Annotated in this window: 99 protein-coding genes and 8 pseudogenes (1 of these 107 running past the window's edge); 56 read left to right on the top strand and 51 right to left on the bottom strand. The window is 61.9% G+C overall.

Going from position 1 to position 115,343, the window contains the following annotated elements:
- From C7I85_RS04135 to C7I85_RS04115, 5 genes are all read left to right on the top strand, one after another.
- Window positions 1–1,285, top strand: the 3' portion of a protein-coding gene (locus tag C7I85_RS04135) for a 5-guanidino-2-oxopentanoate decarboxylase (protein ID WP_106722691.1). The gene continues 320 nt to the left of window position 1, outside the view; 1,285 of the gene's 1,605 nt are visible here — the last part of the coding sequence; its start codon lies off the left edge, out of view; its stop codon occupies window positions 1,283–1,285.
- Between the two features lie 80 nt (window positions 1,286–1,365).
- A complete protein-coding gene (locus tag C7I85_RS04130) occupies window positions 1,366–2,367 on the top strand; it encodes an arginase family protein (protein ID WP_106722690.1) in 1,002 nt (333 codons plus the stop codon).
- A gap of 591 nt (window positions 2,368–2,958) precedes the next feature.
- Complete coding sequence (locus tag C7I85_RS04125) at window positions 2,959–4,908, top strand: PrkA family serine protein kinase (RefSeq protein WP_106722689.1); 1,950 nt, start codon at window positions 2,959–2,961, stop codon at window positions 4,906–4,908.
- 15 nt (window positions 4,909–4,923) lie between these two features.
- Entirely contained in the window at window positions 4,924–6,234 is a 1,311-nt protein-coding gene (locus C7I85_RS04120) for a YeaH/YhbH family protein (RefSeq protein ID WP_106722688.1), read from the top strand.
- Between the two features lie 12 nt (window positions 6,235–6,246).
- Window positions 6,247–7,782, top strand: coding sequence for a SpoVR family protein (locus tag C7I85_RS04115; RefSeq protein ID WP_106722687.1), 1,536 nt, complete (start codon window positions 6,247–6,249; stop codon window positions 7,780–7,782).
- 110 nt (window positions 7,783–7,892) lie between these two features.
- Here C7I85_RS04115 and C7I85_RS04110 read toward each other — a convergent pair whose 3' ends face one another.
- The 8 genes from C7I85_RS04110 to C7I85_RS04075 form a co-directional block, all read right to left on the bottom strand.
- A complete protein-coding gene (locus C7I85_RS04110) occupies window positions 7,893–8,843 on the bottom strand; it encodes a substrate-binding domain-containing protein (RefSeq protein WP_106722686.1) in 951 nt (316 codons plus the stop codon).
- Between the two features lie 69 nt (window positions 8,844–8,912).
- Entirely contained in the window at window positions 8,913–9,914 is a 1,002-nt protein-coding gene (locus tag C7I85_RS04105; protein WP_106722685.1) for an ABC transporter permease, read from the bottom strand.
- Window positions 9,915–9,924: 10 nt separating this feature from the next.
- A complete protein-coding gene (locus C7I85_RS04100; protein ID WP_106722684.1) occupies window positions 9,925–11,469 on the bottom strand; it encodes a sugar ABC transporter ATP-binding protein in 1,545 nt (514 codons plus the stop codon).
- Window positions 11,466–12,641, bottom strand: coding sequence for a Gfo/Idh/MocA family protein (locus C7I85_RS04095; protein ID WP_106722683.1), 1,176 nt, complete (start codon window positions 12,639–12,641; stop codon window positions 11,466–11,468). The genes C7I85_RS04100 and C7I85_RS04095 overlap by 4 nt, the downstream gene beginning before the upstream one ends.
- Before the next feature lie 9 nt (window positions 12,642–12,650).
- Window positions 12,651–13,706, bottom strand: a complete 1,056-nt coding sequence (locus tag C7I85_RS04090; protein ID WP_106722682.1) for a sugar phosphate isomerase/epimerase family protein — start codon at window positions 13,704–13,706, stop codon at window positions 12,651–12,653.
- A gap of 59 nt (window positions 13,707–13,765) precedes the next feature.
- A complete protein-coding gene (xylA, locus tag C7I85_RS04085) occupies window positions 13,766–15,076 on the bottom strand; it encodes a xylose isomerase (RefSeq protein ID WP_106722681.1) in 1,311 nt (436 codons plus the stop codon).
- 85 nt (window positions 15,077–15,161) lie between these two features.
- Window positions 15,162–16,187 (bottom strand): LacI family DNA-binding transcriptional regulator, encoded by a 1,026-nt coding sequence (locus C7I85_RS04080; RefSeq protein ID WP_106722680.1) that lies wholly within the window; start codon window positions 16,185–16,187, stop codon window positions 15,162–15,164.
- A 171-nt stretch (window positions 16,188–16,358) separates the two neighbouring features.
- Complete coding sequence (locus C7I85_RS04075) at window positions 16,359–17,582, bottom strand: porin (RefSeq protein WP_106722679.1); 1,224 nt, start codon at window positions 17,580–17,582, stop codon at window positions 16,359–16,361.
- Window positions 17,583–17,972: 390 nt separating this feature from the next.
- Here C7I85_RS04075 and C7I85_RS04070 point away from each other — a divergent pair, with 390 nt between their 5' ends.
- From C7I85_RS04070 to C7I85_RS04045, 6 genes are read left to right on the top strand one after another with little or no spacing between them, the layout of a single operon-like run.
- Window positions 17,973–19,079 (top strand): hypothetical protein, encoded by a 1,107-nt coding sequence (locus tag C7I85_RS04070; protein WP_245444798.1) that lies wholly within the window; start codon window positions 17,973–17,975, stop codon window positions 19,077–19,079.
- Window positions 19,080–19,106: 27 nt separating this feature from the next.
- Window positions 19,107–21,053, top strand: a complete 1,947-nt coding sequence (asnB, locus tag C7I85_RS04065) for an asparagine synthase (glutamine-hydrolyzing) (RefSeq protein ID WP_106722678.1) — start codon at window positions 19,107–19,109, stop codon at window positions 21,051–21,053.
- Window positions 21,054–21,082: 29 nt separating this feature from the next.
- Window positions 21,083–21,346, top strand: coding sequence for an acyl carrier protein (locus C7I85_RS04060; protein WP_106722677.1), 264 nt, complete (start codon window positions 21,083–21,085; stop codon window positions 21,344–21,346).
- Between the two features lie 10 nt (window positions 21,347–21,356).
- On the top strand, window positions 21,357–22,892 hold the full coding sequence (locus C7I85_RS04055) for a class I adenylate-forming enzyme family protein (RefSeq protein WP_106722676.1): 1,536 nt from the start codon (window positions 21,357–21,359) through the stop codon (window positions 22,890–22,892).
- A gap of 2 nt (window positions 22,893–22,894) precedes the next feature.
- Window positions 22,895–23,878, top strand: a complete 984-nt coding sequence (gene nadE / locus C7I85_RS04050; RefSeq protein WP_245444796.1) for an NAD(+) synthase — start codon at window positions 22,895–22,897, stop codon at window positions 23,876–23,878.
- Window positions 23,879–23,886: 8 nt separating this feature from the next.
- Window positions 23,887–24,303, top strand: coding sequence for an acyl-CoA thioesterase (locus tag C7I85_RS04045; RefSeq protein WP_106722674.1), 417 nt, complete (start codon window positions 23,887–23,889; stop codon window positions 24,301–24,303).
- A 21-nt stretch (window positions 24,304–24,324) separates the two neighbouring features.
- On the opposite strand, the gene C7I85_RS04040 is transcribed toward C7I85_RS04045, so the two are convergent.
- On the bottom strand, window positions 24,325–25,284 hold the full coding sequence (locus C7I85_RS04040) for a LysR family transcriptional regulator (protein ID WP_106722673.1): 960 nt from the start codon (window positions 25,282–25,284) through the stop codon (window positions 24,325–24,327).
- Between the two features lie 139 nt (window positions 25,285–25,423).
- On the opposite strand from C7I85_RS04040, the gene C7I85_RS04035 reads away from it, so the two are divergent.
- The 10 genes from C7I85_RS04035 (at window position 25,424) to C7I85_RS32230 (ending at window position 34,385) form a co-directional block, all read left to right on the top strand.
- Entirely contained in the window at window positions 25,424–26,203 is a 780-nt protein-coding gene (locus tag C7I85_RS04035; RefSeq protein ID WP_106722672.1) for an ABC transporter substrate-binding protein, read from the top strand.
- A gap of 74 nt (window positions 26,204–26,277) precedes the next feature.
- Window positions 26,278–26,925 carry an amino acid ABC transporter permease gene (locus C7I85_RS04030; RefSeq protein WP_106722671.1) on the top strand — a complete coding sequence of 216 codons (648 nt, stop codon included), beginning with the start codon at window positions 26,278–26,280 and terminating at the stop codon, window positions 26,923–26,925.
- Between the two features lie 12 nt (window positions 26,926–26,937).
- Window positions 26,938–27,597 (top strand): amino acid ABC transporter permease, encoded by a 660-nt coding sequence (locus C7I85_RS04025; protein ID WP_106722670.1) that lies wholly within the window; start codon window positions 26,938–26,940, stop codon window positions 27,595–27,597.
- Complete coding sequence (locus C7I85_RS04020) at window positions 27,594–28,361, top strand: amino acid ABC transporter ATP-binding protein (RefSeq protein WP_106722669.1); 768 nt, start codon at window positions 27,594–27,596, stop codon at window positions 28,359–28,361. Before C7I85_RS04025 ends, C7I85_RS04020 begins: the two co-directional genes overlap by 4 nt.
- Window positions 28,362–28,369: 8 nt before the next feature.
- Entirely contained in the window at window positions 28,370–30,016 is a 1,647-nt protein-coding gene (locus C7I85_RS04015) for a N,N-dimethylformamidase beta subunit family domain-containing protein (RefSeq protein WP_106722668.1), read from the top strand.
- Entirely contained in the window at window positions 30,013–31,383 is a 1,371-nt protein-coding gene (locus tag C7I85_RS04010; RefSeq protein WP_106722667.1) for an aspartate aminotransferase family protein, read from the top strand. Before C7I85_RS04015 ends, C7I85_RS04010 begins: the two co-directional genes overlap by 4 nt.
- Before the next feature lie 8 nt (window positions 31,384–31,391).
- Window positions 31,392–32,342: a 3-keto-5-aminohexanoate cleavage protein gene (locus C7I85_RS04005; protein ID WP_106722666.1), complete on the top strand. Its 951-nt coding sequence runs from the start codon at window positions 31,392–31,394 to the stop codon at window positions 32,340–32,342.
- 100 nt (window positions 32,343–32,442) lie between these two features.
- Window positions 32,443–32,886 (top strand): GNAT family N-acetyltransferase, encoded by a 444-nt coding sequence (locus tag C7I85_RS04000; protein WP_106722665.1) that lies wholly within the window; start codon window positions 32,443–32,445, stop codon window positions 32,884–32,886.
- Between the two features lie 21 nt (window positions 32,887–32,907).
- Window positions 32,908–33,930, top strand: coding sequence for a histone deacetylase family protein (locus C7I85_RS03995; protein ID WP_106722664.1), 1,023 nt, complete (start codon window positions 32,908–32,910; stop codon window positions 33,928–33,930).
- A 305-nt stretch (window positions 33,931–34,235) separates the two neighbouring features.
- Window positions 34,236–34,385, top strand: a complete 150-nt coding sequence (locus tag C7I85_RS32230; protein WP_106722663.1) for a DUF982 domain-containing protein — start codon at window positions 34,236–34,238, stop codon at window positions 34,383–34,385.
- Window positions 34,386–34,703: 318 nt separating this feature from the next.
- On the opposite strand, the gene C7I85_RS03985 is transcribed toward C7I85_RS32230, so the two are convergent.
- The 4 genes from C7I85_RS03985 to traA form a co-directional block, all read right to left on the bottom strand.
- Window positions 34,704–35,381: a transposase gene (locus C7I85_RS03985; protein ID WP_245444794.1), complete on the bottom strand. Its 678-nt coding sequence runs from the start codon at window positions 35,379–35,381 to the stop codon at window positions 34,704–34,706.
- A gap of 91 nt (window positions 35,382–35,472) precedes the next feature.
- A complete protein-coding gene (locus C7I85_RS30880; protein WP_181257078.1) occupies window positions 35,473–35,913 on the bottom strand; it encodes a hypothetical protein in 441 nt (146 codons plus the stop codon).
- Window positions 35,914–36,379: 466 nt separating this feature from the next.
- Window positions 36,380–36,910 (bottom strand): conjugative transfer signal peptidase TraF, encoded by a 531-nt coding sequence (traF, locus tag C7I85_RS03970; protein WP_245444792.1) that lies wholly within the window; start codon window positions 36,908–36,910, stop codon window positions 36,380–36,382.
- A 62-nt stretch (window positions 36,911–36,972) separates the two neighbouring features.
- Entirely contained in the window at window positions 36,973–40,551 is a 3,579-nt protein-coding gene (gene traA, locus C7I85_RS03965) for a Ti-type conjugative transfer relaxase TraA (RefSeq protein WP_106722659.1), read from the bottom strand.
- 273 nt (window positions 40,552–40,824) lie between these two features.
- Here traA and traC point away from each other — a divergent pair, with 273 nt between their 5' ends.
- From traC to traG, 3 genes are read left to right on the top strand one after another with little or no spacing between them, the layout of a single operon-like run.
- Window positions 40,825–41,121, top strand: coding sequence for a conjugal transfer protein TraC (gene traC / locus C7I85_RS03960; RefSeq protein WP_106722658.1), 297 nt, complete (start codon window positions 40,825–40,827; stop codon window positions 41,119–41,121).
- Window positions 41,102–41,341: a type IV conjugative transfer system coupling protein TraD gene (traD, locus tag C7I85_RS03955; protein ID WP_428832813.1), complete on the top strand. Its 240-nt coding sequence runs from the start codon at window positions 41,102–41,104 to the stop codon at window positions 41,339–41,341. Before traC ends, traD begins: the two co-directional genes overlap by 20 nt.
- A complete protein-coding gene (gene traG, locus C7I85_RS03950; protein WP_106722657.1) occupies window positions 41,328–43,247 on the top strand; it encodes a Ti-type conjugative transfer system protein TraG in 1,920 nt (639 codons plus the stop codon). The genes traD and traG overlap by 14 nt, the downstream gene beginning before the upstream one ends.
- Window positions 43,248–43,797: 550 nt before the next feature.
- On the opposite strand, the gene C7I85_RS03945 is transcribed toward traG, so the two are convergent.
- The 6 genes and pseudogenes from C7I85_RS03945 to C7I85_RS32005 form a co-directional block, all read right to left on the bottom strand.
- Window positions 43,798–44,109, bottom strand: coding sequence for a DUF736 domain-containing protein (locus C7I85_RS03945; protein ID WP_106722656.1), 312 nt, complete (start codon window positions 44,107–44,109; stop codon window positions 43,798–43,800).
- Window positions 44,110–44,653: 544 nt separating this feature from the next.
- Window positions 44,654–45,613 carry a DUF3991 and toprim domain-containing protein gene (locus tag C7I85_RS03940; protein ID WP_106722655.1) on the bottom strand — a complete coding sequence of 320 codons (960 nt, stop codon included), beginning with the start codon at window positions 45,611–45,613 and terminating at the stop codon, window positions 44,654–44,656.
- 182 nt (window positions 45,614–45,795) lie between these two features.
- Entirely contained in the window at window positions 45,796–46,356 is a 561-nt protein-coding gene (locus tag C7I85_RS31575; protein ID WP_245444833.1) for a hypothetical protein, read from the bottom strand.
- A 131-nt stretch (window positions 46,357–46,487) separates the two neighbouring features.
- Window positions 46,488–46,607 (bottom strand): annotated as a pseudogene (locus C7I85_RS31570) (hypothetical protein); the annotation flags it as partial.
- 33 nt (window positions 46,608–46,640) lie between these two features.
- Window positions 46,641–46,829, bottom strand: coding sequence for a hypothetical protein (locus C7I85_RS31565; RefSeq protein WP_245444790.1), 189 nt, complete (start codon window positions 46,827–46,829; stop codon window positions 46,641–46,643).
- A gap of 24 nt (window positions 46,830–46,853) precedes the next feature.
- Window positions 46,854–46,976 carry a hypothetical protein gene (locus C7I85_RS32005; protein ID WP_280954345.1) on the bottom strand — a complete coding sequence of 41 codons (123 nt, stop codon included), beginning with the start codon at window positions 46,974–46,976 and terminating at the stop codon, window positions 46,854–46,856.
- 92 nt (window positions 46,977–47,068) lie between these two features.
- On the opposite strand from C7I85_RS32005, the gene C7I85_RS03930 reads away from it, so the two are divergent.
- Window positions 47,069–47,461: a MarR family winged helix-turn-helix transcriptional regulator gene (locus tag C7I85_RS03930; protein ID WP_106723060.1), complete on the top strand. Its 393-nt coding sequence runs from the start codon at window positions 47,069–47,071 to the stop codon at window positions 47,459–47,461.
- Window positions 47,462–47,529: 68 nt separating this feature from the next.
- Here the strand turns inward: C7I85_RS03930 and C7I85_RS03925 are convergent, their stop codons facing one another.
- The 4 genes from C7I85_RS03925 to C7I85_RS03910 form a co-directional block, all read right to left on the bottom strand.
- Complete coding sequence (locus C7I85_RS03925; protein WP_106722654.1) at window positions 47,530–49,074, bottom strand: VOC family protein; 1,545 nt, start codon at window positions 49,072–49,074, stop codon at window positions 47,530–47,532.
- Window positions 49,075–49,151: 77 nt separating this feature from the next.
- Window positions 49,152–50,105, bottom strand: a complete 954-nt coding sequence (locus C7I85_RS03920) for a pirin family protein (RefSeq protein WP_181257077.1) — start codon at window positions 50,103–50,105, stop codon at window positions 49,152–49,154.
- Between the two features lie 280 nt (window positions 50,106–50,385).
- A complete protein-coding gene (locus C7I85_RS03915; RefSeq protein WP_106722652.1) occupies window positions 50,386–52,356 on the bottom strand; it encodes a CHASE2 domain-containing protein in 1,971 nt (656 codons plus the stop codon).
- Window positions 52,356–56,048 (bottom strand): tetratricopeptide repeat protein, encoded by a 3,693-nt coding sequence (locus C7I85_RS03910; protein ID WP_106722651.1) that lies wholly within the window; start codon window positions 56,046–56,048, stop codon window positions 52,356–52,358. The genes C7I85_RS03915 and C7I85_RS03910 overlap by 1 nt, the downstream gene beginning before the upstream one ends.
- Before the next feature lie 172 nt (window positions 56,049–56,220).
- Between C7I85_RS03910 and C7I85_RS03905 the strand changes: the two genes are divergently transcribed.
- Window positions 56,221–56,772, top strand: coding sequence for a Pycsar system effector family protein (locus tag C7I85_RS03905; RefSeq protein WP_245444788.1), 552 nt, complete (start codon window positions 56,221–56,223; stop codon window positions 56,770–56,772).
- A 752-nt stretch (window positions 56,773–57,524) separates the two neighbouring features.
- Window positions 57,525–57,650 (top strand): annotated as a pseudogene (locus C7I85_RS31560) (AraC family transcriptional regulator); the annotation flags it as partial.
- A gap of 274 nt (window positions 57,651–57,924) precedes the next feature.
- Here C7I85_RS31560 and C7I85_RS03890 read toward each other — a convergent pair.
- Window positions 57,925–58,737 (bottom strand): helix-turn-helix domain-containing protein, encoded by an 813-nt coding sequence (locus tag C7I85_RS03890; RefSeq protein ID WP_106722650.1) that lies wholly within the window; start codon window positions 58,735–58,737, stop codon window positions 57,925–57,927.
- A gap of 115 nt (window positions 58,738–58,852) precedes the next feature.
- On the opposite strand from C7I85_RS03890, the gene C7I85_RS03885 reads away from it, so the two are divergent.
- From C7I85_RS03885 to C7I85_RS03865, 5 genes are all read left to right on the top strand, one after another.
- Window positions 58,853–60,406 carry an ABC transporter substrate-binding protein gene (locus C7I85_RS03885; RefSeq protein WP_181257076.1) on the top strand — a complete coding sequence of 518 codons (1,554 nt, stop codon included), beginning with the start codon at window positions 58,853–58,855 and terminating at the stop codon, window positions 60,404–60,406.
- A gap of 68 nt (window positions 60,407–60,474) precedes the next feature.
- Window positions 60,475–61,419, top strand: coding sequence for an ABC transporter permease (locus C7I85_RS03880; protein ID WP_106722648.1), 945 nt, complete (start codon window positions 60,475–60,477; stop codon window positions 61,417–61,419).
- The gene (locus C7I85_RS03875) at window positions 61,400–62,293 is read left to right on the top strand and encodes an ABC transporter permease (RefSeq protein ID WP_280954344.1); all 894 of its coding nucleotides are present in this window, start codon (window positions 61,400–61,402) and stop codon (window positions 62,291–62,293) included. The genes C7I85_RS03880 and C7I85_RS03875 overlap by 20 nt, the downstream gene beginning before the upstream one ends.
- 2 nt (window positions 62,294–62,295) lie before the next feature.
- Entirely contained in the window at window positions 62,296–64,308 is a 2,013-nt protein-coding gene (locus C7I85_RS03870; RefSeq protein ID WP_181257075.1) for an ABC transporter ATP-binding protein, read from the top strand.
- A 30-nt stretch (window positions 64,309–64,338) separates the two neighbouring features.
- Entirely contained in the window at window positions 64,339–65,766 is a 1,428-nt protein-coding gene (locus tag C7I85_RS03865) for a C69 family dipeptidase (protein WP_106722646.1), read from the top strand.
- 44 nt (window positions 65,767–65,810) lie between these two features.
- Here the strand turns inward: C7I85_RS03865 and C7I85_RS03860 are convergent, their stop codons facing one another.
- Together C7I85_RS03860 and cysK are read right to left on the bottom strand one after the other, a co-directional pair.
- A complete protein-coding gene (locus C7I85_RS03860; protein WP_106722645.1) occupies window positions 65,811–67,301 on the bottom strand; it encodes a pyridoxal phosphate-dependent decarboxylase family protein in 1,491 nt (496 codons plus the stop codon).
- Complete coding sequence (gene cysK, locus C7I85_RS03855) at window positions 67,301–68,404, bottom strand: cysteine synthase A (protein WP_106723057.1); 1,104 nt, start codon at window positions 68,402–68,404, stop codon at window positions 67,301–67,303. The genes C7I85_RS03860 and cysK overlap by 1 nt, the downstream gene beginning before the upstream one ends.
- A gap of 226 nt (window positions 68,405–68,630) precedes the next feature.
- Here cysK and C7I85_RS03850 point away from each other — a divergent pair, with 226 nt between their 5' ends.
- On the top strand, window positions 68,631–70,550 hold the full coding sequence (locus C7I85_RS03850) for a transcriptional regulator (protein ID WP_342587286.1): 1,920 nt from the start codon (window positions 68,631–68,633) through the stop codon (window positions 70,548–70,550).
- A 357-nt stretch (window positions 70,551–70,907) separates the two neighbouring features.
- Window positions 70,908–71,144: a helix-turn-helix domain-containing protein gene (locus C7I85_RS30495; RefSeq protein ID WP_146148827.1), complete on the top strand. Its 237-nt coding sequence runs from the start codon at window positions 70,908–70,910 to the stop codon at window positions 71,142–71,144.
- Window positions 71,145–71,623: 479 nt separating this feature from the next.
- Here the strand turns inward: C7I85_RS30495 and C7I85_RS03845 are convergent, their stop codons facing one another.
- Both C7I85_RS03845 and C7I85_RS03840 read right to left on the bottom strand, forming a co-directional pair.
- Window positions 71,624–72,055 (bottom strand): Rrf2 family transcriptional regulator, encoded by a 432-nt coding sequence (locus C7I85_RS03845; protein WP_106722643.1) that lies wholly within the window; start codon window positions 72,053–72,055, stop codon window positions 71,624–71,626.
- A gap of 45 nt (window positions 72,056–72,100) precedes the next feature.
- Window positions 72,101–72,565: a group III truncated hemoglobin gene (locus C7I85_RS03840; protein WP_106722642.1), complete on the bottom strand. Its 465-nt coding sequence runs from the start codon at window positions 72,563–72,565 to the stop codon at window positions 72,101–72,103.
- Between the two features lie 221 nt (window positions 72,566–72,786).
- On the opposite strand from C7I85_RS03840, the gene C7I85_RS32000 reads away from it, so the two are divergent.
- Window positions 72,787–72,918: a DUF6522 family protein gene (locus C7I85_RS32000; protein WP_280954343.1), complete on the top strand. Its 132-nt coding sequence runs from the start codon at window positions 72,787–72,789 to the stop codon at window positions 72,916–72,918.
- A gap of 171 nt (window positions 72,919–73,089) precedes the next feature.
- Here the strand turns inward: C7I85_RS32000 and C7I85_RS03835 are convergent, their stop codons facing one another.
- Window positions 73,090–73,686, bottom strand: a complete 597-nt coding sequence (locus tag C7I85_RS03835; protein WP_146148826.1) for a hypothetical protein — start codon at window positions 73,684–73,686, stop codon at window positions 73,090–73,092.
- A gap of 232 nt (window positions 73,687–73,918) precedes the next feature.
- Between C7I85_RS03835 and C7I85_RS03830 the strand changes: the two genes are divergently transcribed.
- The 5 genes from C7I85_RS03830 (at window position 73,919) to C7I85_RS03810 (ending at window position 78,889) form a co-directional block, all read left to right on the top strand.
- On the top strand, window positions 73,919–74,368 hold the full coding sequence (locus C7I85_RS03830; protein WP_106722640.1) for an ester cyclase: 450 nt from the start codon (window positions 73,919–73,921) through the stop codon (window positions 74,366–74,368).
- 188 nt (window positions 74,369–74,556) lie between these two features.
- Window positions 74,557–74,979 carry an adenylyltransferase/cytidyltransferase family protein gene (locus tag C7I85_RS03825; RefSeq protein ID WP_106722639.1) on the top strand — a complete coding sequence of 141 codons (423 nt, stop codon included), beginning with the start codon at window positions 74,557–74,559 and terminating at the stop codon, window positions 74,977–74,979.
- Between the two features lie 199 nt (window positions 74,980–75,178).
- Window positions 75,179–76,270, top strand: coding sequence for a bifunctional DNA-binding transcriptional regulator/O6-methylguanine-DNA methyltransferase Ada (gene ada / locus C7I85_RS03820; RefSeq protein ID WP_181257074.1), 1,092 nt, complete (start codon window positions 75,179–75,181; stop codon window positions 76,268–76,270).
- 97 nt (window positions 76,271–76,367) lie between these two features.
- Window positions 76,368–77,009, top strand: coding sequence for a DNA-3-methyladenine glycosylase family protein (locus C7I85_RS03815; protein ID WP_106722637.1), 642 nt, complete (start codon window positions 76,368–76,370; stop codon window positions 77,007–77,009).
- Between the two features lie 137 nt (window positions 77,010–77,146).
- Entirely contained in the window at window positions 77,147–78,889 is a 1,743-nt protein-coding gene (locus C7I85_RS03810) for a GGDEF domain-containing protein (RefSeq protein ID WP_106722636.1), read from the top strand.
- A gap of 173 nt (window positions 78,890–79,062) precedes the next feature.
- On the opposite strand, the gene C7I85_RS03805 is transcribed toward C7I85_RS03810, so the two are convergent.
- Both C7I85_RS03805 and C7I85_RS30490 read right to left on the bottom strand, forming a co-directional pair.
- The gene (locus C7I85_RS03805; RefSeq protein WP_106723056.1) at window positions 79,063–79,581 is read right to left on the bottom strand and encodes a methylated-DNA--[protein]-cysteine S-methyltransferase; all 519 of its coding nucleotides are present in this window, start codon (window positions 79,579–79,581) and stop codon (window positions 79,063–79,065) included.
- A gap of 202 nt (window positions 79,582–79,783) precedes the next feature.
- Window positions 79,784–80,041 carry a hypothetical protein gene (locus C7I85_RS30490; protein WP_146148825.1) on the bottom strand — a complete coding sequence of 86 codons (258 nt, stop codon included), beginning with the start codon at window positions 80,039–80,041 and terminating at the stop codon, window positions 79,784–79,786.
- Window positions 80,042–80,226: 185 nt separating this feature from the next.
- Between C7I85_RS30490 and C7I85_RS03795 the strand changes: the two genes are divergently transcribed.
- Both C7I85_RS03795 and C7I85_RS30485 read left to right on the top strand, forming a co-directional pair.
- Window positions 80,227–80,799, top strand: a complete 573-nt coding sequence (locus C7I85_RS03795; RefSeq protein WP_106722634.1) for a methylated-DNA--[protein]-cysteine S-methyltransferase — start codon at window positions 80,227–80,229, stop codon at window positions 80,797–80,799.
- A gap of 599 nt (window positions 80,800–81,398) precedes the next feature.
- The gene (locus C7I85_RS30485) at window positions 81,399–81,839 is read left to right on the top strand and encodes a hypothetical protein (RefSeq protein ID WP_146148824.1); all 441 of its coding nucleotides are present in this window, start codon (window positions 81,399–81,401) and stop codon (window positions 81,837–81,839) included.
- A 559-nt stretch (window positions 81,840–82,398) separates the two neighbouring features.
- Here the strand turns inward: C7I85_RS30485 and C7I85_RS03785 are convergent.
- Window positions 82,399–83,388, bottom strand: coding sequence for a Tim44 domain-containing protein (locus C7I85_RS03785; protein ID WP_106722632.1), 990 nt, complete (start codon window positions 83,386–83,388; stop codon window positions 82,399–82,401).
- 633 nt (window positions 83,389–84,021) lie between these two features.
- On the opposite strand from C7I85_RS03785, the pseudogene C7I85_RS31555 reads away from it, so the two are divergent.
- Window positions 84,022–84,276, top strand: a pseudogene (locus C7I85_RS31555) (hypothetical protein); the annotation flags it as partial.
- 143 nt (window positions 84,277–84,419) lie between these two features.
- Here C7I85_RS31555 and C7I85_RS03770 read toward each other — a convergent pair.
- Window positions 84,420–85,391, bottom strand: coding sequence for a 3'-5' exonuclease (locus C7I85_RS03770; RefSeq protein ID WP_106722631.1), 972 nt, complete (start codon window positions 85,389–85,391; stop codon window positions 84,420–84,422).
- Between the two features lie 96 nt (window positions 85,392–85,487).
- Between C7I85_RS03770 and C7I85_RS31550 the strand changes: the two are divergent.
- A pseudogene (locus C7I85_RS31550) lies at window positions 85,488–85,683 on the top strand (hypothetical protein).
- Window positions 85,684–86,018: 335 nt separating this feature from the next.
- Window positions 86,019–86,651, top strand: a complete 633-nt coding sequence (locus C7I85_RS03760) for a LysE family translocator (RefSeq protein WP_106722630.1) — start codon at window positions 86,019–86,021, stop codon at window positions 86,649–86,651.
- A 75-nt stretch (window positions 86,652–86,726) separates the two neighbouring features.
- Here C7I85_RS03760 and C7I85_RS32130 read toward each other — a convergent pair.
- A pseudogene (locus C7I85_RS32130) lies at window positions 86,727–86,933 on the bottom strand (hypothetical protein); the annotation flags it as partial.
- Window positions 86,934–87,283: 350 nt separating this feature from the next.
- Here C7I85_RS32130 and C7I85_RS03755 point away from each other — a divergent pair.
- Together C7I85_RS03755 and C7I85_RS03750 are read left to right on the top strand one after the other, a co-directional pair.
- Window positions 87,284–88,966, top strand: a complete 1,683-nt coding sequence (locus C7I85_RS03755) for an FMN-binding glutamate synthase family protein (protein ID WP_106722629.1) — start codon at window positions 87,284–87,286, stop codon at window positions 88,964–88,966.
- A gap of 198 nt (window positions 88,967–89,164) precedes the next feature.
- Window positions 89,165–89,290: pseudogene (locus C7I85_RS03750) on the top strand (IS6 family transposase); the annotation flags it as partial.
- 13 nt (window positions 89,291–89,303) lie between these two features.
- Here C7I85_RS03750 and C7I85_RS03745 read toward each other — a convergent pair.
- From C7I85_RS03745 to C7I85_RS03670, 16 genes are all read right to left on the bottom strand, one after another.
- Window positions 89,304–90,737: an aldehyde dehydrogenase family protein gene (locus C7I85_RS03745; RefSeq protein WP_106722628.1), complete on the bottom strand. Its 1,434-nt coding sequence runs from the start codon at window positions 90,735–90,737 to the stop codon at window positions 89,304–89,306.
- Window positions 90,738–90,783: 46 nt separating this feature from the next.
- Complete coding sequence (locus tag C7I85_RS03740; RefSeq protein ID WP_106722627.1) at window positions 90,784–91,938, bottom strand: NAD(P)/FAD-dependent oxidoreductase; 1,155 nt, start codon at window positions 91,936–91,938, stop codon at window positions 90,784–90,786.
- The gene (locus tag C7I85_RS03735; protein ID WP_106722626.1) at window positions 91,935–93,401 is read right to left on the bottom strand and encodes a 2Fe-2S iron-sulfur cluster-binding protein; all 1,467 of its coding nucleotides are present in this window, start codon (window positions 93,399–93,401) and stop codon (window positions 91,935–91,937) included. Before C7I85_RS03735 ends, C7I85_RS03740 begins: the two co-directional genes overlap by 4 nt.
- Before the next feature lie 19 nt (window positions 93,402–93,420).
- Window positions 93,421–94,527, bottom strand: coding sequence for an ABC transporter ATP-binding protein (locus C7I85_RS03730; protein ID WP_106722625.1), 1,107 nt, complete (start codon window positions 94,525–94,527; stop codon window positions 93,421–93,423).
- On the bottom strand, window positions 94,524–95,303 hold the full coding sequence (locus C7I85_RS03725) for an ABC transporter permease (RefSeq protein ID WP_106722624.1): 780 nt from the start codon (window positions 95,301–95,303) through the stop codon (window positions 94,524–94,526). The genes C7I85_RS03730 and C7I85_RS03725 overlap by 4 nt, the downstream gene beginning before the upstream one ends.
- Window position 95,304: 1 nt before the next feature.
- Window positions 95,305–96,189 carry an ABC transporter permease gene (locus C7I85_RS03720; RefSeq protein WP_106722623.1) on the bottom strand — a complete coding sequence of 295 codons (885 nt, stop codon included), beginning with the start codon at window positions 96,187–96,189 and terminating at the stop codon, window positions 95,305–95,307.
- Window positions 96,190–96,258: 69 nt separating this feature from the next.
- Window positions 96,259–97,269: an ABC transporter substrate-binding protein gene (locus C7I85_RS03715; RefSeq protein ID WP_181257072.1), complete on the bottom strand. Its 1,011-nt coding sequence runs from the start codon at window positions 97,267–97,269 to the stop codon at window positions 96,259–96,261.
- Between the two features lie 57 nt (window positions 97,270–97,326).
- Window positions 97,327–97,686, bottom strand: coding sequence for a RidA family protein (locus C7I85_RS03710; protein ID WP_106722621.1), 360 nt, complete (start codon window positions 97,684–97,686; stop codon window positions 97,327–97,329).
- Between the two features lie 21 nt (window positions 97,687–97,707).
- Window positions 97,708–98,520, bottom strand: a complete 813-nt coding sequence (locus C7I85_RS03705) for an IclR family transcriptional regulator (RefSeq protein WP_106722620.1) — start codon at window positions 98,518–98,520, stop codon at window positions 97,708–97,710.
- A 120-nt stretch (window positions 98,521–98,640) separates the two neighbouring features.
- The gene (locus C7I85_RS03700; RefSeq protein ID WP_210203018.1) at window positions 98,641–99,915 is read right to left on the bottom strand and encodes an NAD(P)/FAD-dependent oxidoreductase; all 1,275 of its coding nucleotides are present in this window, start codon (window positions 99,913–99,915) and stop codon (window positions 98,641–98,643) included.
- Window positions 99,916–100,422: 507 nt separating this feature from the next.
- A complete protein-coding gene (gene mnhG / locus C7I85_RS03695; RefSeq protein ID WP_106722618.1) occupies window positions 100,423–100,812 on the bottom strand; it encodes a monovalent cation/H(+) antiporter subunit G in 390 nt (129 codons plus the stop codon).
- Window positions 100,809–101,093, bottom strand: coding sequence for a K+/H+ antiporter subunit F (locus tag C7I85_RS03690; protein ID WP_106722617.1), 285 nt, complete (start codon window positions 101,091–101,093; stop codon window positions 100,809–100,811). The genes mnhG and C7I85_RS03690 overlap by 4 nt, the downstream gene beginning before the upstream one ends.
- Window positions 101,090–101,575, bottom strand: coding sequence for a Na+/H+ antiporter subunit E (locus C7I85_RS03685; RefSeq protein WP_428832811.1), 486 nt, complete (start codon window positions 101,573–101,575; stop codon window positions 101,090–101,092). The genes C7I85_RS03690 and C7I85_RS03685 overlap by 4 nt, the downstream gene beginning before the upstream one ends.
- Complete coding sequence (locus C7I85_RS03680; protein ID WP_106722616.1) at window positions 101,572–103,188, bottom strand: monovalent cation/H+ antiporter subunit D; 1,617 nt, start codon at window positions 103,186–103,188, stop codon at window positions 101,572–101,574. The genes C7I85_RS03685 and C7I85_RS03680 overlap by 4 nt, the downstream gene beginning before the upstream one ends.
- Window positions 103,185–103,523, bottom strand: coding sequence for a Na+/H+ antiporter subunit C (locus tag C7I85_RS03675; RefSeq protein WP_106722615.1), 339 nt, complete (start codon window positions 103,521–103,523; stop codon window positions 103,185–103,187). The genes C7I85_RS03680 and C7I85_RS03675 overlap by 4 nt, the downstream gene beginning before the upstream one ends.
- Window positions 103,523–106,444, bottom strand: a complete 2,922-nt coding sequence (locus tag C7I85_RS03670; RefSeq protein ID WP_106722614.1) for a monovalent cation/H+ antiporter subunit A — start codon at window positions 106,442–106,444, stop codon at window positions 103,523–103,525. The genes C7I85_RS03675 and C7I85_RS03670 overlap by 1 nt, the downstream gene beginning before the upstream one ends.
- Window positions 106,445–106,875: 431 nt before the next feature.
- On the opposite strand from C7I85_RS03670, the gene C7I85_RS31545 reads away from it, so the two are divergent.
- The 4 genes and pseudogenes from C7I85_RS31545 to C7I85_RS03645 all read left to right on the top strand — a co-directional run bounded on the left by C7I85_RS31545 (window position 106,876) and on the right by C7I85_RS03645 (window position 108,953).
- Window positions 106,876–107,271, top strand: coding sequence for a hypothetical protein (locus C7I85_RS31545; RefSeq protein WP_245444832.1), 396 nt, complete (start codon window positions 106,876–106,878; stop codon window positions 107,269–107,271).
- Between the two features lie 310 nt (window positions 107,272–107,581).
- A pseudogene (locus C7I85_RS31535) lies at window positions 107,582–107,929 on the top strand (transposase); the annotation flags it as partial.
- A gap of 170 nt (window positions 107,930–108,099) precedes the next feature.
- Entirely contained in the window at window positions 108,100–108,450 is a 351-nt protein-coding gene (locus tag C7I85_RS03650) for an antitoxin Xre/MbcA/ParS toxin-binding domain-containing protein (protein ID WP_106722613.1), read from the top strand.
- Window positions 108,451–108,452: 2 nt separating this feature from the next.
- A complete protein-coding gene (locus tag C7I85_RS03645) occupies window positions 108,453–108,953 on the top strand; it encodes an RES family NAD+ phosphorylase (RefSeq protein WP_106723054.1) in 501 nt (166 codons plus the stop codon).
- A gap of 551 nt (window positions 108,954–109,504) precedes the next feature.
- Here the strand turns inward: C7I85_RS03645 and C7I85_RS03640 are convergent.
- Window positions 109,505–109,682, bottom strand: a pseudogene (locus C7I85_RS03640) (IS256 family transposase); the annotation flags it as partial.
- 192 nt (window positions 109,683–109,874) lie between these two features.
- Here C7I85_RS03640 and C7I85_RS03635 point away from each other — a divergent pair.
- The 5 genes from C7I85_RS03635 (at window position 109,875) to C7I85_RS03610 (ending at window position 115,203) form a co-directional block, all read left to right on the top strand.
- Complete coding sequence (locus C7I85_RS03635; protein WP_106722612.1) at window positions 109,875–110,516, top strand: TetR/AcrR family transcriptional regulator; 642 nt, start codon at window positions 109,875–109,877, stop codon at window positions 110,514–110,516.
- On the top strand, window positions 110,506–110,958 hold the full coding sequence (locus C7I85_RS03630; RefSeq protein WP_106722611.1) for a cupin domain-containing protein: 453 nt from the start codon (window positions 110,506–110,508) through the stop codon (window positions 110,956–110,958). The genes C7I85_RS03635 and C7I85_RS03630 overlap by 11 nt, the downstream gene beginning before the upstream one ends.
- Window positions 110,959–112,287: 1,329 nt before the next feature.
- Window positions 112,288–112,839, top strand: coding sequence for a thermonuclease family protein (locus C7I85_RS31525; protein WP_245444825.1), 552 nt, complete (start codon window positions 112,288–112,290; stop codon window positions 112,837–112,839).
- A 448-nt stretch (window positions 112,840–113,287) separates the two neighbouring features.
- Window positions 113,288–114,229: an NADP-dependent oxidoreductase gene (locus C7I85_RS03615; protein WP_106722610.1), complete on the top strand. Its 942-nt coding sequence runs from the start codon at window positions 113,288–113,290 to the stop codon at window positions 114,227–114,229.
- Window positions 114,230–114,591: 362 nt separating this feature from the next.
- A complete protein-coding gene (locus C7I85_RS03610; RefSeq protein WP_181257071.1) occupies window positions 114,592–115,203 on the top strand; it encodes a MarC family protein in 612 nt (203 codons plus the stop codon).
- The last annotated feature ends 140 nt before the right edge of the window (window positions 115,204–115,343 follow it).

Genomic DNA, 115,343 nt, shown 5'->3' with positions numbered 1-115,343 from the left:
GCCGGTTGGTGCCCTGCATGAGTTGCGGGCGCAGCGGAACCTAGCGGCCGAAGTTTCCGCCTTCAGCCAGACCATCCTGTCGCCAGCCCAGCTTTCCGAGGCGCTTGCGCGTGCCATGGCGGTGTTTTCGAGCGCGCGGCCTCGCCCCGTCTATCTCGAAATCCCTGTCGATGTGCTCACGGCGGCAGCCGACGATGAACAGCCTGTCGTGTCGCCACTGCCGACTCGCCCCTCCCCGGCACCGGCCGCGCTCGATGCCGCCGCAGAGATGTTGCGCAAGGCGCGTACGCCGCTCGTCGTGCTGGGTGGTGGTGCGGTTTCCGCGAGCGCCGAAGCGCGACAACTGATCGAACGTCTCGATGCGCCTGCCATTCTGACAGTGAATGCACGTGGGCTTCTGCCGCCGCATCACCCCTTGCTGGCCGGCGAAAATCTCGGGGCTGCGCCGATGCGCGAGGCGTTGCGCGACGCGGATGTCGTGCTGGCCGTCGGCACGGAACTGGGCGAGACGGAGATGTATCCGGCGCCTGTCGAGCCGGTCGTGTCCGGCAAGCTTATCCGCATCGATATCGACGCCGAACAGCTGACACGCAAGCCATTTGCCCATTTGCCGCTTCTGGGCGATGCAGCTGGCGCGCTTGCCGGGTTTTCCGCGCTCCTGGCGCCGCGCGAGGGCGGTGATGGCGTTCACCGTGCCGCCGCCCTCCGCGCTGCACAAACGGCCGCGCTTCCTGCAAGCATAGCGCCCTATCGCCGTCTCATGGCCGCGCTGGATGAAGCATTGCCCGGCGCTGTCTATGTCGGCGATTCCACGCAGACGGTTTACGCGGCCAACCAGTTCTTCCGGCCGCGGCAGCCCCGCTCTTTCTTCAATGCGAGCACGGGCTACGGAACGCTTGGCTACGGTCTGCCGGCGGCAATCGGCGCGGCCATAGGAGTCGGACCGGCCAGGCCCGTCGTGGCCCTCGGTGGAGACGGCGGGGTTCTCTTTTCGATCGGAGAACTCGCGAGCGCGGTCGAGGCTGAAGTGCCCGTCATCGTGCTGCTCTGGAACAATGGCGGCTATGGCGAAATCCGCGACTACATGACCGGGAGAGGGATCGCCCGGCTCGGCGTCGATCTCAAGGTTCCCGATTTCATCACGATTGCACGCGGTTTCGGCTGCCACGGAGCGCGCATCGAAAGCTTCGATGAACTGCGCGCGGAATTGACGGCCGCTGCGGCGCGCAGGGTGCCGACCATACTCGAGATCAGGGACGACGCGGCCTTTCTCGCTGAGGGGTGACCTCCCGCGAGTGCCGGAAGAGCGTGACGATTTTCATGCCGGCGGGCCGGCGAAGGACAGGCAGAAGGAGCACGAAAGCGATGTCCGAGTTCGATGTTGAAAGCGCCAAAAAAGAAATGGAGCGCTGGTACTGGTGGGGAATCCCGACCTTCTTCCGCTGCCCCTGGCAGGAAGCCCCGGCCGAGAGCGATATCGCCCTGATCGGCGTGCCGCACAGTTCCGGCAACGGCTCGACTGAGCGCGACCAGCATCTCGGCCCTCGCGCGGTCCGCAACGTATCGGCGCTCTATCGCCGCGGGCATGGGCGCTTCAACCTCATCCCGTGGGATGTTTGCCGCATCAACGATGCCGGCGATGTCCCGCTGCCGGAAGCCATGGTCAACGACATCAGCGTCCAGCATATCGAGGCCTTCGCCAAGCGCTTCGACCAGGCCGGAACCCGCCTCGTCTCGATGGGCGGCGACCATGGCATCACCGGCCCGCTGGTCAAGGCCGTCGCAGGCAAACACTCCCGCCTCACCAATGGCGAGAAGGTCGCGCTCGTGCATTTCGACTCGCACACCGACAGCTATAATCACCTGCCGCATTGGCTGGGCAACCGCCGCTCCGCCGCCCACTGGGCGAGCTATCTCGTCGAGGAAGGCCACGTCGACCCGAATCGCTCGACGCAGGTCGGCATCCGTCCGAATGTCGGAACCCCCGGCTCGCGCAATACCAGCGAGGAACTCGGCTATCGCATCATCGGCATGGACGAGTTCGAGCAAATCGGCCCCAAGGGCGTCATCGAGGCTCTGCGCGAGCGCATTGGCGATGCGCCGGTCTACATCACCTTCGACCTAGACTCGCTTGATCCCGCCGACGCCCCAGGCGTATCGAACATCGAACCCGGCTATCCCGGCATCCGGATCGGCGAAGCTGTGCGCATGCTGCAGGGCCTGCGTGGGCTGAACGTGGTCGGCGCCGACGTCGTCTGCCTCATGCCGACCAAGGATAGCCCAAACCAGATCACGGCCATGAACGCCATGGTCGTGATGTTCGAGATGGTTTCGCTGATGGCGGATTACATCGCCAGCCACAAGTAAGACTGCTTCCTTGGCCCCGGGTTCCGGGGCCTACCAAAAAAGATCGAAACCCCTTCGACTTTTGGGGTAACTCGAAACGGAGTTGCCCCTTCCCTGCCTCGGATTCAAGCCGTAGCAGCAGGTCCTCGCGAACCTCCCTTTACGGACCGAGGCGCTTCCCATCCAACCTGGAACGGCGGCATCCCATTGCGCAGGTCGCCTTCGCCGCCATGAAAAGGGTGGCGCAAGACCTTTGCCGGCCGCATGTGACCCAGGTCTATGCGGATCTGGCTGCAGGAAAACTTGGCGCCGGAACCCCGCCTAGAGCATCGCGAGAGAAATGATGGCCGCTCACTGGCCACGCAACTAGCGAAGATGCCTGCCCCATTTTTCTACCCCTGATAACCTGCCTGATCGCTTCTTATATTATCTACGTATGATCAATGGTCTGGCTTGCCGCTGCCCGAAGCGAACTTCGCAGGGCCTCAGAAAGCGCGAGAATTCGCTTCGCAGCGACATATTGGAACTTCAAACGAACAGATTGGAACATTGCAGCCCAAACTCAGTTTCTGACTGTGAGAGTCCAATCCGTTGAGATCACTCGGGTGCAAAATGGCGGCAGAGCAAAATGACATTTTCCGGTTGTTTTCGGAGCGTTACGCGCGAGAAGCCCAAGAAGAGATGAGCTTGCAGCAGTATCTGCTAGCTTGTCGGGATAATCCCGGAATGTACGCCAGCGCGCCTGAGCGGATGATACAGGCTATCGGCAAGCCCGAACTGATCGATACCAGCAAGGACGAGCGGCTCGGTCGCATCTTCATGAACCGGACGATTCGTCACTATCCTACCTTCGCCGATTTCTATGGCATGGAAGACACGATCGAGCGGATCGTCAGCTACTTCCAGTACGCCGCACAGGGCCTGGAGGAAAGAAAGCAGATCCTCTACCTGCTCGGTCCGGTTGGCGGCGGCAAATCCTCCCTCGCCGAACAACTCAAGAAGCTGATGGAAAAGCAGCCGATCTACACCCTCAAGGTCAAAGGTCAGCTCAGCCCCGTCTTCGAATCGCCGTTGGGTCTGTTCGACCCGGATACGATGAGCGACCTGCTCGAAGACAAATACGGCGTCGCGCGCAGGCGGCTGACCGGGCTCATTTCCCCTTGGGCCGTCAAGCGATTGGCCGAGGCCGACGGGGATATCTCCGCCTTCAGCGTTGTCAAAATCATGCCGTCGCGGCTCAAGCAGATCGGCATCGCCAAGACCGAACCGGGCGACGAAAACAACCAGGATGTGTCGTCGCTGGTTGGCAAGGTGGATATCCGGCAACTGGAACACTACAGCCAGTCGGACCCGGACGCCTATTCGTACAGCGGCGGATTGAACAGGACCACGCAAGGGCTGCTTGAATTCGTCGAGATGTTCAAGGCGCCGATCAAGGTGCTGCATCCTCTCCTGACCGCCACGCAGGAGGGCAGCTATAACGGTACCGAGAATTTCGGGGCTTTCCCGTATCAGGGCATCGTCCTTGCGCACTCGAACGAGTCCGAATGGCTGCAATTCAAGCACAACAGGAATAATGAAGCCTTCCTCGATCGCATCCTGGTGATCAAGGTTCCATATTGCCTGCGCTTCTCGGAAGAAAAGATGATCTACGAGAAGCTTCTGCGCGAAAGCGAACTGGCCAGCAATCCATGCGCGCCGGAAGTGCTGGATCTGTTGAGCAAGTTCACCGTTTCCACCCGGCTTCGCGAGCATGAGAACTCCCCGCGCTACACGAAGATGCGCGTCTACAATGGCGAAAACCTGAAGGACGTCGATCCCAAGGCCAAATCGATCCAGGAATATCGCGACGTGGCCGGCGTTGACGAGGGCATGACCGGCGTCAGCACCCGCTTCGCGTTCAAGGTCCTTTCCGAAACTTTCAACTTCGACACGAAGGAGATAGCGGCCGACCCGGTGCATCTCATGTATGTCCTGGAGCAGGCCATCCGGCGCGAGCAGTTTCCTGTGGAGCTCGAAAGCGCGTATCTCGATTTCATCAAGTCCGAGCTGGCGGCGCGCTACGCCGACTTCATTGGCCATGAGATCCAGAAGGCCTATCTGGAATCCTACAGCGAATATGGCCAGAACCTCTTCGACCGCTACATCGCATATGCCGACGCTTGGATCGAGGATCAGGACTACAAGGATCCGGATACGGGTCAGATCCTGAACCGCGAAATCCTCGACAGCGAACTGTCCCAGATCGAGAAGCCGGCGGGCATCTCGAACCCGAAGGATTTCCGCAACGAGGTGGTCAAGTTCGCCCTCCGGGCACGCGCGAAGAACGCCGGGAAGAATCCCGCCTGGACGAGCTATGAAAAGCTGCGGGAAGTCATCGAGAAAAAGATGTTCGGTCAGGTCGAGGATCTTCTTCCGGTCATCAGCTTCGGTTCCAAGCAGGACAGCGCAACGCAAAAGCAGCACGCAGAATTTGTCGAGCGCATGAAAGAGCGCGGCTATACCGAACGCCAGGTCCGCCGGCTCGTTGACTGGTACATGCGCGTCAATAAGGCAGGCTAGCGGCAGATCTGACCGATGTCCCATTTCATTGACCGCCGCCTAAATCCCAAGGACAAGAGCCTGGGAAATCGTCAACGATTTTTGCGCAGGGCAAGGGAGGAACTGCGGCAGGTCTTCAACAAGAGATTGAAATCGACGCCGATAGCGGACGTGGATTCCGATCATGCTGTGACCGTCTCGAGCAGCATCACCGGCGAGCCCAGTTTTCGGCACGCAGCCGCCACAGGGCGCAGAAACATCGTGCTGCCCGGAAACACCATGTATTCCGCGGGCGATCGCATTCCCAAGCACGGGCAGGTGGGCGGCCAAATGGGTCGTCAGGCCGGCGATAGTGCGCCGGACGACGACTTCCAGTTCGTCCTGAACCGCGAGGAGGTTCTCGACCTCTTCTTCGAAGGTCTGGAATTGCCAGACATGGTCAAGTTGCACCTGAAGGAGGTGCTGGCATTCAAGTCCCGCCGATCCGGCTATACCACCACCGGAACGCCGTCCAACATCAATGTCCGGCGCACGATGCGCAACAGCCTTGGCAGGCGAATTGCTCTAAGGCGGCCGTCGAGGGACGAGCTGGACGAAATCTCGCGGCAGATATCGGAGCTGGAAAATCACGAACAGACACCGGCGATCCGCCTCAAGCTTCTGAAGCTTCAGGAGACGCTGCGACGGCTGACGCATCGGCGGAAGCTGGTGGCTTACGTCGATCCGCTCGACATCAGATATAACCGCTTCGAGGCCCGCCCGGTGCCCAATACGGCGGCGGTGATGTTCTGCCTGATGGACGTGTCGGGCTCGATGGGCGAACGCGAGAAGGATCTCGCCAAACGCTTCTTCGTACTGCTGCATCTGTTCCTGAAGCGTAGATACGAGCGCACCGAGATCGTCTTCATCCGGCACACCCACGAAGCGAAAGTGGTCGACGAAGACACGTTCTTCTATAGCATGCAAAGTGGCGGCACGATCGTGTCGTCGGCGCTCGACGAAATGCAGCGCGTGATCGCAGAAAAGTATCCGGTCAACGAGTGGAATATCTATGCCGCGCAAGCGTCGGACGGTGACAACTCACCTTACGATTCCAATCGCTGCCAGGAAATCCTGGAAGGCGGATTGCTCGCGAAGTGCCAGTATTTCGCCTATGTCGAGATCATCGACGCACGCGAGCGCGACATCTTCCGTTCGGCAACGAACGGTACGCCGCTATGGAATTCCTATCGCTCAGTGAGTGAAAAGCTCCCGCGCCTGCAGATGGTGCGCCTGGCGGTTCCGGAAGACATCTACCCGGTATTTCGCCATCTCTTCGCCAAGCACGGCTCCGTTGGATTGGGATAGGAGGACGGCGGAATGCGTGCCGGCAACGACCTACAGCGGCCGCTGTTTCACGGATCGGACTGGAATTTCGACATTCTCCAGAGGGTCTATGACGCAATCAAGCAGATCGCACACGAAGACTTGCATCTTGATACCTACACAAACCAGCTGGAGATCATTTCCGCCGAGCAGATGCTGGACGCATATTCGTCCATCGGCATGCCGCTCATGTATGGGCACTGGTCCTATGGCAAGCGGTTCCTGCAGGAAGAGCAGCTCTACCGCAAGGGCCATATGGGGCTCGCCTATGAGCTGGTGATCAACTCCAACCCATGCATCTGCTATCTCATGGAAGGCAACACGGCGGCCCTCCAGACGCTGGTCATCGCGCACGCCGCCTTTGGGCATAACCACTTCTTCAAGAACAACCAGCTGTTCCGACAGTGGACTGATGCCAGCGCCATCCTGACCTATCTCGACTTTGCTAAAAACTACGTGCGGCAATGCGAGGAGCGGCATGGCGTTGCTGCCGTCGAGCGCGTGCTTGATGCCGCTCATGCTTTGATGGACCAGGGGGTTTTTCGCTATCGGCGGCCCGGACGTCTATCTGCCGAGCAGGAAAAGGCTCGCGAGCGCGAGAGAGTTGCGCATGCAGAGCGGACGTTCAACGACCTCTGGCGCACATTGCCGTCCTTTGCCTTCAAGACTGCTCCAAGCGAGGCCACCGCCGGCCAGTCCACAGAAGAAGAGAACATCCTCTACTTCATCGAAAAGAACAGCCCCATTTTGGAGCCATGGCAGAGAGAAATCGTACGGATAGTCCGCTTCCTTGCCCAATACTTCTACCCCCAGCGGCAGACGAAGATGATGAACGAAGGTTGCGCGACCTTCGTTCATTACACGATCACGAACCTGATGTTCGAGCGGGGGCTGATTGAAGAAGGCCATATGCTGGAGATCATCCAGAACCACTCCGAAGTTATCTTCCAGCCGGGCTTCAATGATTTGCGATACGGTGGACTGAACCCGTATGCGCTTGGCTTTGAGATGATGCGGGACATCCAGAGAATATGCACGGAACCCACCGCGGAAGACCGCGACTGGTTTCCCGAAATTGCGGGCAAGGGGGCGTGGCTGGATGTCCTGCTCGATGCCTGGGCAAGTCATCGAGACGAATCCTTCATCCGCCAATTCCTGAGCCCGAAGCTGATCCGCAAGATGCGCCTGTTTGCCCTGGTCGACGACGCAAGCGACAGCTACGTGGAAGTGACGGCAATCCACGATGATCGGGGATATGAATCGGTGCGGTCGGCGCTGGCCGACAGCTATGACATCACGACCCACCAGCCCGATATCCAGGTGATCGGGGCCGACCTGGCCGGCGACCGCTGCCTCCGGCTCAGGCATAAGATCCGTAATGGCGTGATGCTGCAGGAAGAGAGCCGGGACGCAACGCTGCGCCACCTCGCTACGTTATGGGGCTATGAGGTCCGGCTCATCGGCGTGGACGGGCAAAGCGGCCAGACCGTGTATGAGCGGTCCACGAAGGCCGTTGCCGAGAAAAGCTAGCCAGGCTTTGTCCGCGTGAGCGATTTGAGGTTCGTTTGCTGCGACCCGGAAGAAAATCCGGGTCGCTTTGTCGATGAGGCAAGATTGTCTCGCAAAGGCGAGCCCCAGCCTCAGAACGGCGATTCAGGGAAGTAAAAGTCCTTGGCGTTGTCTTTCGTGACCAAGGTGGCGTCCAGGATGAAGCTGCCGCGCACTGGCACCTGGTCGTAGAAGTTGGCGGCGGTCAGCTGCAGCGCCGTGCCGATCATTGCCGGCGGATAGAGCACGTCGACCGGGATCAGCTTGTCGCCGTCCATGACCTTCTTGATCATGTCCTTGGAGCCGGCGCCGGCGACGACATACTGAATGTCGGTGCGCTTGGCCTGCTCGATGGCCTGAAGCACGCCGACGGCCATGTCGTCATCCTGACACCACACCACGTCGATCTTGGGGTACTTGGTCAGGTAGTCTTGCATCACCTTGAAGGCGTCGTCGCGGTTCCAATTGCCGAACTGCTTCTCAAGCACCTTCACATTGGAGCCGGCAATCGCCTGGTCGAAGCCGTCCTGGCGCTGCTGGTCGATAGGGATCGGCAGGCCGCGGATGACCACGACCTGGGCGTCTGGCGATTTCTCCTTGATGTACTGACCGGCCACCGCACCGAGCGCGGGGTTGTTGCCGGCGACGTAGAGATCACGGACCGAATTGTCGTTGCTGCTCGGTGCCCGGTCCACCAGCGTGACGAACGCACCCTTGTCCTTGACCTCCTTGATGGCGTTCACCAGCGGGTCAGGATCCGAGGGCAGGATGACGAGCGCGTCGATGCCCTGCACCGCAAGGTCCTGCACCGCGTTCGCCTGCGTTGCGGCGTCCGGCGAGGTCTTCACGATGACGTTGAGGCCGGGATGCTCGGCCATCAAGAGCTTGGCGACACGCTCGGCATGGAACACGATGCCAGCCGTCCAGCCATGGTCGGCAGCGGGGATCGAGACGCCGATGGTCACCTTCTTGTCCTCGGCGTGGGACACGCTCATCAAGGCTGCCATGGCAACGGCAGCTAAGCCCAGTAGTCGTTTACGCATGCTCTCCTCCAACATTGAACAGGGGCTGATTGACAAAGGCCGGGTGCCCCAAAGGCCCGGCCCGGTTGGTTATCTCCTTGCCAGCGATCTTTGGACCAGCATGGCGACGATGATGATCGCCCCCTGGATCGCGCCGATGAGGTATTCGCTGACGAAATTCGACAGCAGCATGATGTTGCCCACGATCTCCAGGATGAAGGCGCCGCAGACCGTGCCCCAGATGCGGCCCACCCCGCCGCGAAGGGCCGTGCCGCCGATGACGACTGCGGTGATGGCCTGCAGTTCCCACATCAGACCGGTAGTGGCCGAAGTCGAGCCCAGGCGCGGGATGTAGAGCAGGCAGGTGACGGCCACGCACAGGCCCTGGATGACATAGGCCAGCGTGCGCACGCGGCTGACCGGAATGCCGGAATAGCGAGCGACGTCCTCGTTGGAGCCGACGGCGAGCACATGGCGGCCATAGCGCGTGCGGTAGAGCACGAAGGCGCCAAGCGCGGCCGTCGCCACGATGACGATGATCGGCACCGGCACGCCGAGCACCGAGCCGAAATAGGCAGGGCGGTAGAGTGACTGGATGTCCGGCGACCGCAGCGTTATAGCGCCGCCCTGCGACAGCCATGTTGTGAGGCCGCGATAGATGCCCATCGTGCCCAGCGTGGCAATGAAGGGCTCGATTCTGCCGAGCGTGGTGATGAGGCCGTTTGCCAGCCCGCAGGCCGCGCCGATCAGGATAGCTACCACGACAGCCGCCGCCAGCATGGCGCCGGGACCGGCAAAGGCGCCGCTGTTGAGGAACATGATCGTCAGGCTGGCGACGAAGGCAACCATGGAGCCGACCGACAGGTCGAGCCCGCCGGACGAAATCACGAAGGTGGCGCCGACCGCTATGATGGCGATGAAGGCGCTGCGCGTCAGCACATTGAGCAGGTTGTCGATCGAGATGAAGTTCGGGTTGGCGAAGGCGCCGAGCACCAGAAGCAGCGCCAGCGCCACGAAGGGAGCCACAGCCGCCAGGTCGATGTTGCGCCAGGAAATGCGCGCACTTGGTTTGTTTGCTGCGAGATCGGTCATTGTAAATCCGCTAAGCGGCCTCTTCGGATTTGACGCCGGTGGCCAGGACGACGATCCGGTCTTCGGTCATTTCGTTGCCGGCAACTTCGCCGGCGATGTGCGCCGAGCGCATCACAACAATGCGATCGCATATGCCGATGAGTTCCTGCATCTCGGACGAGACGACGATGATCGAGCGCCCTTCGCTGGCGAGCTTGGCGATGAACTTGTAGATCTGTTCCTTGGTGCCGATGTCGATGCCTCTGGTCGGCTCGTCGATGATGATGATCGACGGATCGAGCAACATCATCTTGGCCAGCAGAAGCTTCTGCTGGTTGCCGCCGGAAAGCTGGCCGGCAAGCATGTCCTTGCGGCGGGCGCGGATGTCGAAGTCGGCGATTGCCTTGTCCAGCGCGGCCGTTTCCTTGCCCTTGTCGATCAAAAGGCCGCGCACAAAGCGGCCAAGAGACGCGAGCGTCAGATTGGTGCGCAGATCCTTGGCGAGCAGCAGGCCCTTCCCCTTGCGATCCTCGCTGAGATAGACGATGCCTGCCTTCAGGCTGGCGTCGACATTTGGAAAGTGCACCGGCGTGCCGTTCAGCCGGATGGTGCCGCGGCCATGACGCAGGCCGACAATACCTTCCATTAGTTCCGTGCGGCCGGCGCCCACAAGGCCCGCAAAGCCAAGGATTTCGCCCCTGCCGAGCTTGAACGAGGCATGCTGCGCAAAGCCTGGGACGGAAAAATCCTCGACCTCGAGAACCGTCTGGCGAGCCGCTGCGGTCTGGTGATCCGGGTAGAGCTTGGCGACATCGCGCCCCACCATGAGCATGGCCATGTCGACAGGCTGCAATTCGGCCGCCTGCCGGGAGGCGACGAGCCTGCCATCACGCAGCACGGTAACCCTATCGGCAATCTGCTTCACCTCCTGCAGCCGGTGCGAGATGTAAAGTACGGCCGTGCCCTTGGTGCGGATCTCGGCGATGACTTTCAGCAGCGCTTCGGCCTCGACCGGGGTGAGCGAGGCGGTGGGTTCGTCGAAGATGACCACCCGATGCGGCACCAGCAGCACCCGCGCAATCTGGACAAGCTGGCGCTGCGCGATCGAAAGGCGTCCCACCACGACCGTCGGGTCGATCTCGGCGCCGAGATCTCGCACGGCGCGGCGCGCACCCTCATTCATAAGGCGGTCATCGACGGTGAGGCCATTGCCGACTTCGCGTCCCAGATAGACGTTTTGCGCCACGGTGAGGTCAGGCGCCAGCAGGATTTCCTGATGGACCAGAACGATGCCGCGTCGCTCAGCCTCGACCGGATCGGCGAGCGTCACGGTCTCGCCGTCGATGTGCAATTCGCCACGGCTCGGCTGCAAATGGCCGGCCAGCAGCTTCATGAGCGTGGATTTGCCCGCGCCGTTCTCGCCGATGATGGCGTGCACCTCCCCTGCCCTGACTTCCAGGCTGATGTCCTTCAGCACCTCGACCGGGCCGAAGGACTTCGACAGCCCGACCGCCTGAAGCACAGGCGCGTCCGACTTACTCGGCCCGGTCGGAGGATGGCTGGCGGCCGCGTTCATCCGACCCTGGTCCACACGTTGCCAGCCCTCGAAGACGCGACGGCGGCTTCGATGAAGCGCATCCCGGCCAGGCCGTCCTCAACCGTTGGGTAGATCACTTCGGCGTCGGGCTTGGTTCCCATGTTCGCTGCCCGGATGGCGCGAGCCGCTTCGGCGTAGATGGTCGCAAAGCCTTCCAGATAGCCTTCCGGGTGACCGCCCGGCACGCGGCTGACACGCTGGGCATGAGGCCATGCCCCGGCCCCGGCGCGCGTCAGCAACTGCTTGGGCTCGCCGAAACGGGTGAACCAGAGATAGTTCGGGTCGGCCTGCGTCCATTCCAGCCCTCCCTTGGTGCCGTAAACGCGCAGCTTAAGCCCGTTCTCGTTGCCGACAGCCACCTGGCTCGCCCAGAGCATGCCGCGCGCGCCGCCCTTGTAGCGCAGCAATATCTGCACATCGTCATCCAGCAGTCGGCCGGGGACGAAGGTGGTGAGCTGAGCCAGCAGTTCTTGCGTCTCCAACCCGGTGACGAAGGCAGCGAGGTTGTAGGCATGCGTGCCGATGTCGCCGATCGAGCCGCCGGCGCCGGAGCGCTTGGGATCGGTGCGCCATTCGGCCTGCTTCGAGCCAGACAGCTCGGCGCGCTCGGTCAGCCAGTCCTGCGGATATTCGGCCTTCACCAGGCGGATGTCGCCCAATTCGCCTGCCTCCACCATGGCGCGCGCCTGACGGATCATCGGATAGCCGGTGTAATTGTGGGTGAGCACGAACACCTTGCCGGTCTTTTTCACCAGCTCGACGAGTTCCTCCGCTTCTGCCGCGGTGGTCGTCATGGGCTTATCGCAGATGACGTGGATGCCGGCATTGAGAAACACCTTGGCGGCGGGCGCGTGCACATTATTGGGCGTGACGATCGCAACCGCCTCGATGCCGTCCGGCCGCGCGGCCTCGGTCCTGGCCATTTCCTCGAAGGACCCGTAGGCACGATCCGGCGCAATGCCGATTTCGGCTGCCGAAGCCTTCGCACGTTCCGGGTCTGACGAGAGAGCGCCCGCCACCAGTTCGAATTGGTCGTCGATGCGCGCGGCAATGCGGTGCACGCCGCCGATGAAGGCCCCCTGCCCGCCGCCCACCATGCCGAGCCTGATGCGGCTGCCTTGCGTTTCCTGCTTGCCTGCCTCGATGGTCATAAATGCCTCCTATGCCAGCCCGAGCATCTTGCGGTTGGCGGCGTCATCGGTGCCCGCGCCGGCAAAGTCGTCGAAGGCGTGTTCGGTAACGCGGATGATGTGATGCTTGATGAACTCTGCGCCCTCGCGCGCGCCATCCTCCGGGTGCTTGAGCGCGCATTCCCATTCCAGCACCGCCCAGCTGTCGAAGTCATAGGCCGTGAGCTTGGAGAAGATGCCGCCGAAATCCACCTGCCCGTCGCCCAGCGAGCGGAAGCGGCCGGCGCGGTTCACCCAGCTTTGGAAGCCGCCATAGACGCCCTGCCGGCCGGTCGGATTGAACTCGGCGTCCTTGACGTGGAAGGCCTTGATGCGCTCGTGGTAGATGTCGATGTATTCGAGATAGTCGAGCTGCTGTAGCACGAAGTGCGAGGGATCGTAGAGCAGGTTGGCGCGGGCGTGGTTCTTCACGCGCTCGAGGAACATCTCGTAGCTGACGCCGTCATGCAGATCCTCGCCAGGATGGATCTCGTAGCAAATGTCGACCCCGTGCTGGTCGGCATAGTCGAGCAGCGGGGTCCAGCGCCTGGCCAGCTCGTCAAAGGCCATTTCCACCAGACCTGCCGGCCGCTGCGGCCAGGGATAGACATAAGGCCAGGCGAGCGCGCCCGAGAAGGTGGCGTGCGCCTTTAGGCCCAGATGCTTCGAGGCGCGGATGGCGCGCTTGACCTGATCGATCGCCCAGTCGGTGCGGGCAGCCGGATTGCCGCGCACTTCCGGCGCCGCAAAGCCGTCGAACGCAGCGTCATAGGCAGGATGCACCGCAACGAGCTGGCCTTGCAGGTGCGTGGAAAGCTCGGTGATCTCCAGCCCATGGCCGGCGGCCACCCCTTTCACCTCGTCGGCATAGGTCTTGGAATCGGACGCTTTCTTCAGGTCGAACAGGCGTGCGTCCCAGGTGGGGATCTGCACGCCCTTGTAGCCAAGTGACGCCGCCCACTCGCAGATGGAATCGAATGAATTGAATGGCGCTGCGTCTCCGGCGAACTGTGCCAGGAAGATGGCTGGTCCCTTGATGGTCTTCATGTGACTTCCTCCCAATTTCGTGCCGCCCTTGCCTGCGGCAGCGCTTGCGTGCAGCGCTCCTACACGTAGCGATTGACAATGTTTTCGAGATACTCCTGCTTGCCGGACTTGGGCTGCGGCTCGATCTTCTCCCTGACCACGCGCGCAGCGATGTCCTCAAGCGTGCGCTTGCCCGAGAGCATCGCCTCGGCCTCGGCCGTCTGCCAGCCGGCGTAGCGCGCTTCGAGCGGCGCCGACAGCGCCTTGTCCTCGATCATCTTCGCCGCCGCCTTCAGCCCCCGCGCGCAGCAGTCCATGCCGCCGATATGAGCGATCAGCAGATCTTCCGGATCGAGCGACTGCCGGCGCAGCTTGGCGTCGAAATTGGTGCCGCCGGTCTTGAAGCCGCCACTCAGAAGGATCTGGTAATAGGCCAGCGCCATTTCCGGCACGTTGTTGGGGAACTGGTCGGTGTCCCAACCCGACTGGTAGTCGTTGCGGTTCATGTCGATCGAGCCGAAGATGCCCAACGCATTGGCCAGCGCCAGTTCGTGCTCGAAGGAATGGCCGGCCAGGATGGCATGGCCCTGCTCGATATTGACCTTCACCTCGTTCTCGAGGCCATAGCGCTTGAGGAAGCCATAGACCGTGCCGACGTCGAAGTCGTACTGGTGCTTGGTCGGCTCCTGCGGCTTCGGCTCGATCAGGATCGTGCCCTTGAAACCGATCCGGTGCTTGTAGTCGACCACCATCGACAGGAAGCGACCCATCTGGTCGAGCTCGCGGCCCATGTCGGTGTTGAGCAGCGTCTCATAGCCTTCGCGGCCGCCCCACAACACATAGTTCTCGCCGCCGAGCCGCTTGGTGACGTCGATGCACTGCTTCACCGTCGCGGCCGCATAGGCAAAGACATCCGGATCCGGGTTGGTCGCCGCGCCCGCCATGTAGCGGCGGTTGGAAAATAGGTTAGCGGTGCCCCACAGGAGCTTGACGCCGGTCGCGCTCATCTTCCCGGCGAAATAGTCTGCGATTTCGTCGAGCCGCGCCGCGCTCTCGGCAAAGGTGTCGCCCTCGGGGCGCACGTCGGCGTCATGGAAGCAGAAATAGGGAACGCCAAGCAGCGAGAACATCTCGAAGGCGACGTCGGCCTTCCGCTTGGCCAGCTCCATCGTGTCGCCGAACCACGGCCGCTCGAAGGTCTGACCACCGAACGGATCGCCGCCCGGCCAGGTGAAGGAATGCCAGTAGGCGACGGCAAAGCGCAGATGGTCTTCCATGCGCTTGCCGAGCACGAGTTCGTCAGGGTTGTAGAAGCGGTAAGCCAGCGGGTTGGTGCTGTCTGGACCTTCATATCGGACCGATTTGATGTCCCCGAAAAAGCCAGTGCTCATGACAAAACTCCACGAATGCTTTGCAGATTTGCATATTTTGCATCGAGCCGGGAGTAATTCCGGCCAGACGACCGATGATCACAGGTCATGGCAGATTATCCCGAATGTAGATTTCTATGCGGATGATTTCTTGCTTGGCGATGACTTGCGTCTCGTCAATGCTTGCCTTGAGAAGGCGAATGGCGCTGCGCACCTCATGACCGGCATCCTGGTTGATGACGGCATCGAACACGCCTTCGCGCAGCGCCCGCTTCGAATGTTCGGTCAACTCGTGGGCGACGACGGCGATCGAGCCGTATTCCGGCTTGGAAGTGAGCACGTCGATGACGCCGCGATTACCGGCGCCGATGCTGTAGAGGCCGACGATGCCAGGTTCCCGTCCCAGAAAGTCCGCAAGCACCGAGCGCGTCACCATCGCGTCGTCGCGCCCCTCCTGCACGGTCAGGCAGTCGAGTTCGGGGAACTCGGCCGAGATGACCTGCTCGAACCCGATGCGGCGCTCAACATGGTCGCGCACCAGCATCGATCCTGCCAGCAGGGCGATTTTCCCCGGCTTGTGCCCGACGAAACGCCCCATGAGGCTCGCTGCCGTGCGCCCCGCGGCGACGTTGTCGATGCCGACATAATGGTCGCGATGCGCGGCCGAGACGTCGGAGACGAGCGTCACGACTGGGATGTTTGCCTGCCGCAGCCGCGCCAACGCCCCTTGCACTCGATGCGATTCCGTGGCGACCAGAGCAACGCCCGAGATCTGAGTCAGATCAAGGCCGTCGAGCACATTCGCAAGCGCGTCGCTGTCGAAGGCCCTGACCTTGAGAATGTCGAGATTGATGCGTTCGAGGGCCGAATAGAGCTTGGCCTGCCCAAGCTCGCTCTCCAGCCCGAGCATGAAGCTGTTCGGCCCTTCGGGGATGATGAAGACCAGATTGTAGACGCGCTGCTTGGCGAGATTGGCCGCAGATATGTCGCGCACATAGCCGAGTTTGGCGATCGCCTCGTTGACGCGCGTGACGGTTTTTGCGCGCACCCCGGGGCGCCTGTTCAGCACCCGGTCGACGGTTGCCAAACTTACCCCCGCCTCTTCAGCGACATGATGAACTGTTGGACGCATGCGCCCCTCCCGTGCAAGCGTCCTAGCAAGGTTACTGAGGTACGTAAAGCAATTTTTGAGGTACGTAACGCAGCGGCGACCTGCGCCGACTTTTTCAAGCGTCTCACGTTCCTGAAAAGCAAAAAACCCGGCGGTTGCCCGCCGGGTTTCCTCAATTCGACCGTTGGCCGTTTAGAACGAGCGCTGGAAGCGAACCATGCCACCGAAGCCGTCGCTGATCTTGACCTTGTCGTCGGTATGATACGAGGTCCAGGCGATTTCCGGCGTGATCTTGAACCCCGGAACGATGGTGTAGGCGATGTTGGCGACCACCGCGAGGTCCCTGTTCTCAGCATAAGAGACCTGCGCGTTGAACGAGGTCTGCTTGTTGAACTTGACGGTGCCACCGCCCCAGACGGCCCAATTGCCACCCCAGCCCTTGTAGAAGTAGCGGCTGGCGTTCTTGTCGGTGCCATAGCCGCCCATCACCCACAGGGAGACCGTGTCGGAGGCGTTGACATCCAGGCGAACCTTGCCGGCCCACTCTTCGTAGTTCGAGTCGTAGCCGACGACGCCCGAGATGCCGCCCCAGGCCTGCGTGTAGGCAGCGCCGGCAACCACATGCGGAACGTAGGAGTCGATCGTGTTCGCGAACGAGCCCGCTTCAAGGCCGACGGCGGCCGAGAAACCGTTTCCGCTCTTGTAGGTGTAAACGATCTGCTGGGTGTCGTACTTGCCAGCAGCATACGGGATCAGATCGTCTTCAATGACGGCACCGGCATAACCGGTGAACGAGGCGAACAGCGAGTCGGTCTTACCGATGCGGAAGCCACCCAGTTCGAGGAAGGCATGGTTGATGCCCATGTTCGAAGCCGTATCGGTGAGACCGCCAGCACCAACGACTGTGTTCCAGTCGAAGTTGATGTGCATGTAGCCGCGCAGGGTGCCGAGTTCGGTTTCCGAACGGGCATCGAGCTGCATGGCTGCACGAGCACGGTTAAAGTAGGTGTCGTTGGTCTTCACCGCACGACGGGTAGGCTCTGGGTTGCCAGCGGCGATATAGTCATCCTTCGTTGAACCCGGATTGGCAACCTGATAGTCCTTCAGGCCTGCATCCCAGGTCGCCCGCGCATCGGCCAGTTCCTGGTTGGCACGAACCAGATCAAGCTTGTCGGTGACGTTGTTCAGACCGCCGTAACCGCCCTTGCCGGTGCGGAGGTCATAACGGATGTAGCCGCCGACCTTGAGGCAGGTTTCGGTGCCCGGGATGTAGTAGAAGCCGGCGCCGTAGACGTCGCAGATGCGGACGTATTCGACGGGCTCGGGTTCGGCGACGACGACGGCGTCGGCAGCGCGTGCACCCGAAACTGCGGCGAGAGCCGCAGCGGAGCCAAGAAGAAGGCTCTTGATGTTCATTTTCTGACCTCCAGTCAAAAGTTGGTATGCGAGTCTGGGTTCTTTTTTCTGAAGGACAGCGCTTCCCTGCCCTGTCTCCAATGCCCATCCCCGGGCACCCCTCTAGCCACGCCAGATGACAGTCGCGTCTCGGCTCGGTGACAGCTGGATGACAGCCAAATGACGTGCGGCACTGATGTAAATTAGTGACAGTTGGCTCTTGATGGGGCGCGCGAGGCTTGCGATTACGCTGCTGACTCGTCGGCTAAGAGCTTATAATACTTGGTAAAATTGAGCCGGCGAAGATGGAGGCGGCCGCAACACGGAAAATTAAGCCCCGTGCTATAGACATTCCTAAAATGGGGAAGGGGGGCGTGCGAGACTCCTGCTTGGGTCTCGTCGTAGACGAAGATGGGAGAAATCCGGGCCCTGCGGCAAGCGGACATATCGGCTGTCGCCGAACTGTTCCAGCGTATCCTGCGCAAGACGCGCCGGCCCGCCACCCATGCCCTTGAAGCCTATCTGACCGGACTCTTTATCGAGGCGCCGGACCATGATCCCGAGATCGGCTCCCTTGTCCATGTCCACAATGACGGCCGGGTGACCGGCTTCATCGGCGTCATGCCCCTGCCGATGGCGGTGGAGGAGCGAACCGTGCGCGCGGCCGTCTGCGGGTCGCTGATGGTCGACAACCACACCGACGATCCGTTTGCGGGCGCACGGCTGATGCGCGCCTTTCTTTCCGGCTCGCAAGACATCACGCTGACCGAAACCGCCAATGACATCTCAACCGCCATGTGGCGCAAGCTACGTGCTACCGTGCTGCCCGACTACAGCCTCGAATGGCTACGCGTCATTCGGCCGGCCGGTTTTGTCGCGGAGATGGCGGCGAATGCTGTCGGCGCGGCCAGACTCTTGTCGCCGCTTGCCAGGCCAATCGATTCGCTGATTCGGCGCGGTGCGCCAGGGCCGCGCTTGTCGTGTCTTGCCGCCGCGGTGCCCGAGGGAACTTTTCCAAGCGCCGAGGTCGACGACGAGACCACGGCTGCCCTCCTGACGAAATGGACCGAAGCCTATGCTGTCCGGCCGCTTTGGCAGCCGGAAAACCTTCGGCGGATCGTGGCAGAAGCCTCCAGCAAGGCCCTCTATGGCGAGATGGTGCGACGGGTGGTGACGACACGCGACGGACGTCCGCTTGGCCTCTTTCTTTATCATGGCGACCCTGGCCGCATCGGCCGCGTGTTTCAGATACTCGCCGCGCCGGGTCGTATCGGCGAGGTTATCGACAGCATGCTTGCCCATGCCAACGAGCGGGGCATGGTGGCGCTGCGTGGGCGCACCCAGCCTGTCCTGCTCGAAGCCCTGCTCGGCCGGCGTTTCGTCTTTCTTCATGCTTCGTCCAGCATCGTGCATACGCGCGACCCGACGCTCCTGGAGCCGTTTCTGGCCGGCAAGGCCTTTTTTAACGGTTTTGCGGGCGAATCATGGTCACGCTTGATCGGAGACCGGTTTGACTGACGGCCCCCAGACAGAAGTGCACGGCCCATGTGCGGCATAGCGGGCTATGCCGGCACCCTGCCGCGCGACGAGGCAGCGATGCTGTTGCGGCGCATGTCCGGGGCTATCGCGCACCGTGGGCCGGACGCCCAAGGCGTTCATGTCGGGAACGGCGCGGGCTTGGGGCACCGCCGCCTCTCGGTTATCGATCTGTCGGCCGATGGCGCACAGCCGATGCAAAGCGCCGACGGCAGCGTGTGCATCGCCTATAATGGCGAGGTCTTCAACTATATCGAGCTGCGCGGGATACTTGAGGCGCGCGGCCGTCGTTTCCGCACCGCGAGCGATACCGAAGTCGTCCTTCAATTATATGAAGAGTACGGGCCGGAATTCGTTACCCATCTCAACGGCGACTTAGCCCTCGCCATCTGGGACGAGCGGCGAAAACGCATGATACTGGCGCGCGACCGGATGGGTGTGCGTCCGCTGTTCTATACCTGGCATCGTGGCGCCTTCTATTTCGCCTCGGAAGTGAAGTCGCTGCTACAGGTGCCGGGTATAGAGGCCGAGATCGACCCGTTCGCGCTCGACCAGATTTTTACGCTGTGGGCGCCGATTGCGCCGCGCACTGCCTTCAAGGGCATTTTCGAACTGCCGCCTGCGCATGTGATGATCGTCGAGGACGGTGAGGCGCGCAGCAGGCCCTATTGGGCCCTCTCTTTCCCCGAGCAAGACCATGGAGACGTGCGGCCGCAAAGCGAGATCGCCGAAGAACTGCGCGCGCTTCTGGATGACGCCACGCGCATCCGCCTGCGCGCCGATGTCGAAGTTGGTTCATTCCTCTCGGGCGGCCTCGATTCCTCGATCGTCTCTGCGCTTGCGGCACGCATGGCGCCGAACGGGCTGCGCACCTTCTCCGTCACCTTCGATGATACCGAATTCGACGAAAGCGCTTATCAGCAAACGATGGTGCAGGCGCTTGGCACGAAGCATCACGCAATCGCCTGCGGGCCGGAGGATATTGCCGGCATCTTCCCCGCCGTCGTGTGGCACATGGAGCGGCCGGTGCTGCGCACCGCCCCTGCCCCGCTCTACCAACTCTCGGGACTTGTCCGCGAGCAGGGGATGAAAGTGGTGCTTTCAGGGGAAGGCGCCGACGAAATCTTTGCCGGCTATGATCTTTTCAAGGAAGCGCGCATCCGCCGCTTTTGCGGGCGTCAGCCTAGTTCGCAAATTCGCCCTCACCTCTTCCGCAAGATCTATCCCTATCTGTCTTCGCTGCAGCAGCAGACGCCGGAATATCTCGCCGCCTTCTTCGGCACCGGGGTCGACGCGCCGAACGATCCGCTGTTCTCGCACCGCCCGCGCTTTCGCGCCACGGCGGGCGCCAAGATGTTCTTCTCGCGCGACTTGCGCGAAGCGCTGGCAGGCTACGACGCGGCCGAGGAGCTTGCGTCCGCAATGCCAGAGACCTTTGGGCGCTGGCACCCTCTTCACCAAGCGCAATATATCGAGACGCACTTCCTGCTGCCCGGGTACATTTTGTCCAGCCAGGGCGACCGCATGGCGATGGCCCATGGCATCGAGACGAGATTTCCCTTCCTCGACCACCGGCTGGTGGAGTTCGCGGCCCGGATACCGCCAAATCTGAAGCTCAAGGGCCTGCGCGAAAAGCACATACTGCGCGCTGCTACCGCCGACCTTCTGCCGCCGGCGATCTCCGAGCGACCCAAGCAGCCCTACCGCGCGCCCGACAGCGCCTCATTCCGCGGTCCGGTGGGCGACTATGTCGATGAGATCATGTCGGCCGAGGCAGTTTCCGCCAACGGCTTGTTCAATCCGCAGGCAGCGGCCAAGCTGCTCGAAAAATGCCGCCGCGATGTGGCGACGGGTTTCCGCGACAACGCGGCCTTCGTCGGCATCGTGTCGGCGCAGCTGTGGTCGCGAGAGTTTTCCAACACTGTCAGCAGCCGCTCCCGCGAGGCGGCTATCTGACTTCATCCTCCGAGAAAGGCCTTTTTGGAATGTCCGACGCAATCAAGAGCCAGGTACGCGCCTTCATCGTGGAGAATTTCCTGTTCGGCGACGACAGCACACCGCTGGGCGACGAGCAGTCGCTGATCGAAAGTGACATGGTCGATTCGACTGGCATCCTCGAGCTGGTCTCCTTTCTCGAAGAGCGCTTCGGCGTTGCAATGGCCGATGCCGATATCGTGCCGGCAAACCTCGATTCCATCGCCCGCATCGCCGCCTTCGTCGCGCGCAAGAGCGAACCGGTCTCGGGGTGAGGGGAAACCTGTGCGCGTCGAGACATTCCTCAGGCAAAGCGCCGCTACCGGTCCCGACCGGATCGCCATCGTGGCCGATGGCGCGCGGCTGAGCTATGCCGAACTCGACGCGAAATCGGACCGTCTCGCAGCGGCGCTTGCGGCAGAGGGTGTCAGTCGCGGCGACCGTGTGGTCGTTTTCATGGAGAATGTCTGGGAGACGGCAGTCGCAATCTTTGCGGTGCTGAAGGCTGGCGCCGTCTTCTGCCCGGTCAACCCGCAGCTCAAGACCGATGGCGTCGGCTTGATCCTGCGTGATTGCCGCCCGAGTGCAGTGTTGACGCAGGAAAAGTTTCTTGACGTCTGTGCGCGGGCCAGTAGCGATCTTCTCTCCCCCCTCCTGTTGATTGCTGCGCGTGCGACCGGCGCGCTACCCGCCGATGTCTTGGCGTTCGAAGCGTTGATTGCGGATGATGGGAGCGGCGTGCTGCCCGAGGCTGGCGGCGAGGACGATCTGGCGATGATCATCTACACCTCCGGCTCGACCGGCCGGCCCAAGGGCGTGATGATGACGCACGCCAGCATGGATGCAGCCTCGAGCTCGATTGCTTCCTACCTGGAAAATACCGCCGAGGATATTGTCCTCGGCGTGCTGCCGCTGTCCTTCACCTATGGGCTCTACCAGTTGCTGGTCGCGGTCCGCGTCGGTGCACGGCTGGTGTTGGAAAAGAATTTCGCATTCCCCCATGCCATACTGGAAAAGGCTCGCGCCGAGGGCGTGACCGGCCTGCCGCTGGTTCCAACGATTGCAGCGATGCTGCTTTCGATGAAGGATCTGGCGCCCAGCCCGCTGCCCGCCCTGCGCTATCTCACCAACGCCGCCGCCCCCCTGCCCCCGGCTCATGTCGAGGGCCTGCAAAAACTGTTTCCGGGCGCAAAACTCTATTGCATGTATGGGCTGACCGAATGCGCCCGCGCCGCCTATTTGCCGCCGGAAGAACTAGATCGCCGGCCGGGTTCGGTCGGCCAGGCCATTCCGGGCACGCAAGCCGTGGTTCTCGATGAGGCGGGGCAGCTGGTCGGACCGGGAACGGTGGGCGAACTGGTGGTGCGAGGGCCGCATCTGATGCGCGGCTATTGGGAAAACCCGGAGGCCACCGACGCGGTTCTGCGTCCCGGCCCAAAGCCAGGCGAAAAGCAGTTGTACACGGGCGACCTGTTTCGCACGGACGCTGACGGCTTCCTCTATTTCGTCAGCCGCAAGGACGACATGTTGAAGATCAAGGGCGAGAAGGTTGCGCCGCGCCAGGTGGAGGCAGCCCTTTGCGAATGTCCGGGCGTGGTGGAGGCCGTGGCTTTCGGCCGGCCCGACCCGATCCTCGGCTTGGCGCTGCATGCGGCGGTGGTCGTCTCCGATCCGGCGCCGACCGAGCGCGAGATCATCCGCCACTGTGCGCGCATCCTGCCCGATTTCATGGTGCCCAAATCAATCGAGTTCCGCGCCGAACTGCCGAAGACGGCAAGCGGCAAGGTTTTACGGCGGCTGGCCGTCGAAGCTGGAGAATGATCATGCATGGAAGTCACCCGCCCTTTTCCGTGGACACGCTCGAAATCGATGCCGAGGCCGAGACCGCCCGCATAGTGACTGCACTTCGAGCGCAGTTGCGCGGCTCGGTGCGTAAGCGGGGGCTGGTGCTTGGCCTTTCCGGCGGAATCGATTCCAGCGTCTGCGCCGCACTTGCCGCAAGGGCGGTCGGGCTGCAGAACGTGTTCTGCCTATTCATGCCGGAAAACGATTCCGATCCCGAAAGCCTGCGGCTCGGCCAGCTTGTCGCCAACACCTTCGGCCTGAGCGGCGCGGTCGAGAATATCGGACCGACGCTGGAAGCGATGGGTTGCTACGCCCGCCGCGACGGTTTTATCCGCGAGGTCGAGCCGGCCTATGGACCGGGCTGGAGCTCGAAGATCGTGATTGCCAATGCTCTGACGACATCGGGCTACAACATCTCCTCGCTGGTGGTGCAAAACCCGGATGGCGAATTGCGAAAGCACCGCCTGCCGGCGCATGTCTATCTTGGTATCGTCGCCGCCACCAACATGAAGCAGCGCACGCGAAAGCAGCTCGAATATTATCATGCCGACCGGCTGAACTATGCCGTGGTCGGCACGCCGAACCGGCTGGAATATGACCAGGGGTTTTTCGTGAAAAACGGCGACGGCGCGGCCGACGTGAAGCCGATCGCGCATCTCTACAAATCGCAGGTCTACCAGCTCGCCGCCTATCTCGGCGTGCCGGAGGAGGTGCGCCGCCGCCCGCCGACTACCGACACCTATTCGCTGGCGCAGACGCAGGAGGAGTTCTATTTCGCCCTGCCCTACGACAACATGGACCTTTGTCTCTACGGCCTGAATAACAACTTGCCGGCAGCGGATGTCGCGCGGGCGGTCGGGCTGAGCGAGGAAGAGATCGGCCACGTCTGGAACGACATCGCGGCCAAGCGCAAGGTAGCGCGCTACCTGCATCTCGAGCCGCAGCTCGTGGAACCCGTATAGGAAATGCAATGACCGAACCGCTTATCACCTTCGTCGGTGTCGCGCATCCCTGGCTGTGCGATACGATGGGCCATATGAATGTCCGCCACTATGCGGCGATGTTCGATGACGCCAGTTTCCACATTCTCGGCCATATCGCCGGACTTGAGGGCCACGAGGCCAACGGCATCGGCTGGGCCGACGTGCGCACCGAGATCGACTACAAGCACGAAACCCGAGCAGGTACGCTTATCACCGTGCGCTCGCATGTGGTGAAGCTCGGTCGGACCTCGGTCACCTTTGAACAGGTGATGAGCGGCACGCTAGATGGCGTCGTCCACGCTGTCGGCCGCACCACCAGCGTTCGCTTCGACCTTGCCGCGCGCGCCGCCGTTCCGCTCGATGCGGGCATGCGCGAACGTGCCGATGCACTGCTGGCCAGCTAGCCGGAAGCCAATTGCTGCAGCTTACTCGCTGTAGATCCGCTCCTCCAGCGGCGTCTCTGCGATCAGCGCCTGCAGGCCGGCCAACAATGCGCGCTCGGCCCGGTTCATGGTCTTTTCCGGATTGACGATCAGGAAGATGTCGATGGCCGGCGGCGCGTCGTAGGGCGGCAGGCGCCACAGCAGCCCGTCGGCCACGTCGCGGCGCGCGACGTGCAGCGGCAGCGGGCCGATGCCGAGCCCAGCAACGATCATGCGTCGCACCTCTTCGAGGCTCGACGACACGCCAACCACGCTGGCGTCCAGTTTGGCCTCGCTGCGCAGCAGCGCGACCGGACGCAGCGCGTCCGAAATGTGGTCGGTCTGGAAGGAAACCGAAGGCTCGCCCTTCAGGTCGGCGAGCGTCAGGCCGTCGCGGCCATAGAGCCGGTGCTGCGGACCGCAGAAGAAGCCGAAGAACTCGCGATACATCATCGTGTAGTCCAATGCCGGGTCTTTCTGCGCCACGAGGCAGATGCCGAAAGAGACCCGGCGCTCGCGCACCTGCTTCGTCACCTCCGTGCTCGCCGCAATGGATACGGTCAGGCTGGCGCGCGGGGAGTTGCGGTGAAACTCCGCCAGCGCCCGATCGTAGAGAGGCGAGATGACATGGCTGGCGGCGGCGATGGTGACATGTCCGGTCACGTCGTCGCTCACCCCGCGCACGAGCAGCGGCAGCTGTGAAATGGTGCCGAACACCTCGATGCTCTGCTCGTAGAGCAGCAGCCCGGTCTCAGTGAGTTCGAAGCGCGTGGCGTCGCGCTCCACCAGCCGGCGGCCGATGCGGTCTTCCAGCCGCCGCAGCGCGTTGCTCACGCTCGGCTGCTTGAGGTTCAGACGTTCGGCGGCGCGCGTGATGCTTTTCACCTCCGCAATCACCACGAAGGTGCGCAGAAGGTTCCAGTCCAGCTCCCAGACCAGCCTGTCGAGGCGCGGCGACGTCATTCTCGAAATCTATGTCCTCTATTCCGATTATCTATTTGCGCAATGCTATCGCAAAGGCAATCATGAATTCGGACCAGCGCAACGGCGCATCCCAAGAACATCGACGCCACGCGCTCACTCCAGAGGACAAGGACAGCAGATGAACAGAATTCTCTCCGGGCTCGCGGCCGCAGCCCTGATGATTGCCTCGAGCTTCACGGTGTCGGCCCAGGCCGACGATCTGGAAAAAATCAAGGCAGCCGGTGAAATGAAGATCTCGATGAGCGGCCAGTATCCGCCCTTCAACTTCGTCAACGAGCAGAATGAGGTCGTCGGCTTCGACGCATCTATCGGCAAGGCCATCGCCGAGCGCATTGGCGTCAAGGGCACCATCGTCACCACCGCCTGGGACGGCATCATCGCCGGCCTGCTCGCCAACAAATACGACACCATCGTCGGCTCGATGACGATCACGCCCGAGCGCGAGAAGGTCGTGGACTTCGTCGGCCCCTACTACCATGCCGGCCGCGCGGTTTTCGTCAGCGAAGAGTCGCCGGTCAAGAGCCTCGAGGACCTCAAGGGCAAGAAGCTCGGCGTCACGCTGGGTGAGACGCATGAGAAGTGGGCGCGCGAACAGGGCGGCTGGGACATCCGCACCTACAAGGGCCTGCCGGAACTGCTACTGGAGCTGAAGGCCGGTCGCGTGGATGCCATCGTGGTCGACAACATCCCGGTCATGGTCGCCATCAAGGAAACCGGCGACAAGATCCGCAAGCTCGAAACGCCGGATATCGAGGGCGGCAGCGTGGCTATCGGCATCGCCATCCGCAAGGGCAACCCCGAACTGAAGGCGGCCATGCAGAAAGCACTGGACGAGATGCTGGCCGACGGCTCCTACGAGAAGATCTCGAAGGAGTGGATCGGCGCGGACATCCGCTAATCGTCTCCTGAAACGGCTTTCGGCCGCAGCCTCTGCGGCCGAGGCAACCGCCCGCCTCGCTACCGGAGTTCCCGATGGACTTTGCGCTGATGCAGCGTGTCTTCCCCTTCTTTGTGGAGGCCGCGCTGGTGACGGTGGAAATTTCCGTGCTCGCGCTTGCGCTCGGCCTCGTGGTCGCGGCGCTGGCTGCCGCCGCCAAGCTGTCGCGCTCACGCCTGATGAGGGCTATCGGCACGGTCTATGTCAGCGTCTTTCGCGGCACGCCCTGCCTGATCCAGCTATTCGTCCTCTATTTCGGGGGGCCGCAGATCGGCATCAATCTGGAGCCGTTTGCCGCCGGCCTCATCGGGCTGGGCCTGAACATCGGAGCCTATATGGCCGAGTCGATCCGGGGTGCTGTGCTGTCGGTTGACCGTGGCCAGGCGGAGGCCGCCCGCTCGATTGGCTTCGGCCGCTTCCAGACGCTGCGCAAGGTGGTGCTGCCGCAGGCAGCCAGGCTCATGATCCGCCCGCTCGGCGTCAACACGGTGGCGCTGGTGAAGGGTTCCGCGCTGGTCTCGACCATCTCGGTGGTGGAGCTCACCTACACCGCCCAGCGCTTCATCGGCTCGACCTACAAGCCCTTCGAAATCTTTGGCGTCGCCGCGCTGCTCTACATGATTGTCGTCTTTGTCGTGGCCAAAGTGGTCGATCTGCTCGACCGACGCTACGCGATCGTCTGACGGGAGGGCGCCATGCAAGGTTTGGATTTCAGCGTCGTTCTGCCCTACACCAGCCTGCTGTGGACCGGCGCGTGGTGGACTGCCGTGCTCACCGTCTCGGCGGCAGCGCTCAGCTTCGTCTTCGGCATATTGTTCGCGGTCGCGGTGCTCTATGCGCCCAAGTTGATCGCCTGGCCCGTGCGCTTCGTCATGTGGCTGTTCATGGGCACGCCGCTGCTGCTGCAGCTCTTCCTGATCTATTTCGGGCTGGTGCAGATCGGCATCGACATCCCGGCGCTCGGCGCGGGCATCATAGGCCTTGGCCTGCATTTTGCAGTCTACAACGCCGATGTGCTGCGCGCGGGCATTGTCGCGGTCGATCCGGGCCAGACCGAGGGCGCGCGCTCGATCGGCTTCGGCCGCTGGCAGACGCTGCGCCACGTCGTGATCCCCCAGGCGGTGCGCAACACGGTTCCGCCGATCGGCGGCAACATGATCGCGCTGCTCAAGGAATCGTCGATCGTGTCGGTCATCGGCATTGCCGAGCTGGTGCATTCGGCGCAGCTTGGCATCAGCGAAACGTTCCGGCCTTTCGAATTCTACATCACCGCCGCAGCGCTCTATTACATTCTCAATCTCGTTCTGGAGGGGGGCTTGCGCCTCGTCGAACGGAAAGTGGAGGTTTCGCGATGACCAGTCATCAGCCAATGGTCGAGGTGCGCGGCGCGCGCAAATCCTACGGTGCCTTCGAGGTGCTGAAGGGTATCGACCTCTCGGTGAACCGTGGCCAGATCGTCGCCATCATCGGCCCCAGCGGATCGGGCAAGTCGACGCTGCTGCGCTCCATCAATCATCTGGAGACGCTGAACGGCGGAGAAGTATGGCTGGATGGCGTGCAGGTGAACCAGCCGCTGCGCGGCCATGCCTTCGAGCGGCACATCAACAAGGTGCGCCAACAGATGGGCATGGTGTTCCAGCACTTCAACCTGTTTCCCCACCTCACTGTGCTCGACAACATCACGATGGGACCGGTGATCCTGAAGGGCATGGGCAAGGGAGAGGCGCGCGAGCTGGCGCTCGGGCTCCTCTCCAAGGTGGGGCTCGCCGACAAGATCGACGCCTATCCATCGCGGCTGTCGGGCGGACAGAAGCAACGCGTGGCAATCGCGCGGGCGCTGGCCATGCAGCCCAAGGTGATGCTGTTCGACGAGGCGACCTCGGCGCTCGACCCCGAACTGGTCGACGAGGTCAACGCGGTGATGAAGCAGCTCGCTGCCGAACACATGACCATGCTGATCGTGACCCACGAAATGCGCTTTGCCGGCGAAGTGGCCGATCGCGTACTCTTCATGGACGGCGGCGTGGTGGTGGAGGAAGGCGCACCTTCCGAAATCTTCCGCGCGCCGCAGCAGGAACGTACCAAGAGCTTCCTGCGCAAATATCTCGCCGCAGCCTGAGACAGACGATGCAAAACAGAGCCAACCAATTTCCCGATTTCGGCCTGACGCCCGAGCAGCGCCGCGAGGCAGTGCTGGGGCACTATTACGAATATCCCGGCATGGACGGCGCGCGCGGCGAGATCTGGTGCTACACCGACGCCTATTCCTACGCGCCGGGCGCGACCGTGCGGCTGCATGTCAGCTCCACCGCGCCGAGCTATCGGCTGGAGGTGATCCGCGACGGCGCCACCGAGACGCCGGTGCTGACGCGCGAAAACCTTTCAGCCCGCTGGCAGGACACGCCGGACCAGTGCTCGGTCATCGGCTGCAGCTGGGAGGCTTCCTTCGAGTTCCGCGTGGAGGAAAGCTGGCCGTCGGGTGCCTATCGCATTACGCTGACGGCGGAAGGCCGCGACGGCAAGCCGATCCAGTGCCACCACCTTTTCATCGTGCGGCCGGTGCTGGGCCGCAAGCCCGGCCGCGTGCTGCAGGTGGCCGCCACCGGCACCTGGACCGCCTACAACACTTGGGGCGGCTCGAACCACTATCAGGGCATCACCGGCCCGAACCGCGACCAGTACGCGACGACGGTCAGCATCGAGCGGCCGTTCTGCCGCGGCTTTGCGCTGCTGCCTGCGGATGCGCCGCGCGTGCCGCTGGAAATCTACACGCCGCCGGCAGCCACGCCGCGCTACCCGCATATGGAATGGGCTTTCGCCAACGGCTATTCGAAGAAATACGCTTCGTCGGGCTGGGCGAGCTATGACAGCCACTTCTTCCGCTGGGCCGAGCGCGCCGGCTATGCCGTCGATCTCGCCAGCCAGCATGAACTGCATTTCGAGCCCGAAATCCTCGAAGGCTACGACTGCGTCGTCTTCGTCGGTCACGACGAATATTGGACCTGGGAAATGCGCGATGCGGTCGACGCCTATGTCGAACGTGGCGGCCATGCGGCCCGCTTTGCCGGCAATTTCATGTGGCAGACGCGGCTGGAGGACAACGGCAAGCGCCAGACCTGCTACAAATACCGCGCCCGCGCCGAAGACCCGGTCTATCGCTCGGCCGACCCCAGCCGCACCTCCGGCTGCTGGGAGGCGGCGGAGACCGGTCGGCCCGCGGCGCAGACTTTCGGGCTCAACGCCCTGCGCGGCCTCTATGTCGGCTGGGGTGGCTGCGCGCCACGCGGCGTGCGCGGCTTTCCGGTCTACAGGCCCGAGCACTGGGCCTTTGCCGGTACCGGCATCTATTATGGCGACCTGCTCGGCGCGGACGGCCATGCGTTCGGTTACGAGGTCGATGGTCTCGACTATGTGATCCGGGGCGGCCTGCCCGAGCCGGAGGAAAATTCCGGCGCCCCGGAGGGGCTGCAAATCCTCGCACTCGGCATGTCCTCGCTGAAGGAGGAAAGCGCCGACATTCCCGCCGACGACCAGTTCCTCTCCGACGCCGATGCCAAGTTCGTCGCTGACATCATCGTCGGCAATGACGGCGATGAGGCCGTGGACCGCGTCAAGCGCGGCTGCGGCATGATCGTGAATTTCCCGCGCGGCAAGGGCGAGGTGTTCCACGCCGGAAGCTGCGAATGGGTGGCGGCGCTGAAGCGCCAGGACGCGATGGTCGAGCGCGTCACCGCGAATGTTCTCGACCGCTATCTGGGAGGCAAAGGGGCATGACCGTTCATTCCACTAAGGCTGAGGCCGGCCGCAAGCCGAACCTCTTTCATTTCACCCGCGCGCCACGGCCGATGGTGGACCGCGCCGACGGCATCTATCTGTGGGACAAGACCGGCCGCCGCTTTATCGACGGTTCCAGCGGGGCGGTGAACGTCAATGTCGGCCACGGCAACCGCGCCGTCATCGACGCGATGAAGCGCCAGATGGACCGGGTGAGCTTTGCCTACACCATCCACTTCGAGAGCGAGCCCGCCGTCGAATTGGCACGCGAATTGGCCGAGCGCCTGCCAAACGGGCTGGAGCGCATCTATTTCGTGTCCGGCGGCTCGGAGGCGGTGGAAGCCTGCCTGAAGCTCGCGCGGCAGTGGGCGGTGGCGACCGGCCAGCCGGACCGCTGGAAGATCATCGGGCGTATGCCTTCCTATCACGGCATCACCGTGGGCTCGCTCGGCGTGACCGGCGACGACGTGCTGACCAAGACCTTCGAGCAAATGGGCCAGCCCATGCCGCTCATTCCCGCGCCCATGGTCCATCGCGACAACGACAATCTCTCGCTCGAACAGCGCGGTCTCCGTTTTGCCGACATGTTGGAGGCCAAGATCCTGGAGGAAGGCCCGGAGAGCGTGCTGGCCTTCGTGATGGAGCCGATCGGGGGTGCGGCCACCGCCGCGCTCGTTCCGCCCGACAGTTATTTTGTCCGCATCCGCGAAATCTGCGACCGCTACGGCATCCTCCTCATCCATGACGAGGTGATGACCGGCATTGGCCGCACCGGCAAATTCCTCGGCGGCGACCACTGGAACTGCAAGCCGGACATCATCTCGCTCTCCAAGGGCCTTTCGTCCGGCTATGCGCCGCTCGGCGCGCTGGCCGCGACCCAGCGCATCGTCGGGCCGGTTCTCGAGGCTGGCGGCTTCCTGCACGGTCACACCTATGGCGGCAACCCGGTGGCCTGCGCGGCGGGCCTTGCCGTGCTGGGCGAAGTCGACCGGCTGGGGCTGGTCGACAACTCGGCGGTCATGGGCGAGGTGCTGAAGGGCGAACTCGAGGCGCTGACAAAGCACTTCCCCTTCGTGGGCGACGTGCGCGGCAAGGGCCTCCTGCTCGGCGCCGAACTCTACGCCGATCCGGTGACTAGGACGCCGCTGCCGCCGGAAAAGAACGCCAATGTCCGGCTGATCGACCTCGCTTTCGAGCGCGGGCTGATCGTCTATTCGCGGCGCGTGCGCGGCGGGCCGTTCAGCGACAATTTCATGGTCGCGCCGCCGCTCATCGTAACGCGCGAGGAGATCGGCGAGATCGTCTCCCTCCTCGGCGACACGCTCGAAGCGCTCGCAGCCGAACTTGACCTTCCCGTGAACCGCTGAGGCCAGACATGACGTCTCCCGCAAAATCGTCGCGCCGTAAGGTCATCATCACCTGCGCCGTCACCGGCTCGGTCCACACCCCGACCATGTCGCCCTATCTGCCCATTACGCCTGACCAAATCGCCTCGGAGGCGATCGCGGCGGCGGAGGCCGGCGCCTCAATCCTGCACCTGCACGCCCGCGATCCAAAGGACGGGCGGCCCACCGCAGACCCGGACGTGTTCATGCAGTTCCTGCCGCGCATCAAGCAGGCGACCGAGGCGGTGGTGAACATCTCCACCGGCGGCTCCTCGCTGATGACGCTGGACGACCGCCTCGCCATTTCGCTGCGCGCTGAGCCGGAAATGTGCTCGCTCAACATGGGCTCGATGAATTTCGCCCTCTTCCCTGCCCTAGACAAGCCTGCCGACTGGCAGCACGAATGGGAGCCGAAGCTGCTCGAAGCCACGCGCAGCACCCTCTTCAAGAACACCTTCGCCGACATGGAATTCATCCTCGACCGGCTGGGCAAGGGCTGCGGCACGCGCTTCGAGTTCGAATGCTACGACGTGGGCCATCTCTATTCACTGGCGCATTTCCGCGACCGGGGGCTGGTCAGCGGGCATCTGTTCATCCAGTTCGTGTTCGGTGTGCTGGGCGGCATTGGGGCCGATCCCGACAACCTTGCCCATATGAAGCGCATTGCCGACAAGCTGTTCGGTGATGGCTACAGCTTCTCCGTGCTTGCCGCTGGCCGCCATCAGATGCCGATGATCACCATGGCTGCCGCCATGGGCGGCAATGTGCGTGTCGGACTGGAAGACAGCCTCTATGACGGACGCGGCCAGCTTGCCCGCTCCAATGCCGACCAGGTGCGGCGCATCCGCAAGGTGCTGGAGGCGTTGTCGCTGGAGGTTGCCACCCCTGCCGAGGCACGCGACATGCTGGGGCTCAAGGGCGGCGACCGGGTGGCGTTTTGATGGTAGAGCGGATTGCTCGCAACCAATGCCGAGGACGCCGATGAGCCCCCCTCCCGCCCAAGTGACCATTAGGCCGGCCGTGCCCGCCGACGCGGAGATTATGCATAAGGCGATCTTGCAACTCGGCGACCATGTTGGCTTGAAGCTCAAGATCGCAAGTACGCCCGAGGATTTCCGCCGCTTCGGCTTCGGACCCGATGCGGCCTTCTCGAGCCTGATTGCGGAAGTCGATGGCGAGTTCGCCGGCCTCTGCCTGTTCTTCCCGATTTACTCGACCTGGTTGGGGCGGCCGGGCGTTTATGTGCAGGATCTTTATGTCGACGAGCGGTTTCGCGGCCGCAAGATCGGCGAAAAACTGCTGCGCGAGGTGGCAAGCTGGTCGCATCAGTGCGGTGGCGTCTATCTCAGGCTGGCCGTCGATGTCGACAACGTCTCCGCGCAGGGCTTTTACGAAAGGCTGGGCATAGGCTGGCTCGACAGCGACCGCGACCACGGCGCCTATGGCGAAGCCTTTCTTGCACTGGCGCGCACCAATTCAAATTGAGCCGCATATTCAGGAGCTGCCATGAAAGCCTTTTACGCCGACGAGCAGAAGCGTCACGACCCCAAGGCCTTTCTTTCCAGTGGGGCACCGAAGCCCAATCCCGAACAGCCGGAGCGGGTGGAGCGCCTGCTTGCCGGCGCCCGGGCTGCGGGCTGCGAGATCGTGCGGCCGCGCGAGCACGGGCTGGGGCCAGTCGCCGCTGTCCACACGCCGGAATATCTCGACTTCCTTGGACATATCTACGAGCGCTGGCAGCGCATCGAGGGCGCGTCAGAGGAAGTTATTCCCAACATCCATCCTATCGCCCGCGGCGGTAGCTATCCGGCTTCCGCCGTCGGCCAAGCCGGCTACCACATGGCCGACACTTCCTGCCCCATCTCGGCCGATACCTGGGAAAGCTCGCTGTGGAGCGCGTGGAGCGCGGTGGACGCTGCGGAAGCAGTGATGTCTGGCGAGCCCGCTGCCTATGCACTCTGCCGCCCGCCCGGCCACCACGCCTTCGCCGACGTGGCCGGCGGCTTCTGCTTCATCAACAATTCGGCAGTTGCCGCGCAGCGCCTGCGCAAGCACGCGGCACGCGTGGCAATCCTTGACGTCGACCTGCACCACGGCAACGGAACGCAAGGCATCTTTTATGCGCGCCCCGACGTGCTGACGGTGTCGATCCATGCCGACCCGATCCGCTTCTACCCGTTCTTCTGGGGCCATGCCGACGAGCGCGGCGAGGGTCCGGGGCTGGGCTACAATCTCAACCTGCCGCTGGCACGCAGATCGGCCGATGCCGAGTTCCTTGCCGCGCTGGACAAGGGGCTGCAGCGCATTCGCGCATTCGCGCCCGAGGCGATTGTTGTGGCGCTAGGGCTCGACTGCTTCGAAGGCGATCCCTTCGGCGGCCTGTCGGTGACGACGCCGGGCTTTGCACGCATTGCCGAGGCGATTGCAAAACTTCGCCTGCCCACCGTCATTGTGCAGGAAGGTGGCTACCTCTGCGATGCGCTCTCCGACAACCTAACCTCGTTCCTCACCGGATTTGCTGGGGTTTGATTAAAGAGAATCGTTGCCCGGTCATCGATTCTTGCCGGCAAATAGCAAGTTGGCGAAGAACGAGGGGATACCCCGCACAAGTCTGATCGAGGAACATCAGCAGGCAATACCAGTGCCTCTGCTGCCAAGGGAGGCGGGCCCACTCGGCGTTCGCGGTCCAACACGCAATGGCGAGTATACCGACGGATCAATGCCTGTCATCACCTGAGGCCGCGGGCCTCTGCTTGTCTGCGATGAGCCAATCTAGGCTGAATGACTAGCTTGCCCTGCGATGGATCGTGGATTGTTTTTTCTGGTGACGCTTGATGATGGTCTTCTGCGTCGACGATGTTCCTCAGGCGGGGGATTTTCTACTGCATCATTGGCCAAGGGTAGATTGCCCAACTCGAGCGAAGGCGCGACATGCTTGCCTTAGATTTATGAAAAGGCAAGCGCCCCCCTCTCCAAGTACGTGATTTTGAGAAAGCCGCAGAGGAAGCCGGCATCTTCGTTCACTGAGGCCGCGCTGTCTGCTATGAGGCGCAGGAGATTGTGCGATGGATCGCTGTAAATTCAGGAAAGTTCCAGTTCGCTTTTCTAGCGGGAAGACTTACAACGTCAGAGTGGTGAACTCCCACGTATCTCTGGCGCTGAGACTCCACTAAGCCGAGTCAGCGAACGCCTTGGGGTAGGCCGCTACCGCAGCGAATAGCTGGCAAAACCATCCGAAGCGACTACCACTGCTCCAAGTCTAAACGCCTCAAGCATGCGCTTCAGCAAACTGCTGATCGTCTCTACTCTAGCCCGAGCTTCTTTCTCAGTTCGGCGTTCTCCTTGCGCAGACGTTCCGCAAGCAGGCTCTTCAGTCGCTTGTTTTCTTCCTCGAGCGCCAGGAGGTCCTTGAGATCGTTACCCTCTGATACCGGGGCTACGGCCTTCTTCCAGTGATAATAGGTCTGCTCCGATATGCCGGCCCGCTTGACCGCGCTCCTGATATTCTCGCCGCGACCGATCGACTGCTCAATTTCGGCAAGTAACTGCGCGCGTTCCTTTGCGGAATAGACCTTTCGACCGCTCCGAACTGCCGCTGCCGGAGCGTCCGCCGCCTGGGATGCCGGCTTGGCGCCGCTCTTGCGCGCAGACGGCTTGGGCTCAGCCTTTGCCTTCCGCGGTCGCCGAGTCTTCTTCTTCGTTTCAGGTGTCTCAGCCTCGGTGGCGTTCTGTGCTGGTTCAGCTTCCTGAGGGTTGGCCATGTGATGCTCCACTAAGGGTTTGTACTTGTCTTCAGCATCAATGGCTGGCCCATTAGAGTCAATAAGCTGTCGATCCGGCCGCTCGGTAGCAGTGGTTTCTTTTGTTGTCTCAGCGACAAGAGCAGATAGATCGACATCACCCCAGATCGAACGACTTCGTTTTTGGATACCGCGCTTTTGTTTGACCTGCACGGTGAACGGTCGAGTCTGCCGCCGCATAAGATCCTTCCTTGAAAAGACACGACTTGCGCAAAACAAGCCGCCGCTTGGCAAGGATTCAAAGTCCCGGCCCTATCTCTCTCGCGCCGAGCTATATCGAATGACACCATAAACAAGCAAGCGGCGCTCTAACATCCGCGCAAAAGCCATCAACATGCGATGGCAGTAACCAGAAGAACAGGGCACCCGTCGATCCGATCGCCACCATGACATTGTCATAGCCTGCCGGGTCGATGACTGCCGCGCCCGCGACCACGGTGATGCTATGTGCGGCGAGGACATCGGTCCAGAAGCGTTCGACGGATGGAGCCAGCAGGCCAAGCGCGCTTTCGGGGAGCACAAAGACCTTCGCGCCCGTGCGTGCGTGGCGCAGAACCAAATGAATGCGCGCGCGATGCTGATGGCATTTCCTTGCTCGGGCGATGGGCTCAGCGCCGTGTCGACGCCCTGCCATTGTTCCAGCTCCGACGCAGCTGTCCAGAAAACCGCTGACCATAGCCAAGTGGCAACCATGCAGGCGGCGGCCGGCCATGCACGCGTCGTCATAACGAGCAGAAGGCCACCCGCCGCAGCAAGCCCGTGCCATTTCCGCCCGGGGAACAAGACGCCGGCCGCCGTGACCGGATGCGCCCAGCCGACGATTCCGAGCGGCGGGATGGCCATCAGCACGGCTACGACGAGATAACGAACCACTTTATGGCTTCCGCGCTGGGGCGTCCAGAACGCCGCATGGATAGCGACGAAACAGACGGCGGCGGCGCCCCACATAAGGACACCAACCCAGACCGAGGTGCCAAAAAATTGGCGACGCCCTGCGGCAGGCCGCGAGAGGCGGCAAGGAAGTATCCTGTGGCCACGGCCGCAGCTGTGATGCGATCCCGTGATGCTGCCCAGAGCGCTGGGAAAAGCATCGCGGACGGCAGCGCGAGGACATGCCCGCTCCAGCCGATGCACCGACGAGGATCGCAGCGACCACAAGAACAAGGGCACGCCGGCGATTAAGGATCAAAAAGGAGGACTGGCCGCGCCAGGCCGAGAAGACCAACCTCCGGGACCGGTCCGAAATACCGGGAGTCATAAGAACCTGCGAATGATGAGTGGAGGAAGAGATGGCCGGGCGGAACGACACCGCCTGCCCAGGGCGAAAGCGACCGTCCTTGCCCGTCGACCGGGCTCAGGCGGGATCTGGGAAGAGGAACGCCATCGATGGCGACATCAGCGCCAACCTTGATGCAAGCGCCTGGAGCCGCAGCGATGGCTTTGATGAGCGGCGCTGCGCCACCTGGGCACAGCCCGCGCCGGAAATAGCCGCGCCCGAGCGCGAAGGCCGAAACCGACCCCGCCGGCGGGCAGATGACTACGAGATCGCCGGCGGCGGGATGCCGAGCGAGCGGCACGATCCGCCAGAGGCCGAGCGGCTCGCTCGGCGTCAGATTGATGCGCAAGCCGCCGAGCCAGACGATGACAGCGACCACCGCAACCGCCACGCCTCCGGCCGCAAGGATTGCGACGGCACGCCGGCGCTGCACCCGCGTTTTCCTTCCGGTCGGACTCCCGGTCCGCGGCACGGCTCGGCATTCAATCTTCGGCGTCATTGCGGTGACAGCCGCTTCGGTTGTGTTTGCCGAAAAGTCTCGGCCTGTTTCACGGCCTCTTCGGTGCGCTGCTGTGCGGCGAGCTGTTGCGCAGTCCGTAGATCCGGCCAGGCCGCCTTCAACTCCTCCATCTGTGCGGCGCTCATTCCTTCCGAGACCCTCTTGAGGGCCTTGCCGTCTGCCTCCTTAGCGGCGAGGCCGATGAAGGTACGCTCGCCGAAGCGCTCGGACACGGCGCGAGCAAAGCCTTTCAGCTCCGACTCGATCATCTTGTCCTCTAGCGCGAACTGCAGGGCCGAAGGCAGATCGTTCCGGTCGATGGCGTCGCGGATGCGCTCGAGCATGTTCTTGGCCGATGGCGACAGCGCCGGAATGTCAACGGCTACCCTCAATCGGGTCGCGCGCTCCTCCGCCTCGTAGCGATGTTCGGCCTTGGAATGCAGGTGCAGATAGCGTTCCAGATCGCGGACCAGTGCTGGCGAATTCAGCCCCGCCTGCTTGCGCACCTGCTTGTCGGCACGGCTGATGAGAAGACCCGTTTTGCCCTTCAGCGCACCGAAGCTATGCGGCATCTTCGAAAGCTTCGACAGAGTGGCTTCCGCGACTTGCTTGTCCTTCAACATATTTTCGACGTCGACCTTGCGGAAAGAGGCTTCGGGCTCTGCAAAGACGAGCCGGAAACGGGTCGAGACCTCCTCCCACTGCTTCTTCAAAGTTGGATCGGCGACGAGCTTGTCTTTGACAACCTGCTCGACTGACTTGGCGAATGTGGTGGTACCAGCGACCATCGGCATTGCCTGCTTGATACTGTCGGGGATTGTGTTTTTGCGCTCAGTAAGGAGTCCGAGCCCTGCGCCAAGCCCGCGCAGCCGCATGCCGAGATCAGCGAGCCTCTGCTTCTGCTGAACGGTCCAGCGAACCTTATTGGCGACGAGCGCGCGAGCGACGCGCACGAGATGCAGGCCACGGCCTTCGGCGAAACGCAGCATCTTGCGATATGCCGAAGCCTTCTCGTAGTCGAGCGTGGTTTCCTTCGATCCGTCGCGCGAGAGGCGCTCGATCAGCCGTTGCATCGCCACGTCCCTGATCGGAGCAACCTGCCAGGAATTGCGCTCCGCCGTCGTTCCATCTGGCAACCGAACCGTCTCGGATCCCTTGTGTTCGAGGCCAATGCGATCCCCGATCTTCGGCTGCAACTCATTGATCGCGCGGGCGAGATCGACACCCCAGATCGTGCGTTGCTCGCCATCACGAAAGGAGAGGGTCACGAAGTAGCTGTCACGGTTCATGGGGTCGTTTTCGAAGGGAGCAACGCCATGGTCGATGAGAACGCCGCCGCACCGGTTGGCGAACTCCGCCATGCCGACATAGAGTTCGGCCGCGTCGCGATGCCGCGTCATGGAGACATAAGTTAGGTGACGATCGAGTGTGCTGGATGCAAGCACCTTCACTCGGTCGACTGTCGCGCCTTGGGACTTGTGGACGGTGGTCGCGTAGCCGTGGTCAACATTGGCGTAGGAGCGCTGTTCGACCGTAACGTGCCGGCGGCCACTGCGTTCGCCGATCTCGACGACGATCCGACCGGGTACTGCTTCGACGACATTCGCCAGCATGCCGTTCTTCACGCCGAGAAAGCCCTCGTTCTTGAGGAACACTATCCGGTCGCCGGCGGAAAAACGACGGACGCCATCTTCGGTGCGGAAGGCAGAACCCTCGCCGACGATGTCGCGTTCGACGAGCTTCGCGCGGGCCAATTCGTTGAGCATTCGCACATCCCGGCGACGGTGCGCGAGGATCAATGTCGTTTTCTCCGGATCGTAGTCGCGGTTCCAGTCCTCGATCAACGCAGCGATCGCCTCCTGCCGGGTCCATTCGGTTCGCATCATGCCGGCCTGCTCATAGGCATTGAGGGCATCAGCGATGTTGCCGCGCGCGAAATCGAGCGATGCGTCGCGCATCCATTGCTCACGCTGGCGGTAAATGGTCTCGAGTTCGGCGTAGCCGATCCGGTCGGCAATCGCTCGAAAGGCAGCGCCCGCCCCGATCGGCTGAAGCTGATCGGGATCGCCGATCAGGACGAGTTTGGCGCTGGCCTTCGCCACCGTTTCTACAATGAGCGCCATCTGGCGCGAGCACACCATGCCAGCTTCGTCAAGCACGCACACGGTCTTCTCGTCGAGCTCGTCGCGGCCCCTGCCCCAGGCTAGCTCCCAGGACGCGAGCGTGCGCGAGGCGATGCCCGCTTCCTTCTCCAGCCCTTCGGCCGCCTTACCGGAAAGCGCGGCGCCGACCACACGATAACCACCTGCTTCCCATACCTCGCGCGCCGCCTTCACCATTGTCGTCTTGCCGGCCCCGGCACGGCCGACGACCGCCGCGATCCTCGCGTCATCGGAGACATACTCGATCGCCGCACGCTGCTCTTCTGAGAGCCGGGAATGGCGCTCGAATGCCACGGCCAGAAGTTTCTCCCGAACGCCATGAGAGGAACGGCCCGCAAGCCAGATGGCCTGACGCACCATCTCTGCTTCGATCTTGATGAGCTCACGCGTAGTGTATTTCGCTGGCTCTGGGGCGCCGGTCGCAAGCGCGATATGCTCGCATTCCAAAAGTAGGACTTCCGGGCACTGGAGGATCCGCGCCATCAGTTGCTGGAACGTGCCAGCATCATCAACGTGGCGATGCAGGACCTTCGCGATATCACGTTCTGTGAAAACGCTCATCTCGCGCGTGACGAGATCAAGGACGATCTCGGGGCGGCGCAGGATACGTTCGCGATTCTCGGCCCTGCGCTCCTTGAACAGCTGGATGCGTTCGAGCTCCGAAGACGTGCCGGCTTTCTCTCCCTTCCGGCCGATCGCCTTGGTCGCCACGCCTAAATGGGTGGTGGCTGCGAGGTCGATTCCGCGCTCGGCATAGGAGCGGCCATCGACGCGAATATCGAGTCCGGCGAGCGCCAGATGCTTGTTCTGAAGATCGAGCCATCCCTCCCGCTGTTCGAGGAAGTCTGCCTTCTCACCCGACCAGAGGCGATAGACGATCTTGCCGGATTCAGTACGCAGCGGCGCGCCGTCTTCACGGATGACGGGCACCCTCTTCGGTCCGAACCCGTCCTCGATGAGAGGCCGCAAGGTGGTCATCAGGTGGATATGCGGATTGCCGGGCTCATCATGGAAAACCCAGTCGGCGACCTGCCCGCGGGCGAGCACATGTGTTGCGACAAACTCCCTTGCGAGAGCGACGTTCTGCTCGACCGTGAGTTCCACCGGCAGGGCGATGATGAACTCCTTGGCGAGCTGCGCGTCGGACCGTTTCTCGAAGGCCTCGACCGCATTCCAGAACGCCTCGGCCGCACCCGCCGCCGAGCGATCGGCTATCAAAGCCTTCGCCCATTCCGGCGCGCCCGTCGGCAACAGGAACTCCTCATGGCGCAGGCCGCGCTTGCCGGAGTAGTCGACGGTCCGCCCCTCCGCTCGGTGCTCCATGCGGGCGCAATGTCGGTAAGCAGCCGACAGTAAGGCGCTGCGGCCGGAGCCGCGGGAAATAAGCTGGGGCGTGAAATGCGTGATGGCCAAGTGGCAGGCTCCCGGACATAAACTAAATAGGCATGTTCGGCGAGAGCAGTGGGACGGGCGCCCCGCGGACAAATGCCCCGGCAGGCGAGCAAGCAATATGTCGCGAATGCGACGTATTACTGCGCCCTTGGACCGCTCCTTCGGAACGCCCGGGATGATGTCAGGCGGCGTCGGCTTTGCCGACTAGCTTTTTTGTCAGTCGTCCCATCGGACGACTTCAGAGATTTTCCGCGCAGTCCAGCAACACTGAACAGCGCGGAGGCTCAACCGGAAATGAAGAAACCATCATCGAAGATTCGCGAAGAAATCGCTCGCCTGCAGGAGCGGTTGAAGGCCGCCGAGACACGCGAGGCCGAACGGATCGGGCGCATTGCACTGCGTGCCGGGCTCAGCGAGATCGAGGTCGAGGAGGCCGATCTGCAGGCGGCGTTCGAGGAACTGGCCGGGAGGTTTCGTGGGAAGGCCGGAAAGGCGATCGGAAATAGGGTGGGCGAAGTCGAGGGCGAGAGCGGCGGGCCCAGCCCGGAGGTCCCGGCTGGCGGTCCTGCGGATGGCGCTGACGAGGTATGAGCGCATGCGCCAGGCATCATCCACCGAGGCCCGCAAGAGAGACACACGCGAGAAGATCGAGCTCGGCGGCCTCATCGCGAAGGCGGGCCTGCGTTATGAGAAGCGCGCCGTCTTGCTAGGTGCGCTGATCGAGCTCGGCCGCAGGCTAAAGAGCGACGAGACCGAGCGAACGCGGCTCGCAGCCATCGGCGCGGAAGCGTTCGGTCGTGACGGCGAGTAGGTTCCTGCTGGTGATCGTGCCGATGGCACTGATGCTCGGCGCTATCTTCGGATTGTCCGGTGTCGAAAGCGGGCTTGCCCTTCTCGGCGAGACGGAGACGCAGCGGCTTGTCTATTTCCGTGCCGGGCTCGTCATACCTTATGTCACGGCCGCAGGGATCGGTGTCATCTTCCTATTCGCGACCGCCGGCTCCCCGAATATCGGCATGGCGGCGTGGGGCGTCGTCGCCGGATGCGTTTCGGCGATTTCCATAACCGTCGCGCACGAGGCGATCCGCATATTCGCAACACCCGTGAGCGTCGCGCCCAGCAGATCGCCGCTGGCGCAACTCGATCCGGCGATCATGGTGGGAGCAGGCACCGTGTTCATGGCCGGTATCTTCGCGTTGCGCGTCGCGGTGAGGGGCAACGCAGCCTTTGCCACACCAATGCCGAAGCGCGTTCGTGGTCGTCGGGCGCTGTACGGTGATGCAGATTGGATGTCGATGTTGGAAGCCGGAAGGCTCTTCGGCGACGTTGGCGGCATCGTCATTGGCGAACGCTATCGCGTCGACCAGGACAACGTGGCGGACACGCCGTTTCGCACCATGAACCGAAAGAGCTGGGGTCAGGGCGGCCGCGCGCCGCTGCTCTGCTTCGACGCCTCCTTCGCTTCGTCGCACGGTATCGTTTTCGCCGGTTCGGGCGGCTTCAAGACGACGTCGGTGACGATCCCGACGGCGCTCAAATGGGGCGGCGCGCTTGTCATGCTCGACCCTTCTAACGAGGTCGCGCCGATGGTGATCGACCATCGACGCGCCGCGGGGCGAACCGTGCATGTGCTCGATCCGCGAGAGCGAAGTGGCTTCAATGCCCTCGACTGGATAGGCCGCTACGGCGGCACCAAGGAAGAGGACATTGCCGCGGTCGCCTCATGGATCATGAGCGACAGCGGCGGAGCGCGCGGCGTGCGAGACGACTTCTTCCGCGCTTCAGCCTTGCAGCTTTTGACCGCTCTAATCGCAGACGTCTGCCTGTCGGATTATACGGAAAAAAAGAACCAAACGCTCCGCCAGGTCCGATCCAAACTCTCCGAACCGGAGCCGAAGCTGCGGGCGCGTTTGCAGGAGATCTACGACCACTCGGAATCGCAGTTCGTGAAGGAGAACGTCGCAGTGTTCGTAAACATGACGCCGGAGACGTTCAGCGGCGTCTATGCCAATGCCGTGAAGGAAACTCACTGGCTTTCCTATCCCAACTACGCGGCGCTCGTGTCGGGTTCGACCTTCGTCAGCGACGATCTTGCCGACGGCGAGACCGACGTGTTCATCAATCTCGACCTGAAGACTCTTGAATCCCATCCCGGCCTCGCCCGTGTCATCATCGGTTCCTTCGTGAACGCGATCTACAACCGCAATGGTCAGGTGCAGGGACGGGCCCTGTTCCTGCTCGACGAGGTGGCGCGTCTCGGTTTCATGCGAATTCTTGAGACAGCCCGCGACGCAGGCCGAAAGTTCGGTATCACGCTTCTCCTACTGTTCCAGTCGATCGGCCAGATGCGCGAGACCTATGGCGGCCGCGACGCGGCCAGCAAATGGTTCGAGAGCGCGAGCTGGATCTCCTTCGCGGCGGTGAATGACCCGGAGACGGCAGAGTACATCTCGAAGCGCTGCGGCATGACCACAGTCGAGATTGAACAGGTCAGCTACTCGTCGCAGGCGTCGGGTTCGTCTCGGACGCGATCGAAGCAGCTCGCCTCGCGGCCGCTGATCCAGCCGCACGAAGTCCTGCGGATGCGCGCCGACGAACAGATCGTCTTCACCGCCGGCAACGCACCGTTGAGGTGCGGCCGTGCGATCTGGTTCCGGCGCGACGACATGAAGCGATGCGTGGGCGAGAACCGGTTTCAACCGGAGAAGAAATCATGACGGTGGAGCGCAGTTGGCCCGTCGCTGAAACGAGCCTCGGCGCGATTGGTGCGTGCTCGAGGGAGAGCGAGTGACCGTCGTGATCGCCGCATTGGTCGATGAAATCAGCTGCCGCGGGAGCATCGTCACCCGGATCAGCGCACAGGTCAGATGATGACACACAGCTTCCCCCGCGATTAGGAGGCCGTCGGACTGTTCCTCGACCTGGTCCGGAAGAAGCGCAACCGCGACTACACCCAAGAGGCAGCACGCAGGCCCCGCAATTCATCTCGGGCGGTCTCCGGCTTGCGGCATAGAAAGCACGACCTGCTGCTGCGGCGGCAGCTGGATACCAGTGCCGTCGCCTTGGCAGCCCCAAACCCATCACATGTGCGCTGCCAAAGGAAGGGCAGATGTCATCACGGTTCGGTCCGACCCCGACAAACCATGCCGCGGGCTCGATGGCCCGCATTAGGGTTCAGTCTTACGGCGAGAAAAAGCAGTAGTCTCTCGTTGACGTCCCCAGGCATGGAAACGGCCCCACTTGGTGGCGGGGCCTTTGGCGGGGACCTCAGTCCCGGTTCGGCCGGGACCAGATCAGCTGCAGCCCTTCTTCGCCCTCCACCTCGACCAGCGTGGCGTAGATGGGAGCTGGGAAGCTCGGATCGTCGAGCTTGACCGAGAGGTAGTCACGGCCGCTCTGCTCGGAGTGCTTCTGCCAAGCGGCGCCCAGTTCCACGGCGCCCGAAAAGACGCGGAAGTGCGGGCCCTTGTCCGAGGGGTTTTCGATGCGCTCGAGGCGAGCCTTGACGTTGAAGGCGAGTGTCTTGATCGCACCGGAGAAGCCGTTGGCGGTCGAGGTGAAGGTGCCGATGGTAGCCATTGTCTAGTTCCTTTCCTGGTTCGGGCCGCGCCCTTCGCGGCCTCGATGGCTGTCAACAAGACAGGAGACGATCGGACCGCACCCGTATGAGCCGAAATGCAATGGACGACGGCAACTGTCGATTTTGTTAGTTGGCGAGGAATGGCGGCGCAGTTGGCAGAGGTGAGAAAATCAGTGACTGCCTTTGCAAAGACCGATCGAGTGAAGTCGCTCTCCGGCCAGACATGCCTTGTCGGGCCTGCGGTCGGGCCGGCAGACTATCCGGAAGAGCCATCACTCTGCCTTCCGTTCTTCTGCTGCCGCAGGTTGGAGATCGTGCAGATGGGCGACAGCCCGCTGCGGGTGTGCCGCGGCAGCAGGCGGAGCCAGGAGTCGGCCGCGGCTCGAGTTCGGGAACTTCGCGCGCTTGCTCTTGTCTTTTCCCCGACAGGAAAGATCGCGCTTCACGCGATGAGTGGCCCCTGTCCAATGCGTCTTATGTCGATATCGTCATAAGACGCATTATGCCGCAAGTCGGATTAATGCGCTGCACGCAGGCGAAGCTTCACCCTTGACGAGGTCGGTGGGCATACGGCAGGCCCTTTGCCGTTTCGTTTCCTTCTTTTTTCTCCCTCATCTTCACCTTCATCGCATCGTTCCAGTCCTCGGCCGGCGGAGTGAGACGAAACCAATCGCAGACTGCCTCTTCCGCGATTGCTCGGATTCGACCGGCGAAGGTCTCACCCTGCGCGTTGGCGTCTGTCGCCGCTACGAGCTGCGCTCCTGGGCGGGTCGCCAGGAGCCGCAGCGCGGCCCCCGTCGTGGGCGACCATCCGCCGCCGGTGCTGAGATAGAGGCTCCCCTGTCGCAGACCTTCGAAGGCCGCGAGACTCATGGCGTCGATCGCGGCTTCCGTGACGCAAAGGCGAAGCCCATCAGGTGCACCGAACCGAAACAGCATCTTCGCACCCCCGGTCGAGAAGCCGCGCCATTCGGGCCCGCGCTCCTCCCAGCCAGTGACTACGCCATTTGCATCGACATGGGCGGCCCACATGCTGCCGTTGGGTCCTTCGCGCAGTCGGTCCTGCCTCACCGCCGCCTGCAGCATGGCTTCCGGAAGGAAGCGTTCGTCACGGAGGTAGCGCCAGGTGGCCGAGCCGGGCCAAGGTTTGCGCCGGTTTTGCCAACGATCGGCGATCGAGACGTCACGCTCCCTTTGCCGCTGCACCCTCGTCCAGGCCGGCTCGGTAGCCGCAATGCCGACCAGCTCGGCGGCTCGCGCGAGCGCTTCGCCGAAGGCCACGCCTTCAAGCAGCTGGATCAGCGAAAACACATCGCCCTTTGCATCCGACAAAGGATCGAACCAACCCTTGCCAGCATGAATGACGATGATGATCGCGTCGCCACGCCTATACTTCACAGCGCGGCGCGTACTCTCCTTCACGTCGACGGCAAAACCCGCTCTCTCCAGGATGGCGGCGCAGCTTACGCGCTCCTTCAAATGTTCAACCTCTTTTGTCTCCATTCGCTTTTCCGGACACCTTCGCGTCCGGCCCTTCAGTTACTTCCTTCTCCGCAGGATAGCGGGACCATACCCGCCAGCCACGAAGAGCGGAGCCGCAAGGGCGCGGACTGACAACTGATGAAACAATGAGTGCCACCGTCCGCAGCGCAGAGGCGACAGCTCGCAAGCTGCAGGCCAGTGAGTTAGGCCGGAACCTGCCAGACGATCTGGCGGGTTTTGAGATCGATGCCGGTGAACGTGCCGTAGGCGGCTGGTGGCAGGGAACGCCGAGCGGCGACATGAAGCCGTTCTGCAGCGCGCCATAGGGCGTGCCTTTCTGCTGCGACAGGCCGTCGTGAGCTGCCGACCCGCCGTAGTTGTCGGTCTCCTCGCGCGGCATCAACTGCGCGAACTGCGGGCATGCGGATGTCGTTGACGATCAGCAGGCCGTGTACCTCGTCGATCGCTGCGCTGCCCCAGTTCATGCCGCCATAGTAGCCCGGGAAGATGAGCGAGCGCGTCAGGCCGGGAGGCGTGAACTCGCCCTCGTAGCGCATCTTCTTGAACTCTATGCGGCAGTAGAGCTGGTCATAGGGCGTGGCGCCCCACATCCGGGCCTCGGTGAAGGGCTCCGTGCCGATGCTCGGCATGCCCACCGAATAGGGTTGCGTCGGCGACAGGAAGTCCTCCGGCACGCCGCCGGTCTGCGGCACCGGACGTTCCTCGACCTCGGCGATCGGCTTGCCGTCGCGACGGTCGAGCATGAATATTGACCGCGTTTGGTGAGCTGGATCAGCCCTGGCACAGTGCCGCCCTTGCCGTCCGGCACGTCGTAGAGCGCCGGCTGGGCAGGAACGTCGTAGTCCCAGATGTCGTGGTGGACGGTCTGGAACTTCCAGCGCTCGCGGCCGGTCGCGATGTCGAGGGCGACGACCGAAGCGGTGTAGTCCTCAGCGGCCTTAGAACGTTGCGCGCCGAAGAAGTCCGGGGTGGCGTTGCCGGTCGGCAGGTACACGAGGCCGAGCGCTTCGTCATAGGCCGGCGTCGTTCAGACGTTCGGCGTGCCGCGCGTGTAGCTCTCGCCTTCCGGCGGCAGCTTGGTGATCGCCGGGTTGCCGAGATCCCAGGCCCAGACCAGCTCGCCGGTGCGAGCCGAGAAGGCGCGCACGGCGCCCGACGGCTTGTCGGTCTCGACATTGTCCCACACCCAGCCGCCGACCATGATCAGTTCGCGCATGACCGTGGGGGCAGAAGTCTGGAATTAGCCGTCCTTGACTTCACCCATGCCTGTCTTGAGATCGACGATGCCACCATTGCCGAAGTCATGGCACAGTTCGCCGGTCTTGGCGTCGAGTTCGATGAGCCGGGCGTCGACGGTGGTCATGACGATGCGGGCTGCGCAGGCGTTGGAAGCGGAGCGGCGGCCGTAGGTGCTGCAGGGGCGGCGGTGCCGTCAGCTGGGACGGCAGCCTGCGGATGTGGCGGCGCGCAGCCGACCGCAAGCTCGAGGATCGCGGGCTGTCGCATGCCACCGCCGTGCCGCTGGTTGCGCTGTCACGGCTGGGCGACAACATCCGTCAGGGTGCGATTGCCGACTATCTCGCCCTCGAGGGCCCGTCCCTTGTCCGCATCGCCGACATTCCGGCGAGTGAGGGGCTTATCGTACGTATCGCCGATCCAGCAGACCGGCGCGCCAAGCTCTTGTCGCTGACCGATGCGGGTCGCGCCCGTGTGGTCGAGATCGAGGCGATCCTCGAACGGCTTCGCTGCGATCTGCTCTCGGAAGAGGACGAGCGCGACATGGAGGGTGCTGCCGCCCTGCTGATCCGGCTCGGGGCGAGGCTTCTGGCCAACGAGCCGCAGGCTTAGGTGGCGATTGCGACGGCGATTTTCGCTGTCTTTTCGAAACGTGTGGCGCCGCGCCGAAACTGTTTGGGCTATGTTCTGCCGCCAAGCCATTCCCGTGCGATCGCGGCATCCTCTGGCGTCAGCTCATGCCCTGCTTCGATGCCGCGCCGTTCGAGCGCGGCACCAGATGCGTCGAGCCAGTTCGTCAAGAGGGCCGAATTGGCGCTGAACGGATCGCGCGTGCCGGTGATCACCAGCACTTCGGCCCCGCGCAGATCGACAGTGGGAGCAGCCTCCAGCACCATCGTCGGCCGCAACAGAATCGCCCGGCGCACGCGGCCAGGCTGCAGGCCCATGACTGCGGCGGCGAAATTGGCGCCGTTGGACAAACCCAGAAAGGTCATCCTGGCAAGATCGAGCCCATAGGCTGAAACGGCACCTTCCACGAACGCCGCGAATGCCTCGGCTTCGGAGCGTATGTCGGCTTGGTCGAAGCTGGTGGCGGAATAGCGGCGAAACCACCGCGCGTTTCCCTCTTCGTGGGCGCGGCCGCGCACACCGAGCAAGGTCGCGCCGGGTGCGATGCGATGCGCCAGCGGCATCAGGTCGGCCTCTGTGCCACCGCTGCCATGCAGGAGGACGATTGTGCCGCCGTCTGGGTCCTGCGGCGTGAAGAAGCGGTGCACGAATGGCAGATCGCGCCGTGGCATACGCGGCTCCCCCGGCATGGCGAACTGGGGCAGCATGACCCGCAGGTCATCGGCCCGGTCCCGATCGCCCGGCGGCACCATCAGCGTGGTTCCCAGTCGATCAGGCGCTTCATCCACCGCAAAGCCGGGGCCGTCCGTCGCCACTTCCAGCAAGGTGCCCGCCGGCTCGCGCACATAGAGCGAGGTGAAATAGCGCCGGTCATGGACATTGGTGGGCGACGAATTGAGCTGTGAAAGCTGCATCTCCAGCGCCCGAATGGCTGACGTGTCCGCGGCACGGAACGCGACGTGGTCAGCCGTGCCGGTGCCGGGAATGCCCGGCACGTAACCGGATCCGTCACGGATGTCGACGGCATCGGTATCGGACAGCATGCGCGTGGTGCTGCCCTCGACACGCCCGTGCCGATAGCCGAACCGTTCGATGAAGGCGGCGGTTTCTTCCGAAGCTTCCGACAGGATCGTCACCGACCGCAAGCGCCTGGGCGCGATACCGCTGTCAGCCGATGGCTGTGCGGCCGGCAGGTCGGACGCGACCAGCTTGACGATGAAGCCGTCCGGATCCTTCAATCGGAGGACGGTTTCGTCGAATTCGTGGACAGGCCCCTGCAGTGCAATGCCGTGCTTCAGCGCGCGGGTCATCCATTCGCCAAGGCTTGACGGGGGAACCGCAAAAGCGATTTCGAACACCTGTCCATGGCCGACCCGTCCCGGCGAGCCGTCTTCCCACACAAGGAAGGTGACCAGCGAACCGGGCGAACCGAGGCCGTCGCCATAGAAGAGGTGAAGCTGCTCGGCATCCTCGTAGCCGCCCGTGCGCTTGACCAGCCTCAAGCCGAGAAAGCCGACGTAGAAATCGACATTCGCCTGCACATCGCCGGTGATCAAGGTGACATGGTGAATGCCGCTCAGGTGCTGAGTGCCCATGTCCGTCCTTTCCTGACTATCTGCTTGCTTGTGCATGAGCCTGCCACCTGTCGGCGTCGCATTCGGCTCGCTGGTCGTCAATCGCCGGAAGGAATTGCATCCGGGAAAGGAATGAACTCGGCATCGTCCCCCGGCGGCAGGCGGAACCGGCCGTGCTCGAAGTCGCCGTTGATCCAGGCCTCCTTCGCGGCATCGAGCTTTTCCTTCGAGGACGCCACGAAGTTCCACGAGATGTAGCGCGGTCCGTTCAGTGTCTCGCCGCCCAGCAGCATCAGGCGCGCGCCTCGCGCGCCGGCGGTGATAGTGATCGCATCGCCGGGACGGAAGACCATCATCTGTCCGGACTCGAACTCCTGCCCCGCGATCACCAAGGAACCCTCAGTAACATAGAGCCCACGGTCTTCATGGTTGTCCGGCAAGGGCAGCTTGGCCCCGGCCTGCAGAACGGCATCGGCATAGAACATCTCAGAAAAGGTCTTCACCGGGGCACGCTGTCCCCAGGCATTGCCAACGATCAGACGCACCTGCTTGCCCTCGCCGCTGAGTTCTGGCAGGGCCTTTTGGTCCTGATGCTCAAAGCTTGCTGACATATCCTCGTAGGCCTCTGGCAATGCCACCCAGGTCTGGATGCCGAACAGCGAATGTCGCGTGGCGCGGGTTTGCGGGCTGGTGCGCTCTGAATGGGTCACGCCATTACCGGCGACCATCCAGTTCACCTCGCCCGGATAGATCATCTGATTGGTGCCGAGGCTGTCGCGATGTTGAAACTCGCCCTGGTAGAGGTAGGTCACGGTCGCGAGCCCGACATGCGGATGCGGGCGGACGTCGATGCCGCCTTCGTTGATGAACTCGGCCGGCCCCATCTGGTCGAAGAAGATGAACGGTCCGACCATCTGCCGCCTCGGGGCCGGAAGCGCACGGCGCACTTCGAATCCGCCAAGATCACGCGCACGCGGCACGATCAGCGTTTCGATATCGTCGATGTTGCCGGCTCCTGGGCATTTCGGTTCGATATCGGGCATCCAACTCATGGTGCTACTCTCAGCTGATCGGGGGCACCGTGACCGGCTCCGTAGAAGAGAACCGGTCACGCATTTTCTTCCTATAGCGCTGATTGGCGGGGGTCAAACATCTGCTCACGCCGTGAGAGTCACCTCAGCGGCACGAAAACTTGACATGGCATTGTCACATTGATTTTCGGTCAGCTGGTCCGCAGAAGTTACGCGGCATGAGTAGCCATTACGTTGCCCCTAAGTCCTTGCCACTCCTCAACCTTGCTGTACTAGCTCGACCTTGAATGTCGACTGGACCTTAAATATTTCCCCCCACACGAGCCGCCATACGCTGGTAGAAGGGAGCAAGGCTCGGGAACAAGTCGACAAGCGTAGTGATCGCTTCGCTCGGACACGGGTCGCCAGTGTCGAATGCGGCAAGCACGCGCGAATGCAGCGCCATGTTGGCTGCGCTAGCTTCCGGCATGACGGTGAACACCGTCGTCGCAACCGTCTTGCCCTTTACCTTCAGGCGATCGAGCTCGAAAACGGGAAAATGTGGGGCGACCAGCTTTGCCGTTTCCTCTCCGATCACCAGCGGCACGCCGACCTCCTTCGAGGCGCTTTCCAAACGCGAGGCCAGATTAACTGAATCGCCGAGCGCCGAATAGTCGAAACGCTGCGTCGAGCCCATGTTGCCGACGACACAGGCGCCGGTGTTGATGCCGATGCCAATGCCGAGCTTGAGTGGCAATGTTCCAGCTTGCGCGGCTTCTTCGACGAATTCCGCGTTCAGCCTGTCGACCGCAGCAAGCATATCAAGCCCGGCCCGCACAGCGTGGATGGCGTGGTCGGGGTCGTCGAGTGGCGCGTTCCAGAAAGCCATGATGCAGTCGCCAATATATTTGTCGATGGTGCCACCGCTCGCCAGCACGATATCGGAAAGCGGCGTCAGCAGCCGATTGATTAGGTGTGTCAGCTCTTGCGGGTTGTCCTTCATCCCTTCGGCAATGGTGGTGAAGCCACGTATGTCGCAAAACAGAATGGTGAGGGTGCGTACCTCCCCACCTAGCCGCAACAGCGAGGGATCACGCGCCAGGCGCTGCACCAGCGGTGGCGAGAGATATTGCGAGAAGGCGCGCGTGATGCCACGCCGCAACCGCCGCTCTGACGCGAAATCCAGCGCGCTCTGCGAACTGGCGACAAGCAGGAACGCCAGCGATGGCGCGAATGGCGGCACGAAGACGCGACAATAACGGAGGGTTACGAAACTGCCTGCTGCAATCGCCGCCAGCGCCGGGATCCCGCCAACCACAGTGCGCCAGCCGGTACGGCGACGCACGGCCATCCCGGCCAAACCTGCACCCACGGCGATCGAAAGCAGCGCCACAGGAAGCGAAGCCCGCTCGATATAGAGCCTGGCGCCAAGATTGTCGAAGACGGTCGCCTGGATCTCGACACCCGAAACCAGCCGGCCGGTACGGATGGTGAAGGGCGTGGCGTGCACATCTGCGCCGGCCTCAGCAATTGTCGGCGCGTTCTGTAGACTAAGGCCCACGATCACTACCCGGTCGCGGAAGAAGTCGTGGGGTAGAAACGCTTCCGGGTCGAGCGCTTGATAGTAGGAGACAGTCTGGTAAGTGCGTGAGGTACCAAAACTCTGCAGAAGCGCATCGTCCGGCACATCGGCCGGTCGCCCGGCAGCGCGCAACAGCTCGGCTGCAAAGCCGTCTTCATAGCCAGGTAACCGGCGAAGAATTCCATCGCCGTCGAAGGCAATCGAAGCGATACCGGTTCGGGCGCCGGCGCCGGTGAAGAGTGCCAAAGGCTCGACCCGGATATGCTGCAAGGCCTGTGGCGTGTCGATGAGGGTCTGGTCGCCGGCCAAGACTACATCGCTGCCGAGGCTGCGCGTCAATGCCTCATCCGCTTCGGGGGTGGCGCCAGGCTCGGCAAAGATTATGTCCAGCGCAATCGCTTTGGCCCCAGCCTTGCGCAGCGCCTCAATGAGCTGCGCATGGAGGCTTCGCGGCCACGGCCATTGCCGACCGATCTCGGCCATCGATGGCTCATCGATCGCCACCACCACGGGCCCGTCGGCCGGACGCTGTGGAACGCTCACGGTGGAGAAATAGTCAAAGGCCCGGGCCTCGAGCAGCTTCCATGGGGTCAGAAGCGACAGGACAGCAGCGAAAAGACTGGAGAGCAGCACAACGGTTAACACGCCATTTCGTCGCCTCGCCGCGGCAGAGTCGGCGAAGCCTCTCCACCAAGGCCGGATCTGAAACATCAGAAACGAACCTTGAGGGACCCGACGAAGCTGCGGCCCCAGCCGGGCGTGTAAGATCCGACCTCGAAGTCCTCATCGAACAGGTTATAGGCGGCGAGTTCGAGCTCGAACCGCTTGTCGAACGGTTCCCAGGTGGCAAATGCATCCGCTGTCCAGTAGGGCGATAGCTGCGTGCCGGTAACATCGCCAGCTCGCTTTCCGACATAGGTACCTGCCAGCGTAACCTTCAAGTTCGCAGGGCTGACCCAAGTCCCGCCGACGCGGGCGGCCGCTTCCGGCACATAGGGAAGCGGCTCGCCGTAGTAGCCGCTACTTGGATCCTCGTTCTTTGAATCCGCGCAAGTGAAGGTCGCAAATGCGGCAAACCCGCCGCCAATCCAATAGTTTGCCGTGGCGGCTAAGCGATCGATGCGGCCTTCGGTGAGGTCGATCGTATCGATCCCGCCCGGGATCGGAACGGAAAGATTGTGGACGGACTGGTGCTGGTAGTCCAGGCTGGTGAACAGGCGGTCGCTCCACTCCGCATCCCACCGGGTAGCGAAAGTGCTGGTATAGCCGCCAAGCGCCAGAGGGACCTGGTTCGACTGAATGCCTACCACGCCAACCGGCGCCAGCGTTGCTGTGTCTACGGCCGAAGTTTCCTGGAGATAGGCGGCGCGCAGCCAATGGCCCTCAGCAGGGGCCCAGGCCGCGCCGATGCGGGGCGCAAGTCGGCCCTGCGAAAACGACGCTCCATAGGAGTCGCTCTGCAAAATTGTGCCGAACAGACCCGCCTCGGCCTTCAGTGTCGGCGTTACGTCATAGATAGCGTCGACATAGGCCTTGCCTACATTGAGATCGAGATCGGACTTCAGGTCAGTGATGTCTGTTGGCAGCGGAAAAGTGAGAAAATTTATGGTTGAGTATTCAGACTGCGTCTGATCGACGACACCGCCTTCGACGCCATACCGCCACGTGACATCACCAGTGCCGTAGATGTGGTTAATCGCTCCGATGTAGGATTGCTGTTTCGTCGAGGCTTCGATCGTGCGTTGTCCTAACACATTCGTGCCTGTGACGTCGAAAAGGACGATCCCTTGCTCGTTGCTTGTCCCGTCGTAGCCGGAAGCAAAGATCGCAGTATTCAAAACGTTGCGGTAGCCAAAGGTATGACTCCAGCCGACGCCGTAGTTGGCGACTTCGTTCTCGACCGCCCTGTTATATCCGATGCCCAGAATCGCCAGTCCCGGGTACACCTCCTGAGGGGGAACCGGGACAATAAGACTATTCAGGAATTCAGGCTTTTCCCGAGCCGCGCTGACATAGGCGACCAAGCGGTCATTTGGAGTCGGGCGCGCGGTGATATAGCCCGTGCCGCTGAACGCGCTGTCCCGAAGATCAAAACTGACATTCGTCACGGGCGAACCCGGAGTGGCTTCCTCTCGGTGCTGGTCCGATCGACTCACATTAAGATTGCCGTAGATGCTCCATGGAACCGGGTTTGCGGCATAGCCTTGCACTTCTGCTTCCGTTGTCCAGCCACCGTCCCTGCCGGTGCTTATAAAGCCTCCACCGAGCGAACCCTCGATGAACGGACGGCGCACCAGATTGGCGCTGCGCGAGCGGCCCGAAATCATCGCCGGGTTAAGCATCAGGCCTTGGAAGAAGGTCGAAAAGGCGGAATCGTCCATGCTCGGCTCGGGTGTCGTGCCGCCGAAGTCGAGCTGGTTGACGAAGGGGTTGGGCGCGCCCGCGACCGTCTGGTCGACATAGCCTGCGGCCGAAAACGGATCGAACACTGCCTCGCCGTAATAGCGACCCCGGGCGTCCATGCCCTGCAGGCGATAGGCGTCGTTGAGGGTCGAGCCCTCGTCGTGATTGGCGCTCAGCGCCGCAAAGTCGCCGCCGCGCGCTCGCGTTCGCTTGAGCATCTCCTGCGCGCTCCGGATCGCGGTGTCGGAATCATAGCCGTCGATGGCCACGGCGGTCTTGAAGGAGGCAGACACCGGGTTGTTCGGGTCAAGTCTGTTGGCATTGTCCAGCGCCTGGGCCGCAGGCTCCCGGTCTCCGCTTTCGTAATGCGCGGCACTGAGCAGCAGCAAGCCTTGGGAGTCGGCAGGACTGGCGGTCGTGCCCGCCATAAGGTCCTCGCGCGCCTTCTCCAACTCGCCGGTCTGCATGTGATAGCGGCCGCGCGCCAGAAGCGCGATATCGAAGGTCGGATCGACTTTCAGCGCGGTCTCGATCTCCTTGCGGGCCTCCTCGACGCGGTCCTGGTCGAGATATAGATAGGCCAGGTTGATATGCGAAACCGGGTCCTGCGGATCGAGTTCGATGGCGCGCAACAGCGCGGTCTCCGCCTCGCTGGACGCGCCGCGTGCATTCTGCACCAGCCCCAGCGAGTTCCAGAGCGTAGTGCTTCCGGGAGCAAGCTCGGTCGCGCGCGTCAGGTCGGCATGGGCGCCTTCGAGGTCGCCCTTGATAGCGGCGCGGTAGTTGGCGCGCGCCTCTAGCGCCATCGGCTCATCCGGATCGAGTGTCAGCGCGCGCTCGACCGCCTCCTCCACCTTCTGGCGGTCGTCCAGAAGCGTGGCGAACTGCGCCCGCGCCGCCGGCAGGGTCGGATCATCGGGATAGCGCCGTTCGGCCTTTTCGAGAACAGCAATGGCTGCCTTGATGTCGACCAGGAAGCCGGCGGTCATTGCCTCGGCGACCGCCGCATAGGGGCCGTCTCCCGTCTTAGGCGGCGTTTCCGTGCGCGTCGGATCGGCCAGCGCTCGCGAATAATATCCGCCATAAGCGGCCACGGCGCGCCGGCGTTTGTCGAGGGCGGGTGCGGCCCGCTTGAACAGCCGCGACGCCTCGTCGTAGCGTTTCTCGGCCCCCGCAATCATGGCATCGATGAGATCGAGCCGCGCAGCCTGGGCGCGCGTCAGCCTGAAGCCGCGCGCCTGCCGCGACGCTTCCAGCGCACCCTGCCGACCGTCATAGCTGAGGCTCACTTCGGCAAGCGTCACCCAATCCTCGGCCGAGCGCGTCGCCGGCGCCTTGGCGCTGATCTGGCCACGCGCTTTGCGCATGTCGGGGCTCGACAGCGGCGAGGCCGGCAACGCGTTGAACGAGCCGCGCAGCGACATGAAGAACTGCATTTGCTCGCGGTCGGACGGATTGACGATGATAACCTTCGTCGGTGCCGAGCCGATGGTAGCGACCGCGGTCTCCCCCTGCACCGCAGTAACCGTGCCGAAGTCGTTCGAAAGTTCGACCTTGCCTTCAAGCACGATCAGCGAAGTGCGGCCATTGCCGTCGACAGTCAGCGTCCAATCCGTGCCGCGAATGGCAGCCGCGGCGGCCGGCGTATCGACGGTCAGCCCCGTGCCGCCACGCTCGGCGCGCGCCCAGATGGTTCCGCTTTCCAGCGCGAATTCGGCATCCTGCCCCGGCGCGGCATTCTTCACCAGCAAGGTGGTGTTGCGGCCAAGGCGCATCTGCGTGCGGTCGGCAAACAGCACGGCGAGATTGCCATTGGCATTGGTGCGCAGGTAGTCGCCGGCCACCACGTCCTGTTGCAGGTCGACGAAGCGCCAGTCGGACACTTCTACGAAGCGGACTTCCTCGCCAACCTTGTGTGCAATCACTGACCCTGCTGCAGGCTGTGCGCGCGGCATAGGATCGGCGGCAGCAATCTGCCCACCGAGCGCCGCTGACATCATCAGCGAGACCGCGAAATAGCCACGCAGAGAAGTGATTGTAATGTCCCCTCGATTTTCGAGAGGGCGTTATGTGCGGAACTTTACTATTCTGTCAATATTCATATTGAACGTTGCTGTGAACGCACAAATCAGTTCTTGCATAGGCAAATCCAATTGAAGGTGGGGATGGGAAATGGACGACGTCGGGAACTTTGACACCGGCAACATGGAACTTGACACGACGTCACCGAGTTGCGGAAAGGAGTATTTTGACCATCTTAAGAAAGTAAATGATGTTTTTTATGATCAAATAAAGATCGCAGATCAAAAGGCTGCTTACATATTTACATTTATGATTGCATTCATCATTACATCGACAGATGGACGCGCCGCTTTCCAATGGCAGCGTTATATTGATGCCGATTTTCCTCTTGTGATCTTCTCTGCTTGCATGGCGCTGGCCGCCACCTTCTCGCTGATCGCTGCCATCATCGTCGTCCTGCCTCGCCGCGTCGGCGGCTCGACGTCGCTGTTCTGGGGTGGTTGGGATGCGAACCGCGCCACGCTGCTTGCCGCCAGTGAGCGCAACGATGTGGATTTCCTGTTTCGCGAATATTTGGGCAATGTCGATAATCTGTCGCTGATTGCCAAAGCCAAGTATCGTTTCGTGAGCCTGGCGTTTCGTGGCTTGATCGCCATGGTGCTGGCCTATGTGTTGCTGCTGACAGCCGCCGTGCGGGCTTGAAGACTGCGAGTCTGGTCCCAAGCGTTCAGATGATGAGCCCAGGCTTCATGACATTCTTGACGGCAACAAGCATTCCATTTGCGTGCTGTCGCCTTTCAGATAAGCCTGCAGACGCTCTGCCCAATGCAACCACGTTTTCACCCTGCCTCAGTCTCTGACGACCAAGCGCAGGCGGGGCTTGCGTTCCACGACATCTGGATGCACCGGGCATCAAGTCGGGCGCTATTCCTGATCGATCCAGTTTGGCCGCGCTTCGTAGGCCTCGGATTCCTCACGCTTGCCGACGGCAACCACCGGCACTGTGATGGTGCCATCGTTGACCGGATAGACCAGCCGGTAACCGGCCTACCGCACCTTGATCTTTAGTAATCTGGCAGATCGCTGGCGCTATGACGAGAACATTTAGCTTCAAGCCAGCCACTGTGAGTCCCGTTACCGGCACCACCATTGGCCTGGAAGTCTCTGAAATCGACGATGCACGAATTCGGGAAGTGTTGCAGACGCCCGGTTCGGCCAGCTGCGAATGATCGTCAGAAGCGAGTTCACCAGCAACGCGATCCTCAGCTGGGCCGATCAGGTCCGAGTCGAGTGGCACTAAATCGGGCCGGGCAAGCCGACTGACAACAGCTTCATCGATAGTCCGCCCAAAAATGTCCGACTGCTGCTTCGGAAAATCGCATGACAAAACCTTCTTGCCAGACGATTTGTCCTATAGTTGCCTGCCGGGGCAACGTGTTGCCAAAATACAGCTGGAGGTCGCTGCATCTGTAGGCTATGCGAGCCCTGCCCAATTCAGCCGGGACTTCAAAAGACATTTCAGACGCACGGCGTCTGAAGAAACGAAATGGATTAGACATCACTTAGGCGAGGTGGCCTGAACATCGTGTCAGGATCGTCCGCCATGAGCCGCTTGGGTGCCAAAGGGCTCCGCAGACGATGGCATTCGGTGAACTCCGCCTCGGTGCGCCTGCATCGGGCAGCGATTGGGATCGGGCAATGAGGCTGCGCGCCAGAGGCGATCGCACCTCCTACCAGGGCCGCGCTGTTAGAACTGAAGACTAGGCCGGCACACCGGACCGACGAAAGTCGGGGCGCCGCCATGGCCAGTCGCACAGTCACAGAATGCCCCCAAAAGGGCTGGATCCTAAGGTTTTAAGGTTCATCCACTTCAAGCACAAAAGCACCTGGAGGAACTGAGTTTGCGACAAGGCCGGCGATATCCGCGGGCAGGGCTTTCGAATCAGGCAGAAAGAGCCCTGCTCCTGCCAACGCCTTTCGCAAATCGACCTCCTTGCCAAGATAATCCAGCGCAACCTTGGAGGCCCCCGGCTTTCGACCGCGACGGGTCGGACCGCCGGTCTGGACGCCCATCAACCGAAAAAGGCGATGTTGGTGGCTGGGATAAAGCGTCATCTGTGTAATCGAAGTGAAATTCAGGCTCTCATATTCAACGATATGAATGCGGTCTGCCAGATAAAGAACCGTGCCAGTGTATTTGCTAAATCCGATAGTCTTTTCGGTATCTTTATGTCGGTTAATTTCGATATTCTTCCAGTAGTACTGATCGTCAATCCGTTTGATGGCGGCGAGCGATTTGGTGATCATCCCTTTGTTCCCAAAGGAGTAAAAATATCGGTAGTAGAAACCGACATACTTCTCGAGCGATTGGCTCCGCCGGTAAAGCGCCTCGACGTACATCAAGGGCCGGCGAATCTGTGGGACGGGATCGGGCCTGCGGCGTAGGGCAACGATCTGTTCCAGTTGTGCCGGTTCCATCAGCATCTCGGCTTCCGTCACACCGAAGAAATCACACATTCTGCGCATGTTGCGCCGTGATGGGCGCGTATGGCCGCTGAGGTACTTGTTGAATTGCTGTCGGTTCATCCCAAGCCGTCGGCAGGCATCCGCAATGGAGGCGTGGTAGCTACACAGAAGTGCGAGGTTGCGAGGAAAATCATCGTCCATGGTGATATCGCCATACGAAGCAAGATTCGCGTCAAGTCGCGAATGGCAACTCTGTAGCGCAAAATGCCCAGCTGTGCTCAATTTTCAAGAAAAGAGAACCAACGGGAACAGACCGATGACACAGCCAACGCTCTCCAGACGTGGATTTCTGGCCTCAGGCACGGCATTGACTGCCCTGGCGATGGGAGGCTTTCTTCCCCCTATCGCCCGGGCCCAGCCAGAGAAGGTCCTGCGCCTGCGCATGGACGGCGACATCAAGATCCTCGATCCTGGCTATATGATCGGTGGCATAGAGATTGAAGCGCAGAAGCAGTGCCTACCCTTCCTTGCGCAATACAAGCGAGACGGCGATACAATCGGCTGGGAACCCACCTACTATGTCTCCAAGCTTGAACAGCGCGATCCAACACATATCGATTTCGAACTCGTCGAGGGACTGAACTGGTCCGGTGGTCATGGTCCGCTGAAGGCCTCCGACGTGAAGTTTTCCTATGAGCGGATGAAGAAGTCCGAGTGGGCTGGATACTTCGAGGTGCTCGACCATGTTGAGGTCACAGGCGAGCGCACCGGCACAATTGTTCTGACCAAGCCCTTCGCACCGTTCTTCCTTGTCACGCTCTGCCATGGGCCGGGCGCTATCCTGTGCGAAAGGGCCGTAACCGAGGCGGGCGGACGGTTCACCACGCAGTTTCCGGCCGTGTGCGGCCCGTATCTTTTTAGCAATGCTCCGGGCCAAGCAGCAACGTTCTTGCCCAACCCGGACTGGAGCGGACCAAAACCCGAGTTCGACCGTGTTCAGGCAAAGATCATCACGCAGGTCAAGGCAACCGAACTGGCCTACGAGGCGGGTGAACTCGATTGCACGCAGATCGATTCGGACGCTGTGGCGCGCTATCGGGCTGGCCCGCCGCCCGGCAGTGAACTGACCAAGGCCGGGGAACTCAATTTCATGTGGTTGGGGATGAACTCCGAGCATCCAAAGCTGCATGATATCCGGGTGCGCCGCGCGATCCAGCACGCGGTGGATGTCGATTCGATCATCGCAGCAGCCTATTCGAACGTGGCCACCAAATCCTGCGGCATCATCTGCCCCGGCCTGATCGGACATCGCACCGAGACCAAGTTCTACACCTACGATCCGGCCAAAGCACGGGAGCTCCTGGCAGAAGCCGGAGTGAACGGTCTCAAGCTCAGCCTGCGGACGCTAAATACGCAGCAGCCGATGCTGGTCGCACAGATCGTGCAGGCGAACCTTGGAGCCGTGGGCATCACTCTGGAAGTCATCCCGCTCGACGCCGGCCCGTTCTGGGAGATGGGGATGGAATCGGCCGGGGATACCTGGAAGGATCTTGAGCTCTGGACCATGCGCTTCGGCAGCGTTCCAGACCCCTATGAGGCTTCGCAGTGGTTCGTCTCCTCGCAGGTCGGAAACTGGAATTGGGAGCGCTGGACCAACCCCGAATATGATTCCCTCGTCGAACAGGGTATCGCCGAAAGCAATCCGGAGAAGCGGAACGACATCTACCTGCGTCTTCAGGAGATCATGGAGGAGACTGGCGCCTATGTCTGGCTCTGCCACGAGCCACGTTATTACGTCCACCGCTCGGATATTAGCGTCAATGTCTCCCCCTCCGGCCAGCAGGACTACCGACTGTTCACCGTGATCTGATCCTTGCTCCAGCCCCGCCATGCCTGCAGTCGCAAGGGCGGGGCACTTCAACATCCCACTGGCCAAACATGTCTGGTTATATTCTGAAACGGTTGGCACTTGCAGCAGCCGTCATCTTGACCGTACTGGTCATTCTGTTCTCGCTCCTGCGGCTGGTTCCGGGCAACCCGGTCACAATTGCACTGGGACCGCAGGCGACACCCGCTGCGATCGCGCACTATTCCGCCAAGATGAACCTCGACCAGCCGGTCTGGGTTCAGTTCGCCACCTATGCCCGCAATGTCGTGACAGGCGATTTGGGAGAAGACATCTTCACCGGTCGCAAGGTTGCAATCATCGTCGGCGAGCAGATCGGTTACAGCCTGATGTTGATGGTCGCTGCGATGGGATGGGCGATCGTCCTGGGCATCCCCCTTGGCTGTCTGGCAGCAGTGCGGCCGAATACATGGCTTGACAGGATCACCGGGGTCCTTTCGGTCGGAACAATTGCCATCCCCTCTTTCCTGATGGCGATCTGGGCGCTTCTGATCCTGTCGGTACAACTGCGGTGGCTGCCCGCCATGGGCGCGGGCGAAGCGGGAGATTACGGGGACCAGGCGCTCCACCTGATCCTTCCCGCCTTCGCAGTTGGCCTGGGCTGGGTCGGCTACCTGGCTCGCATGGTCCGCGCCTCGATGCTCGAAGTGCTGGGGGAGCCGTTCATCCGTTCGGCCCGCGCCTTCGGACTTACTCCCCAGCGGGTGATCTTCAGCTATGCCCTGCCTGTCGCGATCCTACCCACCATCACGCTGATCGGCATGGGCTTTGGCGGACTGATCTCCTCCGCTGTCTTTGCCGAGGTCATCTTTGCTCGCCCAGGCGTTGGCAAGCTCATCTATGATTCCGTACAGGCACGAAATTTCCCCATCGTCCAGGGCGCCGTAGTGGTCACCACAGCGCTCTACATCCTCGTCGTGCTTCTCTCCGACCTTCTCGTGAGCTGGATTGATCCCCGTGTCCGTCGCGTCCTCTGAGCCTACCCTTGAGATCCGCTCCAAGGCGCGCAGTGCACGCCACGCCCAGCTGCGCGTTTTCCTGACGAACTGGCAAGCCATGCTGGGCCTTGTGCTGGTCGTCATCTTCTTTGCTAGCGCCATCTTCGCCCCACAAATTGCCCCCTACGACCCGAACGCCATGGACATTCCCGCACGGCTGGCCGGGCCGAGTTGGCAGCACCTTGCGGGAACCGACCAGCTTGGGCGGGATACCCTTTCGCGCATTCTTCACGGCGGTCGCGTCGCACTGACGATAGCGGCGATCGGAGTGTCTCTGTCGCTGGCGATCGGGCTTGCCCTTGGTATGCTGGCAGCCTTCGGTCCTCGCCGGCTCGATTCGCTTTTGCTACTGATCTTCGATTCAGTGCGATCTTTTCCGACCATCATTCTGGGTCTGGCCACGGTCTCATTGACAGGACCGAGCCTGGGACTGGTCATGGTGATCGTCGTGATTACCTCGATCCCACAATATGCGCGGGTGACGCGCACTGCCGCACTGGTGCTACGTGGAACGGATTTCGTCCTCGCCGAACGCTCACTCGGCGCCTCGACCCTGCGCATTTTATGGCATCACATTCTGCCCAATGTCGTCGGGCCACTCCTAATTCTTGCCGCGATGGATGTTCCAGTCGTGGTTTCGCTCGAAGCCGGGCTGAGTTTTCTTGGGCTCGGCGTCACTCCTCCCACTGCGAGTTGGGGAACATTGCTGAATGAGGGCTACCTGGTCATCCGCAACTCATCATGGATGGTGATCATGGCCGGGATGCCCTTGGTGCTAACGACTATCGGCTTCACATTCCTAGCGGAGGGACTGCGCGACATTCTCGACCCGCGCATGAACAGGGGACGTTGAGGATGCAACATCTTCTGGACATCAAGAACCTGTCGGTCGACTTCCATACGCTTCAGGGCCGAATGAAGGCCCTGCGCAACGTGTCGTTCGGCATGAAGAAGGGCAGGATTCTGGGTATCGTCGGCGAAAGCGGCTCGGGCAAGAGCACGGTTCTGTGGTCGATCATGGGTCTTCTTGCTCCGAACGCCAAAGTCATCGGCGGGAGCATCCTTTTCCAAGATCAGGATCTGCTGACGCTCTCGGAGCAGGCACGGCGGCAATTGCGCGGCGAGGCAATCTCCGTCGTCTTTCAGGACCCGATGACCTCGCAGGCACCGCTTCTGAGTTATGGTCGCCAGATGGCCGATATTCTCTATCGTCGCCGCGAGATGTCGAGATGCGAAAAGCGCGGTGCGGCGGCAGAGATGCTGGGCAAGGTCGGCATCCCGGACCCCGCGTTCCGTCTCGACCAATATCCGCACGAGTTTTCGGGAGGCATGCGCCAGCGCGCGGGCATTGCCATGGCGCTACTCACCGGACCGAACCTGCTCTTAGCCGACGAACCGACGACCGCGCTTGACGTGACAATGGAGGCGCAGATCATCCACCTGCTGCGCGACCTGCAGGCCGAGACCGAAGCAACCGTCGCGGTCGTCTCTCACAACCTTGGACTGATCGCCGAGCTTTGCGACGACGTGGTGGTTATGTATGCGGGCGAGGTAGTCGAGACCGGCGCCGTGCGCCAGATATTCCACGCGCCCCGCCACCCCTATACGCAGGCGCTGCTGGAGTGCGACCCGGCGCGCATCGTCGAGCGACCGGCGCGCCTGCCCATCATCGCCGGCGAACTGCCTGATCTGACCTCGCCGCCAGCGGGCTGCATCTTTGCCGACCGATGCCCCTACACCTTGCCGCTCTGTCGGACGGAAAAGCCTCCGGTCGTCGTAGGTACGGATGGCGGGCTGGCACGTTGCCATATCCAGAGCGGCGCGGTTGCCGCGAGGGTCCCAGGAGCCGTCATGCCCGCAGCGTCCGGCCCCCTGGCGCGCGCCGCAAACGAGGCGCCGCTGCTCGAGACACGCGACCTCAACATACGTTTTCCGACGGAAGGCATGCTTCTTGCCAAACTACAGGGACGCCAGCCGAAGGGGCTCGACGCTGTGCTCGACGTCAGCCTGACGCTCCATCCCGGAGAAACACTTGGCGTGGTGGGAGAAAGCGGCTCGGGCAAGAGCACGCTTGGTCGTGCCATCCTGAATCTCGTTTCCGTCACCACCGGCAAGGTGCTCTTCGAGGGCAACGAGGTCCAGTCCCTGCCGGAACACAAGTTCAAGCCTCTGCGCCGCAATATGGCGATGATGTTTCAGGATCCGAACGGCTCGCTTTCACCGCGCAAGACCGTGCGTGCCCTGATCACCGAACCGCTTCAGATCCACGGCATCAAGGAGCGTGACCTCGACCGAGAAGCAGAACGGCTGGCAGACATGGTCCGTCTTCCCCGTCCGCTGCTTGCGCGCTTTCCCAATCAGCTCTCGGGCGGCCAGGCACGGCGCGTCGGGGTTGCCCGGGCGCTCGCGCTCAGCCCACGCCTCGTCATCGCGGACGAACCGACTGCCGGCCTTGACGTCTCGGTCCAGGGCGAGATCCTGAACCTGATGGCCGATCTCCAAGCTGAACACGGGCTGGCCTATCTCATCATTACTCACAACCTGCCGGTGATCCGCCATATCAGCGACCGGATTGCAATCATGTATCTGGGGCGCATAGTCGAGCAGGGTCCGGCGGAGGAGATATTCCGGCATCAACACCACCCCTATACCGCATCACTTGTGCAGGGCGTCCCGCAACCTGACCCGGATCGCAAGCGCGCGCACCGCGGCCTGAAGGGAGAGGTGCCGAGCCTGCTCGAGCGACCGCGCGGCTGTGATTTCGTTTCGCGCTGTCCCAATGCAAGGCCGCTCTGTCACGAAGCGAAGCCCCCGCATCGGGGCGTTGGCCCCCACCGAGTAATAGCCTGCCACTTCCCGCTTGCGTAAGCGGGCGCTGCGTCACACAAGGATCATAACGTGAGCTACGGAATCTATATCGGGCGGGCGCATACCGCTGATGGCCTTTCTTACCTCGCTGGCTATGGTGACGAGCCCTCGAGCCACTGGCTTGAAATCGTGCCACGCCGTACCCATCCCAAAGGCGCGACGATCACCGTTGGCGTGACGCCCCAGGCCGTCATGCCGGGCCTTCTGTCCGAGATTCCGCAGGCGGCGGAGTGCGCCCGGCACATGCGGGTGAGCTACACCCACTACCTCGGCGTCCCCGCCCCCCTGACCAATGGCGGCCTCAACGAATACGGCGTGGCCGTCCGTGACATCTGGTCGGCCTCCCGCGCGGCGTTGATCGAGATGACCCCAACGGATCAAACCGGGCCCAATTATTCCGACCTGGCCAAGATCGTCCTTGAGCGTGCCCGCTCCGCCCGCGAGGCGGTGCAGATCGTCGCAACGCATATCGCCCGCTATGGCTATTCCACCTATGGCGGCAATTCGCATATCTTCGCCGACCCGGACGAGGCCTGGGTAATGATCGAGTTTGCAGGCGGTAAGGGCCTGTGGGTCGCCGAGCGCCTAGACGAAACCAGCATCCGCGCGTCGCGCCCCGGCTATGTCGGGGTCATCCCAGCCGAGCCGGACGACACGTTCCTCTTTCCTCCGCACTTCATCACGACGGCCATCAATCTGGGTTGGTATGATCCGGCCAAGGGTCCATTCGACGTGAACGCCGTCTACGGCGATGGAAAGGGGCGCTGGGAGGGCGTGCAGTGGATCGAAGCCGAAATGCGCCGCCGGGCTACGCGTCCCGAAAAGATCGGCTTCGAGGACGTCGTCTGGTCCATCGCCACTGAGAAGCTGACTGGCGACACCGCAGGCTATGGCCAGGTCGTTCCGCTCGTGCGTCCGGCCCATGCCGAGATGCGCGTGATGTGGCACGCGCCGATCGGCGCCGTCACCGCGCCCCTCACGCCTATCTTCATGGGCATCGACCAGGTTCCGGCACCCTATGCCCAGCATCGCTACCTGACCGAAGGGGAAAGCGCCCGCTTCCTCGACCGTCGGAAGGAGCAAAAGTCGCCGCAGGTCGTCTGCCGCATTCCGCAAGGTATCGAAACCGCCGAGAGCGCAGTCTACCGGTTCAAGCAGCTCATGCATTTGGCGTTCCAGGCGCAAGACACTATCCTTCCCGAGGTGTTCGAGCACTGGCGCCTCGTCGAAGCGAAGATCCTCGCCGAGCTCCCGGCCGTCGTGCGCAGCGCGACGCTGCTCTTCGACGCCGGAGAGCCCGCGCTTGCCAGGTGCCTTCTGAACGACTTCAGCCACCGCTGGCTCACCGAAACCCTTTCCGATTGCGAGGCCCTGTCCCGCGCCGCATATGTCCGGTTGCGCGCCAAAGGGGCGCTGAATGTGACAGATCAGCCCTTGTCGCCACCGCAGCTTTGGTGAACCGGCATCTGGTTACTGAAGCGGCAAGCGTCCGTCGTGAGCAGTCACAGTGATATCTCGCTTCCAATCCGCTGCACCTCCTTGACAAGCAGGGTGAGGTCATCCCGTCGCGTGCGGTGGTTGCAGATCGCTGCGCGTAGGCAATGCCGACCCCGGATCGTCGTGTCGGACAACGCTGCGATGCCGGATTCTTGCAGGCGCAGCATGATCTCGACGTTGATCTGCTTCAGTTTGTCCTCGTCCTGCCCTTTGGCTGCGTAGCGGAAGCAAACGATGTTGATCTCTGGTTCGGTGACCAGTTCCAGGAGCGGATGCGATCGGACGAGACCCGCCAGGAAGGCGGCCTGAGCGACGTTCTGGTCGATCAATCGGCCGAACTTGGCGACGCCGTGTTCCATCAGCGCCATCCAGACCTTCAGCGCTCCGAAACCACGACTGGTTTGCAGTCCGAATTCGTACAGCCATTGGCCGGAAGCGATGCCGCGCGACATGCCCTGGAGATATTCGGGCGACACGGCGAAGGTAGCCCGGTGTTTCAAGTGGTCTCTGACGAGCGCGCAACCAACCTCGAATGGCGCGTGCAGCCATTTGTGCGGGTCGAGAGCGACCGAATCCGCGCGTTCTATGCCCTTCACGCGCCAGGCGTTTTTCGGCGCGATCGCCAATAGGGCTCCGATGCATCCATCCACATGAAACCAGAGGCCCTCCTCGGTGGCGATCTCGGCAAGTGCCGCGAGATCGTCGACCGCTCCCGAATTGACCGTACCGGCCGTGCCGATAATGCAAGCGGGCTGCAAGCTCCGCTCTCGGTCCTCGGCAATTGCGGTGCGGAGGGCCGCGATGTCGATGCGGTAACAGGAGTCCGTCGGAATTCTGCGCAGCGCCTTGTTGCCGAGACCCAGTGTCTCGACAGCCTTGCGATGGCAGGAATGGACCTGGTCGGATGCGTAGAAGCGCATGGGCTGGTCGAGCGCGGCAAGACCCTCTTCGCGCAGGTCAATTCCAGCCATGGCGTTTCTAGCGACCGTCAGGCCGATAAGATTCGCCGTCGAACCGCCGCTGACCAGCGTTCCGCTCGCCGAGACGGGGAAGCCGATCATATCACGCAGCCAGCCCACGACCTGCTGGTCGACGAGGGCGGCGGCATGGCTGCCACCCCCGAGGTTGGAGCCCTGGATCGCGGCAATAAAGTCGCCCAAGGCGCCGGTGAAGTTGCTGGAGCCCATGTACCAGGACCAGAACCGGGGATGGATGTTGCCCATCGGATAGGAAAGCACGCTTTTCCGCACCAACCTGTACACGTCCTCAATCGGTGTCGGCCCATCGGGAGGCGGGGCCCGGAACGTTGCTTCCACTTTCTCAGGCATAGGCTGCCATACGGGACGATCGCGTACGTTAGCGATGTGCTCCACCGCATCGTCCACGACCCGGTGTGCCAGTGCCGCAATAGAGCTCCAATCTGGAGGGTCGAGGCTTTCCATCCGGTCGAGCGATGTCGCGTCGCGGGCTGGCAATTCCAGAGGGTGAGCTTCCATCACTCTCTCCCGATCGGCTCGGCGGCGAGCTGGAAACCGGGCGTGGAGCGCGAGAGCTCCATTTCCTCGGCGTCCATGTCAGCCGGGATCGACTCGAAGAGCGGGGTCGACAGGTAACGCTCGCCGGTGTCAGGGAGCATACAAAGGATGACCGAGCCCGCCGGTGCACGTTCGGCGACCTGGCGCGCTACGGCAAAGCTGGCGCCCCCCGATACACCCGTGAAGATTCCCTCCTTCTGCGCGAGAGCCCTAGCCCATTCCATCGCCTTGGGTCCGGCAATCGCGATCAGCTCGTCATAGTAGTGTTGGTCGATCGCCTCCTGCAGGACATCTGGTATGAAGTCCGGTGTCCAGCCCTGGATCGGGTGGGGCTCGAAGTGGGGATGGCTCGCGGCCGGCGCGCCGTCGGCGCCCCGCTCCTGCAAATGGCCGCTGGCGATCAACTGAGCGTTGGCCGGCTCACTGAGTACGATCTTCGTTTCTGGTCGTTCCCGGCGGAGCACACGCGATACGCCCACGATGGTGCCGCCGGTGCCGTAACCGGTGACGAAGTAATCGAGGCGAGACCCCGCGAAGTCGTTGACGATTTCCCGACCGGTCGTCGCTTCATGAATTGCCGCGTTTGCTTTGGTCTCGAACTGGCGCGCGAGGAACCAGCCGTTCTTCTCGGCGAGTTCCACTGCCTTGCGGTACATGCCGAAGCCCTTTTCAGCGCGCGGTGTCAGCACGACTTTGGCGCCAAGCATGCGCATGAGCCTGCGCCGCTCTATAGAGAAGCTGTCGGCCATGATCACTACGAGCGGATAGCCCTTCTGCGCGCAGACCATCGCGAGCCCAATGCCGGTGTTGCCGCTGGTCGCCTCGACCACGGTCTGGCCCGGTTTTAGCGCACCGCTGCGTTCGGCTTCCTCGATTATGGCGACCGCCAACCTGTCCTTCACAGATGACGCCGGATTGAAGAATTCCGCCTTGACGTAGATATTGGCGTTTTCGACGCCGAGATTGTTGATGCGGATTGCCGGCGTGTCGCCGATCGTCTCCAGTACGCTGTCGAAAAGCCGTCCGCGGCCCTTCGTGGTTCTCAGTCCTGTTTCCGTGAGCATGTGATCCTCGCTGTGCATGGCGCCCGGTCCATGTCCTGTTTCGCCGGGCTAGAAGCTTCCGGATGTCAGTTGGTGTGGGGAATGCTAGAGTATCGACCAGCTGTCCGGCGTGGGAGCCGGCGTGGGAACGCGCATGGAAACTGACGTTTCCGACGTACCTGATTCAATGCAGGAACTTGCACTGCGCCTCCTCGGGCCGCTGCGGGTGTCGCGCGGAGGTGCCCCGTTGAAGCTTCCTGCGTCGCGCAAGTTCCGCGCCTTGTTGGCTTATCTGACTGTCGCAAGAGGAGCCGTCGCCCGCGAGAAGCTCTGCGACCTTCTTTGGGAGGGGCCGAGCGATCCGCGTGGCGAGTTGCGATGGTGCCTGAGCAGGTTGCGCTCCGTGCTGGACACGCATGGCCGCAGCCGGGTGATTGCCGTCGACGACCAAATCTCGCTCGATCTCGACGGATGCGACGTCGACGCGCTTCTTCTATTGGAGACGGCGCGGGGTGGTGTCGACGGGCTTGGCTTGCAGGAGCTGTTGACAATCGCGTCGCGATGCGACGGCGACTTCCTGGAGGGTATTGGCATCCGCAACTGTGCCGCTTTCGAGCACTGGCTTGGCGGCCGCAGATCCGAGTTTCGCTCTTACCAGTTGGATATCGCTGCGGAGATTGGGCGCAGAACGCCCGTGGGCAGCGTGGACGGCTTGCCGGCTGCGCGCCGGTGGATCGATCTTGCTGGGCTCGACACCGGCGCAAACATCCGTTTCCTCTCGGAACTTCTGCACAGGCGGATGGTGGACGAGTGCAATCGGCATCTCGATATGGCCGCCCGGCTCTTTGCGGATGAGGGGCTGGATTTCGCGCCGGTTCGCGATGCATGGGAGCAGCTCAGGCACGCTGCTGCCCAACCGACCCAGGTTGCAGTTTCGGAACGGGTTCGGGAACCTGCGCAGTCCATCCATCCAGCCGCGTCGCGCCGCGCCTCCGTCGCGATCATGCCCTTCCGCGAATTGGGTGCAGGACCTGAGATGCGACGCGATCTCGGCTCCGCCGTAGCACACGACATCATCAGCCGGTTGGCGCGGTTGCGCAGCCTTTTCGTCATCGCCCGCGGTTCCGTGTTTGCGGTGGCCGAGGAGCGACTGGGATCGCAGGACATCGGCCGCCGGCTTGGTGTCGACTACGTAGCGACCGGTTTCATGGAACAGCACGATCGCGGAGTCTGCGTCACCGTGGAAGTCGCTGAGGCGGCTACCGCGCGGATCATCTGGACCGCGCAGTTCGAGGCGCGCTCCGCCGAGCGTCTGGCCATTCTCGACGAGATCGGCGACGGCATCGTGTCCTCGATTGCCGCCGAAATCGAGAACGAGGAACGGAACCGGGCAATCCTGAAGCCGCCGGATTCGCTGGACGCCTGGGAAGCCTACCATCGCGGCCTTTGGCACATGTATCGCTTCACCCCTGATGAGAACGCGCGCGCGGCCGAGTTCTTCCACCTGTCGACGCGCCTAGATCCTACCTTTTCGCGCGCCCATGCAGGCCTGTCCTTCACCCACTGGCAAAGGGCCTTCCAGCGCTGGAGCGATCGCGACGCCGAGACTCGGAACGCGTTGAAGGCCGCCGGGCAAAGCCTGCTTATCGACGATCAGAACCCCGCGGCGCATTGGTCCATGGGGCGCGCGCTCTGGCTCTCCGGAGACCACGACGAGGCGGTGCGCGAGTTGGAGCAGTCCGTCCATCTCAGCCCAAACTTCGCCCTCGGTCACTATGCGCTGTCCTTCGTCCACTCGCAGTCCGGCGATCCGGCGGCGGCAATTGCTTCGTCGGATCATTCGCGGTTGCTCAGCCCATGCGACCCTCTGCTCTTTGGTATGCTCGGCACCCGGGCGTTGGCGCTGGTCAGCCTCGGCGCCTTCGAAGAGGCTGCGCAGTGGGGTGTGAAGGCGGCAGCCCGCCCGAACGCCCATGTCCACATTGTGGCCATAGCCGCCCTTTGCCTTGCCCTCGCGGGGCGCATCGCAGAAGCCCGGAACTATGTGACCCGGATCCGTCGCCAGAATCCGGGCTACCGAATAGACAACTTCCTCGATACTTTCCGGTTCGCTCCCGACATCACCGCGCGTTACCGCAACGCGGCAGCCTTGATCGGGCTGACCTGAGCGATCGGGCGGGATGGATAGACTGCTTGCTTTCCGACCCTCGTTCAGCGACCGCGTCGATGACATCGATTGGCAGACCTCACAGCCCAGCGTCGTCGCGAGCAACAGTTCCAGAAGCGAAGTGTTCGCGTCATGTCAACGAAAGACGCAGAGACGTAGCCAAGACACCTGCCTGGGAATCGTCTATAAGCTCTGATCTGCATCTACCCTGGCCCCGGCGAAAGCTGGGGCTTTTCTTTGGGGCACCTCTTTTTTGGGGTACGTCCGTCCGGCCAGTTGGTCTGACTGGTCTCGGAAATCGTTGCACGCGGCTAGTTCCGCCTTCGAGGGTAGCCCTGCCTTAGGATAAGTGGCGGATTGAGGGAGAAGAATGACTGCCAAGGCCAGTATCGGCAAAGTCTTTGCAACCAATCTCCCGATCTACGCCGCGCGGCGCCAGGTTTAAGCCTGCGTTACATCGGCATTCTTGAGCGCCATGAGAAATCTCCTACCATCGACACCATAGAAGCGATTGCCCGAGCATTGACCGTGGAGCCGGTGCAGATGATCGTTCCAGTCGGCGAGGGAAGGCGGAAGATCGAGCGAGGCGAATAGGCAGTAGGCCGAAACCCACCCGACAGGGACCGGTCCTGCGAAGAGCAGGTTCGCTCTCACCGAATTCGCGGAAAACGGCTTTGCCGGGGCTGATCTGTACTGCGCAGTGTGTCTTGACTCTGGCGAAAGCCGGAGCTGTGCAGAGTGCCGCAAGGCCCACGTCTTCAGCCGTCAACTTACCGGCCTGCGGAAATGATGCTGCCTGTCACGATAAACGCCCCGCCAAGCAGCCAGGCCGAGGAAAGCTTCGGCATAGCCGAACACCATGAGGATCAGCGCTGACAAGCGGAGTAGCGTAGGCGAACACGGTCAGCAGCAGGCGATTGCCGCGCCTCAGTCCATGGTCCAGGCAAGATTGCCGAGCGCCAGTGGTATCATGCCGTTCAAGATCGCGCTCAACACCGCGGTAGCGCATGTACCGAACCCTTACCTAGGCCATTGAAAATGTACTTCTGGGCAACTTCGGCCAGAAATCGTCGCTAGGCGCGTGACGTGTCACGTAGGAAATCCCTGGGTGCGAGCGCGATATCGGCAAGTGTGTAGCTGTCGAGTGTGTTCTGGAACGAGGACAGCGCGTCGCGCAGCATGCCGGAAAGCTTGCAACAGGACGTGATCGTGCAATGGTTGCCCGTCGCGAAGCACTCGACCAGGGCGAAATCCGGCTCGGTCAACCGGATAACGTCGCCTATGCGGATGTCTTCTGGTCGGCGGCCGAGGGTCAACCCGCCCGACCTGCCGCGAACCGCAACAAGATATCCGGCACGGGTCAGCGTGTTGGCCACCTTGTTGAGATGCGTCCTAGACACGCCGAAGGCGCGCGCCGTCTCCTCGATTGTGAACAGCCGGTCCTCGGCGGACGCCGCAAACATCAGCATGCGCAGCGTATAGTCGGAGAAACTCGTCAGCCTCATTTCGGATCAACCTTCGCATGCCGACCTGCCGACTGTCGCGGAAGGTCATAGACTGTCGGCCGTGATCGGCTCGACGGTTAAGGTGTTTTCACCGCGATTGTGGGCCAGCGCTAGGCGGAAGGAATGTGCGATGCGCAATGCTCTTTCAATAAACAGAGCCGCAATGTCCGGCGGGCAAAGATTGTGGACAGTTGCGCGAAACAAACCCAGCCATCGCCGGAAATGCTGTGCGCCAAGCCCCGGAAGTGCCAGATGCGGCGGCAGGGGTCGGCCGTCATAGCGGCCGGTGCGCAGCATCAAAGACGACCAGAAGTCGCACATTCTCGTCAGATGCCGTGGCCAATCGTGCGGCGCGATGGCGCCGTTGAACACTGGCCCGAGCAGAGCGTCCTTACGGATCTCGTTGTAAAAGCCGTGAACCACGTCGTGGATCATCTGCTCGTCCAGCTGTTCGGACAGCACCCGGCCGTCGATAACGATGGTTGGCTTGTCCTTCGCGCCTTCGCTCATGCCTGCATTCCGCCGTCAGCTAGGCTGGTGCGGCCCTTTGTCGTCCAACAATGATGGATGTCCGCTAGGAACATGCTTCACTATCCGGATTAAACATATATCGTCAATCTACCTTTATGCCGCACATTGCCTGCGCGCCTCTGACAAGGAAGACCAGATGAGGCTCGGGCTTGACCAGACCGGGGACTATGTTCTGGACGCGGCCTTCTTGGCGGCACCGCATGCGCCTCGGACTCGTGACCAGTCTAGTGGATCGCGGCGTCTACTGCGACAAGGGCCGCAAGCGCCTGACCGTGCGCAGCGGCAACTCGGTCTACTGCCTTGTCAGCGAGGAGCCGATCGTATCCCGCTGAGTTTCGGACCGAGGTCCTTTGCGTTGTAGGCAAAATCCACAGAGTGCCCCCGTTCGGATACGGAGCGAAGAGCGAGTTCCCGGCTTAGCGAGAAAGCGAAACAAAGGGCACCCGGTACTCCTGTTTCGAGGGGACAGGACTGCGCATAAGCAGGAATAATCGTCGCGTCCATCAAACTCTGCGACTCCACGGCGGCTCTTCCGCCAGACAGGCGTCGAATCCGAAGACGCCGCGATCCGATCGTTCCGCCGCGATATCCGGGTGTGCAGCTTGTCGCGCCATCAATTCACGCCCCGTCGGATGGAGCGCGACCTCACTTTGTTCTGCAATATCAATGCTCGCAATGCCGTCAGGATTTCCCGATGGATCGCCAAGGTGAACTTCGTCGAGCCGACGCATCACCAATCCACTCGCCTCTCGTGCCAAAGCCAGAGGCACGAGTTTCTGCAATCCGCGGCGTACATGCGGCCACTGTTCGATTACGGTCGCCCAGCTTCCGTTGTCCTTTAGAACACCGCTAAGCACCTCCCGGGCTATCAAGTCGTCCGCCGCAAGCGCCCCGAGACTGCCGACGACGTCGATGACGTATCGTCCGTCGGCTCGGTCAATGACCAATCCCGTCTTTCCCTTATCGAACCGTATCAATTTCATCGCGGGACCCATCGCAGATCGAGGCATTTGCAATGATGAGATTGCGCCCCTCGCGCGGAAATCTCGATTCTTGCCTTCAAATAGAACTTTGGCTGAGAACCAGAGCCAAAACGTCAAACAAAATCTGTATCCCCCGCATCCATGCCCCCCTGCGAACCGCCAGCTATTCTTCGGGCGGCCGCAATCACGTCGGTCGCCAATCCGCAAGCTGCCGATCGACGAGCGACAAAGCAGGATCCGATTGGATGGCAAGAAACGGAGTTTCGCGCGTCACGAGCGCCGCTATCCCACTCCGAGATTGTCGGCCAGCGCCGATGATCCTTGCCTCATCAACACTGGAGAGTCCAAAATGAGCAAAGAGGAAGACAACAAGGCCATCGTCGTTCGGTGGTTCACCGATTTCTGGGGCGACAAGGTCAATCTGGACGTCGTCGACGAGATCGCGGCGCCGGATATGCTGCTGAGGTACTCGCTGCATGAACCGCGCCGCGGTCATGCCGACATCAAGGCATTCATGCGCGATTTTCGTGCGGCATTCCCGGACCTGGCCTTCGGTGCCACCGCCGAACTCATCGCCGAGGGTGACTATGTCGTCGGCCAGTGGGAAGGTGGTGGCACCCACACCGGCCCGGCATTCGGCGACTTCATTGCCGGCTCGCTTCCTGCCAATACGGGGCGCAAGATGCGGTTCACGGGCACGACCGTGTTGAAGGTCGTGAATGGCAAGATCGTTGAGGAAATCGGTCTCGACGACGGTGTCGCGTGTCTCACGCAACTCGGCATCCTCAAGGCCGCATGATCTCGAAGAAAACCCGCCCGCAATGCATTCGCGGGCGGGTTTTTCCTTGGGGCGCGCGCTCGTTGCGCGGCCCATCCTTTTTTGGCGATGGAGTCGGGCGTTATCCGATTGGGAGATAGGAAACGGAGGGCTGCCGCGAGCAAAAGCCCTAGACTTGGAGGTGTCCTCCTCCTGAAGAACGGTCAAAAATGTCCCGCATCGGCTATGCCCCCGGCACCCTCGATCTTTTTCATGTCGGGCACCTCAATCTGTTGCGCAATGCTCGGGCACACTGCGATATCCTGATCGCGGGTGTCGTCTCGGACGAGATCGCGCTTCGCGCAAAGGGTGTCCTACCTGTCATCCCGGTTGCGGACCGGCTGGAGATCCTCCGCTGCGTCAAGTTCGTCGATGCCGCCTGTCCGCACACGGCAGACGACATTCTGGCCGTCTGGCGGGAATTGCAATTCAATGTTCTCTTCAAGGGAGACGATCGGCAGGGCACCATGAAGGGAGATCGCCTGGAACGCGATCTCGCGACGGTAGGCGTCGAGATGCGCTACTTCCCATATACCACCACCGTCTCAAGCACGCTGCTGCGACGAATTCTGCAACCCCATCAGGTTCCTTGACCTGACCGAGGATCGCCGACCACCGCCACTTATCCCGTCAGGAATCGGGTGGCCGGCTGCAGGCAGGGGTGTCAGGTTTCTTGCCTTGGATATGCGCCGCCGCTCGGCTCCGCCAATTCGGATTTGAGAGCAAGGATTGGAGTGCGGAACAGCGTTGCCGCGGTCAGTAATGTCCCAAACTATCCGACAGGAAAGTGCCATGCTTACGTTGACGGCCGAGCGAGCAAATAAAACGACGCCAAGTGTGGCGGATGACCCTCGTTGGGCACGGATTGCCGCGCGAGACAAGTCCGCCGACGGTCTCTTCTGGTACTCCGTTGCGACGACCGGAGTGTACTGCCGTCCGTCATGCCCGTCGCGGACCGCGAATCCGAGGAACGTGCAGTTGCACGACACGCTCGCCTCCGCCAGGGCTACGGGGTTCCGGCCATGCAAGCGTTGCAACCCGGAAGGACTTTCGATCGACGGAGAGAATTCGGCGATCGTGGCGCGTGCCTGCCGCCTGATCGAGGAGAGCGAGGAAGAACCGTCGCTGTCTGACCTGGCTGGCGCGGTTGACCGGAGTCCGAGCTATTTTCATCGCGTGTTCAAGGCGACGACGGGGCTCACGCCCAAGGACTACGCGACCGCGCATCGTACGCAACGAGTCCGGCGCTGCCTGCACTCCAGCAGGAGCGTAACCGGCGCGATCTATGATGCCGGCTTTAACTCCAGTGGTCGCTTTTACGAGAAGTCAACGGACATGCTGGGCATGACGCCGACCCAATACATGAACGGGGGCGCAAACGAGGAAATCCGCTTCGCGGTCGGTGAAACCTCGCTCGGCTCGATATTGGTTGCATCCAGCCAAAAGGGTGTGGCCGCTATCTTGCTCGGCGATGACCCGGATGAACTGGTCCGCGACCTGCAGGATCGTTTTCCCAAGGCACGGCTGATCGGAGCCGACCCGAACTACGAAGCCCTCGTCGCACGGGTCGTCGGTTTCGTTGAAATGCCGCAACTCGGCCTCGATTTACCGCTGGACGTTCGTGGCACCGCCTTCCAGCAACGGGTATGGCAGGCGCTGCGTGAAATCCCGGTCGGAAGCACGGTCTCCTACGCAGAGATCGCCCGGCGCATCGGCGCACCAAAGGCCGTCCGCGCCGTTGCCGGGGCATGCGCGGCGAACAATCTCGCGGTGGCAATCCCATGCCACCGCGTGGTGAAAAACGACGGCACCGTCTCGGGCTACGCATGGGGCGTGGAGCGGAAACGCGCGCTTCTCAAACGCGAGGCTCAGCCCGGCAGCTAGCCATTGCGAGGGACCAAAACATCGCCAACCAAATTGCCAATAGCCGCTGCGGAGCTCTCCGCGCCCGGCGCCACTATATCCGCAGATTGCCTGATCAATGAGCCTCTTCGCCCGCTACGAGACATGCGTTTCCTTCCTTCGCAACCTGGACGCCGATTGGGCAAAGCTCATCGCTCATGTCGGGCCGTGCCGCCATGACCCAAAGGCCGCCCGCGAGCCCTATGAGGCCCTGATCCGCGCGATTGGATATCAGCAGCTCACCGCCAAGGCCGGCGATGCGATTATTGCGCGACTGAAGGCCCTGCACCCTGCAACCGCATTTCCAACGCCGGACAACATCTTGGCGACGGATTTCGATGCGCTTCGAGCCTGCGGCTTCTCAGCTTCCAAAATTGCGACGATCAAGGCGATCGCCGAAGGTTCGCTGAGCGGTCTCGTACCGTCTCGAGAGATCGCCATCACGATGAGCGACGAGGAGCTTGTTTCTCGGATTGCCGCGATCAAGGGAATCGGTCGGTGGACCGTCGAGATGCTGCTCATGTACTCACTCGAGCGCATGGACGTCCTTCCCGTTGACGACTTCGGCGTGCGCGAGGGGTATCGCGCACTGAAATCCCTGCCTACGCAACCCAAGCCAAGAGAGCTTCGCGAAATCGGGAAGGCATGGGCGCCGCACCGTACCGTCGCCTCTTGGTATCTTTGGCGAATGCCGCGAGAGCGGGGCAACGTGCTCGACTAGAAACACGTGCGGCATGGGCGGATTGCCGCATGTATTGCGTTTGGGGTTCCTGACTTGAGCTTTGTCTGATTCATGACGTGCCGACTGATTTGGAGGTCGGTAACCGCATCTCAATGTTGGGCGTGTAGCGTCAATCAATGTTCTGGAATGACCTCCGAAAAGCGCTTGTGACGGCGGTGCTGAGCTTCGTAATGCTTGCATCTCTGGGCGCTGCACCCCTTGGCGCGGCTGAATCTATGGACATTCGCAGCTCCTGCTGGGCGTCCAGCAGTTTGTCGGACGACTTGGTCACTGTCGTCCACTCGCCCGGACGCTGGACTTGCGGAGATCGGATCTATTCGCTCGAAGGCGAGCGGACGCTGCTGCGTTTTGAAATCGGTCCACACGATGTCCCTCCCCAATATCTCTTTTCAAGGCGAAGTGCGCTCGCGGCTGTGCATCTGCTGGCGATCGACCGAGACGGCGCAATGCGCCAGACCTCCTTGTCGGCGGACGAATTGCGTAGCGCTCTGCATGGCGGGTATTTCAAGGCCTCTCTGCCGGGTGTAACCAGCGACACGCTGCAGGTCGTTGTCGCGTTCGATTTGCCGACCCACCAGATGACGCTGGAGAGAGCCTACCTCTCACCGTCTGACATCGCTCTGGGCTCAGACCTTCTGCGGTCCTTGCTTCCCTTGGCTATCCTTGCCGGAATGCTTTCCATGCCGCTCATTTTCAACGCGGCCTTCTACCGGATTCTGCGCGAGCCGTTTGTGCTTTGGCATTCCATGCTCACGGTCTCGTTGTTGCTGACTATCCTGATCTCTTCGGGTCTTGCGGTCATTCTCTTCGATCCGCCAGCAATGACGTTAAGCTGGATGACGACTGTGATCTTCGGCCTTACTGTCGCTTCTGGGGCGATGTTTACTCACAGCTTCATCGAAGCCGGCCGCATGCATCCGCTCCTGCGGCAAGCGCTGCTCTGTTGCGCCGCATGGGCGATGTTTCTTAGCACGGCTCACGCGGCGTTTCCCTTCGCGGGGCGTTCGATTCAGTCGACCGTGTACACGGCGGCTTTTGCTCCGGTGGTCGTCATTTTCATATTGTCAGTTGCCGACGCACTGCGGCGCGGAAGTCGGGCCGCCAAGTTCCAGGCGGTCGGCTATACGCCTATGATTTTGGCCGGATTGGTGCGCTTGGTCACGGGCGTGGTTCCCGGGTTGCAGAGCAATGATGCCATGCTCCTGTTCTATGTGGGTTGCGCATGCGAAGTCCTGTTCACCGCTCTCGGCGTGGCGGACCGCTTCATGACGATCAAGCGCGAGCGGGACCACGCGCGCTTCGAAGCTGACATGCTTGAGCGCCTGTCCGAACGCGACGCACTGACGGGATTGCTCAACCGGCGAGCAATCGAGCAGAATTTCGAGAAGTTCCGCGCCGAGGGCTACCGCACACTTGCCGTGCTCGACCTGGACCACTTCAAGGCGATCAATGATGCTCATGGCCACGTGGTCGGCGACGCCGTGCTGAAAGCCGTGGCCGAAGCGCTTCAGGCAGACCCGCAGGTTCATGCGTTCCGCCTCGGCGGAGAGGAATTCGTGCTGCTTGTGCGCGGAGAAGATCCCCAGGCTCGGGCGGAGCGTCGGCGCCAGGCGATCTCCGCCATCGTAGCCAACGCCGTTCCAGGTCTTGGGCGACCTGTAACTGCCAGCATGGGCATGACGGATACGTCGCCAAATGCTGATGCGGAGTTCGCAGAGCTCTACGAACAAGCCGACAGGCTACTTTACAACGCCAAACTTGCTGGCCGCAATCGAGCCGAAATAGCATTGATGCAAGGATCGAAGAATGATGTGGATCCAGTCTTTGATGCTGTAGCTAGGCGGTGTGGACGGATTTGACCAAGATGAACGCTGCTGCGATGGAAACGATAGCTGCGAAATACCGCGCGCCTGCCCGGGGCAAGCGAGCGCCATCCGCAGCAACATCGCGGTGCTATTGTCGCCGGGGTCTCGGTTAATGCCGGATCAGGGCTGCAACCGCGATCCGTGGTCGGTTTCTCGGCCACTGGACATCAGCCTTTCTGCCGCAGCATCAGCCGGCGCTCGCGTTCCAGCAGAACACGTTTGCGGCGCGCACCCCACCGATAACCGGAAAGCGAGCCGTCCTTCTTGATGACCCGGTGACATGGGATAAGGATCGCGATCGGATTTGCAGCGATCGCTGTCGTGACATCACGGGCATCGCGCGTTCCGAGCCGCTGAGCCAAAGCGCCATAGCTCGTCGTCTCGCCAGCAGGTATTTCGCGAAGCACCGTCCAGACCTGGCGCTGATATTCACTGCCTCGCATATCCAGCGCCAATCCTGGGTCGATGCCAGGTTGCTCCACGATATCAGCCAGTTTCGCGATAATCGTTGCCAGGTCTTCTTGGCTCTCCATTATCTCTGCGTTCGGGCAATTCGCGCGCAGCGCATCTAACGTGACGCCGCCGTGCTCGCCGAACTCGAGGGTAACGATGCCGTTGTTCGAAACGGCTACAAGAAAATGCCCGAGTGAACTGTTACCCCAGGCGAACTTGATGTGCTCACGCATTGGTACCTCCTCGATACGGATGATGAGTAGGTCCAAGTTCCGCATGAAGGCGCCGGCGACGCGATCCGTTCCTTGCTTTCAAATCAAAAAGGGCCGAATTCTTCTCCAAGACCGGACGCGCGGGGCGTCAGACACCTCTATCCGATTTGAAAGCAATTTTCGGAGTGCGACTTCCGGAGCGAGATGTTGAACTGGGCCAATTTTATTTTGCCTTAGCCCGCAGCCGCGAGCGGCTGCGGCGACCACGGACGGGGGGCCAATGTTCCCGGCGAGCGGACTGGATGAAAGAACGCGTCGCGAGCGGCGTTGCGGACGTGCGTTGAGGCAGGACCATATTGCCAGCCGTCATTACGCCGACAGGGACACGGCGCTCGTCATGACCTACCTTGGCCAATTGGTTGCAGACGGACATGCCGAATGGACAGAACTCGACAATGGCGACGTCGAGCTTCGCTTCCATTCCGGACAATGCTTCCTTCTCGCGAGCCAAACGATTACGCGCCTCGCATAGTCGGCAGAATACTCTGCGCGCCGACTGCTCTGGCCGAGGCAGGAATTTCGTCGATTTGAACGCAAGCACCGGAGTGAGCGAGGGGCGCTGCAGTCCTAGCTTCGGGGAGGAAACGCAACCCCGGAGACTTTCACATGAACCTCCACCATATACGGGCCAGGCGGGCCTCAGGCGAGGCCGCAGCAGCGCGGGCGCCGACGGCAAGAGACGAAGTGGTCTATGCCACCGGCGAGAGTGCGCTGGGAAAGGTCCTGGTAGCACGCAGCCCAGTTGGGATTTGTGCGATCCTTATGGGAGATACCGAGGATGAGTTGACCGCCGATCTGGCCGCTCGCTTCCCAAATCGAGTGCTTGTCTCCAGCAGATCAAGGACGAGCGACGACTTGGGAAAGGTCCTTCGGTTCATCAACAAGCCGTCCACCGGGCTCGACCTGCAGTTCGACATGCGCCATGGGACAGCCTTCCAGCGCAAAGTGTGGGAGGTGCTCCGTACGATTCCTTGCGGCGCAACCATCACCTACGCCGCGCTCGCTCGCCGCATCGGGCAACCTGAGGCAGTTCGGGCTGTTGCCAACGCGTGCGCCGCGAACGCGATTGCCCTCGGCATTCCATGTCATCGCGTCCTCAGGAGCGACGGAACGCTGTCGGGCTATCGGTGGGGGGTTGAATGGAAGCGCGCGCTTATCAAAAAGGAAGCACCGTCATGAACTCGCTTAGAATCGCTGAGCTTAAATCCTTCAACTCGCGCGGGCTTAGGACCGGATAAACGACTTAGACTGGACGAAGCTCGCGAACGACCTCAGCGCGTTCGAATGCGCCGTTATCGAAAGCCTGCTGTCTGCTGATGAATGCAGACAGATCTCTGCCCTTAATGCGGAGTTGCGCAGCCATTTCGCTAACAAGTCACGGCTCCTACAAAGAGGAGTTTCGGTATTTCAAGTATTCTCTGCCATGCATTCCGAGGAGGCTAAGAACGGCATTATACTCCCGACTTGCTGCCGTCTCGAATGACTGTAACGAACTTCTGGAAATAATCCGAAGGCCTCCTTAAACTACCGGTGGAATGCGCTTCCAGGTCCATATCACTGCCAAGATACCGGTTGATGTAGTCCAGCACTCGCTACATCCGGGCATGTTAGTTTTCCGCCTTCATCGTCCCTCCTCTATGGCGGCTCCAACTAGTCGCTAAGGGCCGTTACCCGCGCTGGCGCTCACGGCGACCACTATCGACGAATTTCGCCGAGCATCAGCTTCGTGCACGCTTCGGCCGATATTGGTCGATCTGCCTCGGAAGGCGGAGAAAGACATGAAGATCGGCGAGAACAGCAACCATTTCCAAGTCGGTGACCATTCACGGTCAAGAATCGGCCACGTCGATCCTCAGGCGTCGCCTTTTAAACTTGAAGCGATGCCGTCTATCCAATCTGACCGTGGTGCAGTAGAGCCGAGCAGATCGCTCGACGCGCTTTCGCGAACTCTGTCGGCAATCCCGTCCGACTCGGTTGAAAAAGACTTCATGAAATGGGCGAAGATGAATCCGATTGAGAGGCTGCGGGCCTCAATTCTCGAATCGAAGGGTCTCGACGAAAGCAGCCTCAAGGCACTCCCATCCGAGGAACGTGCGGCGATCGAGAAGGAGATTCGTGAAACGATCAAGGAAAAGTTCGGCGTCAACGACAAGGATACGAAGATTGCAGTCTCCGGCAAAGCCGGTTCGACCGACGCTGGGTCGCTTGCGCTCGATTGACCCAATAGAACCGGCAACGAGCAAACACCGTTCAGACCGTCCATCTCCGGAAGGTGAGTTCGACAAACAACGTTGGCGAATACCTCATTACAAGCGCGGATCATCTCGCGGACACGTTCGAAACTGTATTCGACCTCGACATTTCCTGCCCCGGACACGTCTTGGACAAGATCCGGGCGATTGGCCACGAAAAGGCTGCCTGAATAGGGGAGCAATTCGGCTTCAACCGGTACGGGCGAGGCCTCACTCACTAGACCATCGACCGAATATCTTGCCAGTTGTGCACGGAAGACGGTGTCATCAGACCCAGCGCGATTGAGATGACCAAGTCGCGCATGCGTGTCGCCTCCCGCGTAACATTCCGCCCCTAGCGACCGCACGACTATTCATGGGGGCAACCAGAAATGCCACGTGCGGTCAAAGGGGGGGACGCGGTGTGGTGATCGGCGGCTAAAGCCGTGGCAGTCCGTCCCTGACCTGATGTGGTGGACGGGCTCCGCTCCCGGCGTGGCCGACCCGCAGGCGCCGATCGCGGCGGACTGTCCATGTGGAGAGAGCCTCAGGCTTGCTGTATGGCCGAGAGCTTCCACTCCGCACCGTTCTGGCGCACAAAAGTCCACAATTCGGTTGTTTCCGTCGGCTGGTCGGCGTCGCCGTCGACGATTTTGCCCGTGGAGCGCTCTCGGGTCACGTCGCGTGAGGAATAGTGCATGGCGGCTGTTGCATAATCGCATCCGTCCTCACGCCAGCTTTCGGCAATATCGGCCTGCAGCAGGTTGACATCGGACACATCGTTGCGGACGCCATTCTGCGCGTTGTCCGCCAGTTCTTCCGACAGATAGGAAACCATTTCGGGCGTCGCCAATCGGCGGAGCGCACCATGATCTTCATGCCCAAACGCTTCCTGAACCTCCGTTAGCAGCTGCTGGAACGTTTCGAGATCGGCCTGAGTGAGCGTGATTTCGTCAGAGGCAACAGTCGCGGCCTTGCGACCCGATCCCTTGCCGACACCGGGAATACCAAACGTTGCCGCATCGCCTTGGTGCGTGTCACCGCGTCCGAAACTTGCTACAGCATTTGAAGGGCCCGCACCGGCCATCGCCGGTGTCTGAGCGCTCGCGGAGCGCTGCCGGAAAAAGCGAACAGCCAGCATAATCGCGCCGCCGATCACCAACGCTTGGAGAAGAAGGCCAAACATGCCAGCCAGACCTCCAAAACCATGCCCCAGAAGAACGCCCAGCAGGCCGCCAAGCAGCAGGCCGCGCATCATCGAGCCGCCAAAGCCGTTCATGAATCCCGGACGCTGCGCGCCGGCCGGCTGCTGGCGGGCCGCAGCGTTGGTTCCGGTATTGGGCGTCATCGACCGCTCGACCGGAGCAGTTTGCGTCGGCGCCGTCCGCGTGGGCGGTGCCGCCTGATAGGTGCGCGTGCCCCTACTGCCGAAGCTGCCGCCGCGCCGCGCCTCCGCGTGATCCATCGCTGTCATGGAAAATGCCAGGAACATGCCCGCAAACAGGGTTGCAAATCGGACAGTGGGCGAAGTCGACATCGGCAGTTCCTCAATGAATGCTGTCTTGGCTGCTTCATGCTCTCAGGCGAGCAATCGTACGCGATTCCAGGCGCATGGCCCGTCTCGCGAAGGTTCGCACGGTTAGTCGAACAATTCTTCGAAGAGCGACTAATCTTGCGCTTGGGTATCGATGGCCATTCGAGCGGACATCATTGTCGTCACCAGGGCTGCGCTCTTTGTAGGCGCGCTCGATGCCCTGCCGCTCGCTCATGACCCGAGCGGCACGACAGGAGGGGCAAACCAGGCCAAGGACGGAGGATGTCATGCGAGTCTCCAAACCGGCTTTGGCAATGAGCCCGCTCGAACCGAATTGATGGCCCTCAACATCATGAAGCGGGCCCCCTTACGCGGTCCGACATCACGATCACCCGAAGGCGACAGTCAGAGGGGCCCGGCCCGCGTCCCGGATTTGGGTGCGGCGCAATCGACTTTCAAGAGCGGCATCTTTAAAATTACCACGCCACCGATTTTCTCGCACGGATGGCACGCGGCAAGGCTGATCGAAGAGGTGGAAGTGGCCGAAGCACTCGAGGGCCGCGATCGTCCGGTCCTCAATGGGCCGCACTCTAATCCATCCTGGAGGGAGTTCTTACTGATAGGTCAATCCGGAGCGTCGAGCATCGTCCGCACAAGGGCTTGAACAATCGCGCCGAGTATTCTCATCTCGCAGCGCGACGACGAGAGCGTGGGATGATGAGTTTCAAATCGGCCCGGCATTGCCACCGCTTCGTTGCAATCCGCGGCCCGATCGCCAACCTGTTTCATCTTCGCCGCAACCGAATTGCCGCTGCCGAGCATCGCGAACTCCGCGGCCAATTCGCTCTTTTTTTCGTCACTTCGGATGAAGATCGCGCCATGGACCGTTGACTAGCGCCGGCAAGCATCGGGGAAATCTCATCTCTCTCGCGCTTAAGGGCCCACCTCCCCAAGGACATCGTGCCCCCTCCTTCGTAGCGCCGCTGGTCAAGGAATAAGACCACCTCAGCGCCTATCGCGTCGCCTTTAGCTTGTCATGCCTTGAAGCGGTCAAATGCAGTAAGGCGCCTGACCGGTGGGTCGGCTTCATCCCAGCGATAGATTTCTGAGCGCAGATAGCGGAGCTCGTTATCGAGTGCGTCTTCCGCAAGCTCGATCCACCAGGATTTCGGGCGCCCGTCACTGCCGTCCGACCAGCGATAGCCGCGCGCCTTAAGGTGGTCCTTCAGATCGAATGGGCTGTTTACCGCGAAGATGCGAACGCGTGATCGCTGGCTGGCTTCGTAGAGCTCGGCAAGCGGCGTACGTCCCGGCTGCCCACCACCCTGCGCGAGAACCTCGAGAAGCGCAAAGCAATCATCGACGGCGCGGTGGCCCTCATGAAAATAACCCGCTTGGCCGATCAGATAACCAAGCTTGGTGCCTTCGAAGCCGCGAGACGCCCAATCGATTTCCGAAACCGAGCAAGCCCAGGCTTTTCCAGCAAAGATGGGCGAGAAGGCCTCGCAGAACGGCCGATCGAAGCCTGCGTTGTGGGCGATAACGAGATCAGCAGGTTCGACGACGGCGCGAAGCTGATCGACATCGATCATCTGTCCGGCCACCATGTCATCGGTGATGCCGGTCAGACGCGTGATCTCCGGTGGGATCGAAATGCTCGGTTGCTGCAATCCACCGTAGACACCGATGACATCACCGATATTGCCAGCCTCATCAAATGTGAAGGCAATGGTACCGATCTCAATAATCTCGTCCTTGCGATGATTGAGGCCGGTGGTCTCGGTGTCGAGGATCACGCCCCGCAGGGGAAATCCTGGTCGCGCGGCCGCCGTGACAGAACGAGGCTCGAGCATTTTCAGGATCCGGTATCGACCGGTCTCCTGGAGTTGCCGCACCATGTCGGCTTCACTCAATACCGGCGATGGTCGGTGTTTGATCGCTGATGAATCGGCCGCCTTTGCAGGAGCCGTCTCTTTCGAGACAAATAAATCGAACTGCTGCGTCATTCGCTTATCTCGGGCTCTTGCTCACAAAGACTCTCCAGACTGCATTGTCCCGCAAATTCGCTATAACGCATCCGCTCGGCCAAATCAGGAGAGTTCATAGAAACCGTGGAAATCAGCAACCGTAGCGACTTCTGGGCAATCCGGCGCGCGCGCCGTGATGCCGGAGGGCGCCGCCTTTGCGATGGCTGCTCGTGACATGAACGACGAAGCGCTGGCAGAAACTGCCACCGCGCTACTTTACGGCGAAAGCCGGCGTGGAATTCGTCGAGAGCGCAGACAACCAGGATCTTGATCGGCGACGACGACGACGACGACGACGACGACGACGATCATGATCAAGGTGACGAGTTAAGACAATCATCCCGATCGCCGCGCTGATCGTGATTGCACTCGAAGAAGCGACAACATGGAAGCAGCCGTCCTCATGCCTAGCCGCTGTTGCGTGGTCGTCGACCTGCCTGCAGCGACCGCCTGGTCGGCGCATTCGCGCCTAATGGTCCGCTGCATGCCGGCGAGATAAGCGATGGTCACCTGCTTGGTCAGCTTTTAGTCGAAGTCTTGGAGGATTTGACGCGGGGCATCACGCAATCCTTCCGAATTCAATCAAATCGGGCTAATGACGCGCTCATGCTTGACGCCTCATTGATTTCTGCTTCGACCGCCGCATCGTTCATTCTGACGTCGCTTCTGATCGAAGTGACACCTGGGCCGAACATGACCTATCTCGCACTGGTGTCGGCGAGCGAGGGCCGTCGCGCCGGGTTCGCCACGGTAGCCGGCGTGGCACTCGGCTTGGCCATCATCGGCGTGATCGCAGCGTTCGGGGTCACCGAGCTCGTCCAGACGTCTCAGACGCTGTATGAAGTGCTTCGCTGGTCCGGAGTGCTGTTTCTGCTCTACCTGGCCTGGGACGGATGGCGCTCAGGCGGCGATGGTGTGGTCGACGACGACAGCGCGACCGAAGGCAAATATTTCATGCGCGGCCTGATCACCAATTTGCTCAACCCAAAGGCCGGCATTTTCTACCTGGCGGTCCTGCCCACCTTCATGGATTTGGATCAGCCGCCGATGACTCAAGCTATGACCTTGACGGGCCTTTATGTTGGAGTGGCAACCTTCGTGCACTTCCTAATCGTGCTCGCCGCCGGGGCGCTCCGTCCGCTTTTGAACGACCCGCGCCGGGAGCAGATCGCTCGACGGAGTCTTTCGGCGCTCTTGGCGTTGGTTGCCCTGTGGTTTGCGTGGGCGACGGCGCGTTAGCGCGCAGCCGTTACCGGCGCGAGGGCGCGTCTGCCTCACCGGTGGCAGGACGTTCTTTTCGATATATGCTCCAACACAAATCGCGTTCCAGGCACGGGGGGCGCAGGCCGTCAAGTAGTCGCCATTTCCGTACATGTTCTGGTGCATGTTCCCGGCCGAGATCAGCAGCAATCGGTTGAACTTCCTTTCGTCGGAGACCCCAGAGGTCAACTGATCGGTCTCGCTCGACCAAGATGTCGGAGCGCCGTCGTGCGGGGTGTCGTCCTCAGTTGTGCTCGCCATGGCAAATGTCCGCAGGCGGTCAGCTGTGCGGCCGCATTAATGTCGGCACGCGTCACCGCTCCCTGCAGATGGTGAAGCTTGTGTGCCACGCCGGGGATGATTTGAGCGGTACCTGATGTCGGGTCATCATCGCAACGCGGCCGTCCCCATAAAGGGCCAACCCGGCTAGTCGGGTTTCGGGCCAACTAGGTCCTCAAGGCCCAAGTCGGATTTGCCGCGTAACGATTAGCGACGGCCTGAGAAGCGCGACATTTTCGGCGCTGGCCTTCCGCTAGACAATTCACTAACAGTCCAGCGATCCTGATCGGATCGCAATGAACCCTCCATGTCTATGATCGGTGGTGAAGACGATGGTCATATATCAGCGCTACATGGTGTTCGCCTGTGTCGTGCTCATCACGCTTTTCGCCATTGCCGGAGTCCTGCGCTATAGTATCTGGCTTTTGCCAATTGTAGCAGTTTCTGGAGCAATGGCTGCGCTGGGTGTATACGACCTTCTCCAGCGCAGGCACTCGATTTTGCGCAACTATCCAATCATCGGCCATCTGCGTTTCATCGTGGAGAGCTTCCGGCCCGAGATTCGCCAGTATCTCATCGAGGGTGATCGCGATGCGGAGCCCTTCAGTCGTCAGGACCGTGGCCTTGTCTACCAGCGGGCAAAAGGCGTTGAGGACAAGCGACCGTTCGGAACAATCGAGAACGTCTATGGGTCCGGCTACGCGTGGCTGACCCATTCTGCTACCCCCGTTGCCATACAGGATACGAATTTCCGAGTGCGCATCGGAGGTTCTGCTTGCAGGCAACCTTATGATGCCAGCCTTTACAATATTTCGGCCATGAGCTTTGGCTCCCTGTCTGCAAATGCCGTCCTCGCGCTGAACACCGGCGCAAGGGAGGGCGGGTTTGCCCATGACACGGGCGAAGGGGGCATCAGCCGATATCATCGACAGGGCGGAGGAGACCTGATCTATCAGGTCGCATCTGGCTATTTTGGCTGCCGCAACGATGATGGCAGCTTCTCGCCAGAGAAATTTGCGGAGCTTGCCGCCGATCCGCAGATCAGGATGATTGAGCTGAAGCTGAGCCAGGGTGCAAAGCCCGGTCATGGTGGCATGCTGCCTGCATCAAAAATCTCGCTCGAAATTGCTCAGGCGCGAGGTATCCCGATGGGGATCGACTGTGTGTCTCCTGCGGCGCACGGCACGTTCTCGACCCCGATTGGACTGATGGAATTCATAGGCCAGCTTCGTGAGTTGTCGGGGGGCAAACCTGTCGGCTTCAAGCTCTGTATCGGCCATCGCCGCGAGTTCATGAGCATGGTCAAGGCAATGCTGAAGACGGGCATCATACCTGACTTCATCGTTGTCGATGGGGCTGAAGGCGGGACCGGAGCAGCACCCGTTGAATTTGCCAACCGTGTTGGCATGCCGATGCTGGAGGGCCTGACCTTTGTTCATAATGCACTGCGTGGCGCCGGCATCCGAGATGAAGTCAGGATCGGCGCGGCGGGCAAGATCATCTCTGCATTTGATATTGCTCGCACCCTGGCTCTTGGGGCTGACTGGTGCAACTCAGCGCGCGGCTTCATGTTTGCGATCGGGTGCATTCAGGCGCAGTCATGTCATACCAACAGATGCCCGGTCGGGATTGCGACCCAGGACCCGGCGCGTCAGCGCGCGATTGACGTTGGTGACAAGAGCGAGCGCGTGGCACGATTCCATCGCAATACTATGAGGGCACTGGGCGAGATCGCCGGTGCAGCAGGGTTGAGCGATCCACGCAATTTTATGCCGTATCACTTCATGTTTCGACAGAAGGACAATGAGTTTCTCGACGGGAACGAGGCCTATCCTTATCTGCCCGAGGGCTTCCTTGTTTCAGGAGAGGCGGAAATCCCGGAGCTCGCTGACTGGTACAGCCGTTGGGATCGCGCAACTGCCGAGAGTTTCGCCCCGCCGGAAATTCCGCACGGGCCATTCATGCGCCGAAATGTGGGGCAAACCCAGGACGCGAGTCTCTCGCTCCCGCTTTGACAGACGAAGCCGATAATGGCGTCTTTGCCCCGCGCAGGATCGCGGAAACCTTGCGCACGACCAGCGAGGAGATCGCGCGGATTGCAGGGCTCGGCAGGGATGCAATTCAGCGCAAGCGGGTGTTGGAACGAGATCGTTCCAACACCCTATGTGCTTGAGCACCGGATCGAAAACTGCAGCGCGCTCTTCGGTCCAGTAAAGCCGATCCTCATCCGACAGTGCCGGGACCTCAATAACCGGATCGAACAGGGTCATCGGCGTATCAAACGTCGGATCCGACCCATGCTCGCTTTCAAATCGATCGCTACCGCCGAGATCATTCTCCGATCTAGTGGCATCATCGCTCAGCGCCGTAGCCGACCACACTCTTGATTTCGAGGAAGTCGTGGATGCCGAAATCGGCATACTCACGCCCGTTGCCCGACTGCTTGTAACCGCCGAAGGACGCCATTGTGTCCCAGGCCGGATAGTTGAGGTAGACCGATCCGGCCCGCATGCGCGACGCCACTCTGCGGGCGCGCTCTATATCCGTAGACTGGACATAGGCGGCAAGGCCGTACACAGTGTCATTGGCGATACGGATCGCGTCCTCTTCGTCATTATAGGAAAGGATGGAAAGAACCGGTCCAAAGATTTCCTCGCGAGCGATCGTCATGTCCGGAGTGACATATCCGAACACGGTCGGGCGGATGTAATATCCGCGGTCAAGGCCGTCTGGACGGCCAGGACCGCCCGTCACAAGCGTCGCGCCTTCGGTGACGCCTGTTTCGATCAAGCGCTGGATCTTATCGAACTGAACCTGGCTGACGACAGGACCCAAGTTTGTCTCTTCCGAATTCGGATCGCCCGTGCGGAACGCCTCAGCAGCGGCTTTCGCGATGGCCAGCGCTTCTTCATGGCGCTCCTTCGGAACCAGCATGCGCGTTGGAGCATCGCAGGACTGTCCGGTATTGCTGAAGCAGCCGCGAACGCCCTTCGTCACCGCAGTCTCGAAATCCGCATCGGGAAGGATGATGTTCGCCGACTTGCCACCAAGCTCCTGCGCGACGCGCTTAACCGTGTCGGCCGCAGCTTTGGCGACGATAATGCCCGCCCGGGTCGATCCGGTGAAGGAGACCATGTCGACGTCGGGATGCGAGGCCATGACCTGCCCGACGTCAGGGCCTGTGCCGTTGACGAGGTTGAACACGCCATTCGGCACGCCCGCCGCATGCATCACCTCTGCAAAGACGATGCCGGAGATCGGCGCGATTTCCGACGGCTTGAGCACAACGGTGCAGCCTGCGGCAATCGCCGGAGCGACCTTGCAGACGATCTGGTTGAGCGGCCAGTTCCACGGCGTGATCAGGGCGCAGACCCCGATCGGTTCCTTGACGACTGTCGTCGAGCCGCGCCTTTCGCTGAACGTGTAGTTTTCCAAGGCCTTTATCGTGGATTCGAGATGCCCCCGCCCTGCCCAGGCCTGAGCATCGCGAGCAAAGGAAAGCGGCGCGCCCATTTCCGTGGAAACAGCCCGTGCAATGTCCTCGAAGCGCACGAGATACACGTCATAAATCCGCTTCAGCAGTGCGAGCCGCTCCGCCGGGTTCGTCTGCGAGAACTTCTCGAAGGCGGTCTTTGCGGCGGCCACGGCCATGTCCACATCGGCCGCGGAACCGACTGAAACCCGCGTGAACGCCTCTTCTGTGGCCGGATTGATGACATCGAGCGTCCGGGGCGTGACCGGCGAAACCCACTCGCCGTTGATGTAGAAATTTCCGTGATTGCTCATCGGAGCTGTCCTTTCTGGCTGTATGTCAAGGTTCTCGTTCGACGTGTCACGCAAGCACGATGCCGCCTTCGGCAATCGGCCCCGTCTTCTCGAAGCGGTCGAGGGCGAAGGGCTTCATCCGGTGATCGATCCGGCCCCTGGCGATCGCTTCCGCCAGCAGCTTTCCGGCGGCCGGGGCACCCGCGAAGCCGTAGGACCATCCGGCGGAGAACCAGAGGTCCTTCAGATCCGGATGCTCACCGAGGAGCGGTGCATAGTCGGACGAGGCATGGAACTGCCCGGCCCAGTGGCGCAGGATGCGGACTTCGCCGAGCTGGGGGAACATTTCCAGATAGACTTTCGCCATCTGGACCATCACGGGCACGTCGACCTTCAGCGACATGCGCGGCGTCTCGGGCACTTCCGTCCCGCCCACCACTTCGCCGCGCGAGGTCTGGTGGAAATAGGCCAGGCTGTCGATCAGCGCGATGGCAGGTTTGATGAGCGGCCGCGTGGGCTCGAGCGCCATTGCCTCGATGCGCATGCCGAAGCCATTGAGCGGTACGGCGGCCATGGCGGCGATATCCGGGTTGTTCGGCCCGGCGCAAGCGACGACGCAATCCGCCTCGATCCTGTGGTCGCCCACCAGCACCGCGCTCACGCGCGGCCCCGTCCGTTCCACCCCGCTGATCGCCGTCCGGTAGCGAACATCGACGCCGTTGCGCTGGCAGAAGGCCAGCAGGCCCTTCATCACTGCGTGGTGAGGTGCGACGCCCCCTTCGGGCTGGTGCTGCACGGCCCGGACGCGGGACTTGTTGATCGCGGGAAGAAGGTCGTCGATCTCGCGGCGCGACAGCATCCAGCTATTGACCCCGAGGCTCTTCTGGACCTTCAGCCCCTCAAGGAGCATCGCCTCGCTTTTCTCGACCTCCGACACCACCGAGTAGCCGCGCTGCGTGAACATGACGTTCTCGCCGAGGCGTTTCGACCAGGATCGCCATTCGTTGACGGTCAAAACGAAGAGCTCGGTCCAGGCGACTGAGGCGAAGCCCGGCCGGATGAGCGTGCCGTTGCGGCCAGAAGCTCCCCCCTGCCAGTAGCCGGCATCGAGGACGAGGATATCCCGCTGCCCCTGCTCGATCAGGTTGAATGCGACGGAGAGACCCTGCACGCCGCCACCGATGATGACGACGGCCGCGCGTTTGGGAAGGGGCTTGTTCATCGGTCGGGCTCCACGAGTGCGGCAAGGCCAGCCGCCTGCGCCACCGTTATCGAGCGCCGGGGAGGCCGGTGGGTGGGGCGAGCAATTGCCTCTGGTTCGACGCCTATGCGGGCCGCGAGCAGCGCCAGCATGTGCTCCCAGCAAGGAAACCCCTGGCACGTTCCCATGCCGCAGGACGTCAGCCGCTTCAGAACCTCGGGATCCGTTTCGCCCTCGTCGATGTGGCAGTAGAGTTCGCCGGCCGTCACATCCATGCAGGGGCAGATCAGAGTGCCGGGATGAAGATGCTTGCGGGCGTGAACGCGTTCGTTGTCCAGGGCGGCCGCCCCGACGACCGACATTGTGTCCGGAAGCGGGCGCGCCAGCATCTGGAACATCCCCTCGCCCGAAGCCTGGAAGCCGAGGCTCGGATCGATCCGCCACGGGCCGGCATGGACGACAGCGTCGCAGCGGATCTCCGCGCCGGCGCGAATGGCCGTCACCCGGCTCCGCCCCGTGATCTCCACGAGTTCCTCGACCGGTCCGCGGTGAACCACGTCCACGCCGAGAGAAACGAGCCGGTCTGCGAGCTCCGTCTCCGCCCCCGTCCCCACGACCGAGACGCGCCGTCCCGGCATGACGCGGTGGACGGCTGCGAGCTGAAGGGCGGAGTGGGCATCGAATACGCCGGGCAGCTGATTGCCCCTGACCAGCGGCGGTATCGAACGCCGCCCGGTCGCCAGGACCGTCCCCCGGGGATCGAAGGCGACCGCCCCTCGCCGGTTGTCATGCGGCGCCCCGACCATGAGCGCGCCATCGCGGTAGACGCCGAAAAGCTCCATTCCCGCAAACAGCCGGACCTGCGGGCTGAGCGGCTCGACTGCCGCTCCGGCGGCGGTCGCGAAACGGGCAAGGCGGTCCCCTCTGGTGACGAGCGCGACCGTCTCGCCGAGCCTGGCCCGCCGGTTCGCCTCCGAGATCCCGGCAGGCCCGCCCCCGACGACGAGGCAATCCACTGCCACGCGTTCTCCAGGAATTGGGGACGGCTGGATGGTGACGTCGGCAGGGCGCGCTACGCCCGCAAGGTTCGCCATCGCCCTTTCGGCAAAGCGATATGCCGGACCGGTCTTCGGCATCCAGGCGCCGTGCTCGAAGCCGCCGTAGACAAGCTTCGGCGGCAGGAACTGGGCAAGCTTCAGAAGATCAAAGCGCGGTGATGGCCAGGTGTTCTGCATTTCGACGACAAGGCCGTCCTGCACACTGACCTGGTCGAGCCGCACGTTCGGTCGCCCATTCACACGGGCAAGCACGCCCGTCGGATAGGAGCCGCTGTAGCCGAGCGGCCGATGAATCTTGCGCGACCTTGCGAGCGTGGTGATGCCGGCGCGCCAAAGAGCCGCCGCCACGCAGTCGCCTTGCCGCGCCCTGATCGGCGCGCCGTTCCAGAGAAACGTCACCTCCGCCTGCTGGTTGTCGTGGCTCATGATCCCGTCCCTTGCCTTCTCACGCGTGGATGACGACGATGTCGTCGGCGGTCCATGCCATGCCGATCCGGTCCCCTGCGTTCATGCTGGCGATGGAAGCGACATCCCGACTGCGAAGGTTGACCTTGCCGCCATCATTCATCCGGACGACCAGCCGGTACTCGACCCCGAGATAAATCTTGTCTTCGATCACCCCCACGCCCGCGTTTTCCGCTTCGCGGCTTGCCAAAACCGCGTGGATCCGCTCCGGCCGAAGCACCACGCAGGCCTTCTGCGCCTTGGCGAGCGCCTCGGACCGGGGATCGCCCTTGGGGAGGCAGGCCTTCCAGCCGTCGCCTTCCACAACGGTCCCGTCGCTCGTCGACCGAACGGCGCCGCGCAGGAGGTTGGCTTCCCCGATGAAATCGGCGACGAATTCGGAGCGCGGCTGAAGGTAGAGCTCGTGCGGCGTGCCGATCTGCTCGAGGCGCCCGTCTTTGAAGATGGCGATGCGATCGCTCATGACCAGCGCCTCTTCTTGGTCGTGCGTGACCGAAACCACGGTCGCGCCGACCTGCCGCGTGATGTGCATGATCTCGATCTGCATCTGCCCGCGCAGCTTCTTGTCGAGCGCGGCCATGGGCTCGTCCAGAAGCACGATATCCGGCCTGAACACGAGGGCGCGTGCCAGCGCGACGCGCTGTTGCTGGCCGCCGGACATCTCTTTCGGATAGCGCTTCGCGCAATGCGCCAGGCCGACGATTTCAAGCATCTCCATGCTGCGCTTCTCGCGCTTGGCGCGCTTGATGCCGCGCGTTTCCAGCGGGTAGCCGATGTTCTCGAGCACCGTCATGTGCGGGAAGAGGGCATAGTCCTGGAACATCATCCCGATGTTGCGCTTCTGCGGCGGGACCCCGGTCATGTCCCGGCCATCGATCAGCAGGCGCCCAGCGGTCGGCTGGATGAAGCCCGCGATGGCGCGCAGCGAAGTCGTCTTGCCGGACCCCGAGGGGCCGAGCATGGTCAGGAATTCGCCTTTGCGAAGTTGGAAGGACACATTGTCGAGAGCCTTGACGGCCCCGTAGAGCTTCGAAACCCCTTCGAGTTTCATAGCCGTGCCCGCGGTGTTCTGAAGGGCGGCGTTCATGATCTGGCTTCCCTGAATTTGTACGAGAGGAGGACGCCCAGCGCCGACAGCACGATGAGAATCGCGGCAACAGCGGCCGTGGCCGGGTCGAGGTTGGTGCGCACCTGGTTCCAGATCATGATCGGAACCGTGCGGGTCCGGACATCGGCGAGAAATAGCGCGATGACGACTTCGTCCCAAGACGTGATGAATGCGAAGACGGCTCCCGACAAAACGCCAGGCATGATTAGCGGTAGCGTGACCCGCCGGAAGGTGAACCAGCGGCTCGCACCGAGGCCAAGGCTGGCGAGGGCCAGCGAGGGGTTCACCATGCGCGAGCTTGCAAGGACCGAGACGACGACGAAGGGAATGGCAAGAACCGTATGGGCAAGGACTAGCCCGAGCCGGGTCGCGACGAGCCCCCATCCCGAGAACACCATGTACATCCCCACCGCAAGCACGATGACGGGCGTGACCATGGGGCTGAGTAGAAGGCCCATGACGAGCGTCTTGCCGGGAAAACGATATGTATGGAGTGCAAGCGCCGCCGCCGTTCCGATCACGGTGGCCAGGATCGCCGCAGCGAAGGCGACGACGAGGCTGTTGATCAGCGCCCCCTGCCAGTCCGATGCGCCGATGACTTTGCCGTACCATTCGAAAGTAAAGCCGATCGGAGGGAACTCCAGCGTCGACGTCGTCGTGAACGACATCGGCACGATGATCAATGTCGGCAACAGCAGGAACACAGCCGTCAGGCCGACCACGACCCAGAAGAGAACGCGCCTCAGCTTGTCCATGTTATGCCTCCCCTTTTCTGCGATCGCGCTTCTGTAGGGCAGTCCGTGCGGCCCCGAACAGCCCGAAGGCCACGGCCGTGAGGACCATGAGGACGACTGCAAGCGCGGCTCCTAGGCCGAAGTTTAGCTGCTCGGTGAACTGGCCGGCGATCATCTGCGCAATCATCATGTCGCGCGGACTGCCGAGCAGCGCCGGCGTTATGTAGAAGCCCAGCGCCAACGTGAACGCGAGGATTGCGGAGGCCATGACGCCCGGCAGGGACAGCGGGAAATAGATCCGTGCAAATCCCTTGAGCCAGCTTGCGCCGCAGATCGACGACGCTTCCATGAGGCGCAGGTCGATCTTTTTCATCACCGTATAGAGTGGGAGAACCGCGTAGGGCAAAAGGATATGCACCATCCCGATGATCACGCCCAGCGGCGTGCGGATGAGACGGATCGGTCTTTCGATCAGTCCGGTAGCGATTAGGAAATTGTTGATCAGGCCGGTGTTCTGGAGCAGTACGATCCACGAGAAACTCCGGAGCAGAAGGCTCACCCAGAAGGGAATGAGCAAGGCGACCGTAAGAACGAGCAGGACCGCCCGCCCGCCATGCGCCATGGCGTAAGCGTAGGGATAGGCGACGGCCACCGTGACGACGGTCACTATGAGTGACACCCGGAACGTCTCGCCGATGACCCTGAGGAAAACCGGCGTTGTGAAGATCTGGTGGTAGTACTCCGTGCTGCCATCCGGCAGCGAGATTGCCACGAGCTTCAGCAGCGGAAACACGAAAAAAAGTGCGAGGAACAGGATCGAGGGGGCGATCAGCCAGAATGCCGACGGCAGACGGAAGCTCGCCATCGCCTTTGCCGGCAAGCTGCGATCATGGGTTGATACGGACATCGTATTTCCGAACAGGAAGTTGGGGAGGGACCCGCCCGGCAGACCGGGCGGATCGCTTGCCGGAAGGTCTTACTGGAGAAGCCACTCCTGGAAGCGCAGGTCGACTTTCGCGCCGTTTTCGGCCCACCAATCCGCGTTCATCAGGACGCGCGTGTCGAGGTGATCCGTCGGCAGGCTGCCCTTGAACTTGTTGTCTACGGAGGCGAGAGCATTCTTGTTGGACGGGCCGTAGGGCATGTATTTGGTGAACTCGATCTGCTGGGCCGGTTCGGTAAAGAAGCTGATCGCCTTCATCGCCGCTTCCTTGTTCTTCGTGCCCTTGGGAACCACCCAGTACCCTGTCTGTGAGGTCCAGTTGGTCCAGTCGATCTTGATGCCCTTCTCGGCAACCCCCAGGGCACGCCCGACCCAGACGAGGGCCATGCTCGCCTCGCCGCTCGAAAGAAGCTGCTCGGATTGCGAGCCGCTTTCCCACCACACAAGGTCCGACTTGATGGTATCGAGCTTCTTGAGCGCCCGCTCCACGTCTATCGGGTAGAGATCTTCCGGCTTCACGCCGTCGGCGATCAGGGCCACCTCGAAGATACCGGACGCGGCATATTTCCAGACCGCGCGCGAGCCGGGGAATTTCTTGGTATCGAAAAAGTCGGCAAAGCCCTGCGGCGCCTCGCCGCCGAACTCGTTGGCATTGTAGGCGAGAACGGTGCCCTCGATGTCCGAGGCCACGCGGTATGTTCCCGCCGCACCTGCGATGAACTTCGACTTGTCGACGATCGAATAGTCGATCGGCTCGAGCCATTGCGCGTCGGCTTCCAGGCCGAAGCTGTCGTCGGTCAGCAGCAGATCGAGCGTGACATTTCCGGTCTCGACCATGGCCTTGAGCTTTGCATTGCTGGAGGCGCTGTCCTCGACGATCTTGATATCCGGGTTCTGGGCCATGAACGGCTGGAAGTAGGATTTCGACTGGGCTTCCTGGTAGGCCCCACCGTAGCTCGAAATCGTCAGCGTGGTGTCTGCGGCGCTAACGGCCGTGCCGGCCAGAAGCGTTGCCACGGCCGTGATTATGAAGGTCTTGCGCATTTGGTTCCCCATCCTTTTGCTTTGGGAGCTGGTCAGTTCTTCGTTGTTGAGCGATGATCAGGCCTCGACAGCCGCCTGGACGGCGATCTCGACGAGGATGTTCTCGGCCGCAAGGTTCGCCTCGACCGTGGCCCTCGCTGGCAGTGCATCCGCAGGCACCCAGTCCTCCCAGACTTTGTTCATCGCCGCGAAATCCGCCACGACATGTTTCAGCCAGACCTGCGCGAAAAGGATCTTCGACTTCTCGGTTCCTGCCTTTTCGAGAAGCTCCTCGATCTGCGACAGGACCTGCGCGGTTTGGCCAGCGACATCCTGGCTGCGATCTGCTGGAACCTGGCCTGTGACGTAGGCGATTCCATTGTGAACCAGAACATGGCTCAGGCGTTTGCCGTTCGGTTCGAAGCGTTGGATCGACATTCTTCCTCCTTGAAGCGGTTTCTATGTTTGATGGCTTTTCATCGCGCCGGACGGCTTAAGCCCTTTCGCGGCGCTCGAAATCGCCCGCGCCGTGTTGACGAGCTGCGGCGCTAGGTCCGAGAGGACCTGTTCGGGCCGCCAGCGGCTGAATGGCACGGAAATATTGATTGCGGCGAGCGGCTGCCCGTCGGCATTGACGATGCAAGCGCCGACGGCGATATCGCCGACGTAGATTTCCTCGGTGATCAGGGCAAATCCGTCGGTCCGCGTGCGGACGAGCAACTCCAGTAGCTCCGCCGGATCCGTCACCGTGTGCGCCGTGAACGCCACCCTGTCGGACCGTTCGATATAGGACGCCGCGGCCTCGGTCGGCAGCGCGGAAAGATAGGCGCGCCCAGCCGCGGTGCAGTACATCGGGAGGCGCTGGCCGATCGGGACATGGATCGGCATTTCCTTGTGGCTGGTGAAGCGGGCCACATAGACCATGTCCGTGCCCCAGGGCTCGAGCAGGTTGCAGCTCTCGCCCGTCTGGCGGTTTAGCTGCTGGATGAACGGATTGGCCCTCTCGATAAGCTCCGCTGTCTGGAGGTATCCGGTGCCGATCTCCAGCGACTGGACCGTCAGCCGGTATCGCTTGGAACCGCTGTCGCGGGCGAGGTAGCCCATCGCTTCCAGCGTGAACACGGAGCGCTGGATCGTGCTCTTGTTCAAGCCGGTCGCATCTGCCAGCTCAAGGAGGTTCATGGCGGCCCGGGAAGGCCCGAACGCTGTCAGGACGGAAAGGCCCTTGGCAAGGGCGGTGACGTAGAGAGGCGAGTCTTCAGCTTCTGTCATTGTACCCGATCGCGATAGGTTGGAGGAAACCGCGCAGTCATACCACTCCCCTCCTGCTGCCACTTCGCCATACCGATTCGGCGACGGATCGTCTTGCGAGGACGAGGTTTTCCCATGAGCTCACCCTGCCCTGCGTGCTTCGCGGGCGTCCTTGGCATGCAGCCAGCGATAGGCCATCCACTGCCCCAGGCGGATGAAGGAGGCGAAGGGGTAGCGCTCGGGCTCACGCGTGAGGAACGCGGCGCCCGTCTCGAACGGCCGGCCGGCCGCCATCAGCGCAATCTTGGTGCCGAGATGAATGGAGAAGGAGACGCCGCTGCCGGCATAGCCGCCCGCCGTGAACACCTCGCCCATTCCCGGCACCTGATAGCAGAAGGGAAGAGAGTTCCGGGTGACCGCGACCCAGCCGCCCCACCAGTGCTCCACAGCGATTCCGGCGAGCGCGGGAAATTTGCGCGTCATGGCGCTGTAAAGGTACTGCCGGTGACGCGGTGCCGCCGCATCGTTGCCGGAAATGGCGCTACGCCCGCCGAACAGCATCCTGTTGTCGGGCAGCCTGCGATAATAGAAGAGCAATTCGCGGGTGTCGAACATGCACTTTCCTGACGGAAGGCTCGCCTCCACCTGCGCATGGCTCATCGGAGCCGTCACGATAATCTGCGAGTGAACAGGCAGGACCCGCGCGGCAAGGCGAGTATGCAGGCGCGACGACGTATATCCGTTGGTCGCCACGATGACGCGCTTCGCCCGGACAATTCCTGTCGGCGTCACGAGACGATGCGTATTGCCCTCGCGCATCCAGCCCGTGACGGGCGAATTGATGTGGATCCGGGCGCCGTGGCTGCGGGCCATGCGGTGGAGGCCGCGTGCCAGTTCCAGCGGGTTCAGCGAGAAGCCATCGGGCAGATAAAGCGCGCCGTGGCTTTCCGGACCTTCGTGAACGCCATGCAGGCCGCCGGCATCCACGTATCGCGCTGGATAGCCGAGAATATCGTTGTAAAGCTTTTCCTCCCGCCGGAGTGCGTTGGCATGAGTGCCGAAGGTCGCCACCTTGTAGACCCCGTCGGGCTGCTTGTCGCACGCGATCCCTCCCGTGGCGATCAGGTCGCGGACCGTATCAAGGCCCTGTCTCAGCTCGTGAAAATACGCCCGGGCTGTATCCGGTCCATAAGTCTTGACCAGGCTCGACCACGGAACGCGGCCACCAGAGATGCGGGCGAAACTTCCGTTCCGGCCGCTGCAACCCCATGCGGAAGACCGGGCCTCCAGCACGGTCGCCTTGATGCCATGATCCCGGGCAAGCGCCAGCGCCGCCGACAGGCCCGTATATCCCCCGCCGATGATCGCGACATCGACGCTCAAATCCCCGGCGAGCGGACCATCATCGGCCGGCACCTCATTGCCGACCTTCAGCCAATAGGAATCCGGATCGGGCTGATGGTGATCTGGAAAGGGGTGGACAAGTGGGTCGTACATCAATTTCCTGCTATCGCTGTGCGATATCTATAAATCGTTATTTGCATCATTAATGACCATTTTCGATTTGTCAATATCGTCAGGATTTGCGACAGAGCCATCCACCTGCCGACCACTTCTCGGCTGCGCGCTATCTCAAGGCAAAGACCGGCGGACCAGCGTGCCATCGCGGGCGGGTCGTCGACGTGTACACGATTTCGGGATACGAACTAACGCTGGCGCTACGAGGCGGCGACCATTCGGTGACCGCGGCTCCATTTTCGATGAAGCGACTGTCCTCGGAAGATATCTTCCGCGGCTACATTTTGCGACGGAACCACACGATAGATCACGCGGTATCTAGGCGAGCCGTCACGCGGTGCGGTCGGCCAAATCAGGCAGAACTGTAGCGCGAATCCACCTGATTATGTTCACTCCTGCAAACTGCTATTTCCGGCCGGAGTGATCTCCGCCCGCGCTTCCAGGATCGGCTTCCTGATGCAAGGGAACGAACTCAGCACCTTCCGCGCGGTCGCGATAAAGTGCGGCCCGCGCCAGCAACATGAGCGTGACCGGCGTCGTAATGGTGATAAAGACCGCTATCAGGATCTCGTGGAGAACAAGTCGCGTCTCCAGCATCGAGAAGAAAATCATGGAAGCCGCGAGAATGCTGCCTGCACCGAACGTGGTGCCGAGGGTGGGTGCATGCACGCGCTCATAGAAGCTGCGCAGCCGCAGCAGCCCCAACACTCCGATCAGCGTCAGCACGGCGCCGAGCAGTACCAGGAAAGCGACAAGGAGTGCGGCCCAGATCGGTAGATCCGCCATGCCCGTCATTCGATGACCTCGCCACGCATGAGGAACTTCGCCAACGCGATGGTGGACACGCAGCCCAGAAGGGCAATGATGACGGCAACTTCGAAATAGAGCGTGCTTCCGGTCCGGATCCCCAACACGACGAGCATTAGCATGCCCGCCACGTAGAAGGCATCCAAGGCGAGTACACGGTCCTGCGCGCGCGGCCCAACGATCATGCGGAAGACCGCAATGGCCATCGCCACCCCGAGAAGGATCTGCGCGATCGTCAGCGACCAGACGAGGATGATGGCGGCGCTCATCCGAAAATCTCCCCCAGGGGCTGCTCGTAGCGCGTCTTGATCAGCTTGACCCAGTCCTCGCTTTCCAGGTCGAGGACGTGGAGAAGAAGAGTGCTGCGCTTCGAGTCGTATTCCACCCATGCCGTGCCAGGCGTGCTTGTGATGATACAGGCCAGGATGGCCAGACCCGTGCGGTCGCGAAGGGCAAGCGGTATGGTGACGAAGCCGGAGACCTTCCGTCCGCCGGTACCTGCCAGGATCTGGCGCGAGACGGCGACGTTCGAGCGAAAGATGTCGACCGGGACAACCAGCGCCAGCCGCACGATTGCCCGCCAGCTTCGCAGCCTAGGTTTGGGCGACTGCAACTGCGCCATGACCGCGGAAGCGGCGACAGCCACAACGCAGCCGAGCAGCAATTGGCCGGCCGACACGCCGTTCAGCAGGATCCACATCGCCAGTAGCGACAGGGCAAGCAGCGGATAGGGAAGCACCGATCTCATCATTCAGCCTTCGCTCCTTGCGGCTGGACTCGCGGGGCTCCCAGCACGCCGTCGACATATTGTTGCGGCGAGTGGAGCGAACTGGCCGTCGCCTGCATATAGCGCATCACCGGTCCGCCCTGAATCGTCAACCCAAGGGTGAGCAAAAGCAGGAGCACGACCGGGACGATCTCGCGCAAGGAAACGCGCGGCACCACGACCTCGATCGGTGCCCAGAAGGTGCGAATGCCGAACCGCAACATCGACAGAAGCGCGGCAAGACCCGACAGTATGAGCAGCGCGGTATAGAGCCAAGCGGCAGAAAGGATGCCACCGTCGGTACCGGCCGCGGGTGTGAGCACGGCAGCAAGCAGCGCGAACTTTCCGATGAAGCCCGACAGCGGCGGCAGCCCCGCAAGCAGCAGGCCGCAAATTGCAAAGCAGACACCCAGGATCGCAAGGGTTCCCGGAAACGCCACGCCCACCTGCTCCTCCACCGCTTCCTCATCCCCGTCGCCGAAGGCCTCGGCTGTGACGGCAAGAATGTCGGCGGCGGGGTTCTGGCCCCGCTCGATCAGTTCGATCAGCAGAAAGAGTGCCCCGACAGTGATCGTGGAACTTACCAGATAGAACAGCGCGCCGGCGGTGACTCCCGCATCCGACATGCCGATAGCCGCCAGGAGCGTGCCCGATGAAACCAAGACGCTGTAGCTCGCGAGCCGCCCCAGCGCCTGGGAGGCGATGACACCGATCATCCCGAACGCGATCGTCGCCATGCCGCCGACAATCAGGAGGCCGCTGCCGAAGTCGGCGGAGCTTCCCGCATGCGCGCCGAACACCAGCAGTGACAACCTGAGCAGGACATAGATTCCCACCTTACTCAGCAAGGCGAAGACCGCCGCCACCGGCGCGGCCGCCACAGAGTAGGCGTTCGGCAGCCAATTGCTGAGCGGCCACATGCCGGCCTTGACCAGAAAGGCGACACCCAGGACCGCAGCCCCGATCTCGAGCAAAATCCGGTCGCCTGCTGCCAGACCGGAGATGCGGACCGCCAGATCGGCCATGTTCAGGGTGCCCGTCACGCCGTAAATCAGGCTGACGCCGATCAGGAATAGGAAGGAAGCGGCAAGGTTGATGGCAATGTAGTGCAGCCCAGCCTTGACGCGCAGCGGACCGGAACCGTGCAGCACCAAACCGTACGAGGCTGCCAGCATCACCTCGAAGAAGACAAAGAGATTGAACAGGTCGCCTGTCAGGAACGCGCCGTTCAGCCCCATCAGCAGGAACTGGAAAAGCGTGTGGAAATGCGCACCGGCCTTGTGCCAGCGCGCCAGGGCGAACACCAGCGCAGCCGAGGCGAGGAAGCTGGTCAGCACCAGCATCAGCGCCGACAGCCGGTCCAGAACCAGCACGATGCCGAGCGGCGCGGGCCAGTTGCCGAGCAGGTAAACGCTCGTCGCCGAGGTGTCGGCGACTTCCGCCAGCCTGATCGAGATGACGACAAGCGCGAAGGTCGAAGCGAGGTTGATCGTCGCCTTCAGGAATTGCCTGCGCTCGTCATACAGCATGAGCAATGCGCCAGCCGCCAGCGGCAGCAATACGGGCGCGATGATCAGATGATGAGACCAGCCCGTCATTCTGGTTCCCTTCCGTCGACGTGGTCGGTGCCGGTCAATCCGCGGGAGGCGAGCAGAACCACGAGGAACAGCGCTGTCGTGGCGAAGCCGATGACGATCGCCGTCAACACCAGCGCTTGGGGCACCGGATCGGCGTAATCCGCCAGGTTCCCGGTTTGCCCGCTCAGCACCGGCGCAGCATCATGGCGCAGCCGCCCCATGCTGAAGATGAAAAGATTGACGGCATAAGAAATCAGCGAGAGGCCGACGATGACCTGATAGGTTCTGGGCCTGAGGAGAAGCCAGACGCCGGAACCCGCCAGGGTGGCGATACTGATGGCCAGGACAAGTTCCATCACGCCTCCTCCTGTTCCGCTTCGGTCGCCACGCGAGCCGAACGCAAGCCGCGCGTGGACTGGTGCGCGAGCGCGATCAGCATCAGCACCGTGGCGCCAACGACGATGCCCAGCACGCCGAGATCGAACAGCAGCGCCGTCGCCAGTGGCGTGGCACCGACGGTCGGCAGTTCCACATATTGCGAGTAAGTGGTCAGGAAAGGATAGCCGAACAGCCAGGCGCCCATGCCGGTAAGCGCCGCCAGAAGTAGCCCAAGTCCGATCCAGCTGACCGGCAAGATCCGCAGCCGCTCCTCGACCCATCGAGTGCCGGCCGCCATGTATTGCAGGATGAAGGCGGCGGCCATCGCGATCCCGGCGACGAAGCCTCCGCCCGGCAGGTCGTGACCGCGCAGGAACAGATAGGTTGCCAGCACGATGATCACGGGGAAGGCCCATTGCATGATGACGGCTGGCACCAGCAGGTAGTCGGCGATCGTGTCTCCCACCTTGCGATCCGGCTCGGCTTCGTCGAAGTCGTTCTGCATCCGCTGCTGGTCCGGCACGGCGATACTGTCGGCAGCGGGCCGGAAGCGGCGAAGCAGCGCAAAGACCGTCAGCGCCACGACCGCCAGGACGCTGACTTCGCCAAGCGTGTCGAACCCACGGAAATCGACGAGAATGACGTTGACGACGTTCTTGCCGCCGCCCTCGACATAGGCCTTCTCCAGGTAGTAGCTGGCGACTGTTTCGAGTGGAACGGGACTAGTCATGGCGACGAAAGCCAGCACGCCCACGCCGCCGCCCGCGGCCACGGCGATTCCAAAGTCGCGAACCCGGCGAAAACGCGTGCCGAGCGAAACCGTCTTCGGACCCTCCTCTTCGATGCGCTTCGGCAGCCAGCGCAGCCCGAGCAGAAGCAGAACCGTAGTCACGATCTCGACGAGCAGTTGGGTAAGCGCCAGATCGGGCGCGGAAAACCAGGCAAAGGTAATGCAGGTGGATAGCCCCGCCCCGCCGAGCAGGATGAGAGCGGCCAGTCGGTGATATTTGGCCTGATATGCCGCGCTCACCGCACAACAGATGCCGCTCACCCAGATCAGCACGAAGACCGCGTCGATCTCGCTGATCCGAAGGCTGGTCAACGACAGGTCGTCCAAGGAGATCGGCAGCAGCGCGGCGATGAATGCGGCCACCACCAAGAGACGAAGCTGCGGCTGGAGCCGACGGGTGCCCAACCGGGCCTCGATGGACCTGGCCCATTTCCACGAAAGCACGACCAGCACGCGCTCGAAGATACGCTGGGCTTGCAGGCGGCGAATGAACGGCGGACCCGCCTCGCTGCGGTTGAGATAGCCGTTCAGCAGCAGATAGAGCACGACGCCGGCTACGAGGGCGACGGCACTCATCAGCAGCGGAAGCGTGAAGCCGTGCCAGACCGCAAGGCTGTAGAAAGGCGTGTTCGGGCCGAGGACAGAGATCACGGCCGTGTGCAGGAACGGTCCGACCGTCAGCGCCGGAATGGTTCCCACGACGAGACAAGCGAGCACGAGGAACTGAATGGGAAAGCGCATCCAGAACGGCGGCTCATGCGGCTGCCGCTCAAGGCCGGTCGGCTTCGGTCCGAAGAACACCGTATGGATGAAGCGCAGCGAGTAAGTCACCGCAAAGGCGCTGGCCAGCACTGCGACATAGGGCGCGGAGGTGTCGAGGACAGACTTGGCATGCGTCTCGATCGCCTCGGCGAAGAACATCTCCTTGGACAGGAAGCCGTTGAGCAGCGGGACGCCGGCCATGGCCGCGCTCGCCACCATCGCCAGAGTGGCGGTGATCGGCATGTAGCGGAAAAGCCCACCCAGCCGCCGCATGTCCCGGGTGCCGGTTTCGTGGTCGATGATCCCCGCGGCCATGAACAGCGAAGCTTTGAACGTTGCATGGTTTATCATGTGGAAGATCGCTGCGACGGCCCCGAGCGGACTGCCAAGGCTGAGCAGCATCGTGATCAGACCAAGATGGCTGATCGTGGAATAAGCCAGCAGGCCCTTGAGGTCATGCTGGAAGATCGCGAAGAACGCACCGACCAGCAGCGATGCCATGCCGGCGAAACCGACGATCCAGAACCATTCGGGCGTTCCCGACAGGACCGGCCAGAGCCGCGCCATCAGAAAGACACCCGCTTTCACCATGGTCGCCGAATGCAGATAGGCCGACACCGGCGTCGGCGCGGCCATCGCATTGGGCAGCCAGAAATGGAACGGAAACTGCGCGCTTTTCGTAAGCGTACCCAGCAGGATGAGGATCAATGCCGGCACGTAGAGATCGTGCTCGCGGATCTGGTCCCCGGCCGCGAGAACACGGTCGAGATCGTAGCTGCCGACGATGTGCCCGATCAGCAGTACCCCGACCAGAAGCCCGAGCCCGCCGATGCCGGTTATGGTGAGGGCCATTCGGGCGCCGTCGCGGGCGCCGGCATTGTGGTGCCAGTAGCCGATCAACAGGAAGGAGAAGATGCTGGTCAGTTCCCAGAAGATGACCAGCAGTACGAGATTGCCCGAGATGACCATGCCGAGCATGGCGCCCATGAAGGCGAGCAGGAACGCGAAGAACCTGGGAACGGGATCGTGCGGCGACATGTAGTAGCGCGCATAGAGCACGACCAGGAAGCCGAAGCCGCTCACCAGAACACTGAACAGCCAGGCAAAGCCGTCCATGCGCAGCGTGAAATTGAGTCCGAGCGTCGGCAGCCATTCGCTTTCACTACGGATTGCTCCGTGCTCGACAATCGCCGGATAGGCGATCGCAGCCAGGATCAGGCATGCCAGCGCGACGCCGCCAGCCAGCCAGGCCTCGGAATTTCGCGCATTGGGACGAAATGTGGCTGCTAGAACGCTTCCTACGAAGGGAAGAACGACAATCAAGATAAGTAGTACGTCGCCGTTCATCGGCCCCCAAGGTAGTTTCGAATCCAAATCGCACGGTTCCCTATTATTGGTGACTTGGGATTGGCCGTGCAAGGGAAGTGCGGCGAATAAGCTGAAATGCCCAAGACTCCGGACCCATTGATAACGCGGAGCGTGACGACCGCTCCAAGCCCTTTGCCATCATTCACACGGCGCTATGTGTTGACCTGCATCCACGCATAGCTCTTGTGTCGTAACTTGACGCACGACGAGCTTATCAGAAACTTGATCCATAAGGGCTTGGGCAGTTTCAATGCGGAGGATGACGCTGCCGGTCTGCAGCCCGCAACCGGCGCATCGTCTGGTTCCGTAATGAAATGAGTCAAGACGCTGAACCAGTTACTCGGAGGCGCAGGAGACCGCCCAGCGTCATTGCGCGGGCCAAGGCACTGCGCACCGCCCACGACATTCTCATGAAAGAGGGTTTTGGCAGACTGACCGTTGAAGCGGCGAAATCCTGTGTTGGCAAACCGACGATTTACCGTTGGGGCAACGCAAGCGAACTGGCCATGGCCGCGCTCATGGTAAATGCGTCAAGCAACGGAGTTTCCGGCGGCGCCACCTTTGCGGAAAAGCTAAGCGCCCAGATGCGGTCGCTTGTCGCTACCGTCGCGACAACGCGCGGGCGTCAGATCGCTCCGCGTCGTCGCCGAGTTTTCTACCGTCGGGAGGAGCTCGCCCAATGGTCATCATCGGTTGATCGGCACCTGCAGCAGCTCCTTGCGGAAGGATACCTGACCAAACTATCGACCGGTGTCTATCACCGACCGAAAACAGACGGCGTTCGGGAAGGCTCCGGCCGAAGATAATGCCCTCGTTGAGGCTTTCCTGAAGGGCGACCGCTATCTGTGTTTCCCAGTCTCGCTCACGGTAGCCATCGCGCTGGGCAATTCGAAATGCGCTCCTCGCGCCATAGGCCGCGCCCGTCTTCGCCCCGACCTCCAGTTCCATCAGCGACGGTCGCGACGAAGGCACTCGCCAGCAGCGGCCCGACCCCTGGTATCTCCATTAATCTGCGACCAAGCTCGGCTTCTCGGACGCTCGCCCGGATCCTTCGATCGAACCCGAGCGGCGAACATTGGCCTCGAGGCGAACTGAGCATGGCCGGACATTGAGGTGCTGTCGCCCCTGCCCGCGGCGGCCCGTCGCTCGATCACCTTCGATCGCGGCACCGAGTTCACGGACTGGCCTTGTCTACAGGCCGGCCTCGGCGTTCAGACCTTGTGATCCCCGGGCGCCCTGGCCAAAAGGCGCGGTCGAAAACACCAATCGCCGTGCCGCAGATGGCTCTCGCGGGACGCCGACCCGTTGTCGGTCGATGATCACGATCTCAAGTGGGTATGCGCGCAACTCAACTCGACGCCGCGCAAATGTCTCGGCTTCAAAATGCCGGCAGAGGTGTTCCGACAGAAGCTGCTGACGGCCCTGCGAAGGAAGACGGGCCAGGACTGCCCTGGGCGCGATTGAGCAACAGCGCTGCCGGTTCGGCTACTCTGCGAGATCGTTTTCTCGCTTTTTCCATATGCCCCTCTTTCTCTTTCCCAAGCACACCGTTCCACCCGCCCCTTGAACACCACCGTTTTTGACGCCATATTGCGTCAGAATGACTGGCGTCAATCATTTTCCAGGAGACAGCCTTGGGACTCGCTCAATATGCCGATAATGGCGTCTTTGCCCCGCGCAGGATCGCGGAAACCTTGCGCACGACCAGCGAGGAGATCGCGCGGACTGCAGGGCTCGGCAGGGATGCAATTCAGCGCAAGGATCGGATCCAGTCGGACAAGACGCAGCGCCGCCTGCGAGAGATGGTCGAGATCATCAACAAGGTTGAGCCGCGCTTCGGCTCGGCGCTGATGGCCTATGCCTGGTATCGATCCGAGCCCTTGGCGGGGTTCTCTGGCCAGACGGCCATGCGCCTCGTCCGCGACGGCAGAGCCGACGACGTGCTCGACTATATCGACGCCGTCGACGCCGGCGTCCACGGTTGACGGTGCCGGTTCACTACGAAGGCCAACTCTATCGGGCGCTCAACCCGATATATGCGCGCGAGCCGTTGTCCGGTCGCGGCGCCGCGCTCTACGGCGGCCGGTTCAACCGAAAGGGGATGGCGGCGCTTTATACATCCGTGTCGGTGCTGACTGCGATAAGAGAGGCCAACCAGATCGGGAACTTGCAGCCGACAACGCTGGTATCTTATGAGGCCGACATTGCGCGCGTCTTCGACAGCCGTGATGAGAAGGCGCTTCTCGCATATCAGATGGGCGTTGCCGCGCTAGCCGACACGACATGGCGTGACCAAATGAAAACAGCCGGCGAGGCGAGGACCCAAGCGTTCGCGCACCGGCTTTTCGAGGATGGGTATGCTGGGTTGCTGGTGCGCAGCTTTGCACCAGGCGCAACAGCCGACGATCTGAACCTTGTACTGTGGCGTTGGGGTCCGGAGTCCCCAGCCCGGTTGCAACTGATCGATGACGAGGATCGCCTGCGCTGATTGAGCGATCCTAGGCGGCAGGCGGAGTGGCCTCCGCCGCACCCTCTCGATCTAGGCAAGTTCCTCCGCGAAAGGAGAAACTCGCATTTTCCGCGCGACTGGTAGGAGGCGACGCGCGCCGGCGAGAAGAGCATGCACCTTTCCAGACAATCGCATCGAGCGGGCCGGTCGGCCGCGTCAACGGGCTCTCATTAGGATGCGGGGCTGCGCTCGAGAATGCGAATACCCGCGCCCCCTACCGCGGGTTCACCGAACGGTTAGATGGTCGCCAGCGGATGCGTTGGAAGGGCTTGGGGCGTGGCGCCGAGGGTACGGATGAAGCTCGCCGGATTCGCTCACGATTTCGCCGAATCCCGTCTCGCGCGCAATTTCCTCGATTGATAGCCGGCCATGCTCGAGCATGAACCTGGTGGCCTCAAGGCGCAGGTCTTCAATTGCCTTTGCGAGCGAAAGGCCGGTCTCTGCCCGGGACACTCGACTAACTCGACTAAATTGTCGAGGTTTAGTCGGACAGCGTCGGCGCTCAACTGTCAGCGTTCACGAAGGGTCGGCTCGGCCTCGGAGGTGCCGATCTCCATGCCCAGCGCCTCGCAGCGGCCATCTGTGTTGACGCCGACGGCGAAGACGACGGCGACCGAGACGATACGGCCGCCGCGAACCCTGGCTCTTGGAGATGCCGCTCCTGCCTATCGTCGTGTCCAGATCGTCGACCGAGCGGGTCGAAACACCCGGATGACTAGCGACTAGGCTGTCCCGACGCTTGCCGAACCTTCGCCATTGATCACCGGAACAGCGACAACCCTCGTATGCCGGGGCGGCAGCACACCGGCCCGCGGTATTTTTGCGGCACTACGAGTGACATCAATTGACGGGCGGTGCAATTGATGTCATATGAAGTGCCATTAATTCAGGAGGTCACCCTTGGCAGATGTACGCAGCTACAACAGCCCGCTTCGGGAGGAGAAGTCGCGCGAGACCCGCGAGGCGATCCTCAATGCCCTCTACCGGCTGATGAACGCGGCGATCGTCCCGGACGAGATCAGCATGGAGGCGATCGCCAACGAGGCTGGCGTGCAGCGTCGCACGGTCTTCCGTCACTTCCCGGCAAAGGACGATCTCCTCACCGCCTTCTGGCCGTGGCTGAACGCCCATATGGGCGCGTCCACCGCGCCGAAAAGCGTCAAGGATGTCGTCGGGGGCCCGAAGGAGGCCTTTCCACGTTTCGACGCGCATGAGGCCGCCGTCCGCGCCTCGCTGCATTCGCGCACCGGCCGCGAAATGCGCCTGGGCATGGTTGCCACGCGGCGCCTGCGCTTTGCGGGCGCGCTGGCGCCCGTCCTTTCCACTCTGCCGCCCGCCGAGGCCGTGAGGGTCGAAGCGCTGGCGCACCTGCTCTATTCGGCCTCCGCCTGGGAGGTTCTGAAGGACTACGGCGGTCTCACCGGTGCCCAAGCCGGCGAGACCGCCTCTTGGGCGCTCGACACGATCCTGTCCGCGGTCGCTTCGGGTTCAGTCGCCGCGGACGTACCATCGACAGCCAAGGAGAATGGCAATGAGCATTGACGTCACCACCACGCAAAATGGCGAGACCCGCTGGGTCGTTGCCGATCGCATCCGCTTTCTGGGCGGCCTTGCGGGATCGAACCTCGAACTGGTCGAGGTGGAGGTCCCGCCGGGCTCCGGCACCCCGCCACACAGCCATGCCTCGCCCGAACTGTTTTATGTAATCGACGGCGAGATCACCATCCGGCATTTTGCAACCGATAGGCCGCCGACGACGGTCGCGGCAGGGGCCGGGACCTCGGTACGCATCGAACGCAACGCGCCGCACAACTATATGAACGAGAGCGGCAAGCCGGCGCGGATGCTGGTCCTCATCGAACCATCGATGACCGCTTTCTTCCGGGAGATCGGGACGGCGGAGCCGCAAGTGCAACCCGATTTCGCCCGCATAGGTGCGGCCATGCAACGCCACGGCATCCAGCCCCTGGAAATGGTTCCCTGACGCGCCTTTCACACAGAGCAACGACAAAGGGGGCGGCCACAACGGCAATCACAACTGCTAAGTCAGCTTACGAACGCGGCCGTCGTCCGGTTTCTGCCTGACGGCGGCCTCAGACCGGAGACTGGCGGTCATTACATCCGTCGACTGTCGGATCAGGTCGAAGTCTGGTTGGAAAAATGGCGCCGCTGTCGGTGGCGCCGGCCGTTTTCGGCAGCAGAGTCTCGGTGATGATCTCCCCGGAGACCGACAGGCATCATCGGGCCTCACCATTGTGGAAAAATGGCACTCCGGCGACCGCTCCTTTACATTGCATCTTAGATACCGACTGGCCCCATCACGACGACTGATGTTAGGCGATCGTTAAGGATGCCAGCATTTGGCAGAAGAGGCGCTCTGATCGATCTCGACGGCAGCCCTATTTTCAGCAGTCCAGGTCCGCCTCGAGCACAGCGTCAGGTAGGGTCGGAGGGGGTCATGACCGGCTATGAGAAGTCGCCTGACTGTGGTGGGGGTCCGCATGACTGGCGGACCTGGACCAACTTATTTGTCCTCGCGCTTGCGATCAGCTTCACGACCTGGGCGTTGGCCGGTTGAGACCCGGAACCAGTCTCATATTGGGGGATGGCACTTGGCCCCGGGTCTCCGTTGCCGCTGAGCAACCCGTAATGCATGCCGCAAGATAACAAGACGCGCAAGAGAGCTATTCTGTAGTGTAAAGCGAGCCGTCTACTTTTGATGCGATGTTATCGTGCCACGTACTTTCAGAGTTTGACGATTTTTGTTTTCGCATCATAGTTTGCCGCATGCAGATTTCGGATGATTGCGGACGAAATCGGCGCTACCACTTGCGTATGGACGCTCGACGCATAGCACTGCTGATTTGCATGGCCTTGATGATCGTGCTGGCGATCTATGGCATCACGCCGGCCGTCATGCCGTCGAGGAGGTGATCGGATAAGGCATGTTCGCACAAACCTGACTCGGATAGCCAATTGACGAACGCACCATTTTGCGAACCCTTCCAATAATGGGAGGGAAAATTCGCAACAGGGATCGGCCAAGGGCAAGGCCCACCGTTCAAGCCTATCGACGTCACGAACGACGGCGCAGGCTGCCGTATGCGGTGCGCCGGCTTGTCACCGCCCTGACGATTGTCATTGGTGTTGTCGCCATTCAGCAATTCAACCAGGGTGGACCAGACGGTGGCCGCTTCGTTGATAGCCTGACCGCGTTCCGGTCGCGCGCTGCCGCCCAACCCATCGAAGGCCGCGCTACGGTGATCGACAGGGACACCATCGAGATCGCCGGCCAGCGCATCCGCTTAACGGCATCGATGCTCCCGAGAGCGACCAGTACTGCGAGGACGCCCAGGGTTTCGAATACCCTTGCGGCCGCGTGGCAGCAACCGCGCTCGACGAGTTCCTTGCCGCATCCAGGCCCGCACGTTGCCAGTTCGTCAGTTGGGATCAGTACGGCCGCTATGTTGGCGACTGCGCCCGGGCCGACGGCGCCAGCGTTCAAGCCTGGGTGGTTGAGAACGGCCACGCGCTAGACTGGCCACGCTACAGCAAGGGAGCCTATGCCAAGCACCAGGCTGCAGCGCAACAGGCGCGAAGAGGCATCTGGGTCGGCACCTTCCAGGCGCCGTGGGAGTGGCGGGCGGCACAGCGCGGCAATCTCGAGCAACCCGCTGGCTTCTCGCTTCTGAGCGAATCTAGCTGCAACATAAAGGGCAACATCTCCGCCAATGGCGAGCGGATCTACCATGTGCCTGGCCAGAAATATTACAGCCGGACGCGGGTATCTGAGGGCAAGGGCGAGCGCTGGTTTTGCTCCGAGGAGGAGGCGCGCCGCGCCGGTTGGCGCAAGGCCCGGCAATAGCGGCACCACTTGACTACGAGCCGCTCACACCGGGACAACGCCACCTAGTTCGGTCACACCCGCATTGCGTTTTCGCTCAGGAAGGACCCGCGGGAAATTACCGTGTACTCTTAGTCATCCCTGGGTCTGACATCAGCATGTCGGGCGCGAGCACGCGTTGTCGTTCACCGCATCATTGCGGTTGGCGATTACGTCTGGGCGCACGTAAATTTTCTGAATCTGTTCAACGACGGGCCCATTGATACCGGCATCCAGGGGGTCAATATCTATCGCATGGACGTTCAAGGGAAGGCTATCGAGCACTGGGATGCCTTGCAGCTTGTGGGCACGCCTGACAACTCAGCGCCAATCCTTGGCCCGAACATTCCTCGCGCAATTGCCAACGGTATGTTTTGACGCTGGTGGCCGTTGCGTGAACGACGTCCACCGCTAGCCGCAGGAGTTTCCTATGAAAGCCGTCAGATTGCACACCTATGGTGGACCACTCGCATTTGACGAGATTCATCCGCCGGTCATCGCCGACAACGAGGTCCTGGTGAAGATCCGCAGCACGGCAATCAACCACCTTGACCTTGTTGAAGCCTCCGGCGCGGCCAGAGAGGTCTTTCCCATCGATCTGCCGTGGATTCCGGGACATGAGTTCTCCGGTATCGTCGAGCGGGTCGGCAAGGATGCCGGCGGCTTTGCGCCGGGCGATGCTGTGTTTGGAAACAGCACGTCTGGCGCCTTCGCGGAGTATATGGCGGTCGAGCCGGCCGCGATCGTCGGGAAGCCTCCCAACCTGTCGTTCGACGAAGCTGCTTCAGTTCCCGTCGCCGCACAGACCGCATGGCAAGGCATCTTCACCCATGGCCATCTCAAGACTGGGCAGACTATCTTGATCCACGGCGGTGCGGGCGCTGTCGGAGCCTATGCGGTTCAATTTGCCGCTCAGGTTGGCGCCATCGTCGTTGTGACGGCAAGCGGTGACGACGAAGCCTATCTGAAGGCGATCGGTGCCAACCGCGTCATCGATTACCGAACGTCCAAATTCGAGACCGAGCTAGCCGACAGGGTGGATGTCGTGTTCGACTTGATCGGCGGCGAAACACAGCAGCGCTCGTTTCAGGTCCTCAAGAAAGGCGGTTACCTGGTTGCGGCCAATCAGCCGGTGTCGCGGGAGGAAGCCGCCAAGCACGGCGTGACGGGCACACTTATGAACCTCACACCGTCCGCAGAACTCTTGGGTCGCATTGCAACCATGCTTGAGGATGGCCGCCTCCGGACGGATGTCGCGACCGTCTATTCGCTCGCCGACGTGGCTCAGGCCTGGAGCGATATGGCCGGAGGTCCAGCATCGGCGGCGAGGACACGTCCGCGACACGGCAAGGTGGTCCTGCGCGTCGCATAAGATGGCGCGACTGTCGGTATTTCAGTGGGCCGAAAACTGCCCATCCGCTTTTGGGATTGAGGCTCCAACAGGCGGTCGTCGCTGACGAGTGAGTCAAAACCGAATAGTATCACTGCCAAGGAAAAAGTTGCCTTGGAAAGCGCTCGCCGAACATCGGCCGGCCGCACGCGGTGGTCGACTTCAACAGCATCGAAACTGATCATCAGTCTAGGGCGGTAGGTTAAACCAACCGGAAGTTGGTCCAATGATCGAGACGTAGCTAGCTTTACTTGATGATTTCTGTTTGACACTAACGCTTCATTTGGATTTCATGTCCAATTTCCAGATCCGCTCAGAACTGCGGGAGCTCGATGGAAGACCATTTGCAAGCCATCGTCACCCTCGTCTCGCTGGTCAATCCCATGGTCTGCGCGATGATGTTCGCTGGCCTGACTGCCGGGCGGACGGGGGCGCAGCGCGTTTCGGATGCGACAAGGGCGATCCTGACCATCGCCGTGGTGCTGATCATCGCCGCGCTTGCGGGCGCTCGGATACTCAACATCTTCGGCATACCACTGGATGTGTTTTCCGTGGCTGGCGGGATCGTCCTGTCCTTCATTGGTTTCACCATGCTGTCCGGATCCAGGTCGGACAACGCGCCCGATCCCGCAACTCAGAATCCCGATCCATCTGCTGCGGGCGCGACGCTGGCGCCGATGATCCTGTTTGCGGCCAGCCCCGGTACCATCACCGGGGTCATCACCATTGCGGCGGCGACGCGTTCGCGCACAGGCATCCCTCTTCCAGCGCTAACTGGCATATGCGTGGTCCTGATCATCACCTGGGCGCTGCTGATGCTGGTTGCACGCCGATCGAAAAAGCCGAAAAGGCCAGGCCTGGCTCATGATATGGCGACCCGATACATGGGCTTGATCGTGATAGCGATGGGGATCAAGTTTGCCCTGACTGGATACAAGGCATTCATGGCTGGTTGAGGTCAGCGATCGGTGGCCTGCCCCTATGAGGTGGTCCGGTTTCAGTCTTAATGCATGATGGGCTTATCGGCCAGCGGCAGAGCCGATGATGGTGCCGCTTTGCCGGGTTTCGACGGCCATATGAGGGCCTCCGGCGCCGG

The sequence above is a fragment of the Pseudaminobacter soli (ex Li et al. 2025) genome, assembly GCF_003012705.1.
Lineage (GTDB): Bacteria > Pseudomonadota > Alphaproteobacteria > Rhizobiales > Rhizobiaceae > Pseudaminobacter > Pseudaminobacter soli.
Note: the sequence above shows the minus strand (reverse complement) of the source record. Positions and strands in the feature narration are given on the sequence as shown.

Coding starts and splice junctions, on each gene's coding strand:
- C7I85_RS04130 (WP_106722690.1), top strand. CDS start 1,366: ATGTCCGAGTTCGATGTTGAAAGCGCCAAAAAAGAAATGGAGCGCTGG.
- C7I85_RS04125 (WP_106722689.1), top strand. CDS start 2,959: ATGGCGGCAGAGCAAAATGACATTTTCCGGTTGTTTTCGGAGCGTTAC.
- C7I85_RS04120 (WP_106722688.1), top strand. CDS start 4,924: ATGTCCCATTTCATTGACCGCCGCCTAAATCCCAAGGACAAGAGCCTG.
- C7I85_RS04115 (WP_106722687.1), top strand. CDS start 6,247: ATGCGTGCCGGCAACGACCTACAGCGGCCGCTGTTTCACGGATCGGAC.
- C7I85_RS04110 (WP_106722686.1), bottom strand. CDS start 8,843: ATGCGTAAACGACTACTGGGCTTAGCTGCCGTTGCCATGGCAGCCTTG.
- C7I85_RS04105 (WP_106722685.1), bottom strand. CDS start 9,914: ATGACCGATCTCGCAGCAAACAAACCAAGTGCGCGCATTTCCTGGCGC.
- C7I85_RS04100 (WP_106722684.1), bottom strand. CDS start 11,469: ATGAACGCGGCCGCCAGCCATCCTCCGACCGGGCCGAGTAAGTCGGAC.
- C7I85_RS04095 (WP_106722683.1), bottom strand. CDS start 12,641: ATGACCATCGAGGCAGGCAAGCAGGAAACGCAAGGCAGCCGCATCAGG.
- C7I85_RS04090 (WP_106722682.1), bottom strand. CDS start 13,706: ATGAAGACCATCAAGGGACCAGCCATCTTCCTGGCACAGTTCGCCGGA.
- xylA (WP_106722681.1), bottom strand. CDS start 15,076: ATGAGCACTGGCTTTTTCGGGGACATCAAATCGGTCCGATATGAAGGT.
- C7I85_RS04080 (WP_106722680.1), bottom strand. CDS start 16,187: ATGCGTCCAACAGTTCATCATGTCGCTGAAGAGGCGGGGGTAAGTTTG.
- C7I85_RS04075 (WP_106722679.1), bottom strand. CDS start 17,582: ATGAACATCAAGAGCCTTCTTCTTGGCTCCGCTGCGGCTCTCGCCGCA.
- C7I85_RS04070 (WP_245444798.1), top strand. CDS start 17,973: ATGGGAGAAATCCGGGCCCTGCGGCAAGCGGACATATCGGCTGTCGCC.
- asnB (WP_106722678.1), top strand. CDS start 19,107: ATGTGCGGCATAGCGGGCTATGCCGGCACCCTGCCGCGCGACGAGGCA.
- C7I85_RS04060 (WP_106722677.1), top strand. CDS start 21,083: ATGTCCGACGCAATCAAGAGCCAGGTACGCGCCTTCATCGTGGAGAAT.
- nadE (WP_245444796.1), top strand. CDS start 22,895: ATGCATGGAAGTCACCCGCCCTTTTCCGTGGACACGCTCGAAATCGAT.
- C7I85_RS04045 (WP_106722674.1), top strand. CDS start 23,887: ATGACCGAACCGCTTATCACCTTCGTCGGTGTCGCGCATCCCTGGCTG.
- C7I85_RS04040 (WP_106722673.1), bottom strand. CDS start 25,284: ATGACGTCGCCGCGCCTCGACAGGCTGGTCTGGGAGCTGGACTGGAAC.
- C7I85_RS04035 (WP_106722672.1), top strand. CDS start 25,424: ATGAACAGAATTCTCTCCGGGCTCGCGGCCGCAGCCCTGATGATTGCC.
- C7I85_RS04030 (WP_106722671.1), top strand. CDS start 26,278: ATGGACTTTGCGCTGATGCAGCGTGTCTTCCCCTTCTTTGTGGAGGCC.
- C7I85_RS04025 (WP_106722670.1), top strand. CDS start 26,938: ATGCAAGGTTTGGATTTCAGCGTCGTTCTGCCCTACACCAGCCTGCTG.
- C7I85_RS04020 (WP_106722669.1), top strand. CDS start 27,594: ATGACCAGTCATCAGCCAATGGTCGAGGTGCGCGGCGCGCGCAAATCC.
- C7I85_RS04015 (WP_106722668.1), top strand. CDS start 28,370: ATGCAAAACAGAGCCAACCAATTTCCCGATTTCGGCCTGACGCCCGAG.
- C7I85_RS04010 (WP_106722667.1), top strand. CDS start 30,013: ATGACCGTTCATTCCACTAAGGCTGAGGCCGGCCGCAAGCCGAACCTC.
- C7I85_RS04005 (WP_106722666.1), top strand. CDS start 31,392: ATGACGTCTCCCGCAAAATCGTCGCGCCGTAAGGTCATCATCACCTGC.
- C7I85_RS04000 (WP_106722665.1), top strand. CDS start 32,443: ATGCATAAGGCGATCTTGCAACTCGGCGACCATGTTGGCTTGAAGCTC.
- C7I85_RS03995 (WP_106722664.1), top strand. CDS start 32,908: ATGAAAGCCTTTTACGCCGACGAGCAGAAGCGTCACGACCCCAAGGCC.
- C7I85_RS32230 (WP_106722663.1), top strand. CDS start 34,236: ATGATGGTCTTCTGCGTCGACGATGTTCCTCAGGCGGGGGATTTTCTA.
- C7I85_RS03985 (WP_245444794.1), bottom strand. CDS start 35,381: ATGCGGCGGCAGACTCGACCGTTCACCGTGCAGGTCAAACAAAAGCGC.
- C7I85_RS30880 (WP_181257078.1), bottom strand. CDS start 35,913: ATGGCCGGCCGCCGCCTGCATGGTTGCCACTTGGCTATGGTCAGCGGT.
- traC (WP_106722658.1), top strand. CDS start 40,825: ATGAAGAAACCATCATCGAAGATTCGCGAAGAAATCGCTCGCCTGCAG.
- traD (WP_428832813.1), top strand. CDS start 41,102: ATGGCGCTGACGAGGTATGAGCGCATGCGCCAGGCATCATCCACCGAG.
- C7I85_RS03945 (WP_106722656.1), bottom strand. CDS start 44,109: ATGGCTACCATCGGCACCTTCACCTCGACCGCCAACGGCTTCTCCGGT.
- C7I85_RS03940 (WP_106722655.1), bottom strand. CDS start 45,613: ATGGAGACAAAAGAGGTTGAACATTTGAAGGAGCGCGTAAGCTGCGCC.
- C7I85_RS31575 (WP_245444833.1), bottom strand. CDS start 46,356: ATGCTCGACCGTCGCGACGGCAAGCCGATCGCCGAGGTCGAGGAACGT.
- C7I85_RS31565 (WP_245444790.1), bottom strand. CDS start 46,829: ATGCGCGAACTGATCATGGTCGGCGGCTGGGTGTGGGACAATGTCGAG.
- C7I85_RS32005 (WP_280954345.1), bottom strand. CDS start 46,976: ATGACCACCGTCGACGCCCGGCTCATCGAACTCGACGCCAAGACCGGC.
- C7I85_RS03930 (WP_106723060.1), top strand. CDS start 47,069: ATGTGGCGGCGCGCAGCCGACCGCAAGCTCGAGGATCGCGGGCTGTCG.
- C7I85_RS03925 (WP_106722654.1), bottom strand. CDS start 49,074: ATGGGCACTCAGCACCTGAGCGGCATTCACCATGTCACCTTGATCACC.
- C7I85_RS03920 (WP_181257077.1), bottom strand. CDS start 50,105: ATGAGTTGGATGCCCGATATCGAACCGAAATGCCCAGGAGCCGGCAAC.
- C7I85_RS03915 (WP_106722652.1), bottom strand. CDS start 52,356: ATGTTTCAGATCCGGCCTTGGTGGAGAGGCTTCGCCGACTCTGCCGCG.
- C7I85_RS03910 (WP_106722651.1), bottom strand. CDS start 56,048: ATGATGTCAGCGGCGCTCGGTGGGCAGATTGCTGCCGCCGATCCTATG.
- C7I85_RS03905 (WP_245444788.1), top strand. CDS start 56,221: ATGGACGACGTCGGGAACTTTGACACCGGCAACATGGAACTTGACACG.
- C7I85_RS03890 (WP_106722650.1), bottom strand. CDS start 58,737: ATGGACGATGATTTTCCTCGCAACCTCGCACTTCTGTGTAGCTACCAC.
- C7I85_RS03885 (WP_181257076.1), top strand. CDS start 58,853: ATGACACAGCCAACGCTCTCCAGACGTGGATTTCTGGCCTCAGGCACG.
- C7I85_RS03880 (WP_106722648.1), top strand. CDS start 60,475: ATGTCTGGTTATATTCTGAAACGGTTGGCACTTGCAGCAGCCGTCATC.
- C7I85_RS03870 (WP_181257075.1), top strand. CDS start 62,296: ATGCAACATCTTCTGGACATCAAGAACCTGTCGGTCGACTTCCATACG.
- C7I85_RS03860 (WP_106722645.1), bottom strand. CDS start 67,301: ATGGAAGCTCACCCTCTGGAATTGCCAGCCCGCGACGCGACATCGCTC.
- cysK (WP_106723057.1), bottom strand. CDS start 68,404: ATGCTCACGGAAACAGGACTGAGAACCACGAAGGGCCGCGGACGGCTT.
- C7I85_RS03845 (WP_106722643.1), bottom strand. CDS start 72,055: ATGAGGCTGACGAGTTTCTCCGACTATACGCTGCGCATGCTGATGTTT.
- C7I85_RS03840 (WP_106722642.1), bottom strand. CDS start 72,565: ATGAGCGAAGGCGCGAAGGACAAGCCAACCATCGTTATCGACGGCCGG.
- C7I85_RS32000 (WP_280954343.1), top strand. CDS start 72,787: ATGCGCCTCGGACTCGTGACCAGTCTAGTGGATCGCGGCGTCTACTGC.
- C7I85_RS03830 (WP_106722640.1), top strand. CDS start 73,919: ATGAGCAAAGAGGAAGACAACAAGGCCATCGTCGTTCGGTGGTTCACC.
- C7I85_RS03825 (WP_106722639.1), top strand. CDS start 74,557: ATGTCCCGCATCGGCTATGCCCCCGGCACCCTCGATCTTTTTCATGTC.
- ada (WP_181257074.1), top strand. CDS start 75,179: ATGCTTACGTTGACGGCCGAGCGAGCAAATAAAACGACGCCAAGTGTG.
- C7I85_RS03815 (WP_106722637.1), top strand. CDS start 76,368: ATGAGCCTCTTCGCCCGCTACGAGACATGCGTTTCCTTCCTTCGCAAC.
- C7I85_RS03810 (WP_106722636.1), top strand. CDS start 77,147: ATGTTCTGGAATGACCTCCGAAAAGCGCTTGTGACGGCGGTGCTGAGC.
- C7I85_RS03805 (WP_106723056.1), bottom strand. CDS start 79,581: ATGCGTGAGCACATCAAGTTCGCCTGGGGTAACAGTTCACTCGGGCAT.
- C7I85_RS30490 (WP_146148825.1), bottom strand. CDS start 80,041: ATGGAAGCGAAGCTCGACGTCGCCATTGTCGAGTTCTGTCCATTCGGC.
- C7I85_RS03795 (WP_106722634.1), top strand. CDS start 80,227: ATGAACCTCCACCATATACGGGCCAGGCGGGCCTCAGGCGAGGCCGCA.
- C7I85_RS30485 (WP_146148824.1), top strand. CDS start 81,399: ATGAAGATCGGCGAGAACAGCAACCATTTCCAAGTCGGTGACCATTCA.
- C7I85_RS03785 (WP_106722632.1), bottom strand. CDS start 83,388: ATGTCGACTTCGCCCACTGTCCGATTTGCAACCCTGTTTGCGGGCATG.
- C7I85_RS03770 (WP_106722631.1), bottom strand. CDS start 85,391: ATGACGCAGCAGTTCGATTTATTTGTCTCGAAAGAGACGGCTCCTGCA.
- C7I85_RS03760 (WP_106722630.1), top strand. CDS start 86,019: ATGCTTGACGCCTCATTGATTTCTGCTTCGACCGCCGCATCGTTCATT.
- C7I85_RS03755 (WP_106722629.1), top strand. CDS start 87,284: ATGGTCATATATCAGCGCTACATGGTGTTCGCCTGTGTCGTGCTCATC.
- C7I85_RS03745 (WP_106722628.1), bottom strand. CDS start 90,737: ATGAGCAATCACGGAAATTTCTACATCAACGGCGAGTGGGTTTCGCCG.
- C7I85_RS03740 (WP_106722627.1), bottom strand. CDS start 91,938: ATGAACAAGCCCCTTCCCAAACGCGCGGCCGTCGTCATCATCGGTGGC.
- C7I85_RS03735 (WP_106722626.1), bottom strand. CDS start 93,401: ATGAGCCACGACAACCAGCAGGCGGAGGTGACGTTTCTCTGGAACGGC.
- C7I85_RS03730 (WP_106722625.1), bottom strand. CDS start 94,527: ATGAACGCCGCCCTTCAGAACACCGCGGGCACGGCTATGAAACTCGAA.
- C7I85_RS03725 (WP_106722624.1), bottom strand. CDS start 95,303: ATGGACAAGCTGAGGCGCGTTCTCTTCTGGGTCGTGGTCGGCCTGACG.
- C7I85_RS03720 (WP_106722623.1), bottom strand. CDS start 96,189: ATGTCCGTATCAACCCATGATCGCAGCTTGCCGGCAAAGGCGATGGCG.
- C7I85_RS03715 (WP_181257072.1), bottom strand. CDS start 97,269: ATGCGCAAGACCTTCATAATCACGGCCGTGGCAACGCTTCTGGCCGGC.
- C7I85_RS03710 (WP_106722621.1), bottom strand. CDS start 97,686: ATGTCGATCCAACGCTTCGAACCGAACGGCAAACGCCTGAGCCATGTT.
- C7I85_RS03705 (WP_106722620.1), bottom strand. CDS start 98,520: ATGACAGAAGCTGAAGACTCGCCTCTCTACGTCACCGCCCTTGCCAAG.
- mnhG (WP_106722618.1), bottom strand. CDS start 100,812: ATGACGGGCATGGCGGATCTACCGATCTGGGCCGCACTCCTTGTCGCT.
- C7I85_RS03690 (WP_106722617.1), bottom strand. CDS start 101,093: ATGAGCGCCGCCATCATCCTCGTCTGGTCGCTGACGATCGCGCAGATC.
- C7I85_RS03685 (WP_428832811.1), bottom strand. CDS start 101,575: ATGATGAGATCGGTGCTTCCCTATCCGCTGCTTGCCCTGTCGCTACTG.
- C7I85_RS03680 (WP_106722616.1), bottom strand. CDS start 103,188: ATGACGGGCTGGTCTCATCATCTGATCATCGCGCCCGTATTGCTGCCG.
- C7I85_RS03675 (WP_106722615.1), bottom strand. CDS start 103,523: ATGGAACTTGTCCTGGCCATCAGTATCGCCACCCTGGCGGGTTCCGGC.
- C7I85_RS03670 (WP_106722614.1), bottom strand. CDS start 106,444: ATGAACGGCGACGTACTACTTATCTTGATTGTCGTTCTTCCCTTCGTA.
- C7I85_RS31545 (WP_245444832.1), top strand. CDS start 106,876: ATGAAAGAGGGTTTTGGCAGACTGACCGTTGAAGCGGCGAAATCCTGT.
- C7I85_RS03630 (WP_106722611.1), top strand. CDS start 110,506: ATGAGCATTGACGTCACCACCACGCAAAATGGCGAGACCCGCTGGGTC.
- C7I85_RS03615 (WP_106722610.1), top strand. CDS start 113,288: ATGAAAGCCGTCAGATTGCACACCTATGGTGGACCACTCGCATTTGAC.